Below are 115,343 nucleotides of genomic sequence, written 5' to 3' on the forward strand. Positions count from 1 at the left end.
GTGAAGAGGCGATAAAGCTCGCCGAGACTAGGCTACCTAACTTAATTCTTCTTGACGTGATGATGCCAGGGTTAACGGGTTTTGAAGTATGCCGTCATCTAAAGCGGCAAAGCAATACTAAGCATATTCCTATTATTTTTGTTACTGCATTAAATGATGAGCATGATGAAGCTGAGGGATTTGATGCCGGTGCAGTAGACTACATAACTAAGCCAATATCCCCAGCTATTGTAAGAGTTAGGGTGAAAACTCACCTTAGCCTTGTACAGGCAGACGAGTTGCTTAACAGCCGACTTCAGGTTGTGCAACGATTGGGTAAAGCGGCGGAGTATAAAGACAACGAGACCGGTATGCACGTCATGCGCATGAGTCATTTTGCTAAAGAATTGGCACTCGCTTACGGGTTGACAGCAAAGCAGGCAGAAATATTACTACATGCTGCACCAATGCATGATATAGGAAAAATAGGTATTGCTGACAGTATAATGCTAAAGCCTGGAAAGCTGACTGATGAAGAGTTTTCGACTATGAAAAAGCATCCAGAGATTGGTGCGGAAATCATTGGTGATTGCGGCGATTCTCTGTTGTTGCAGGTGGCGAAATCAGTGTCACTGACACACCATGAGAAGTGGGATGGAACAGGCTATCCTAGAGGGCTAGCTGGTGAGGATATTCCTATTGAGGGGCGTATTTGTGCCATCGCTGATGTATTTGACGCGCTGACCAGTAAACGTCCATACAAAGAAGCGTGGACCATTGATGAAACCGTTGATTTTCTAAAAAGTCAAAAAGGTAAGCATTTTGAACCTAGGTTAGTTGATTTAATGATAGAGATACTGCCCAGAGTCTTGGAAATAAGAGCAGCCTTCAAAGACGAAGAGTAGGTATTGGCTGTTGCTTAATGTGTCACCTATACGTATAATGCATACATCGAGTGATGAGAGCGGGCTCCCTCAAGTTAGGAAAGTAACGCACTTATCCATAGCAAGCTATCACCTAACGGTGGTTTTACCCATAGGTTTGCAACTGCCCTTGCTGGCAGGTATGGGTTCAGAATTTTAATAAAAGCCCCGCTAGTCCGGGGCTTTTTGTTGTATTAAAACCTGGAGTCAGCCTGGCTGAGCCGGGTGATGACAGGTGGGCTTTAGGCCCTTTTTTCGTTTTTGGAGGTTTGCATTGGCAAAACTTGAAGAGAAACTAACCGAAATGTTAGAGCCAGGTGTGGAAGCACTGGGTTTCGAGCTGGTTGGTATCGAGTTTGTACGAGCGGGGAAACATTCGATTCTTCGTGTTTTTATTGATCATGAAAACGGTATTACCGTAGATGATTGTGCAGATGTAAGTCATCAGGTTAGCGCAATTTTGGACGTAGAAGATCCAATTAGTACTGAATACAACTTGGAAGTGTCATCACCAGGTATGGACAGACCGCTTTTCAAAGAAAAGCACTACATTGAGTCTGTGGGTGAAGTAGTTCAAGTTCGTTTGTCTATGCCGATGGGCGACAGACGTAATTTTAAAGGCAAAGTACTTGCTTGCGAAGACGGCATGGTAAGTATTGAAGTGGACGGCCAGCAGTTCCAGTTAGCTGTGGCGAATATCGAAAAAGGTAACGTTGTTCCCACGTTCGATTAACGGAACAGCTCTGCTTTCATCGACGAAAGCGAAAGTGAGGCGAAAATGAATAAAGAAATTTTGTTAGTGGCGGAAGCCGTTTCAAATGAAAAACAAGTGCCTAGAGAGAAAATTTTTGAAGCGCTAGAGTTTGCAATTGCTAGCGCAACAAAAAAGAAAAACGAAGGCGAAATTGAAGTTCGTGTAAGCATCGACAGGTCGTCAGGTGACTTTGATACATTCCGTCGCTGGTTGGTAATTCCTGATGATCAAGAACAGGAAAACCCATTTGCCGAAATTACGATTTCTGCAGCGCAAATTGACGAACCTGAAATACAACTTGGCGATTATGTTGAAGAACAGATTGAATCTATTAAATTCGACCGCATAACTACGCAAACCGCTAAGCAAGTTATCGTGCAAAAAGTGCGCGAAGCTGAGCGTCAGCAGATGATTGCTGAGTACGAAGACAAAGTAGGTGAGCTGGTAACAGGTACGGTTAAGAAAGTTAACCGCGATAACATCATTATCGACCTAGGCAACAATGCTGAAGGTGTTATCTACCGCGACGATATGCTTCCTCGTGAAACCTTCCGTCCGGGCGACCGTGTACGCGGTCTTCTATACGTTATCCGCCCAGAAGCGCGTGGTGCTCAGCTGTTTATCAGTCGTACGCATCCAGACATGCTAGTTGAACTATTCCGTTTAGAAGTGCCAGAAATAGCGGAAGAAACACTAGAGATTAAATCTGCAGCACGGGACCCAGGTTCACGTGCAAAGATTGCTGTTAAAACTAACGACAAACGTTTGGACCCAGTTGGTGCGTGTGTGGGTATGCGTGGATCACGTGTACAAGCTGTGTCGGGTGAACTTGGCGGCGAACGTGTTGATATCGTGCTTTGGGATGAAAATCCAGCGCAATTCGTTATCAATGCAATGGCACCAGCTGAGGTAGCGTCTATTGTTGTCGACGAAGACAGCAACACTATGGACGTAGCCGTTGAAGCTGACAACTTAGCGCAAGCAATTGGCCGTAGTGGTCAAAACGTACGCCTAGCTAGCCAACTGACTGGCTGGGAACTTAACGTGATGACGGTTGACGATCTCAACAAGAAACACGAAGAAGAAAACGCGAAGGTACTTAATCTATTTACTGCTGGTTTGGACATCGATGAAGATTTCGCGTCAGTCCTAGTAGATGAAGGCTTTACAACACTAGAAGAAGTGGCATACGTGCCGGCAAGTGAACTTCTAGCGGTTGAAGGGTTAGATGAAGAAATGGTTGAAGAGCTGCGCAATAGAGCGCGTGCTTTCTTAACCACGCGTGCACTTGCGAACGAAGAATCGCTTGAAGGTGCAGAACCTACCGAAGCCTTATTAAATCTTGAAGGTATGAGTAAACACGTGGCTTATGTGTTGGCCAGCCGCGGTGTTACCGACCTAGAAGAATTAGCAGAACAAGGTACCGATGATATCAGTGATATCGATGAACTAGACGAAGAGAAAGCCGGTGCATTAATCATGGCGGCTCGTAATATCGTATGGTTCAGTGAAGAAGAGTAAGGTCAACAGGGGGAAAATTACGTAATGGCAGATGTATCTATTGAAAAGCTCGCCAGCGACATTGGTACGACCGTTGACCGATTGGTTGGCCAGTTTAAAGACGCGGGTATCTCTAAGAGTGCCGGCGATCAGGTAAACGAAGACGAGAAACAAAAACTATTGGATCATTTAAGTAAGCAACACGGCAGCGCAGCTGAACCAACGCGCATGACACTTAAGCGTAAGACAACGAGCACACTAAGTGTTGGTAAGTCTAAAGAAGTGAAAGTAGAAGTACGCAAAAAGCGCACATACGTTAAACGTAGCGACATTGAAGAACAGCAGCGCCAAGCGGAAGAAGAGGCGAAGCGTCTTGAAGAAGAAGCACGTTTGAAGCGCGAAGCGGAAGAGAAAGCTGCGGCGGAAGCGAAAAAAGCTGCAGAAGAAAAAGCACGTAAAGCGCAAGAAGCGAAAAAAGCCGCTGATGAAGAGCGCGCTCGTCGTGCTGAGCAAGCGAAAAAAGAAGCAGAGGCACGTAAGAAAGACGAGCCTGAATTAAGCGAGGCTGAGAAAGCAGAAGCGGAAGCGGCTCGCCAAGAAGAAGAACGTTTACGCAAAGCGCAAGAAGAAGAAGCGCAGAAGAAACTTGAAGAAGACGCTAAGAAAGCGGCGGAAGAAGCGCGTAAATTAGCTGAAGAAAACGAGCGTCGCTGGAAAGAAGAAGAAGAGCGTCGTAAGAAAGCGGAAGCAGAAGAAGTTCACTTGCACTCTAACCGTTATGCGCAAGAAGCAGAAGACGAAGAAGATATGCAGGTTGAGCGTTCATCTCGTCGTCGTCGCAAGTCGAAGAAAAACGCTGGTGAACATCTAAAGCAAGGCTTTAATAAGCCAGCTGCGCCTGTAGAGCGCGTAGTTAAGCTTGGCGCAACCATCACTGTAGGCGAATTGGCAAGTAAACTTGCTATTAAGTCTAACGAAGTTATCAAAACGATGATGAAGATGGGCGAAATGGCAACCATTAACCAAGTACTAGACCAAGATACTGCGGTACTCGTTATTGAAGAAATGGGCCATAAATACGAGCTTGTTAACGACAACGCGCTAGAAGACGAGTTGTTAGCAGAGGGTATGGATGGCATCAAAACCAGCCGTGCACCTGTTGTAACTATCATGGGTCACGTTGACCACGGTAAAACATCATTACTTGACTACATCCGCCGCGCGAAAGTAGCAGATGGTGAAGCTGGTGGTATTACTCAGCACATCGGTGCTTACAAAGTAGAAACGGACAACGGTGAAATCACTTTCCTAGATACACCTGGACACGCTGCATTTACAGCGATGCGTGCCCGTGGTGCTACGGCAACAGATATCGTCATCTTGGTTGTTGCTGCTGATGACGGTGTAATGCCGCAAACGAAAGAAGCAGTACAGCACGCTCGCGCTGCTGGCGTACCTCTTATCGTTGCAGTTAACAAAATGGATAAAGAAACAGCCGATCCAGACCGCGTTAAAACTGAGCTTTCTCAACTAGAAGTTATCTCAGAAGAGTGGGGCGGTGAGCACCAGTTCTGTAACGTATCGGCTAAAACCGGTATGGGCGTTGATGAGCTTCTTGAAGCTATCGTTCTTCAAGCAGAGCTTCTCGACCTACAAGCTGTGGCTGAAGGCCCTGGCCGAGGTATTGTTATTGAGTCTCGCCTTGATAAAGGTCGTGGTCCGGTAGCATCTGTATTAGTACAGGAAGGGCAGTTACGCCCTGGTGACATTTTACTTTGTGGTGAAGAGTACGGACGTGTTCGTGCTATGCGCGATGAAAACGGTCAGGACATGAAAGTTGCAGGCCCTTCTACACCAGTAGAAGTACTTGGCTTGTCAGGTGTTCCTGTTGCAGGTGAGGACGCTGCTGTTGTTAAAGACGAGCGTAAAGCTCGTGAAGTTGCCGCCAAGCGCCATCAGAAGAAGCGTGAACTTAAACTGGCTCGTCAGCAAAAAGCGAAGCTTGAGAACATGTTTGCAAACATGGAATCAGGTGATGTTAGTGAACTTAACATCGTGCTTAAAGCCGACGTACAGGGTTCTGTTGAAGCGATCTCTGAATCACTTGTTAAGCTTTCTACTGCTGAAGTTAAAGTGAATATTGTAGGTAGCGGAGTAGGTGGTATCACTGAAACGGACGCAACGCTTGCAGCTGCATCAGGTGCTATCGTACTTGGCTTTAACGTTCGTGCTGATGCAACAGCGCGTCGCGTATTAGAAGCGGAAGAAATCGATTTACGTTACTACAGCGTTATCTATAACCTAATTGATGAAGTGAAAGCGGCCATGAGCGGTATGCTTGCACCAGAATTCAAGCAGGAAATCATTGGTCTTGCAGAAGTACGTGATGTATTTAAGTCACCTAAACTAGGTGCAATCGCGGGCTGTATGGTTACTGAGGGTAACGTTAAGCGTAGCAATCCAATCCGTGTACTTCGTGACAACGTAGTAATTTACGAAGGTGAGCTTGAATCACTACGTCGCTTTAAAGACGATGTTCAAGACGTTCGTAGCGGTATGGAATGTGGTATTGGCGTTAAGAACTACAACGACGTGAAAGTAGGTGACCAAATTGAGGTCTTCGAAATCGTTGAGGTTAAACGCGAAATTTAATTGCCTTAGTTAATTCGGCATGTGAAAAACGGGGGCCGAGTGCTCCCGTTTTTGTCTGTATTTAAAAAAGCAGGCGCAATTCATGTTTGAAAGTAAATAAGGAAAGGAGAGTACAAATGGCCCGTGAATTTTCACGTACCGACAGAGTCGCTCAGCAAGTTCATAAAGAAGTGGCGAGCATTCTGCAAAATGAATATAAGCATCGTGTTGGGGACATGCCATTAATAACTGTCTCTGATGTTGACGTGTCGCGCGACTTAGCGCACGCAAAAATCTTTGTGACTATTTACAATAGCACTGAAGAAGAAGGCAAAGTGCAAATCAAGCAACTTGCTGAATACAAGAAGTTTATTCGCAGTATCCTAGCAAAACGTCTTCGCATGCGTTCAGTACCTGATCTTCATTTCTTTGAAGACAAGTCGATTATAGAAGGTATGAGAATATCTAATCTTGTGTCGCAGACCATCGCAAAAGATGAGTCAAAGCGTGATAAAGACGATCCACAAGAGCAGGAGTAAATGGCAAGACGTCGTAAAGGCCGTGAGATTAACGGCATAGTATTGCTTGATAAACCGCTTGGTGGGTCATCTAATCAACTGCTTCAAAAAGTGCGCTGGCTGTACAAAGCGGCAAAAGCCGGGCATACAGGCGCACTCGATCCACTTGCCAGTGGCATGTTGCCGTTGTGCTTAGGTGAGGCCACTAAGTTTTCCCAGTTTCTTCTGGATGCTGAGAAAACCTACGAAGTAACGGCTCAACTGGGCGTGCGCACAACTACATCTGATGCAGACGGTGAAGTGGTTGAAGAAAAGCCTGTTGATGTGAGCGAAGAGCAAGTGCGCGATGCGTGCTTGGCATTTCTTGGTAAGAGCAAACAAATCCCGTCCATGTTTTCAGCGCTTAAACATCAAGGTAAGCCGCTCTATCACTATGCCCGTCAAGGTATAGAAATCGAGCGTGAACCCCGGGATATTGAAGTGTACGAATTAGATGTACTGCGCATTGAACTGCCGTTTGTAGAAATGCGCATTAAGTGCAGCAAAGGCACTTATATTCGCTCCATCGTAGATGATTTAGGTCAGAACCTTGGCTGTGGTGCTTACGTGACTCGTTTACACCGCACTGAAGTAGCAGACTATCCTACGGATAATATGGTATCGCTTGATAAGTTGATTGAAATTCAGGAATCACTGGAAGAAGGTGACTTTAAAGCGCTTGATGACCTATTGATTCCCATGGATACCGCTGTAAGTCGTTTGCCATTTGTGACGATTAACGACGCTGAAAGAAACCGTTTTGATAACGGCCAATCTGTAAAAGGCGAGTGCAGCGAAGCACTTTGTGAAGGCACAGCTTATCGTGTTTACTATGGCGACGATACCAGTGGTATTTTCTTAGGCGTAGGAGAAGGAGTTCTTGACCCTAAAGACCAAGGTATCCCTAAACAAGAAGTGTTTGTTAACCCAAAACGTCGAGTTGTTTATTCATAAAAAGCCAATAAAATAAAGACGTTTATGGCTTGCTAACTGAGCAAACGTCATTATAATACAGCGCTCATTCCGCTTTGCTGAATTAGTGATCGGCGAAGCATTAATATTAGGAGAATGATATGTCACTAACTAAAGAAGAAACCGCAAAAATTATTGCTGAGTACGGCGTTAAAGAAGGCGACACTGGTTCACCAGAAGTTCAAGTTGCTTTGCTAACTCACAACATCAACAAGCTTCAAGGTCACTTTGCTGATCACAAGAAAGATCACCACTCTCGTCGTGGTCTTCTACGTATGGTTAGCCAACGTCGTAAGCTTCTAGACTACCTTAAAGGCAAGAACGCTGAGCGTTACCTTGACCTTATCAAGCGTCTAGGTCTACGTCGATAAGACTAGGTTTCAAAGAAAAGCGCCCAATGGGCGCTTTTTTTGTGACTGAAAACTGGTTCGTATCTACTCTGGTAGCTCTTTCGCTACTTTCGAAGAGTCCTTTACCGCATTGTTAAGCGTTTTAAGTTCTCTTTCCGTCAAATTGCGCCATTGACCTGGTCTAAGTGTGCCAAGTTCAAGATGCATGATGCGGGTACGCTTTAGTTTGGTCACTTCATAACCGAGAAATTCACACATCCTGCGTATCTGTCGGTTAAGGCCCTGGGTAAGAATAATCGTAAATTTAGCCTTGCCAGTAGGTTTTACGATACAAGGTTTTGTTACTGTTCCCAGTATAGGCACGCCACGAGACATACGCTTCACAAATCGTTCGCTTATTGGTTGATTAACCGTAACTTCATATTCTTTGTCGTGAGCGTTTTCGGCACGTAAAATCTTATTAACAATATCGCCATCGCTTGTTAGAATTATTAAACCTTCCGATGGCTTATCAAGTCTTCCCACAGGGAATATCCGGTCCTTATGGCTAATAGCGTCAATGATATTTCCTTTAACATGACGTTCGGTTGTACAGGTGATACCAATTGGTTTGTTGTAGACGATGTAAACGCGATCAGATTTGTCTTTTGCAACTTTACCAACCACTTTGCCATCAACTTTCACAATGTCATTGGGGCCTATTTTTGTACCTAGCTCTGGGGGGCGATTGTTTACAATAACGCGGTTTTGCTCAATGAGTTTGTCGGCTTCACGGCGTGAACAAAGGCCCGTGTCGCTGATATATTTATTTAAACGTTTTAGCGCTTGGTCACTCATTGCGCAGTGTTTCCTGTAGATTCTTGAAAGAGGTCGATATTACCACGCCTCAGTCTAATTTTTAAAAAACGAAAGGGGCTAATAGCCCCTTTCATATTCAAATTTACTTTGACTTCGGTTTCATTAACCACAAAGACGTTAAAAGCAGTCGCTCCTGTCGCGGTAGGTACAAAACAAAGTTAGTTGTTTGGTTCTGTTGATGGCGCAGCGCCACCTCCACTTGATGCACCGCTACTAGACACCACCTTTGTTGCGATTTCTCGAATTTCATTTTCAAGGCTAGTGATCCTGCCTGAAAGGGTGGTGTTGCGTTGCTCTAGTACAGAAAGCTTATCACTGAGGTTTCGTACGCTTTGCTGAGCACTTTGCTTATCGCTCGCTGCTTGCTCTAACTGAACATTTACAGACAATAGTTCATCGGCTAGAGAAGCTAATTGGTTTTTAACAGAGTTAATGGCTGCCGACTGAGATTTAACATCGTCAGACACAGCGCTAATGTTTTTATTGACGGCAGTTTGCACGTCACCAACACGGTCGCCTAAATCTGCAATTTCTTTTTGATTACGACGCCATGCTGACGCCCAAAGCTTATCCATTTGCTCCCACAACTCGTTGGTTTTGTTACTGAGTTCAGTTACTTTGACTTGTAGCGCAACGGTAGATTCACCAATTTCCTCACCTGTCGCAGAGAGTTTGTTTTCAAGCTGCATAATGCGCTTTTCAGCTTGGTCAGCGACAGTTTTTTGCTGTTCCAGTAGCGTATAAAGATAATAGCATCCACCACACGCAACTAGCGCAATAACAGCAACCAAAGTGACCCAGATACCATTTCCGCCACCATTATTGGAGGGTGGTTGAGAAGGTGGCGTAGAACGAGGAGTAGACGGTGACGTTGTTGGAATCGCCTGCCTTTTAGTCTGGTAATCTCGACGGTCTTCCTCATCAAGCCTAATGGTAGGAAAATCGTCGTTTTTTGAATTGTTTGCCATAGTCAGTTATTTATCTCTTTATGAAGCACTTTCGAATTAAGTTATGGGAGCTACGTCACTCAACCGGAAAGCCCTTATTGTATTTGCGCACGATTCTATGTTATCGCTAAATCGAAGGAAATTCCACGGCTTATGGGGCGCTTAATTTCCACATAAGCCATGGTGACATACATTATCTTTTGTATGATTAGTGTTGTAGCGTCTATCTTGCTTTCTTAGCTTTTGTCGCCTATCCACTCGACGCGATATAAATCACGTCTTCTATCCAAATAGTTTCGGACAGAACCTTCATTTTGAAGTTTGGTAAGCTTGTCTAAATCTAAGTCAACAATAAGCGTCATTTCTGTATTTGGTGTCGTTTCCGACACAATCGCATCATGAGGGAAAGCGAAATCACTCGGTGAAAATACAGCCGTTTGTCCATATTGAATATCGACGTTATCAACCTTAGGCAGGTTGCCTACGCTGCCCGCAATGGCCACATAACACTCATTTTCAATCGCTCTGGCTTGCGCACAACGACGTACCCGCAAATATCCGTTCTTGGTGTCTGTCCAAAATGGCACGAACAGAATCTGCATTTCCTGCTCTGATAAAATACGCGCAAGCTCTGGAAACTCTACGTCATAACAGATTAACACCCCAATTTTGCCAAAATCCGTGTCAAACGTTTTAAGGCTGTTTCCACCTTTCATAATCCAATCTTTTTTCTCATGAGGCGTGGGGTGCAGCTTGTACTGGCTTTCAATCGTACCATCACGCTTACAGATGTAGCTCACATTAAAGAGCTCTTCATCTTCAACCACGGGCATTGAGCCTGCGATAATTGTGATGTTGTAAGACACGGCTAAATGAGAAACGGCAGTTAAAATTTCGTTCGTGTAAGTAGCTAAGTGCCATATTGCGTCTATCGACGATTCCGACGGGCTAAGGCCCATCAGTGGGGCATTAAAAAACTCTGGGAACAGAGCAACATCGCATGAATAATCCGATAGTGCATCAACAAAATATTCTACTTGCTGCAACAGCTCTTCAACGTTGTTGAAATATCGCATTTGCCACTGAATACAGCCTATACGTGCGTTGGATTTTCTACTTGCAATAAGTGAGGGTGTGCCCGGCTCATAGTAAATATTGTGCCATTGAAGTAACGTTGCGTATCCTTTAGATGCTTCATCTTCAGGTAGGTAAGCCGACATCACTTGCTTTACTTCAAACCCATTCGAAAGCTGGAAGGTGAGTATAGGGTCGTAAATATCTTTGAGTTTAACTTGCTCGATGTACTCATAAGGCGACAGTTCATGTGCGTGATTTTTGTAATTTGGAATACGACCGCCTGCCATTATTGACTTTAAATTCAAGTTTCGACAAAGCTCTTTACGTGCTTCATAAAGGCGTCTACCCAGTCTTAATCCACGGTATTCTGGACAAACAATAACCTCAACACCATAGAGAACGTCGCCGTTAGGATCGTGAGTGGTCAAGTAAGCATCGCCAGTTATTTCATCGTAGCTGTGTTTATCGCCAAACTGGTCGTAGTCCACAATTACTGAAATCGCGAACGCTACCACTTTGCCCTTGTCTTCAATACAAATTTGACCGTCAGGAAAAGTGGTTACTTGGGCTTTATAGTTAGAATAAGGCCATGCGCCTCCAACATTGGCGTACACTTTATCCATCAATGCTTTTACATCGTCGTAATCATCTAGCCTTAAATGTCTTAAATCTAGATGGTGTTCAGTTTCTTCTATTTGTGTTTGGTCTTGACTCATGGGTTACTCATTTTGCTGAAAATTTCTTACGAAACTAAGAGTGTCTACATCACCATGTGATAGTACGCTTAGAAACGCCACTGTTCATCTTAATTTTTCTCATTTAAGTGAACGTGAAATATAGATAACTCAAGTACGGTTAGCGAAGTTAAGCAAGAAGTGTGCGACCTTGAAGTGCAATGTCTTACGATTAATATTTTTTCTATTCTCGATTAAAAAATTGCCGCATTTCAGCGTGATTGATCGTTGCTATATGATGAACCTCAGCGTATAACTTCGCCTCTCTCGTGGCCCTTTGCTACCGCTGCCAAATAAAGTAACCGGGAAGATTATTTAGGTAATGACAATTTGATGAACAGAGAACAACTCGCTTCGCACCAACCCCTTCGCATTTTTGATGAATTAATTTTTGAAAATATCGTTGATGACCTTGTATCAAAAGGTTTTTCTATCCAAGAAAACGGTTTACCTGAGTTTATAACTGATGCGCTCTTAACTCGTCAGCGTTGGATTGCTGATGAGGAATATAAAAAAGCGGGTATAGGTCGTTCGTTTAACTATCAAAAAGCGGAAGAGATAAGGGGCGATGAAATCTGTTGGATAACTGGTTCTACTCCAGAGGGCGCGCTTTGGCTCGATTGGTGCGCAGCAATGCAGAATTATATTAATCGCTCCTTGTTCATGGGCCTGTTTTCCTTTGAAAGTCACTTTGCTTGCTACGAACCCGGTAAATTTTACAAACGTCATGTAGATGCTTTCAAAGGTCAAGGTAATCGCGTTTTATCGCTGGTTGCGTATTTAAATGACGATTGGAAAAGAGAGGATGGGGGAGAGCTGGTGTTGTATGCTGACAGTGAAGACCTTATTGGCACACGCGTGTTACCCAAAATTGGGACGTTTGTTGTTTTTCTAAGCGAAGACTTCCCCCATGAAGTATTACCAGCAGCGCGAACACGTCACTCTGTTGCTGGCTGGTTTAGAGTAAATGGCAGTGTAAATGACAATTTAGATCCACCTCGCTAAAGACTGGTCGACGCCTGTTAAGCGAGCTTAGTATCAAAAGTCATAGACTTATGTATAATAGCTTTTCGCTGTATTACTTAGAAAAAAGCGCATACTACTTATAAAGGCTAATATGGTATAAATCCTATATCTGCATGCTCCATTTCAAGTAAGTGCTACAATAATGAGTTAGAAGATTTAGAACATCTTTTAAGAGTAATATAGTGCAGTTCGCAATAGATCTTCCCAATAATCTATTGTGTCGCTTAGGGAAAAGACGTTAGAAGTGATCGCTTAATGCTGGAAAAAATACCTGCCCCCACGCCACGAGAAGATTTGCATGTACTGGTTATTGATAACCAGGGGCTTGTCCACGATGTTATTGCATCCGCACTGCATGAAATTGGAATTAAAAATGTAAGTAGTGCATTCAACGCGTTTCATGCAAAGCGACTGTGTGAATCACGACAGTATGATTTTGTTTTACTCGCATTTAATGTTAGCCACGATAAAGATGGCTTTCATCTTTTTGAAGAACTCAAGCATTTAAACCATATCAATGACACAACAACGGTGGTGTTCCTCAGTGCCGAAACGTCTCCAGAACTTGTTAATTGCATTGTTGAGCTTCAACCAGATGACTTTTGGGTTAAACCTTTACAGCGAAATAAGATTGAAACACGCTTAGAGTATTTGATTCAGGTTCGTCTCAAACTGCATAAAATGTTGCACTGCATGCAAATGGGCGACTACTCGACAGCCATGTATTACGCTGAGCGACAGTTGAAAGACCCATCGCTTTCAGAATATCACACCCGAATAAAACGCTTAATTGGCGACTGCCTTTTGCAGCTTCGCGATTATGGGACCGCTGAAGACTATTTTAGAGGTTTGTTGCAAAGCATGGATCATGCGTGGGTCCATATAGGTTTGACTCGATCTCTTTTGCGACAAGATGAACTAGAAGAAGCGCAGCTTCTTGTTGATGACTTGCTTTTGCGCCCGGATACGCGATTTTTAACCTTTGATTTGCTAGCGCAGTATTTTATAGAAAAAGAGCAGTTTGACATTGCTTATGAGCAAATGAAGGAAGCGAGTAAGCTTGCCCCTAGGAATATTGAACGCAACAAGCGACTTTGGGACTTAGCTCGACTCAATCACGATAAGGCAGGGCAATTATCGGCCGTACAGAACATGGCTAAATTCGCCAAAAATTCAATCCATGACTCTCCACAACTTACACTAAACGTAATTCGTTCCACTATAGATCTCGCTACCAGCCTTGGAAATATCGAGACGGAAAAGTATCTTCAAAAAGCGGAAGCAGAGCTTGAAGAACTTAAAAATCAAAAAGGTATGCAGAATCAACTAGGTGAGCAAATTGACGTGGTTAAGGCGCGGGTTCTCTGCCTAAGAGATGATAAAAGAAGTGCCGAGAAGATAATGAAAGATCGCTCTGCTTCTACGGAAGGTCTGTCGATGGAAGACAGTCTTGATAAAATGAAAGCGTTTCATGAACTCGGTATGCGTGAACAGTGCGTCAGTATCTTAGACAAGCTTAGAAAGCAGATTGAAGGTGATACTTTTACGTCGCAGGTGGTGAATGAATACTTGAATCAAGAGTCGATTGAAAGAACTGAAATTCAGTTTACGACGAAAGAACTCAAGCAGATGGCAACGGTAAACTATAAAGAAAACCGATTAATACCTGCCTATAACAATTTGCGACAAGCGTTAACGCTATCGCCTAAAGACAAGCAAATCGCGTTAAGCTTGCTTAAAGTGATAGCGCAGATTCATTTAGATGACACCTTAACCGATGAACAAATGAAAACCGCCCAGCGAGCAGCCAAACTATTGCAAGCTAATGGACTATCTGCCACACAAACAGAAAAGCGCGATCAGTATGTCAAGTTGATTGGCATTGAGGTGGATGATACTAAAGCATCCGATTTAGTTGGCATGGTCGTGTCTAAAGCGTAAAACGTCATTCCCTATCTCAAATTCGAAAATCACACGCTATTAAAAAAGCTGCCAATTAAGGCAGCTTTTTAGCAGCATATTCCGCCAAAAATGACTAATAGCGGTGATAGTTAGCGATTATAGCTTCTGCGCTTTAAGGCTACTCTGACGACGGCGAAAGCCTATCATTGCGGCTAGCAATGCAAGGATTCCTCCCATAGCGCCGCCTGAGCTATCATCATTGTCCACTTCTTCCTCAACAACGTCTGCCTGAAGGTCAAAGGTAGCTATAAAAGGGTCGTGATCTGAGCTTCTGAATGGACCTACATCAGTGAACGCGTAACCGTCTTCATCCGCATAATAACGAAGCGCTTGGTCGTACTGTAGTTGATATGCTTCAACAGAGTTGATGTTCCAGTGTGTACCGTCAATTGCATCTGCAAGCATAGCGTCACTTGCTAGTACGTGGTCCAAACTACCTACTTGTTCAGTACCGTAGAACCAATATGAGAAGCCGTCTGCATCAAATTCTTCAGCTAAGTTGTGATAGCCGAAGCCAGACTCAACTTCTACTGATGCGCCTTCATCCATACCTGTATTAACCGCGGTGGTAATGGTATATCCACGAGACTCAGGTGTGTAATCGGTTAGCACTGCAACAGGGTCTTCAGCGCTATACGCGTTTAAGTCACCTAAGATAACCTTGCGCTCTGGCAGGCTCTCATCACTTAATACGTTGCCTAGTGTGATAGCTGCCGATACGCGAAGTGCGTTACAGCTGCCTTGGATCGTAGTTATTTCAGACGGTGCATCTACTGCGTCTTCAGCGCATTGACCACCTTTTGACTTGAAGTGATTAACAGCAACAAGGAATGATTTGCCGCTTTCTGCATGAGTAAAAGATTGAAGAAGGCTTGGGCGCATACGTGCCAGGCTATCTTCATCAACCTGCTGCTCTGGCATAGCTACAACCATCGCGTCACCTTCTGGCGTTACGACAGCAGCTTTGTACAACAAGCCAACGGTTATCGCATCCGTACCAATTTCACTGCCATCACTAGTAGCGATGAATGAGTATTGTTCGGTTTCACCAAGTTCAGCGTTGATGGCATCAACAAGAGATTGAATGGCGCTATCTTCACCGAAGCCATCGTTTTCGATTTCCATTAAGCCGACAACGTCTGCGTTTAGATTTACGATAGCTTCAACAATACGACCTTGCTGCAATGCAAACGCAACTGCATCACTAGCACCACGATTTTGGTCATAATCAAACGTTACATCGCCGTTTTCGTCTACTTCGCCATTAAAGTAGTTAAGTACGTTAAAGGTTGCAATGGAGAGATTACCTTCTGTAACAACAGGGTTAGCTTCACGGGTCGAGGTTACCTCAATAATGTCGCTAGGATTAATTCTGTAAGTGCCAAAGCTATAGTTTAGTGGACCCGCTGCAGAAACCGAATCACCAATACGAATGGCGTTAGCGTAGCTGAACGTAGGGAAGTAATTCAGTGCATCCGGGTACTGCGAGCTACTGTTATCTTCGATGGTAAGAAGACTGGTCTCGCCAGCTTCTTCTACCGCTGTATAAGCGTCTGACAGGGGGGCCGCCACGTCGCTCGGTTGACGTTTAATTGCGTCGCTAACAACAATTTCACCGAAGCGCCAAAGGTTGTTTGTGCTTGTTACTGTTGCATCCGTCACACTAACAACCATACCTTCAACAGTTTCAAGGTCAATCTCGTACGGCATTGAAAGTTCTACCGCCGCGACAGCATCTACTGCGCCACAATCAAGTGCGGCTACATCGCTGTCCATAACAAGTGTTGTCATGCCGTAGTTTTCTTCTACCTCACCGTAAAGGCGAACTAGATTACCGGTTTCAACATCAACCGAACCTTCAATAAATAGGCCTTCAGACGTTGCGTCGTCAGCATCGTAATCTGATGCTTCCTCTTGTACGAAGAAACCGCCAGCGCGCGTGCCTGTGACTATAGCTTCTATAATAACGCTATTGCCAACTTCAGCAGAGCTGCTTTCACTGCCTTGAATACCACTGATAAGTGTAGCGTCTGCACCACAAATACCAAGCTCAATAGCTGGCTCTTCTGGTACTACAACGACGTCACCACCACCTTCAGTGGTAAATGTGCCCGCTGGGAACGGGGTTGCAGCGTCCGTGTTAGTGGTCGAGCCGTCTAGGGCGTCAACACCACTGTAAGTCCAGTTAGCTGCTTCGAAGCTGCCGCCATTTGCGGTTTGACCTGATGTACGATAAGCCCAGCCATCTAGGTATTCCCACGCAGTGCCACTGCCGTCGGTGTTGATATCACCAAACGTGTCAATAACGCTGCCATCTTTGAATAGCTCTACAGCATCATCACCATTTATGGCCATTGATGAGCTGTCATAATCGGGTGCAGAGCCGAAAAAAGCAGTGAATCCCTCTACCTCTGAAGCGATATAGATGTAGCTTCCAGCACTTGCAGATGCGCCGGCTGGAAAAGTGAATTCTTCTCCATCAGTGCCATCACCATTATTGGCTGAGCCGATACCATAAACAGATAGATCGGCGATATCGTTTACAACAAAAAGTTCAACGGCTTTTGGAACGCCGCCACTGAGCGGTCCATCGATAACGCCACTGATAACTAAATCGCTAGCGTTAACCGAGGTGGTAGAAAGTGCAGATAAGATCCCTGCAGATAATAAAGTTAATGATGCTCTCACGGCATTTTCCCTTTGTAGTTTTCGTTATTCTTAAATCGCTTAGCGTTGCTCGTACCGCTTTTGAAGAAGACAAGCGAAACGATTTGCGATGTGCAATTTTATATTGCGGTACTACATTACGGGCATTCCTAATGGGTAGGAATGACTTAACCTTATTCAAGCTGTTTTTAAAAATATCATTATTAATCAGGTGTTTAATGGTTATGGGTAAGTTTACTTGTGGTTATATTTCTTATCAATTTACGACCATAAGCGATAAATAAGCCTACATTTATTTTTAAAAGTGAAAAGCGCCTCAAAAAAGGCGCTAGTTGTTTTTCAACATACTTTCAAATAGCGCATGGTCTTCAACTACCTGTTCTGCATAAAGATTAGCTATTTTTATGAGTAAATCGTTAATCTGTCCAAAGGTATTCGCTGCGTGTGATGCAAAGCGCGTGCTTCGCCTATCGCCACGGCAGTGTGCTAACGCAAGTGTATAGCCGCAAAGGTGGGCAAAATAGGTGAAGCCACCCTCTACCGCTTTCGTTCCCATGACAATATCATGTGGATCTACACCTACTTTGGCGTGATGCCTTGAGCGCGTTAAGTAATGCGCGTCGTTAAACATGACTTCATCTAGTACCAAGTCAGGTTTTCTCTGCATTCTTCTTTGGCAGCGAGCAGTTAGGTGAGCCGCATTGAGACGATTAACAGGGTTTATCGAAGGAAAGTAATGCAAGGGAGCAGCCTCGCGTTGCTGCTTGACTTCTACGATATGGCAATGTGAAAAACTTGTGGGGCTGTGAGGTTTTGAAGGCCCGACTAAAAAGTAATAGCGGCTCATGTTTACAGACCCTGTTCCTGCATTATGTCGTTTCACAATATCGACTACAGCATCATCCATGTAGGGGGCGAAGACGTTAAGAAGTGTTGAATATGTGTGCTCGTTCAACGAAGAAAATTTTTCTTCATCTGTTCTGAATGCCAGACCATCATCGACTAAATGTACGGCTTTGGCTAGCGCACTTTTTGTGAGGAAATCCTCGCCTCCTGCGCTTCGCGCCTTTGCTTTTTTATAAAGTTTCGTCAGTTTACTTGGTACTGCATTAGGGCAATAGTCTACCGCTTCATTCAATACCGCTGCGTTATCAACAACGCGCTTACATGTTTCAACGTAACTGGCGATAAATGCCTGTTGCGCATCACTGACTTGTTTAAAACTAACAACAGGCTTAGTTGGGTTAATATCGTCACTCGAATACCTGCCGTCAACAACACCGTCGCAGTGCACTTTAACAAGGTGCAACGAAGTAAGGAAGCGAAGTACATCCCACTCTGCACGACCCACGCACGCATCATCAAAATCATTGGGTGAGAAAATCACCGTATCACCGTGTGAACCTTCTTCGGTTAAGAATCCAAAATTCGAAGTATGACAATCTCCCATAACACTGGTGAGCGGCACTGCTTCACATTCTTTTGGAATACTGATTATTCCGCCGTTTATATCGGCGTAAAAAAGTTGCGCACTTCCTCGATAAAAAACAAAAGGACTTGTCGCCATTTTTTGATGTTTTGAAAGGCGAGGCGACGGTTTTTGCCCGTCAACCCGCGTAATGGTGTTAATTAAGTGTTGAAGTCTATGGTCAGACATTTATTCCTCGATATATTTTGAACGAGTCTTTAAATTCAGTATTACGCCCATACCTACTGTTGTTAGTGTAATTTGTCAATTTTGAATACGCGGTGAACTTTCGATTCAATAATCTGATTAAGCGATTCATTTTTACCAATTAGTTTTTTTTGACAGAGCGCGCTATTCTTATCACCAGTTTCGAAGGGCGAGATTTTAAGCTTCAGTGATGACTTTCACAAAAGCATAAAACTTTGTTCTTACAATAAACGTAAAATTGTAATCGCATGCACTATGCTTGCGACTAATTTAAACCAAATGGAGAATTAAACATGGCATTGATCAATACTGCTATCAAACCTTTCAAAGCAACTGCATTTAAAGACGGCGAGTTCGTAGACGTAAGCAGTGAAGACATCAAAGGTAAATGGGCAGTTTTCGTATTTTATCCAGCTGACTTCACGTTCGTATGCCCAACAGAGCTAGGTGATATCGCTGACAAGTACGAAGAGCTTCAGTCTCGTGGCGTTGAAGTATTCTCAGTATCAACTGACACTCACTTCACTCACAAAGCGTGGCACGATTCTTCAGACACAATCAACAAGATCAAGTTTGCAATGATTGGCGACCCAACAGGCGAAATCACTCGTAACTTTGATTGTATGCGTGAAACCATGGGTCTTGCTGACCGTGCAACGTTCGTTGTTGACCCAGAAGGTATCATTCAAGCGATGGAAATCACGTCTGAAGGTATCGGTCGTGACGCAGATGACCTAGTGCGTAAAGTTAAAGCGGCACAATATGTAGCAAATAATCCAGGCGAAGTGTGCCCAGCAAAATGGAAAGAAGGTGAAGCAACGCTTGCTCCTTCACTAGACCTAGTAGGCAAAATCTAAGCAACATGCTTAAAGCCTAGTATGTCGGCGCTGTCTGACTATTAAATTGCTAGGCTATCCGTTAGTAGGGAGTGGGCCTCCACTCCCTGATATTAATTTCCAATTTCCGCTTATAAGTTAACCTTCTTAAAGGTTGGCGGGGATCGGCGTGTCGAAAATAAGGCAGATTAACCGTGTTAACTAAAGAAATTTTACAAGCATTGAAATCGTATGCGGAATCAATGCAGAAAAACGTAACCTTTGTCGTGCAGACCGGTGAACATAGCAAGCGTGAAGAACTTGTTAAGTTTCTGTCCGACATTGCTTCTGTAAGCGAGAAACTAAACGTTGAAGAGCGTGACACCAGTGGTGAATTACGCAGTGCTATCAGCTTTCTACTTGAAGCCGATGGTGAAGATACAGGGATACGCTTCTCGGGGATCCCTGGAGGTCATGAGTTTAACTCTCTAGTTCTTGCCATGCTTCATGCAGCAGGGACTGAACTGAAATTAGACGACAGTGTGAAATCAATGGTCAAGGCGGTTAATGAACCTTTGAACTTTGAAGTTTTCATCAGCTTAAGTTGTCACAACTGTCCTGAGGTAGTACAGGCGCTCAACCAATTTGCGTTAGTAAATCCAAATATCAAAACTGAAATGATTGATGGCGGCCTGTACCAAAACGTAATCCAAGAGCGTGATATTCAAGGTGTGCCTAGCGTATATCTTAATGGCGAATTGTTTGCCAACGGCAAGGTAGATGCATCGGTACTTATCAACAAACTGATTGAGCGCGACCCTAGTCTTAAAGAGGCGAACAAGGGTGAAGCATTGCCACTGCAAGACGTGACGGTAATCGGTGGTGGTCCTGCTGGCGTAGCGTCTGCCATATATAGTGCGCGTAAAGGCTTAAAAGTAGCTGTAGTTGCAGAGACATTTGGCGGTCAGGTAAAAGATACTATGGGCATCGAAAACTTAATTTCAGTGCCTAAAACCACAGGCCCAGAGCTTGTTGGTAATTTGATGGAACACGTTCGCGACTATGAAATTACGCTTAAAGAGCACGTACGTGTAGACAACATTGAGCAGGGTAATATTAAGACTATTACACTATCATCTGGAGAGCAGATCCGTACGCGTAGCATTATTGTGGCGACGGGGGCTCGCTGGAGAGAGCTGGGGGTACCTGGCGAAAAAGAGAATATCGGTAATGGTGTAGCTTATTGTCCGCACTGTGATGGTCCGTTCTTCAAAGGTAAGGATGTTGCTGTGATTGGTGGCGGTAACTCGGGTATTGAAGCTGCACTAGATTTAGCGGGTATTGTTAAATCGGTGACGGTGTTTGAATTTATGCCAGAACTTAAAGCTGACCAAGTGCTTATTGACCAAGCTGAAAAACGAGATAATATTACCATTATCAAGAATGCGGCAACGCGACAGATTACTGCCGAAAATGGCAAAGTGAATGCCATTGAGTACCAAGACCGTTCAACCAATGAAGTGCATACACGTGAGCTTTCTGGTGTGTTTGTTCAAATTGGTTTGGTGCCAAACAGTCAGTTTATGAAAGGCACGGTGGATATGACGCAGTATGGCGAAATTATTGTCGATGCTAAGTGCCATACGTCTGAACCCGGCATATTCGCGGCCGGTGACGTTACAACTGTGCCTTATAAGCAAATTGTTATTTCAATGGGTGAGGGTGCTAAAGCTTCGCTTGCAGCCTTTGAGTACCTGTTGAGCCATGAAGTGGTTGAAACCGAAAGTGAAAGTGCTGCAGCATAATGTAAAGCAGTAGCTCATTGCACAAGAACAAGCCGAACTTAATTAGTAAGTTCGGCTTTTTTATTATCTAAATATAAGCAATCAAATATGCAATCAAAAATGTAAATGATATCTGTTCTCATTCGTGTGAAAATTTGTTAACGTAGACGAAAGTATTAAGCACTTGGTTTTAAGAATATTAAAAACAGTGCTCTCTCGCCAAAACTAAAAGACAGAATACGCGCATGAACAAAACATTTTTACTTTTGCCTTTATCTACGCTCTTAATTTCCCCGCTTTTTGCAAAAGAACTTAGCGTTAATAATGATGATCTCGAAGACGACACCACTATCGAAAAAGTTGAAGTTGTCGGCAAGCGAAGCCCGTTTGGCGCAACAAAAACAAACACACCTATCGTTGAACTTGCACGAACAATTTCCATTGAAACCGCGTCAGACTTAAAGCAAAAGGGAGTGTTAAATCTCTCTCAATCAGCGACCTATATGGCAGGGGGAAGTGCTTCCTTTGTTTTAAATAAAGTAAACGCGTCGCTCACCTATTCGTTTTAAGGAATACTCATGCTTTCAATTACAGCAGGTGGCTTATCACTTGTGGCCTTGGTGGCCGTATATAGAAGTTGGCGGGCTCAAGTATCACGTTACCTCTATTTGGGCATAGTTTTCTGGTTGGTTTCCACAGTGTGCTGGTCTTATGCACAAGGGTGGGAGTTTGGTTTGTTGTACGCACTGTGTATTCCAGCGTTGCTAGTGTGGCCATTCATTGCGTTTAACCAAGTGCAACTTCCTCAACCTAAAAACGTACCTCAGCCCAGACGTTTCGATTTTTCCCGTGGTGCGGTTATAGCAAATGTTACCAATTACCTTGTTGTAATGGTTATTTTGCTGGTAATTAGCGTGCTAATTACCCTTGGAGTTTGTGCGTTACTTCCATTTACTATTGCTGGAAAGTTGGCAACTGCAACCATTCTTTTACCTGTCTTGTGGGGGCTTATTGTTTATCACTACCTCGCTTCTAGTCACAAATTCAAAGTAATTGGTACATACGCCGTTTTAGCTGCGCTTTGTCTACCAATACTTGCTTTCTTGCCTATGTAGGTGAATATAGATGAATAAAGTTACAAAACAAAATGCATTAAACGCACACACTTGGGCTGGTGTTTTTTTAAGTGTACTCCTTTTTTTAGTATGTCTTTCAGGCACCATTGCGGTTTTTCACTTAGAGTTCGAGCGTTGGGAGCAACCTCATATTGAAGAGATGGAAAATGTCTCACCAGAGGCGGTTGAAAAAGCTATGGATAGCTTTTTAGCAAAACACACAGAAGAATCTCATCATCTCTTTGTTGTGTTTCCTACATCCGATATACCCCGGTTGGTCGTTGAAAATGATCACGTAGCGTATTTCGCTGATGGCGAAGGTAATTTGCTAGAAGAAGAGAGCGTGTCCTTTACTCAGATGCTGGTTGATCTTCATTTATATCTGAACCTGCCGCATAGCTGGGGAATGATTTTAGTCAGCGCCTTAGGTGCCATAATCTGTACTCTGGTGATCACAGGCATTATTGCACATAAACGAATTGCAAAAGATGCATTCAAATTGCGAAGAGGTGGCAACGGACAGCAGGCGCAAATCGATTTACACAATCGTTTTGGTTTATGGGCCGCGCCGTTTCATTTGATCATCGGCATTAGCGGTACTTACTTTGGTTTGGCCGGTATCATTTTAATGTTAGTTGCTGCGGTAAATTACGGTGGCGACAGAGATGCTGTCGTCGATCAAATTTTTACACCGGATCCGGTGCTTGCGCCCCAAAGCGGTAAGCCAGCTATAGGCAAAGCGTTCGACCAAATGAAAACGTTGGCACCAGAAAAGTCGCCCATTTTTCTAACCGTCCACGAAGTTGGTGAGCCAGAGCAATTTATTGAAATTTACGCGAAAGCGCCGAACAGAATGATTTACGCTGAAGGCTATCGCTTTGACACTGCAGGAAACTTTATCGGTGTAGCAGGGTACGAACACGGGGAATGGGGTAAGCAGTTATTATGGTCAATGTATCGACTCCACTTTGGCGACTTTGCTGGCATGCTTAGTAAGTGGCTTTACTTCATTTTAGGCGTAATGCTGACTGTGCTTTGTGTCTCGGGCATGGAAATTTGGTTATCGAAAAAAGCCCATCCGCCATTAGCGAGTCGTCTGTGGTATAGCATTGTATGGGGGAGCGTTAGCGCGTTGGCGGTAACGGCGGTGGCAGATATGTTATTTGCTGGCTCATTGATTGCCGTATTTTGGGGGGTAATGTTATTGAATATCGTACTCACCGTTGGCATCAAATCACTCACAAAGCCGGTATGGCTATTTGTATCAGGTTTAAGTGTTTTGGCGCTGCTTGTTGTCTACACAGCGGTTCATGGGAACGCAACATTCACGGTTTCTTCGCTGCAGTTAAATCTCCCAATGACAATTTATGTACTGTGGAGTATGTGGCGTGGCCTGACTTTGCTAAAACGAGAGAAAATGAATCATGCAGAAAACAAAAGTGAGGTGAAACCTAACCTTTACGATGCGAGTCACGGCGAAAGCGTAAACCTGTGACAAGGGCTTAAATTGCTAGATCACCACGTGGTGGTTTCAAATGGAAATCTAAAAAGCGTAACTATGATGCAATACGGTCTCTGCGCCTAGTTACGCTTTTTTCGTTTCCATGTCCCACCATAGATATAGCCTGTCAGCATTTTTGCTTTTTCTTGGCATGCTTTACACACTATTTGCCAGCTCTCGCTTTTATTGCTGTTAATTCTGTATTGTACATCAGCCTCAGCCCCGCAGTTGTCGCAGGGTTTCAAAGGCCTTAACCTTTCCTTTTTGCCCAAATGATTTAACCCTGAAACTCAACTTTCGAAAATAGTTCTTAGCCCTTATCACTTCACCCGATCCTAAATCAGTTTTGCCATCGCAACGGCAAGTGATGAGCCTGAACCTACCAACTTCCCCCATAGTGTCATAAGCAACGTGGGCTGTTCAGTCATAAGTGACAGTGCCTCATCTCTGTGATGTCGCTCGTCAATTTGACATTCCTTAAAGCGATTTATAACGTTAGAAGGAGGCTCTGATAACATTATCATACTGCTACATTGTTTCTCATAGTGTTTGTCTACGAATTGCTCCACACAGTAAATAGTGTAAAAAAACCAATTGTGACCCAATAATCGCGGCAATAAACCGGTAACAAACCCAGCGGCTATCCATGCTGGTAACAGAAAGCTACCTCTGAAGAGCGGCATCTCATGCTCGAAAATAGCGAGGTGACTTTTCTCTGTCCTAAGATGCTCATGAATAAACGGCTTTGTTTTGCTCGGTCTATTTCCAATAATAAAAAGACTTAATAAAAACTCCGCGCAGAGTGCGCCGCGATATATCCATACTGCGCCGGTCTCTCCTGCATGGCTTGCACGCAACTCTTTGTCTACGTGCTTTGCGCAGGAGGTTTCCAATACTTTTGAGTAAAATGGCATGGTGTACCTTAACAACGTTTTATTTTAAAACGCACAAAAGCCATTTAAAGATGCCACTTTACGAAATTGTAATGCACAGTTAGGTCATTGCGCTAAACACGAAATTGAACACGTTGATTAATAGTTCACTATTAAAAAACGAAAGCAGTAAGTTGAATGATTGCTTGTTACCTTGGCGCTCATACAGCCTAAACATTCATGAGGTAAAGCAAATGAAAGCAGTGTGGTGTGTCTTTTTACTATGTACTGTTTACCTACTGTTATGGCCTGTGTCCATAGAGCCCGTAGCATGGCAAGCACCAGTCAATAAGGGCTTTGAGGGTAAGTTCGCGCAAAACACACGACTATCTGAGTTAACGCTCGTTGACATGGGAACCGACTATGGACCTGAAGATTTTGCGTTGAATCAGAATGGCACGTTAGCAACATCCAGTCATTCCGGCGCTATTCTTTTGAAGAAGAAAGGCGAGGGCACTTTTTCCCCTTGGGTAAACACGGGCGGTCGTCCCTTAGGCATCGAATACGACAATAAAGGCAATCTTGTTGTCGCTGACGCTCATCTTGGGCTACTCAAGATAAATACGTCGGGTGAAGTCTCTGTGCTGGTTGATGAGGTAAAAAAAACTCCTGTCGTGTATGCAGACGATGTAGATATTGCTCAGAACGGCAATATCTATTTTACCGACGCGACCACTAAATTTCCGGCTATGGATTACGGCGGTACCCTTAGTGCCAGCTTGCTTGAGATATTCGAACATAAAGGTAATGGTAGGTTAATTGAGTACAACCCTGATACCGGCAATAGTGCAATACTCATGGATAAGTTGGTGTTCGCGAACGGTGTGGCAGTCAGTCACGACGAGCAATCGATACTGGTTAACGAAACCGGAAAATATAGGGTGCTGCGTTATTGGCTGGTGGGGCCGAATAAAGGGCAAGTTGACGTACTTATCGATAACTTGCCTGGCTTTCCAGATAATATCAGCCGTGCGGAAAATGGCAGCTACTACATTGGCCTTGCGTCGCCGCGCTCAGCCCCTGTCGATATGCTGTCTGATAAACCATTTATTCGAAAAATAGTACAGCGCCTTCCTAGCTTTATGCGTCCTCAAGGTCAGCCTTATGGTCATCTCGTTAAAATAAGCGAAATCGGTGAGATAGAACAAAGTTGGCAAGACCCGACCGGCACTTTCCCCTTCGTAACAGGTGCGATTAAAACAAAAGAGGGGCTCTATGTTAGCAGTCTTACTGCACAAAAAGTTGGGCTTTTGCGGTAACAACGGCACCGATAATAACCGTATCACGGCAAGTCTAATTTGAAGCTATTTAAAAGGAGCGTTAGTGAAAGCTTGATAAATTGTTATATAGAAAGGTGACTTAGCCAGTGGACCGAAGACCTTGGAAATATTTTTTGCTAACGCTCGTATATTTTACAATTAGAAACATTTTAAACTTTTGTTATGTAGTGAGGTTTATAAGGATATGTCATTATCGGCTGTGCTATTGTTTAAGTATTGAGCGGTAGGCCGTAGTTAGCCATTTACAGTAAGGACATGTTAGAACTATGAAAGCGTGTGTGTATTCTTCAGTTGCATTAGCGGTAACAATTTCTCTATTGGCAGGATGCGGAGGAGGTGGCTCGTCTAACACGCCACCTGTCGTTACTACACCTACTACACCCGTAAAGCCTGACCCAGAATGGGAAAGAGGTGTTTACGAGCCGCAATCACAGTTCATTGCGAAATGCGAAACTCCACGAAGCGGCATCGATCCTTTCACAGGAAGTGCTTACCCAGATACGCAAGGCACCGCCATGGATGAGAAGCTTTGGTTGCGCTCTTGGACTAACGATACCTACCTCTGGTATGACGAAGTAGACGATAACGACCCGGAAAATTTTTCAGTATTGGCGTATTTCGACCAATTAAAAACGAATGAACTGACACCAAGCGGCACGCCAAAAGATAATTTCCATTTTTCACAGGACACCGCAGAATATAATGAGTTATCTCAATCTGGCATATCATCAGGTTTTGGGTTTAGCTGGGAATTCGGTTCTACCACAGTGCCAAGAGAACTAACTGTGCGGTTTACTGAGCCCGGCTCACCTGCGGCATCAGCAAACGTACCTAGAGGCGCCAAGGTTGTAAGTATAAACGGCGTTGATTTTGTTAATGACAACACGCAACAAGGTGTTGACACCATCAACGACGGATTATTCCCTGATGATGCTGGAACAACCACAAGCTTTGAGTTTGAACTGGTTGACGGCACCACGCTAACCGCTGACATTACGTCTGATGATATCAGTGTAACCCCAGTGCAAAACGTTAAAGTGCTAAATACCGATAACGGTAAGGTAGGCTATTTTCAGTTCAATAGCTTTATTGTTACAGCGCAAGAAGGGCTGATTGATGCGTTCGATACCTTTGTAGAGGAGAACGTGACGGAGTTGGTCATGGACTTACGTTATAACGGAGGTGGCCGCTTGGCGTTAGCTTCACAGCTTTCATATATGGTAGCGGGCCCAAATCAAACGAACAATGCTACGTTTGAAACTTTGAGATTTAACGATAAGAATCCAACGACCAACCCAGTAACAGGGCAGTCTATTAGTCCAACGCCGTTCTACAGCACCGTTATCGATTATAACGAAGGTTTACTTACTAATACGCTACTTCCAAGCCTATCACTGACGCGAGTTTACGTTATTTCAACAGACGCCACTTGCTCAGCGAGCGAAGCAGTAATGAATGCCCTTCGCGGTATAGACGTAGAGGTAGTTCAAATTGGTTCTACAACCTGTGGTAAGCCATACGGCTTTTACCCTACAGACAACTGCGGTGAGACCTATTTTACTATTCAGTTCCAAGGGGTAAATAACAAAGGCTTTGGCGACTATGCAGATGGCTTTATGCCAACCGCCACGCCTAATTTTGACTTTGAACTGCCGGGTTGTGAAGTTGAAGATGACTTTACCACAAGCTTAGGTGAGCCAGAGGAAGGTATGTTAGCTGCAACGCTCGAATATGCTGCTACTGGCTCGTGCCCTGTAGTGGTGACCGGTAACGGTATCGCTGATGTAAAAACGCTGCGTAGTGATCAAAGTGCGTTAGTAGGTGAAACACTTATTCCTATCGACACTCCGAATACGCGCAGGGATAACTTCGTTCTACAAAACAAGATCAATCAGCCAATTATTCAGGAACGAAAATAATGGGTTTGAACAGTAAAAGTGCAGGGCAGCCAAATTCGTTTGTTGCTCTGGTTCTGCTATCAGCGTCTGTTTTATCGGTAGCGAGTTGTGCTTCTACCAAGGACATTGCGTTGCAAAAGGCACTTGCTAAATCTATTAGCGATAGCGAAAAGCAAACCATAGAAGATACGATCAGCAATTGGTTTGGCGGTACGCGAATTACTATTGCATCAAATGCATTTAGTGAAACTTCTAGCGTTACGATTGAAAGAAAAGCAAAACTAGATAGCAGGGGGCTACCCATTGAAGGAAGGCACGATAACCCTTTGTATAGCTTTACATTGCTTAGCGATGGAAAGCAGTGTCTGCTGCGAAATGATCAAACTGAAGCGTTAGCGGAGCTTGCAAACGTGAGGTGTCACGTTAATGAAAAGGTGTAGTGCTAAACTTATTGTGTGCACTAACCCGAAGATTTTGAACAACGTTAAGTGCTAAGAAGCCGCTGATAGACTGAAAGAAAAACGCCCGATGTTTAAAAATATCGGGCGTTTTTTAGTTTAACGTTTATGCATGCTCGGCTGCTTTTGGGAGCGGTTGCGGTTGTTACCACTACCGTTATTCGCTTTAGACGTATTGGCCCCGTTTCTATTGCCGGTCTTGCCTCCGCTTTTATTGACGGAATTGCCGTTGGATTGTTCTTGTGGGTTGCCTTGGTACTGCTTATTTGCATCTGAATTGCGGCGACCCTTGTTCGCAGTGTTGCCATCTCGGCCTTTACCTTTACTGTTCTTTCCCTGAAAAGTAGGAGGAAGCCCAGTATGTTTGGTAAGCGCGCGCTCACCACGGCGGCCTTTTTGCGCTTTTTGGCGCTTTTCATCTGCTGTTTCAGGTGGAACAAGGTGTTGAGGACCGCGGCCAATTAAATCTTCGCGCCCCATACGCTTGAGCGCTTCGCGAATTTGCGCAAAGTTCTTCGGGTCATGGTATCGCAACATCGCCTTGTGCAATCGACGGTGAATCTCACCTTTTGCAGAAGGCACCTCTTCACTTTCTTTAGTCACTTTACGAAGTGAATTCACTTCTGTGTGGTACATGGTGGTGGCCGTTGCCATTGGCGACGGATAGAAGTTCTGTACCTGATCGAGCTTAAATTTGTTTTCTTTAAGCCAAATCGCAAGGCTTAGCATATCTTCGTCTGTTGTACCCGGATGCGATGCAATAAAGTAAGGGATGAGATACTGCTTTTTGCCCGCTTCTTGCGAGTATTTATCAAACAATTCTTTAAAGCGGTAGTAGCTGCCCATTCCCGGCTTCATCATCTTTGAAAGCGGGCCGTCTTCAGTGTGCTCTGGTGCTATTTTCAAATAGCCACCTACATGGTGGAGCGCTAATTCTTTCACATACTCTGGGTCTTCTACCGCTAGGTCGTATCGCACGCCAGAGGCAATCAAAATCTTTTTAATTCCAGGTAATTCGCGAGCACGACGGTATAAGTCGATCGTTGGCTTATGATCGGTATCCATATGCGCACAAATACTGGGGTACACGCATGAAGGGCGGCGGCATGTGGCCTCGGCTTTCGGACTCTTACAACGCAGGCGATACATATTTGCGGTTGGTCCGCCCAAGTCTGAAATCACGCCGGTAAAGCCAGGTACGGTGTCGCGAATTTGCTCAATTTCACGAATTATAGAGTCTTCAGAGCGGCTTTGAATAATACGGCCTTCGTGTTCGGTAATTGAGCAGAATGTGCAGCCGCCATAGCACCCGCGCATAATGTTGATACTGAAACGAATCATATCGTATGCAGGGATTTTGGCATCGCCATACACAGGGTGGGGCACGCGCTGATAGGGTAAATCAAACACCGCGTCCATCTCTTCAGTTTCGAGCGGCATGGCAGGTGGATTAATCCAAATGTGTCGGTCACCATGGCGCTGCATGAGCGCGCGAGCACAACCCGGGTTAGTTTCCTGATGCAAAATACGCGACGTATGGGCGTACAACACTTTGTTGTCTTTCACCGTTTCATACGCAGGCAATTTAACGTACACGTTCTCCCAAGGCTTGCGCTTTTCTTTTTCTTTCTGCGCAGGCTGAATCACAATAGGCGCTGCTTCTGGCGCTTCGCTACTTTTGGTGTCTTTCTCTTGCGAGTCGCATTCAGGCTCCATTTGATAGGGGCTTGAAATCGGGTCTATTTTGCCAGGTCTATCAAGCGATGTAGAGTCAACGCCTTGCCACTCAGGTAAGGCCTCTTTCACGATAATCGCAGTTCCGCGAATGTCGCGCAAATCCGCAATATCTTCACCTGCCGCTAAGCGATGGGTGACTTCAACAAGAGGTCGTTCGGCGTTACCAAAAAAGAGCATATCCGCTTTCGAATCGAATAACACAGAGCGGCGTACTTTTTCGCTCCAATAGTCATAGTGCGCAATACGTCGCAAGCTAGCTTCAATACCGCCAACAATAACAGGTACACCTTTAAACGCTTCACGGCAGCGCTGTGAATACACAGTAACCGCGCGGTCAGGACGCTTACCACCCACATTGCCTGGCGTGTAGGCATCGTCGTGGCGAAGTTTTTTGTCTGACGTGTAGCGGTTAATCATGGAATCCATATTTCCGGCTGTTACCCCGAAATATAGGTTAGGCTTGCCCAGCTTCATAAAGTCATCTTTGCTGGTCCAGTCTGGCTGAGAAATAATGCCAACACGAAAACCATGAGCTTCCAGTACACGACCGATAACCGCCATACCGAAACTTGGGTGATCTACATATGCATCGCCCGTTACCAAAATAACGTCACAACTGTCCCAGCCAAGGGCATCCATCTCTTCCTTTGACATCGGGAGAAAAGGTGCAGTACCCAAACAATGTGGCCAATATTTTGGGTAGGAAAACAGACCGCGATCGGCCTTAATGGTGGCTTGCATAGTAATCACATCTAGATAAATCAGGAAGTTGCTGAGCTAAAGGTAGGCAGAAGCTCAGAATTAGTACGCAATTATAGCAGTCTTGGCCGCGCTAAGGTATAGCGCTGTCATTAAATAAAATAGCTTTGTATACTCACTTAAATAAAAAAGCCAAAAGACTATGTGTGAGCACACGTTTTTGCGAGTGTTCCGTAAGAAAAAGCAACCTGAGTGAAGGCTCATCGATAACCGGAGTGCATTCAATAATAGGTGCTTGTATGGCTTGTGTATTTACAACGAAGAGAAATAACAACAACTATGGCGTATTGGCTATTTAAAACAGAACCCGATGCATTTTCTATCGACGACTTAGCAAGTCGACCTGATCAGACGGAACCGTGGGATGGGGTAAGAAATTACCAAGCCCGTAACTTTCTAAGAGACGGTGTAAAACGGGGTGATAAAGTATTCATCTATCATTCCAGTTGTAAAGAGGTAGGTATTGCAGGGGTTGCCGAGGTGGTAAAAGACGGCTATCCAGACACCACACAGTTCAACCCTGAATCAAAATATCACGACCCTAAATCGAGTCAGGAAAACCCTCGTTGGTATCGCGTCGATGTGAAATTTGCAGAGAAGTTTTCCAGCGTACTTCCACTTTCTGTGATCAAAAGTATGGAAGGTATTACAGAGCTACCTTTAGTTAAAAAAGGCGGAAGACTGTCGATCATGCCTGTAGAAGAGGCAGAGTGGCAGCAACTTTATGCTGCCGCCAAAGACTAGATCAATGACAAAATAGCGTGGGCGGCCGTCTTTCTATTAAAAAGCGCCGACATTGAGATCATATCAATAAGTTGAGCTCGCTTGTAAACACCGCGCGGCTCGCCTCGCAAAAAAATTATTATTTGCCAAAAGCAAATTTTGTATCTGCATCGCGCAATAGGAAAAGGGCAAAGCACGCGCCCCACATGGGCCAGGCTGCAAAAAATAGCAAGTGATTAAAGGCGTCTAGATACTGGGGGAATGAAGAAAGGGTTGATCCACCGTGCAGAATAAAAATGAAGGCGTAGGTGTATTTTTTCGCAAGGCCCGCTAGAAAGGACAAAACCAATGCTAGCTGTAAAGCGCCCATGATATAAACAGCGACTTCAGGTACGCCGCCGATACCATAGAATTTTTCGAAAATGGCCATGCCGTGTGCAGGATTAACAAATTTATCAAGGGTCCAAACGAACATAACAATAAAAATAGTTACGCGAAGAGAAAGTAACGACCACTGCAGTCGTTTTTGAATATCGGTGTTGTTTTGCATACATGCTCCAAAAATATAATAGTGCAAGCATACTAGAACGACCGTTCAAAATAAAAATTTCAATTAATTTTCTGTTTTTAAATATTTTTTGAAAATTAATTGTTCTGAAATTTTTTGATACGCGTATCGGTCTTGTCGAATAAGAATTAAAAATACGGAATTGTTAATGAAAAAAGTAATCGGCCTTGCGCTTAGCACACTCGCACTTGCCATCAGTCAATCGCTCTATGCTCAAGGCGTATCAGATATTGAAGTTGTTGAAGTCACCGGCAACCAGCAAAATGTAAACACGCTCAACCCCGGCGACAACACACTGAAAGGCATTTTTGGTAGCGGTTTAAGTGCAGCAGAGACCCCGCGTGCGGTAACTTCACTCTCGGCAGAGGCCATCGAAGCACTCAACATTAATGATTTACACGACATAGTAAAAGCAGCGCCCAACGCGTACGCCTCAAGCGGGTTCGGTACACCAAGCTTACCGAGTATACGGGGCCAACTCGGCGAGCTTTTCCAAGATGGCGTGCGACGTCAAGCTGGCAATAATGGCTTTGGCCTGCCGTTGTCGTTTAATAGCGTTGAGCAAATTGATGTAGTGAAAGGGCCATCGCCAGTGTTATTTGGCAGTACGCAACGAAACGGGGGCTTTGTAAACCTTCAAACTAAGGTTGCGCCTACCACAGAAAGCAATGGTAAAGTTACCCTTCGCGCGGGTCGCTGGGATCAGTATTCAGCGCAAGTCGATTACGGTACGGCAATAGAAGAAGGTAAAAGTGGTGTTCGCTTTAGTGCAGAGTACTTAGATCACGGCAGTTTTTATGACTTTGCCAAGCGGGAAAGCACGAATTTGTTTGTGGCCTATCGCTATACGCCGAGCAATGCACTAACGTGGGATATCAGCGCTGAATATTACGACACAGATTATCCAGATAACGCAGGTATAAACCGCCCAACACAAGACCTTATCGATAACGGCGTTTATATTACCGGTCAAGGCACTCAGCCAAATGGTAGTTCCGTACCTGGTGCTGGTGCTATTATTTCTCCTACCGGTGAAGTGGTTATTCCTCGTAACCGTGTATTTACCAATCCTGATGACATCAACGGTGCTGAAACCACCGTTATTCGAAGTAATGTGGAATACAAAGTCGCCGATAATATCGCGCTTCGCAACATTACCTATTATCAATATCTTGAGCGTGAAGAAATTGCGCAAAACAGTTTCGTAGAAATCATTGATGGCGCTGACACGTTTGAAAACCGTACTGAGCTTGATTATACGTGGAGCGATAGTCAAACCACGACGGTAGGGCTTGCGCTTCGTTACAATGACGTATTGGGCTACAGCCAATTTACAACAGAGGCTGACAATCCAATTGATTTGACCGGACCTATCTCTAATCGCGTTATTCCGCTTACAGACAATCAAAAAGCCCGCTTAGTTGAGCTGCGTCCTGGCGTGTATGTTTCACCGGGTGCGCAATACGATCTAGATGGTGATGGAAGCGGCGACTTTAACTTGTCAGACACCACCGACTCCACCTCATGGCAAACAGGCTTAGCGTTTCAGCAGCGTTCTGCGTGGACTGATAAATTTTCTACCATTGCTGGCGTGCGTGTCGATTACTACGACGTTGACGCTCGTGACCCATTAGCGCCTGTTGGTGTTGAAGCGGCTTCAGATTCGTACAGTGATACATTAACCAGCTATCAGTTAAGTGCAGTCTATAAGCTGACAGGAGATGTGAATATATACGCCGCGTTTTCAGAAAACGACGCGACATCTAACAGTATGGCGGGGGGCACCGTGTTAGGCGGTAACAACGAGATTAACCCGCTTAACTTTGCCACTGAAAATACGTTATACGAAGTGGGCGTAAAATATGCGCCAAACAGCAGCTGGTACGCAGAGGCCGCTGTGTTTGACCAGACCCGAAGCTTACGCAACCGCGATGGCAGTAACAGCGGTGTGAAAACACAAGGTTTCGAACTACAAATGTTCTATCAAGCTGATAACGTTTGGGTAAATGCGGCTTATAGTTATTTAGACGCGCGTTTTGATGATTCAGCTGCGTTCCAAGGTACAGCGCAGGTTATCGATGCCTTCGACAACAGTCGCCCAGACATTATTGAAGGTACGGGAGTAGGGTCGCCATCGTTTGCTGCCTTCCCTGCATCTGACAGTCGTGTTCAGGGAATTCCGCCACAAATCGCTTCAATTAACGCTGGCTGGCAAATTACTGACGACTTCCAAGTTGGCGCAAGCGCGCTTTACACAAAGTCATTCCCGTTGGACTTCTTACAAACGGTGCATATTCGCGACCAATACACGGTTGATGTTAATGCAGACTATCAAGTAACGGATAACCTTCGCCTGCGTTTAGATGTCATCAATGTCACCGATGAAGAAAATTGGCAACCGCTGTTTGAGGGTGGATATTTCGGCGCAACACTGGTGATGCCAAACGTACCTCGTCACGCCCAAGTTACCATGCAGTATGCGTTTTAAGCGCTAAGGATTTTTATGTTTAAAAAAATAGCGCTTTTAGGGGTAATTGTTGCCGCCATATTCAGCTTTTTTTACTTTGATTTAAATAGCTATTTAACCCTTCAAGGCATGAAGGACTCTCTGGATACGTTCCAAACGCAAATAGCACAAAACCCAGTGTTGAGCATTGGTGTGTTCTTTGCCATTTATGTTGCAGTAACCGCACTGTCATTGCCGGGGGCGGCTATTTTAACCTTGGCAGCAGGGGCCTTGTTTGGCCTGGTACAGGGCTTAGTGATTGTATCGTTTGCTTCGAGCATAGGCGCAACGCTGGCGTTTTTAGTATCGCGTTTTATTTTGCGCGACACCGTACGCAACAAGTTTAAAGAAAAGCTTAGAAAGATTGATGAGGGCGTAGAGAAACAAGGTGCGTTTTATTTGTTTACATTGCGCCTAGTGCCAGTATTCCCGTTTTTCCTGATTAACCTGTTAATGGGGCTAACGTCACTTAAAACATGGACATTCTATTGGGTGAGCCAAGTAGGCATGCTCGCCGGTACTGCTGTGTATGTAAACGCAGGTACCCAGCTTGCACAAATAGACAGTTTGTCTGGCATTGTCTCACCAGGGCTTATCTTTTCATTTGTCCTTTTAGGCATATTCCCTTGGATTGCTAAAGCTATCGTGGCGGTAGTTAATCGTCGTCGCGTTTACAAAGGCTACAATAAACCGAAGAAGTTTGATCGCAACCTAGTGGTGATTGGTGCGGGTGCGGGTGGTTTGGTTACCAGCTACATTGCTGCGGCGGTGAAAGCAAAAGTCACGCTGATAGAAGCTGGGGAAATGGGAGGCGACTGCCTCAACTATGGCTGCGTACCCAGTAAAGCCATAATAAAAACGGCTAAAGTGGCCAACCAAATGCGCCATGCTGATAGTTACGGTTTAGAGCCAGTAGCCCCTGCCATGTCGTTTAAAAAAGTGATGGCACGTGTACACGACGTGATCGCGGCAATTGCGCCTAACGACAGCGTGGAGCGCTACACTAACTTGGGTGTAGATGTCGTAAAAGGCTATGCGAAGATCATCGACCCATGGACAGTAGAAATCAAAAAGAACGATGGCGGCACGCAAACGCTAACCACAAAGAATATTGTTGTGGCTACAGGCGCAGCGCCCTTTGTTCCTGACTTACCGGGTATTAAGGAAAGCGGCTATGTCACTTCTGATACCTTATGGACCAATTTTGCTGAGCTTGAAGACGCGCCAAGACGCTTAGTTGTACTAGGCGGAGGGCCTATTGGTTGTGAACTAGCCCAGGCCTTTTCACGCCTTGGCAGCGAAGTGATACAAGTTGAACGGGCTCCGCGCTTAATGGGTCGCGAAGATGCAGACGTGGCGGAATACGCAGAATCTGTACTGCGTGAGAACGGCGTCAACGTATTAACCTCACATGATGCTCTTCGCTTTGAGCAACAAAATGGCGAAAAAGTGCTAGTGGTTGCAAAAGAAGGTGTTGAATCTACCATTGCCTACGACGAAGTCATTGTGGCTGTGGGTCGAAAAGCACGCCTTAATGGGTTTGGTCTTGAAGACCTGGGAATTCAGTTCGATAGAACCATAGAGACCGATGAATACTTGCAAACCCTTATGCCAAATATTTTTGCCGCTGGTGATGTCGTAGGGCCTTATCAATTTACCCACGTTGCCGCACATCAAGCCTGGTATGCGGCGGTTAATGCGCTTTTTGGCACGTTTAAGAAGTTTAAAGTGGATTATCGCGTTATTCCTTGGACGACGTTTATCGACCCGGAAGTGGCGAGAGTAGGCTTAAGTGAGCGAGATGCTGCTGAACAAGAGATTGATGTAGAAGTCACTCGTTACGAATTTGCTGAACTTGACCGCGCGGTTGCTGAAAGTGCACGTAAGGGGTTCATTAAGGTGCTTACGCCGCCAGGTAAAGACAAAATACTGGGCGTGACTGTGGTCTCTGAACATGCAGGTGATTTGATTGCCGAATTTGTTATCGCCATGAAGCATGATCTAGGGCTTAACAAAATTCTTGGCACTATTCACGCCTACCCAACTTGGGCTGAAGGCGCAAAATATGCAGCAGGCAATTGGAAGCGCGCCAATGCGCCTGAAAAACTACTTAGCTATGTAGAGAAATTCCACACGTGGCGAAGAGGGTAGTAGAGGTGACTAAAAGACTAGCGATGACAAACGCACTTGCGGTTTCACAACTAGGGGCTATTAAAAAATTAGGCCGATTAGCCGCAAGCAGCGTTATGCTGCTTGCTGCAAGCGCGAGCTTTTCGGTTACGTCAGGTGAAGCTGTACTTGAAGAAAATAACACTCTACACGAACCGTTTAGTGCGTTATTAAGCGAGCATGTGAAAACCATAGACAGTGGCGCCAGCACACAAGTGGATTACAAGGGGTTTAAACAAAATAGCAACCGTTTAACCGAGTATTTAAATGCCTTGGCTAAGGTAGAAAAAAGTACCTTTGAACGCTGGGACAGGGCCGACCAACTGGCGTTTCTCATTAATGCATACAACGCTTACACCATTGATCTTATTCTCACCGAATACCCAGAGATAGACTCTATTCGCGATTTAGGCGGTTTTTTCTCATCGCCTTGGAAAAAGGAAATTGCGCCGCTATTGGGTAAAACCCTTACGTTAGACGAAATCGAGCACGAACTTATCCGCGGTCAACGTAAAAACACGAAAGGATACAACGAGCCACGCATTCATTTTGCCGTTAACTGCGCCAGCATTGGTTGCCCCGCGCTGCGTGAAGAAGCTTATGTTGGCGAAAAGCTGGACAGTCAACTTGATGCACAAACCAAACGCTTCTTAGCCGATACATCTCGCAACAGAATGGACGGCAATACCTTGAAGCTGTCTAAAATATTCGATTGGTACGGCGAAGATTTTGAAAATAATGCAGGGCGTGAAAGCGAAAGTTGGCAAGGTGCTAATAACGTAAACACAGAAACTTTGAGCCAATTTCTGTTGTTATATAAAGATGCACTTAATCTATCGGAGCCTCAGGTCTCAACCCTTGAGCAGGAAAACGCAGAAATTGAATTCTTAGATTACGACTGGGCGCTCAATGGCACCCAATAGCGCTTTGGTCAACATTAAACGTTTCGGTGAAAAGGGCTTTAGCCTGTATCCATCCCTTTATATTGGGCTGCACTATTCAAGAGAATTAGCGCAACACGGTAAGTTTAGGTTGTATCGGTTTTTCCAGAAGGTTTTTTGTCACTGCGGTCTTAACGCGCTTCCTCACTTTCAAATGCTGCTAAAGGTGTTGTTAATTACCACCATGTCGTTTAGCGCGTTTTCTATTGCTAAGAGCGATGTTGACTATGAATCACCTCAACGTATTGCGGATCAAAACATTGAATTAAATTCATCCTCTAACAAGCCTCAAGTGCGTTTTCATGCATGGGGTGGAAGTGCTCAAGTAAATGGTTATTTGCAGTGGGTTGCCGGGCAAGTTAATCAGCGTTTTAATATTGAAATGCAGCACGTAAAGTTAGCTGATACCAGCGACGCTGTGTCCCGTGTGTTGGCAGAAAAAGCGGCTGGTAATCACGATAACGGCAGTGTGGATTTGATATGGATAAATGGCGAAAACTTTGCCGCAATGAAAAAACACGGCTTGCTTGCCCGAAGTTGGGTGGAAGAATTGGATAATTTTGCGCTAACCACCCCTGAAAAGAACCCCGCTATGGTAACCGATTTTGGTGAAGCCACCCTTGGCATGGAAGCGCCTTGGGGTAAAGCGTCAATGGTGTTTTACTATCGCAGTGCGCACATGAAGGCGTTAAACGTAACGCCTCCGCAAACCATTGGCGAATTACTCCGGTTTGCACAAAAGGCGCCAGGGCGATTCACTTACCCTGTGCCAAACGATTATTTAGGCATTAGCTTTATAAAATATGCAGCCATTGCACTTAACGGCGACAAGCAGTCTCTGTTCTATCAGCCCGTTACTGAACAATCACTGCAGGCTGTATTACCTGCGCTTTGGACTTATTTAGACGAACTACATCCAAGTATGTGGCAACAAGGGGAGTATATGCTTCGTCAAGCCTCGCAGCTGCAGCGTTTGATTGGCACTGGAGAGCTTACCCTAGCGTTTTCATTTACTGCCGCTGAAATTCCATCGGCCGTTAACCGTTTTGATTTGCCTGACGATGTACGCACTTACGCCATGCAAGATGGCAGCCTTGCCAACGTACATTTTGTGGGGTTGACCTATAACTCGAACAACAAATCAGCGGCAAAAACGGTGGTGAATTTTTTGCTTTCGCCAGAGGCACAAGCCGAAAAACAAAAGTTGGCGGTGTGGGGCGACGATACGGTGCTGGATATGACAGCCCTTTCAAAAGCACAAACTATGCTTTTTAAAAGTGATACCGTGCACGCATCTGCCCTCGATAAATCACAGTCAGCGGTGCTGCTAGCAGAACCCCACGCTAGCTGGACCGACGCGCTACGTGAAGCCTGGTTTCAACGCTATGGGGCACGCTACTAATGTTTGCTAACGTTACACTTGTTTCGCGCTGGTGTTTACTGTTAGTACTTTGCGTGCCTGTATTGGCAGGGCTGGTAGGGGTGTTATTTCCTGCGTTGGGTTATTTTCCGGCTATCGGCGCTAATGCTTTCTCCGCCGACGTATTTGCTACGTTATTCGCACTCCCTGATGTTTGGCAAATGATGGCGTTATCGCTTTTTACAGGCTTAGGCTCAACACTCTTAGCCGTGCTAGCCGCGTTCTGCATTCTAGCTGCGTTTTATCAATCTTCTCTGCTTGGAAAAATTCAAGGTGTGCTAAGCCCGTTTCTCGTATTTCCCCATGCAGCCGCCGCCATTGCTTTACTATTTGTTCTCAGTCCATCTGGTATATTTGCGGCACTCGGTACGCGCTTGAGTGGGTATTTAAGCTATGTCTTCACTAGTCTTTTTGTCAACGAGACACCGCTGATTAATGAAACAGCACTGCCTGCGTCTACTGGAGGAGCGTTACTCTATGACGATATTGGGCTCGGTGTGCTTCTCGCACTAAGCTTGAAAGAGCTGCCGTTTATCATGTTGATGACGCTGAGCGTTATGTCGCAGCCGCTTGTGAAAAAGAAACTGACAGGCTATGTAAACGTGGGCACGGCGTTGGGTTACTCGCCTATAGCGAGCTTTTTCAAATTGGTGCTGCCAACGATTTTTTCTCAAATTAAATTGCCTATATTGGCGGTATTAGTCTTCGCTACCTCTAATGTTGAAATTCCGCTCATTTTTGGGCCGAACAGCCCAAGCACCTTGGCTGTTGCTATTATGCATTGGTTCAATCATATTGATTTGTCTATGCGACTGCTGGCAAGTAGTGCTGCGGTAGTGCAAGTGGCGGTATCAGCGGTGGCGGTGCTGTTATTTTTGGGCATTGAGCGCATGGTTAATTACATGGGTAAGCGCAGCCTTTCAAAAGGTAATCGCTATTTTGCCGATAAAGCCTTCCGACCATGTGGCGTTGCCGTCATAGCGCTTTACATTATCTTAATCTGCGCGGTGATTTATACGGTTGTTGCGTACTCCGTGGCAAAGCAGTGGAACTTTCCTTTATTAGTGCCGGGGGGCGCGACATTACTGCATTGGAATACTGCAACAAGCGCACTGGCAACACCGCTTATTAACACCTTGCTTCTTGGTCTGCTGGTTAGCACAACCGCGTTGGTGCTGGTGATATTTACCCTTGAAAGCGAGCAGTTAAAGCCAGCGCATGCTTATGCTTCGAATATATTTTCTCTATCTCTTTTCTTACCCTTATTAGTCCCCGGCGTTGCGTTTTTATATGGCTTGGTGTGGCTCCAGCAGCTTGTTTTTCAAAATGCCGTATGGTTTCACACCTTTATAGCGCACATGGTTTATGTGGTGCCTTACGTGTTTTTATCGATGGCAGTGGCGTATAGGAAGTTCGACAATCGATACGCCATGGTGGCGCAGAGCTTGGGCAAAACGCCGTGGCAGGTTTTTTACCATGTTAAGCTGCCATCACTATTTAACGCTATTTTAGTGGCGTGGGCATTAGGTTTAGCGATTAGTTTTAGCCAGTACTTACCTACTTTACTGGCGTCAGGCGGTACGCTCCCTACCATCACTACAGAAGCGGTGGCCTCGGTAGCGGGTAGCAGCACGCGCCTCACAGCGGTATATGTGATCATTCAAGCAATATTGCCGCTTATTGGCTTTATCATTGCCTGGTACATACCTGTATTTACTATGAGAAAGCGAGGCAGACAATTTCCCATGACAGATAAGCTAACTAGCGTTTCAGCAGATGCATTGCAGAAAAAGCCCAAGGCTAATATAAAGACGAGAACAAAAAGGGTTTAATTTACAGTGCTTAGTTTAGAAAATATTGTTATTTATCGCGATAAAAAGCCGCTGCTTCAGTTAAGCGCTGAAGTCGCAAAAGGCGAGGTGTTAACCGTTATGGGGCCAAGTGGGGCGGGTAAGTCTACCTTACTTCAAGCCATCGCTGGTCAGCTTCAGGCGCCTTTTAGCATTGCGGGACAAATTAAAATAAATGGTGTGGTGATTAATGATATGGATGCGCACCTTCGCAAAGTAGGCATTATGTTTCAAGATGCGCTGCTATTTGAACACATGACGGTGGGCGAAAACATTGCGTTTGCCATGCCTGCTGATAGGCAAAAGAACAAACAAATGAAACGTGACGCAATAAATGAATTGTTAGCGGCGGTCGACCTTGATGGCATAGCTGACCGAGCGGTAAACACGCTCTCTGGCGGGCAACAGGCAAGAGTAAGCTTGATCAGAACACTGGCATCTCAGCCAGAAGTGGTGTTGCTTGATGAGCCTTTTAGTAAATTAGATGTAGCGCTTCGTGGTCAAATTCGCAGCTGGACGTTTTCTCAGTTAAAAGCACGAAAAATTCCAGCTGTATTGGTCACTCACGATAAAGATGATGCGCTAGCCGCAGGCGGCGACATCATAGAACTCCTGTAGCGGTAATATAGAAGAGAGCGAAGCGATATATTATGTTAGATGCCAAAGTTACCCCACTTATAAAGCCTCTTTTAACGCCGTTAATAAAAGCGCTAGACAGTAAAAGCGTTACACCAAATCAGGTTACGCTCGTTGGGTTCGTCGTCGGTATTCTCGCGTTTCCCTTTATTATTCTTAACTGGTGGAATATGGCGCTAGGCTGCATCATATTAAATCGCGTACTCGACGGCATCGACGGGGAGTTGGCGCGGTATCAGCGTAGTAGTAGCAGTGCAGGCGGTTTTTTGGATATTTGCTTAGACTTTTTGTTCTACGCGTCTATTCCGTTAGCCTTTGGAATTGCTGACCCAGCGGAGTGGGGCATACCGGCCATGGTGTTACTAGCTACCTTTATTGGCACTGGCAGTAGTTTCTTGGCATTTGCTATAGCAGCAGAGAAATTTCAAATAGACAGGCCTCAGTTTGCTAATAAAAGCTTCTACTATATGCAGGGATTAACTGAGGGTACGGAGACCATTTTAGTGTTTTTGGCCTTTTGCATTTGGCCGCAGTATTTTGCAACGCTTGCTTATCTGTTCGCTGCTGCCTGTGCCGTGACCGTGGTTACTCGCATAGCGGGGGGCTTTTCTACTCTTGATAAGGTCGAGCGCTTTGATAATAAGGCGCACCGCACAGCGTCTTCCACAGAAAATGAATTGTGATGAAAGCTCGCTTCGCATTTAACTTAATCATTACTTTGAAAATGATAAATGTGACAAAGGTTTGATACGTGATAAAGAGAATTTGCATTGGATAATACCTCGCTCATACGATTAAGCGTGTTTCTCGGCATTTTTGTGTTTATGGCAGTGCTTGAAGCATTTTTGCCAGCGCGTAAAGCCGTGCTTGATAGAAAAACTCGCTGGGTAGGAAACTTGTCTATGGTGGTGATGGGAGCGTTGGTATCGCGAATTTTACTTCCCGCTACTCTTGTTGGCGTGTCTGTTTGGGCAAAGCAGGAAGGCATAGGCGTGTTCAACGTTTTGCTGGATGCCACGCAGACTGATGCTGCAAGCTTCGATCAAAGGCTTAACGGCGAAGCCCTACAGAACGACTCGTTAACCGATAATTGCTCGCAACCTCTAGCGTTTATTTGCGTAGTAGCGTTAAGCGTTTTACTTCTTGATATGCTTGTCTATTGGCAGCATCGACTATTTCATACCGTGCCTATGTTGTGGCGCTTTCACAAAATGCATCATGCCGACAGTCACGTCGACACCACCACTGGCCTTCGTTTTCATCCAGTGGAAATTGGCATAAGCTTGGGTGTCAAAGCCGCCGCGGTAGTGATATTGGGCGTGCCAGCAATTGCCATTGTTATTTTTGAAGTAGCGCTAAATGGCTTTGCCCTTTTCAATCACGCTAATATTAGGCTGCCACAAAAGTGGGACGATAGAGTAGGGCTGGTGTTAATTACCCAACGCTTGCATCGTATTCATCATAGCCAAGCTAAAAGTGAGTCAAATTCTAATTACGGGTTTAGCGTATCGTGGTGGGACAGGTTATTTAATAGTTTCACGCCTAGAGCAGCGTTTAGCGATGAAACTTTACCAATAGGACAAAAAGACGTGCCGGCTGTAAAAGAAAATGCGTCTATAAAAGCGCTGTTGTTACAACCGTTTAAATCTAAATAGTACCGTTTAAATATAAATAGTGATTGGCCACCATTTTCTTAAGGATTTTTGAGTCAATACAGCTTCGTGATGTTTCTTAGGTATCCCACAAGGCCTTACTTTATAGATTTTTCATATTAATATTCGCGTCAATGGCATAGTTTAATTGGCAGCGTCTAGCTACAGCCTAGCTTAAACGCCAAGTTACCTAAGGTGCTTTCAACAAAAGCTTCAGTATCTTCCGGAAGTATCGGCATGATATCTAATCCGGTTCTTGCCTCAACTTCATCAATAGTGACTTGAGTAGTGCAATAGTCATCTTTTCGACTTGCGTTTTGCTGCATAATAAACGCGGATGCTTCAACCAAACCGTTTATTTCTGTAACGATAACTTTGAAATAGCCGCTAGGGATGTTATGAACTTCGTCGGCATCGGGAAGTGCAGCGAAAAACCATTCATACAAAGGACCTGATACCACATAGACATCTTGACCTGTTCTAACGAGACTGCGAACCGCGTTTTCCAGCTTCACCCATGGACCTTGGTTTAAATCAGAGTCTTGAGGCGTAATGTTTGAGAGGTAATTAAGCTCTCGCCAATCTGGTGAGTTACTGAAAGAAGCAAGAGGAACTTGATGCCCTCTATCGGTGCCTATGCCCCGCCACGCGCCCTTATAGTCATTAGGCTCTAGCGTGCTGTCATCATCCAATTCAGGGTCAGCTTTCCAGTTGCGGCTTCTAGTTGGGCCGTCGATAGTCTCTGGGGTGACGTGATACGCCACCCAGTTTGCGAACTTTGTTTGAGGGTTATTATGCAGCGTGTATATAGAGCGGGTAATGGTTTGCCCGTTTAAACCAATGGGGCAGCTGAAAACACAGTTTTCAGCAAAAGTATCAAATGCAGTGAAAACAAAGGATATAGCAAGAGATACAACAACACTTCTCTTCATTTTTTGACTCTGTTCTAGTGGTAGCAATTTCTCGCACGTGAGGCTGTTCACATTTTGAGATGACTAAAATCAACTGGCCCGAAGTACAGTTTTCTAATTCCACGAATAGTACGTAAGACGTATCAAAAAACAAGAGATTGTTTGCTAAGTAGGAATGTACTTTCGCTTGCTTTTGCAGTTTTACATCATAGTCATCGCTTTAAAAACTAAGTAACCAGTACCTAGCTGAAGCGTCATGCCTATCGCAAGAAACACGCCATCTCGATTAGTCATACCTAGGGCTGTTATACAAAGCGCAAAGGCAGGTAGGGCGACGGCGAAGGGAAGCGCTTCTAGCGGGATCATGCAAAGTGCAGCAATGGCGCAATACGCGGCAACAACATTTTTAGCAGGAGTGTCAGATAAAAAAGTTAGGCGAGGTTTAAGTAACTTTTCAGTTTTTCTTACATAGGGTTTAGCTTTATCTATTGCGCTTTCTAACTTATCGGAATCAACTTCTTTTTCCTTTAGAGTGCGAGGGAGCCATGGGCTTTTCTGCCCAATTGCCACTTGTATGCAAATAAAAAACAACGTTATTCCGCATATTGTTGGTACACCAGGGATAGCGCCGGTAGGAAGTAATGCGACTAATGCTGGAACCAGCAGTAATGGGCCAAACCCTCTGTCTTCAAAGCGCTCTATAACTTTTCCTAGAGACGTCTTGTCAGAATTTTCATCATACATCTCATCTAACAATTCAGCGATGGAGTTACTCATAATATGCAGTCAAATCCTTTTTTAAACGGCCACGTCTGTAATGAATACGCCAATTTCTTAAATAAGTTTAATAAAACGCGAGGTGTACTTTTTACTATTGGTCGTGCTTTGCTACAGTTAAAGAATGTTCATGTTTGGGGATGCGCTTGAGTAGTGAAGATATTGTTGCCGTTTTAAAGCAAATGCCATCAAGTATTTTGTTTAAACGTATTAATAGGGAGGAAGTTTATTGCAGCACGGGGTTTGAAAAAACGTTTGGGATTACAAAATTGAACGGTCTCGACGAGAGTTCAATAATGTTTTTTGACAGCCAGTCTAAACAAAAAACTGCCGCAAATACGCTTCCTTTCTATATCGCTGCTACTGAGGGGGCCGTATCCCAACAGTACAGGGTGCAAACTCAATGTCGAGCCATGAATTGCCACGTAGAAGGTGGAGTTATCACTACGTCAGAAGAAAATTGGCTGGTACTTTATGTTAGACCTGACGGAAGTGATTTGGTTGCCAACAATCAACAAGGGTCTGCAGCGGGTAAGCATATTGTTTTTAATCAATTACTCTCAGACTTTTCCTCAAAGCTTATTAATGCAAGTGTTGACGAGTTAGACAATATTATTGACCAGGCTCTTGCTGGATTTGGAGAGTTTAGCAATGTAGATAGGTGCTACCTATTTGAATTCAACGAAGACATGGCGCTTATGTCGAACACCCATGAATGGGTTGCAGCGGGGGTTACACCTTTTATTGATGAGCTGCAAAATATGCCAACTAGCTCGCTCCCCTTTTTCATGAGTCATATTGCAAACGGTTTATTTAAAGTAGACGACGTATCGTCGCTTCCCGAGAGTGCTGCGGCGGAAAAAGCGGTTTTTGAAGAGGAGCGCATCTTTTCTATTTTGTGTGTTCGTATTATGGTGAACGATACCCCATACGGTTTCATTGGCTGTGACATCATAGGTAGTCCTTATTCATGGAATACATTTGATATTCAATATCTGCGGCGAATAGGGGAGATGCTAGGTAACACGTTACAAAGTCTACACAATCGCAAAATTTTACAAAAAATGCAGCTCGAACTTCTTGAGGCTAATAAGCAGCTTGAACAGCTAGCAAACATAGATGGCCTTACCGGTATTGCAAATAGGCGTCTATTCGACACTACATTAAAACGTGATATTCAAAGATGCCAAGAGCAGGGGCTTGCGCTTAGCCTACTTCTTATCGATGTGGATTTCTTTAAGCAGTATAACGATGACTACGGGCACGTTGCCGGCGATAAGGTTCTGATAAAAATTGCAGAGACTTTATCTAACAGTTGTTTAGGCAGTGATGATTTAGTTGCCCGATATGGTGGTGAAGAGTTTGCGATTATTTTACCCGGAACAGACAACATTGCCGCTAAAGCAATTGCTTCTCGCATATTACGCAATGTCACGCTTTTGAATATACCGCACGAGGCTTCCGCGTATGACAAAAAACTTACGGTAAGTGTTGGTTTGATAAGTCAAAGTAATGATGCTCTACGAAGTGTGTATCAGCGGCAAGGAGAGCAGAGCGCCATGTGGCTTTTAAACCATGCCGATGAAGCGCTTTATCGAGCTAAAAACGATGGAAGGAACTGTAGTAGAAGTTAAGAGTTGCTTGTTCTTGCTTCAACCACCTCTCATATCACTCCTTATTCATCGCCCCATCAACATTGATCTATTACTCATTTCAATCACAAAATAGAATGTGATTAAAAATAATCACATTCTATTTTGTGATTGTTTTTTGTTGTGTTGAGTGTAAGGTGTATACTTGCTAGGTCAAAGGCGTCATATCGAAAATGTGATGTAAAGGAAGCGGCGATGTCAAACTCAAAAAAAGCAAGTACTACGCAATCCAATAATGCGGACGGTCTATCCCAAGCGCCTTATAAATATAATATGCTAGGTGTGTTGACTGGCGACATCTCGAATTCTCAAACGTTTTCCAATGACGAACTTAATCACATACTCGATGCGTTAAAAATACAACTTTCAAAATACGCTTCACAATATGGCGGCAACTTCGATATCTATCGAGGCGATGCGTTTCAGCTTGCTGTGACCCAGCCTCAGCACTGCATGCAAATTGCAATTGGTATACGGTTGGCTTTGAAGGCTCTCCCTTTGAGTGCAGATGTGAGGGTAAGCGCTGCAATAGGAGAAGCTCAATTTCGACAGCAAGAGGTAAAAATTGGTACAGGCGAAGCCTTTGTTCTGTCGGGGCGGGGCCTTGATACAATAAAACCCCAATATATTGCGTTTTCTTGTCAGAATGAGCAACTAGAGAATAAAACGAAATTACTCACACGATTTGCCGATGCGCACATATCCGGTCTTACGCAAATACAATCGCAAACTGTGCTTGCTTACTTAGAGGCATCAGATAAAAGTCATGAGAACATTGCGACCATACTTAATAAAAACAGAAGCAATGTGAGTCGTATTCTAAACGCCAGTAATTATAAGTTGGTTGCTGAATATCTCAGCTACATGGAAGAAGAAATTGCATCTTGGCAGCAAAGTAGCGACGCGGAAAAATGACAATAGCGATATTACGCAAGAGAGCGACGCAGGTTGAGAAAATCATTCTCAATTTAACATCAAAAATTCACGTTTATAAAGGGAAGTAACATGTTGGCTCAAAACGTAACTATTACGGCTGACTTATCATTGGAACAACCTGAAGTTTTAGTCGGGTTATTGCTGGCGCATATACTTGCAGATTTTTATTTTCAGCCTTATGCATGGCTACAAGAGAGAAATGAACGGCATGCGTTGGCACTACCTCTTTATTTACATACGCTTTTACATGGGATACTAGCAGCAGGGGCAATGCTGTTGCTTACGCAAAACGTAAACGGTTGGACTCTAGGTGTTAGCGCTATAGTTATAGCGGTTTCCCATTTTAAAATTGATGTAATTAAGTCGTATTGTGCACAAAGCACTAAGGCGTTTATTGCTGATCAATTTGCGCACATTCTGATTCTTGTTGCCGTGTTCCTGTATGCAACGAATCAATGGGAAGTTGCCATTCATCTTTTCAAGAAGCTCAGCGTAGAGCACTTAGCAGTCATACTTGCTTATTTAGCAGTGCTAAAACCTAGCTCTATTATTATCAAACAGTTGTTATCGCCTTGGAGCAGCGAAGTACTGGCAACTCGCCCTTCACCTAAACATCCTAACGACCCGCCCACAATCAGTACCGAAGCACAACAAACCTTATCACTGGCGGGGCAGCGTATTGGCTACCTAGAGCGTACACTCATGTTGACTTTCGTGCTGTTAAACCAATTTTCTGCTATTGGTTTTCTTATTGCGGCGAAGTCGATTTTTCGTTTTGGAGATCTAACTAAACATCAAGACAGAAAGCTTACCGAGTATGTGCTTTTGGGAACGTTTACCAGTGTTGCACTTACCATGGCAGTCGGATTGGCATGTGGGGCCGTGTTGGGAAGCATACCTGTAAAATAGATCGGCACGTGTTACTAGAGAAGCCCGCAAAACCCTCGCCTTTAAACAAAGGATTGGGCAGAGCAGCAATTGCCACTCTGCCAATTAATTAAGAAATGAAACTAACCTATGCGTTATTCATTCACATCATAGGGCGAAGAAGCACGAATATAAACAATCGCATCATCATTCGTATCATTTTCAATCACCAATCGAGACTTACCTGGTGAAGTAATGAAGCTGCCAGGTTTCAACGTTGTTGTTTCGTTGTACTCAAGGCTGCCGCTAATAACAACCGCTTTGAATTCATTGGCGTCTGAATCGATTGAACCTTTAAAGCCCTTGGGTATTTTGACCAGAGAGCCGTATACTGCGTTAGTGTCACCCCATAAATAAGTGGCAGATACTCCCGCTGCGTTGATTGTCGCAAGATCTGTTTTATGCAGCCACACCATGTTGTCGGCGTGGATATTAATAGGCCGTTCACCGTTATCGAAATGCTGTTTAGAAGGTTGTACTAAGTATGGACCTTCGTCTATTTCTAGATAAATAAGATTAGTTTTATCATTCGCAGCAGTGGTGTGCTCTTCACCCGCAGGCTGTGTCCAGAACGAACCTGTTGGCATCCACATTTTCGCCGCGTTCGGGTCATCGTTATGCATTTCACCTTCAATCACAATACCGCGATAGGTAATATTGTGGATGTGTGGTGGAGATTCAAAGCCCTTGTTAAAGCGCACAAGCATACCCGACGCTGTATCAATAGTTCTATCACCCCAAAGGTCTGCAGCGCCAGGGCTCTTATCGCCTCTTGCTGGGTTCAAGTAACCCCATTTCACCTCATCAGCAGTGGTGACCTGTGTTTCAGCCAACGCTTGCTGGGCGCTAACACCAGATGTAGTGGCAATAATGAAGACCATTGCCGCTTTTTTTAGTGAAGACTTAAGATGCATATCTAGCTCCTTTGGTTGAGAGAGATTAGACCAATTTGCGAAAATTGTGGTTGGCAAATGAAAGACGTTATGCGCAACTGTTCAATGCCGTGTAGTCTATTCTTTCGATAATGTTGAATAAACGGTCAGAACGCTAAAAGACTTTCCCGAAAATGTGGATAATAGAAGTAATCCTTTTCTTTTCTTCAATTACGGTGGCGATGTGAAAACAGAAGATTTAGACGTATTTATTAAAGTGGCTGAAGTCAGCTCTATCACCGGCGCAGCTAAAAAACTTGATATCAGCTCATCTGCTGCAAGTATGGCGATTAAACGAATTGAAGAGCAGCTCGGGGTGGCTCTGTTTGTACGCAGCACGCGCAAGATACGACTTACCGTTGAAGGTGAGCGCTATTTACCCATGGCAAAACAAGCGTTATCAGCATTACAGCAAGGGCTGTCGCTGGTTACGGAAGAAGCGCAGTGTATAAATGGCGAACTTCGCATGGCAATGTCGTCTGAAATGGGCCGAAACCTGATGCGTGAGCTGCTCAATAATGTAATAAAAGCACATCCCAGTTTATCTGTTCGGCTGCACGTTAGTGATAGTCGCGTAGATTTTTATCGCGACGGTGTTGATGTGGCACTTCGTGCTATGACCAAAGACGCCGTTAAAGAGTCTCAGATGTATGGCTTTAAAGTATGCAACATTCCCCACTTTGTGGTTGCATCTCCAAAATATCTTGAGGAAAAAGGCGAACCCAAAGTATTGAATGAGTTAACTGAGCACAATGCTCTACTGTACAAACTGTACGATCAAACCCACAACACGTGGGAACTGATTAAAGATACTGAAAAACAAAAAGTGAAAGTACACAGCGATAGGGCAGTAAACGACGGTGATATTGTGCGGCGTTGGTGCGTCGATGGGGTAGGCATTGCTAAAAAGTCAGTAATTGATGTGGCAGATGATTTATTAACTAAAAAACTGCAGCGAATTTTGACCGACTACCGTATACCGTTAACAGAAATGTGGCTGATGCTTCCCAGTCGTCATCTTATTACGCCTGCAGTAAGATTAATTAGAGATGAATTGAAATTAGTCATTGAGAATAAGCGTGAGCGTCTGATTGAAGCAAGTATTATAACAGAGCAAGAATGGCCTGCTTCTGACGAGGTTTGAATGTTATTTATAAAACAGAATACATGATTTTATAAACATAAACGGGTTCGGCATGATAAAAAAGGAAGCTTAATAAAACTAAGCTTCCTTTTATCTTCTTTAGTGAATGTAAGATATGCCTTTCATATTAAGGCGCTGAGGTTTCAAAATTCACTCATCTAATTTTTTCTTTGATTTCCTATAACGCATCCACGCTTGGTGTAAATTGTGGCAATGCCTCAAAGCTCTCCTGAGAAAATTCAGGATCTTTAAAAAGATGGAAATAATAGAATTCTCGCAGCGCCTTATGAAAAGCGCGTACGTCATTTTCATAGCCCACCATAGCGCTTACGTCAGTTCCTGCAGCGCTTGATAATAAACGCTGAGTGAGCAAAGACGGGGAGAGCAACGCAACATAGCTTGCAATGGTGTCTTTTTTGAGCGTGGCAGCTTGGTAGCCTTTCGATAATTCGCTAGCTGTTTGGTCGCCTACTTGCTGAAATGCGTAATACCACTTCCAATTAAATGAAGTATCTCTTTTAGGGTCAAACGTTGTGTAGTCTGCCCATTGTGGGTGAGTAGCAATAAATGCTTTCCACGTGTCCTCAACTGGCTTATCCCACGCGCTATTTACCGCTTCACGTTGGGTTAGCACAATGTCGCCGCCTTCGGGAGTTTCTACTACAGCGTTAATCACCGTATGAGCGGTCACGGGCACAATAACAGTGGTAACAAGCCAAACGCCTAGCATAATAGAGGCAAGATGCGTTGCACTGAAACTTGCGAAACGTCTTGCTGCGCCAATCGCAAGCACAATGGCACTCCAAATTGCAATGTTACCTATTACTATTGCGCAAACGGTCAATATTGATGAAATAGAAGCGCCGTTAAATAACCCGAAAACCACAAAGGGAACAAGCGTAACAAGAGCCAAAGGAACCAAGGTAACTATCACTCGCGCTGTCCATATAGCGTGGGCATTGCGCGCTGTTACATTGAGTAAATCAAAACGGCGAGCTTCGCGTTCCTTCGCTTTTAAATCGTAGAGCAGCAGTATGATAAATAACGGCAGCAACACACTGGTTACAAAGGCAAAATCAAAACGTCCTAGAAACGCCAGCTCGGGGTTATCTGTATCGCTTTCGTAAATTTGGCCTTCTAGCGCAAGCATACGTATACGATGCTTCCAAGGGAATACATCGCGTTCACCTACGGCTGCAAAAGCCAGCGGGGAGGGAGGTGCATAAGTAAGATGAAACGTATAATACGCCACCATGCCATAGCTAGACTGGTGCGTGATAACGGCTTCACGCTCTACTTGGTCTTTTTCTAATAAGCGTTCAATCGTGGCTTGTTGTTCTTGCATTTCTGCATATCCTGCCCACAACGACACCACACTTAAAAGAAACACGACTAATAACGTTAGTTTTATTTGGCGATGACCAAATACAAAACCCGCCTCACGTTTAATATCAGTAAAACGCATCATGGGTTTAACCTCCTAACAGCCGCTTTTAAAAGCAAGGCGGTAAAGCAGACCCAAACAAAGAGTTGTAGAAAATAAACAAGCGCATTCGAAATGCGTGTATTTGCTGGTTCGGGCTTGAAATCAAATTCTGATAGCAACGCCCAGTTGTCTGCGCCGACAACAGCTTTATCAGCCGCTTCTTCGCTTGCGTTACGATTCATATCAAGCTGGTAGTCCAGCTTTTCGACATGCACTTTATTCAGCCCTTGAACAAAGTCTAAGCGTAGGGCTTCTGCTTCTCTGAGAAAACGATGGTGGGTTTCGAGGCTGGTGCCAGCTAGTATGGTTGAAATAGAACGAACGGCAACGGTCGGGGATATCCAGCCAAACTGACGAGCAATTTGAGCTTGTTGTAACTCTTCACCCATTCTGTTTTCAGCAAATTCATTGAGCACTTTCGCCTGTCTGCCTTCTGAATACTGAGCCACAACACCTCGGAAGTTAACAGGAAGGTCGTCTACGGAATCGACATTGTATTTCGCTAATAAATCTTCTTTTAACTTTTTAAACGCGGGGTCGTTAACGTCGTGACCATCGCCTAAACTTCGAAGTTTTTCTTCTACTTTGAAGTCTGCCTCGAGCTTGCCCATAGAAGGGGCAGCATTAGTGGCAATACTACTTCCAAGGCGAGGAAGTAACACACATGCGGCCATCCAAATAACAATAAGCATGGTGAAGCTAACACTGCTTTTTTCAAACAGCGCTGAACACGCGGTTACAACGGTAGCCCATAGCATGAAGTAAATGGCGTAACTTAAACAAAATAGCAATACCACAAGCGGACTTTCGCTTGAAAAGGCGACATAAAGACAAGCTAAAAGTAAGGGTAATAAGAAGAGGCTGCTGGCTGTTACTAGCGCTAACAGTTTTCCAAAAATGAGTTGCCAGCGAGTAGTACCTTGCGACAACAACAGCGTGAGCGTTCCCGCTTCGCGCTCTCGCGATACGCTGCCGTAGCCAATCAGAATAATAAACAATGGTGCGAGTACTAACGCAAGAAAGCTCGGAGTTAAGCTGCTAAAACGCGTAAGCCCCGCTGATTGTCGCTGCTGCGCGAACATAGCGCTATTTTGTCGGTGACCCTCTAAGAAAATAGCGTTGCCTGTGTAGGTGTCTACACCAGGCTCAATAACACTTAGCGGAGTAGGGGCACGAAATACGTAGTGTCCATAGTGTACCATTCGATGTGGATGCTTATCAGGCTGTGCTTTAAAGCGCGCTTCCGCTTCCGTTTGAAGGTGCTCTCTGGCGTGCGCGGCCTCTTCAATGTGAAATGCATTTACGACAAGAGCAGCAAGGGTAAGTATTGCCCCTAGTAAAAGTACCGTTGCGGCAACTTTCGTGCGCAGCCAATATCGCCACTGATCTGCACAAATAGTTTTTGCTACCTTTAATATCATACTTTGCGACCTGCAAATGCGGCGTGTACCGCTTCTGTATCAATAGGTGTATCGCCGACACGTTCGAACGAACCAGTTAATTTACCGTTACTCAAAAGCACAATTCTATGTGCCACTTGGCAAGCACCGTAAACGTCATGAGTAACCATAAAAATGGTAGCGCCGTTGGCCGCAAGCTCAGAAAGCAACGCATTAAATTCATCAATGGCAGCTGGGTCTAGCCCCGATGTAGGCTCATCTAAAAACAGCACCGGGGCATTGCGCAACAAAGCAAGCGCAATTGCGGTTTTCTGGCGCATACCTTTCGAATAATTTGATAACGCCTTATTCCATGCATCTTCTTGAAGGGCTACTTTTTGAAGTGCCGCGAATACGTCATTGTCTGACTTATCGACCCCAGCTACTGACAGGAAGTATCGTATATTTTCCAAGCCAGAAAGATGACCATAAAGAGTGACCGATTCTGGCAAGTAAGCGACAGACTTTTGAACATCGTTAGGATGGGTAGTGGCATTATGTCCTAAAACGGTAGCGCTACCGCTGGTTGCTTTCATTAAACCTAAAAAAGTTTTAAGCGTAGTGGATTTACCGGCACCGTTTCCACCCAAAAGCGCAAAAACTTCACCCTTGCCGACTTTAAAATTGAGATTATCTAAAAGTGTGCGATCGTCCACGCGCACAGATAGCGCATCCGCGCATATTACTGAATTTGTTTGCATTGTTTGGAAAAGCTATACTTTGAAGTTGTGGGGTGATGTTATAGTATAACTATTACGGTGGGAATACGTTTTACTCCTATAGTTGAAAAAAAGGCATCAAATTCATTTTTTAAAAGTTTGTTTGCTACAAAGATACATAATTATTTACACTTTTTTCATTATTTACTATATGAAATATGGCTTTAAGTTATTGTTTCATAGCTGTAAAAATGAATAATGTCTCCACCAAAGAAAGGAATCGCCCCTTACCCATGGACTGAGTAAATATGACCAGCGTTGGTAATCCGACAGTTTTACATTTTCACTGGAACGAAAGCGCAGTACTAAGAAAAAAGTGGCGTCGCTTTTCTTTAGGCATCAAAATTTAAATTGCATCAACAAGGACAAAAAATGTTTAAAAAAGCAATATTATCAGCGGCGCTATTATCCGTTTCTCTTTCAGCATCAGCCAACTGGGTATTGGGTGTTGGTTATGGAAATATCTCAGACAGTGACGGTGATATTGATATTAGTCTTGGAGGCGTTATCGCTTCGGCGGGCTATCAATACCAAGTAAATAGTAATTTTAATCTTGTTCCTGAGGTACGTTTAGGGACTGGGATCAGTGACGACGACGTTATGGGAGTTAACGTAGAACTTGACTCGTTTTACGCCATGTCAATTCGCGGCGAATATACGGTAGCAGAAGGAATGTACATATACGTCGTGCCTTCTTATGGCAAACTAGAAGTTACTGCAAGCGCGGGAGGCTTTTCGGAGTCGGCAGAGAGTGATTGGGAGTTTGGACTAGGTGGTGGCGTGGGTTACAAATTCACACAGACAAGTGCAGTTGAACTCTCGTTCGAAACATTTGATGACGTTGACGTGCTAAGCATTGGTGCAAAGTTCGCTTTCTAAAATATACTTAGAATTGAAGGGGATCTTCCCCCTCATTAAATCATTTATCTGTCTAACTTGCCGTGCCTTGAACAGTTCATAAAAAGTCCATCAAAAGTAACAGTACAGTGGGCGTACTATCATTAAGTAAGCCTTAACCGCCCCATAACTCTGTTTCTTTAACTTTCAGATAGCTTATTTTGATAATACGGAAAGTACTCTGGAGGACAGGTACATAGTTTTAGCGTTGAATTTATCGAGTTGGATGTTTCATGCTTTAGGTATAAAAAAAGACGCCATAGGACGTCTTAATTATTTGAATTGGTGGAGCTGGCGGGAAGTGCCACCTAGTTCAGAGGTTAATAATTAACCTAGAACTTACAGTTACTTATAGTTAAGTGCAAATCTTTTTCGATGGGTATCGTGACACTTAATCGTGATACCAGCTTCGGTTCAATCAAAGAGCGAATTGGCAAGTTATGCTTACTTAAATGTATGCTTCCATTGACATAAAGTCTTTTAATAACAACGATTTGAAATATTTCTGGTAAGTGTTAGAGTTTCTCTTTTGAATACAAGAGAGCCTCAATGAATAGCTGCGTGTATTTCCTAATCTTTCAAGATGTGGGGCTTATCAAGGTTGGGTATTCTTCAAGTGTAGTTAGACGATACAGAACATTGATGAGCGCTTACGGTAAAGCTTCTGAACACTCACTCATACTTCGGTGTGAAGAGGAGCTTGCTAAGAAGATTGAGCGAAGTGTTCTCGAGCAATTCGAGTCTGAAAGGGTTTCACCAAGCCGAGTAGAAAAAATGGTTAAGGGTAGCCTTGTAAACAAGGGGGCAACTGAATGCTTCGACTTGAAATTAAGGCGGCAGCTAGAAGATTACGTTTTGCGAGAGCGATTGAGCAACCCGCACAGCGAAATCTCAAACCTTGGAGCTTTATTCGTTGAGGAGGGAAGTGTTGATATTGACACAGTCTTTGAACTCAAAGACTCGATTAAAAATGCACTAAAGCATATTTCAAAGTATCGGAAAGTGTCGACGCACACTAAGCCATACTGGTAACTCACCAGCCGCACTCTAGAACGAAACATTGTGTATTCAGAAGTCGTAGATTAGAGGTCTTCGAATTCAACTTGTAAGTTTTTGATTCCCTCAGATGGGCCGATGAGCGCGATATCTTCGAGTGAGCCAATCGAAAACTTAAGAGGTCCCTCTGGCCTCCCTTTTCCCATAAGAACAATTCTGAATTCATTCTGATGAGCAAAGCTCTGGTCTTTAATGAAAGGCCCCATTTTACCGCTGTAATCTTTGAGATCTATATAGTTGACTTTTCTTGAAAGAAGCTCAAAACCTAGCTCCTCTACAGCTGCTTTCACTTTCTCCATAAAAGTATATGCATCAAGAATTACAACGCTGTAATCTCCAAAACCGCTTACAATACCATCTTCGATTCTTTCCCCTAGCTGCATCCCTTCATGTTCTTCAAATGTAAGGCAGTAAACGCAGTAAATATGTAACCCTGATACTTCGCTATGTCTCTCTATTACTTTGCTATCAGTCTTGTCTAATTTGAAGGTTTCCCCTGTCTCCTTGTTTACGAGAGTGATTTTCCCATTTTTATCGGAGCGCATGCTTACCGAACCTTCGTATTTATCCCCCCTCTCTTTATGTTCGAGACTCCTAAACGTCTCCAAGGTTTGCAGATATAGTTCACCGTCAAAAAATAGAGCCTCCATGTCTGTTTTCCGACCAAATTTACAAAATATGATGTTTGGCATTGCTAACGCTCCTTCGTTTTACTTCTTAAAGAGTGCGAACTGTGGCAATAGTTCTGTGAATAGACCGCCACACTGAAGTTGCAATAGTAGCAGTGTAATTTCCTAAGTTAACAATAAAAGAAGAAAGAAATGCAAAATGTAAATTGTGTCTGTAATGCGGTCCGTAGGTTTATGTCTCATGGAAAGCTAGTTAAAAACTGAGTACATACATAGATGCTTTAGCCTCATTTCTCGCTGGATTAACATTTTTACCTTAATGCCCCTTCACATTCATAAAAGTGAGCGCAGCGATAATAGTCTTTAAGTCGTGAAGAGGTGTTACTATAAAGCACCGAAAATATGCTCGCAGGCTAAAAGTATGAGTAAGGACAACAGTTTGACATCGCACACTCTTCTAGATGGGGCTAGAATGTATGCTGCGTCAGCTGACGCAATAAATGAAAAACTACCAAACTCTTTACATGTAATAAGTCAATGTCTAGGTACAAGTATTGAGTTAGCACTTAAAGCTTTTCTAAGATCGCATGGTTATAGCGAAAAGCAGCTAAGAAAGCTCGGACATGATTTACCCGCGTTGTTAGAACAAGCTTGCGAGCAAGGCTTGTTATATACTGGCAGTAGAAAGTTCGTGCTTACAGTAACGGGGCATAATTACAAGGATAGGCTGTTCTCTTACCCTGAAAACGCAATGATGAATATCATTGAGCCACTTCGATTACGACAACTTGCCGATGAGTTAATCAGAGAAGTCTATGTATATATGTATGGTATCAAAAAATTTGAGCAATCGAAGCAGGAACAAGGTTTGTACATATCGTCTGAATACGTTGAAGAAGCTTGCGCGATTAGCTGGAAATACACTAATAAGTAATGCGGGCAGAAGCATGAACGTGCAACCGGTACAAAGAGCACACTTAAGCCATACGAATTATGAGGGCTCTGTGCCTATTTGATTTATTCTTTTTATCGCGTTGCTAACCGTTTGTGCCGAAAAGCTTTTCCCTTGAGGGGTATACAGGCCATTACTATTTAATCTCTCGGCTATCGAACGGAGGCTCATTCCTGACTCTTTCATTGGCAATATTAATGAGCTTATTCTCATTGCGTTTTCGTTAGCAATTCTTTGTTTTTCCCTATTTCGTCGATTTGTCTTGTCACGCAAGCCGCCAAGAGTAGCTCCCGAAGCTCTTTTCTCAGCCAAAGCTGCTTTGGTTCTCATACTAATAAAGTCTCGCTCTTGCTCTGCCAGTGCGGCATAGATGTGTAGCTGGAATTTATCTGCGTTTGGCATTGAGGCGACCTTAAGCTTTAGAGTTTTGTCTTCCATTAAGGTTGCTACAAATGACACTTTTCTGCTTAATCTATCAAGCTTCGAAACAATCAATGTCGCGTTAAGTTGTTTAGCCCTTGTTATGGCCTCTGTAAGCGCCTGTCGCGATGAATTGCTGCCGCTGACTATATCTGTGTAAGTTTCTAACAAGTCGTCCTCTGAGGCGTAGTTAGAAATGAAAAGGTTGATATCTCTTTTTTGTGCTTCTAAACCTAAACCTGAGCGACCTTGCTCCTTCGTACTTACTCTTAGGTAGGCGATGTATTTTTCGTTCAACTTAGCTCTCCTTTAATGCTGTAAAAAACAACAACGGTGGTTGTGTGTTTTACAGTGTAAGCAAAATCGCTTTAAAAGGCGGGCATTTTGTTTGGTTTTGTTACTTCATTGAATTTTGCCTTTGTGGTAGGTTTCGCTCCGGTAAAAGAAGAGTGAAAGATGAAAAGTATACCGTTTAATAAGTTGGTGGCTCCTGAGCGTGACTACATTGCTTATGAGCTTTCACATTTCAGTTCAAGACTGATAGGCATATATCAGCCGCTCAAGAAGAATTATCGAATTGAGCTGCAATACATGGAAGCATGGGAGAGTAGACAGGGGATATCAGACGAACGAGAATTGATGTCATACCTTGAAGTTCTCAATTCAAAAATAGATGTCGAAGCACTTCAACAGAAGACCGGCGTACTTGATTATGTCGACTCATCGAATAGCAAAAAATGTTCGCTCACCCAAAACGATTTCTTACCTTTAAGTTCCAGCCTCGTAGAAAAAATTGTAGAGGGTAAAGCTAAAGGTTGTCCTGAATGTCTCGAAATTCTACTTGGGTCTAGCCAAGGGGTTAATGTCTTTTTATGTACACATTACGCTTTAGAGCTGAATATAAATGACTTATACGTTTCTCGCGCAGAATATGACGCTGCTTTTGCGTTGCTCGTTAAGCGATACAAGGAATGCGTGAAACCGATATCAAATTCTTACGTTAGATTAAAAAATCGGAAAAAACACAGTTTAGACTTATCGCCTGTGCTGTCTGCTGCTCTCACTTTCACTCTGCGGCATGGTCGTCTGCCAAGAAGAATAAACCGTAACTTAACTGACGAACCGATTTTATGGTCTCTAATGGTCGATGAATTCGGAGCTTTTAAGAAGGGTAACGAAGAGGTGATTGACTTTGATGGGGCTCGCATTCGTTATGATGATGTATGGAGAGTCTATAGACAAACAGAGAGTAAGTATTTAGTGCAAGAGATTTGCAACTATATGAGTTAATTGATTTTGTGGGTTTTGAGATGTTCTGAATAAACTCTACCTTGGTGCCGATGCCTGTTTTAGCCTTTTGTTTCAAAATGATTCATAGAGGAATGAAATGGCTAACAACAATCTTCAACTTCCCCTGTTTCTTACACGAAAACAGGTAATTGCTTTAACGAGCTTAAGTCGGTCGACCTTATACCGTCTGGAAAGAGACTCCTTATTTCCTAAGTCATTTAAGATGAGTAAACGCCGCGTTGGATATATGCGCGACGAAGTGCTGATTTGGCTTACAGAAAGAAGAGGGTAATATGAGATATTTCCCCGATTTTCCCCTGTTTCCCCCCTCAATAGAGCCACTTCCCAACTCTTACGCTTGTGTATTATCAACTATAAGAAGGGGGCGCGTTTAAATGCAAAAAATGTTGTCTTTAAATGTCGAAGAGAATCTCTACAGACTAGAACAGGCTTACGATTCAGTATTGTCTTTGATCAACGGCGCACACCTTACTCGATTATATGGTACTTATTACCACAGTGAGAAACATATTGTGTATTCCAAAGTGGGCTTTGCAGAGTTTAGAGAGTTTGCCTTAAACAGAGCTTTGTTCATAAAAAAGATGAGAGGTGAACCATCGAATCCTAAACGTGGAAACCTGAGTACGTTAAGAACGATTTCATGCGCCAGCTTCAGAGCGACTGAGGTTTTTTATTACAAGCATGACGAAGAATTAACACTTACGTTTGAGGAAATGCATGAATCGGTTGAAGCAGGAAACTCGGCTTTAGTCCACATCGTGATTAACTTTGATGACAAAACCAGCCTGAAAGCTCAACAGAGTGTTAAAAGTTTCAAACAGTTTAAGAGCCAAGTTTCACGATATGCAAGAAACGCTCTGGGTGATCTCACAAGAGGTTTTTTTGTAATAGAAAGGTCAAAGCGGGAAATCGAAAATAAGGGCGTTAAAAAGCCGTACAGAGCGCTTCACGCGCACCTACTGCTCGAATGTAGCTCTATATTAACGAAAAAAGTGATAAAAGACCTCATAAAGGCTCAATTTCGTAGTTCTATACGAGAAATAGACACCGCTGTTAGCGTCTTCTTTGAATATAAAGCAAATAGTGTGAAGGCTACTGGCAAATTCAGTGAGTATAGAAAGATTGACCTAGGGCTCGTTGATTATTTGGCAAAAGGGCTTAACTCACCCATCATGAAAGGATGCGAAAACAAATCAAAGATTGGTCCGAAACTGCTGCATTATAGGGTTAGGCGAGAGTGGAGATATAGGCAGTATAAGGTATTGGAAGCTGAGTTTAAGAAATTAAGCTTTCACATTGTTGACGTTCCGGTTGGGTTCGATTTTGAAGCTCACCTGATTGAGACAATCAATGCGGTAAAGCGCCCCCCAGAGTTAATAAAGCCATCTAGGGAACATCAAGCCAAATTGACCTAAAGGTGCATTCATACTAACTTGGAACATATCCCATATTACGAAAGGACTCTAAATATGTACACGGAAGTCAGATTCTATCTCGCTAACGGCCTTACTCCGGACGTTGTGACAAATGCTAAATATGTCGTCTACGGCCATGAATGTGCAGCAGGGTTATACGTTGGTTATACCGCTGACCCTGCTAGACGGTGGTAGGGGCATGTTAGGAGCGCCTAAAAGAAGATCGATAGGGACTATAACAACAGCTTTAAAAGTGCGATAAGAGGCTTTCCTGAGGGCTTCAAGCATTTCATTCTAGTGGTTGCATCGACTGAAAAAGCAGCTCAGTCCAAAGAAACCGCGTTCATTCAATTCTATAAGCCAAAGCTAAACACCAGAGAACCAAGTGCCTCTAGGGAGTATAGCTACCCGTTCAGTGCATTGAGCAGCTCCATAGTGTCCTCCTGTGTAATGAAACCAAAAACCAAGAAGACAGAGCTAAATGTGAAAAGTGACTCGGATAGGGTGACAGTGGAAGCAATAGTCTTTACAGAAGGTGATAAGAAACGTCTTTAAACATTAAAAGCAGAGCCTTTCGAAAGAGTCATGAACATATCTTGTCACAAAGCGTCTCTTGATGAGTTTCCCAACGGTACGGTTGTTAAGTTGAAAGTTGCCCTTGCCGGTGGGCCAAAACGAGGAGAATATTAAAAAGCTGCTCGCACTGCGTTAATTACTCGGGTAAGGTAAACGAAGTCCTAGGTATAAGCCTGCTCGTTGGTAGCTATGCTTTCATAAAAAAAGCTGCCTTCATAAACAACCCTTATACTTAGGCTTTTGAACATAGGGATAGACAGGTCTCGTATCGAGTTGGATTGTTAAAGCATGGTTTAAGCCGCCACAGACTCTCTGGTCGTGCGTAACAGGGTTAGTTCCGGTTTTGGCTTGTGAAGTTGCAAAAACAGTTTTGGGCGGCTTAAGAACGTCGATTTAGAGTATAGAACTCTCTTTGTGTATCATCTTAATCTAAGATTATTCGTATAGGTCTTTACTCATTCACATTAGGCGGTCTCACCAATGCTAAATGTTATGTTGGAAACTTCACTCGAAATTCAATAATCCTTCGGTAAAACAACGGAATGTAATGTCATATGGCGGTTACTGATACTGAAATAGAGTGGACTGAAGACAATGTAAAAGAACGTCTTGAGGCCTTATATAAAAAAGACACCATATGGCCTGCAGTTTTAGCCGCCCGAGCAGCTTTGCGCGTTTTTCCTTTGGTTGGCGTAGGAAAGCAATTTGCCTTTTGGGTTAAAAATGAACACGTCACAGTTAAACCTCCATTAAAAGGGCTGAAATATGACCCACAACAAAGTGACAGTTCATCGGTAGTATTGGATAACCGCGCATATTATTTAATGGCGAGCTTTTACGCCAGTCGCCTTGTACTCCAACAGGCAAGTATACCGTATGAGCAGCGAGAGCGGTTAAAACTCTCGTCTGCAACCGCTGCAGTCGCTTCTGCTTTTAGCAGTGCATCTGAAGCTGCCTATGCCGCTTCAGGCACTACTCAAAAAGAATACGATGTCGCTGCAGACGTCGTCGATGCTATCACCCAGGCTGCAGCCGCCGCCAGATCAACCGTAACCATACCCTCTAAGTTCGCTGCCAACGACTCTAGCGAGTCCGCCAGAGAGGCTGCCGAACAAATAGCAACCAAAGCCATGTTTGCTGTTCGCTGCGTTAAGGATGTTGTGGTCAATGTTCATGCGCTCTCTGAAAGCGACTTCATATTTTCACATAATCCTAAAAGTGCTGAAAGTGCAGCTTCCGAAGTCACTCTCGCTTTTTTACATGATCTCAAAGTTGCTGAAAGTGCTGGCTCTACTCTTATTGTAATTAATAGTCCCTTGTGGTCAGACACTTGCCCTAGAGAAATAGAGGAAATCAAAACTAAAAGATTTCAGCCCGCCGTTGAAGCCGTTATTAACGAAATTTCAAGTACTAGCCCAGATAGTGTAAAAGCGTTAACACAGATTTTAGACCGCTACGATAGGTATTTGAGTGGCAATACAACCGATGATGAAAACGGAGAATCGAACGAGACCTTGTACGAGGCATTGAGCAAAGTAAGCTCCGAAGACGTTAATGCTGACAGAGATACCTTGAACCGCGGTGCATTGGTCAACGGACTGGCAAGTATTCTGTGTGATGAAGAGCACACACACCCGCTTACTATCGGATTGATGGGGAACTGGGGAAGCGGTAAATCTCAAGTATTGGCATTATTAAAGAAAGAACTTAAGGACCGTGGCTGTACACAGCCATTTCTGTTCGGTGAATTTAATGCTTGGGCCTATGAGCACGCTAAAAGTAGTCAAGCGGCGATGGCTCACGAAGTGATTTCAGCGTTAACCAGCCATGACAAGTTTCAGACTGTTGACATGAAATGCGATCTTGGCACACGCCTTAAACAGTCAGCGTCGAACCTTTTTCGACAGTTCGGTTGGATAGTGAGTGGCCGGTTTCGTATTATTTATGGTTTTGCCGTAACAAAGCACTTAAATAAAGTTTTACTGTCTATTGGTTGGTTATCACTTTTTGCTATAGCCTCGGCATGGTTAGCGAGGCAGGGCCTTAGCCAAAATCATTTACCCGATTTTTCTAAGCCATTAACCAGCGGTGCGTTAATAGCAATAATAGCTAGCTTGTGGCAGCTTCCTAAACAACTGCGGTATATTATCTCTCAGCCGATGACTAAGGAACTCCTGACCTACATTAAGTTACCGAACTATGCTTCACACATTGGTGAAATCGCCGAAATGCAAAAAGATATACGTCTAATTGCAAAAATCCGCTTGGGGTTTGAGGACGAAGCATGTCACGACTATTTAGGCAAATTTTATAAACCTCGTCGTTTACTCTTTGTAGTCGACGACCTAGACCGCTGTAGTCCTCAGGGAATTGTAAAAACCTTCGAAGCAATTCGACTGGTTCTGCATATACCGCATGTGACCGTAGTGGTGGCAGTTGATCAACGTATTGCGTTGGCAGCGTTAGCACTGCATTACAAGGGAATTGAACCATACCATACTCTGCAGGATGCTCGCGCAATCGCCCGCGACTATCTGGCAAAAGTTATTCAATTGCCTATTGTGGTTAGCGACGGCGACAACGAATCACTAACCGAATTTTTAAGTGATATATGGCTAGAAGAAGACGATAGCAAACGGAATTGGTTAGCACATTTGGTTGAAAACGATGAACATCAAACCCAAGCAGGGCACCAGGAGATAAAGGCTCCTTCTTCGAAACCAGATAGACAAGATGTAGATTCTGATACAGAAGACGAAGGGTTGAGCGAATACGAACTTGCTAAATTGATATTAGAGGCTGAGCCAAAATCAGAGCCTCCAGAACCAGAAGTCCTTAAGGGCTTGAGTGACCACCAAAAAGCAGCACTTTATTACTGGGCAACCCATTTTGGTTTGACTAATGCCAGACAACTGAAACGCTTGGACAATAGCTATAATTTGATTCGGCTAGTGACGCAAGAAGAAGATAAGCTCGCATTAACGCAAAAGGTTGACAGTGTTGACGAGCTACATCTGAAATTCAGCTATGGCTATTTGGTCACACTGATGACACTGGAATTTATAAATGGCATTGAAGTAACCGCATTGCGTGAAAATGCTTCGCGGTTTCTTCGTAAAGGCACTGTTTGTCGATTGAATGGCATGGCCAGTCAGCAACACAAAGCAACGCTTATTGCAGCACGTATTATAATTGAACGCGCAGCCAAACAACTCTACCCACAGACGGAAGCCGAGTTTCGCTTTGAAAAATTGTTGCGCTATGTCGAAAACTTCGCGCTTCCAGCCATTGATGGTTTTGATATTGACACTGAAACCGAAACTGTTTCAAGCCTTCAACCTAAACACGATGGGTTAGCTCAATGAGTTTTAAATCGCTAACTCCCAAAGAGTAGCGTGCTGATAACATTCCGTTTTTGTTACTTGTTACGCTTCTTTGAGGAAAGGCTGCGAGTTGTATTTTTGAAATCTTCTAAGTATATCTGCTTATTTAACGGGTATTTGTATGCTTTGCTTTCGTTCAGTTTCTTATTCGGGAACTGAACCGGTGTCCTGGTGACAGGCTTCAAGAGCTTTCATAATATGCGAGAGTTCGCCTTCTGGGATGTCACACTCAAGAACTTGTCCAATGAACTCTATCGCGTCGAAGACTAAACTGCAGACTGAATGTATGAACATATCAAGATCTTCTAGATGAGGTTCATTTTTAAATGCGCTTACGGTTCCGTCTTCGTTCAGCTCGAAGTGTCCATCCTCAAGAGACTTCGAGTCTGAATGAACCGCAGTGCTACCCATTCGATATTGTAAATCATACATATCGAGTCGATTTGCTTTTCTAGCGTATTGCTCGGTTGTTACTGAGAACTTTTTAAGAGCTTCGTTTTCGCGTCTTCCTTCAAATAGTTCCGGGCGGTGCGTCTTTAATCGTTCAATGAGGTTATATTCCTTTGCTTTACAAGACGCTTCGACTCGTTTAATGAGAACCTTATCTTTAGGACTGTTTCGTCTTAAATAAGATACAAAAGCTCGCCCTTGTCTGATATGGTCTTTTTGTTCGGCTAGGTCGTAGTCGACTATAAATTGAGGGTCGTTCTTTAATGCTCCGAGTTTAAAGAAAGTTTCGAGAGCACACCGATGTTGAGTGTCTGCTTGAACTCTCATTCCTTTCGTAGAGAGTATGACGGCGGCCTGAACAAAGTTAAGTGTACGAGCATACAGAATTGCGCACCATGCGCGCCTTATATCGACGGTTGGCTTTGGAACAGTCATTTCGTATTGGAAAGACCAAGCAATCTTATTCAATCGATAAAAGACGTTGAGGAATTCACCATAATTATTGTTTACGTGAGTAAAAACGCCGAGGGAAGAAACCTCGAAGAATCCTTCTCGCTCAAAATCAGTTAAGTCATCCATGCTTTATTCTCTTTTCGAAACACTATTTGGAAGTGTGATCTTTGCTTATTAATTCAACTGGTCTCCGATTGCGCAATCAGGTATCTTGACACTCGGTGTTTATCTAAACAAGGAAATTATATGCCATCAGTTCACGAATCAGCTTTATATAACGTTATAGTTGCCGCTCAGTCGCTAGGATATGACCTCGACCAACTAATGGAAAAGACTAACGTCGGCATAATCGGAAACGAACCGAACTTTGTCGCTGATACAGCAGATAAACGCAAAGTCATCGAAGCAGTGAATACGGCGATAATCGAAGTTAAAAGTAGCTATTAGAACATACATAGGAGGTCTCTCGACAGACCTCCTTCTTTGGCCTGCCATAGCCTAATTTTCTCAGTTGTGGTTCTTCGTCATTTAACGTTAGCTTCCTTCCAGTTCAAGAATTTATCAAAGGACACGTGTACCCATTCAATCCCGAAGTCGATAGCATCAATATAAGCTTTTATAAACGAGCCGCTGTAACTGCCGTGGTTGTACGTTTGGGTCCTCACGCTGTCATCTCTATGGCCTGTAACATAAAAGGCTTCATTTCGTCTTAGAGGCTGTTCCTTGATAGTTGTTTTATCAAGAAACGAAGTGAACGTATGCCTAAATGAGTGAAATGCAAGTTGATGGGGTAAAACGCCCATCAGTCCTAATAAGCGGTTAAAAGGAAGAGCGGCGTTTACGAACAGATGCGACAGGGAAGTCCTTTAACCATATCCTACCTTTTTACACCGACTGTAGAGGCGCTCAGCGCTTTTATCCGGTTAGTTGAGCGATAAAAGGTATATAGCAGTACAACAAGGAAAAAGCCTATCAGAGAGGGCTCTCGGACCTCGACAGGAGCGTCGAAACTATGCTCCGAAATGAGATAAGCATCTCCACTTCCGCTCAAGCTTGCTAGGCTCCTCCCGTCGACACTCATGTTTGCATCAAAATATACAATTTGGTGGTTATCGAAATAACGAGTCTCAGACACGTATGACATGCCGAACGAGAACTGTAGAGGTGTTTGTCTAAAATACTCTAAGAATGAAGCAGGCGAAGCCGTAGACGGCATTTGAGCGTCTATTTGGTGAACGGTTTGACTAGACCTAACTCCTACCCACGAGCTTAATATGAAGCGTGTCTCTGAATAATTCCCGCTTTCGACGCTTCCTTTATACTGAATATCTTGAATAGAGTTATAACTGCGCTGAACGCTCATTAGACTATCGATCATATCAAGACCTCCGGGCGCAACTGTATCAAAAAAGCTTTCCGTTATTGATGCAATTTCTTGGATTTCATCGGCTTCACTTTGAATGCTTAGTATGGAGTCAAGCAATGTACTCTCTGAATTCAAAGATATTTGATTCGAGCCAACGTTCGTTGTTGTGGAGCGATATCTTGAGTTGCTATCCCAATAATCCACTTGAGTTGAAGAGTCTGTATAACGAGCTGTTAGGTCTGTCGTTAGACTAAATAAAAGGTTAAGCGTTGTGTTAGCTTGAATGACATCATCGAAGTAATCACCTTGCTTAGTTATGTTAAGGTCTTGAACAGAGAAATGTTGGGTAATAAAGCTTGCTGACACATTGTTAGTGACAAGCAAAAGAGTAAGAAGTAAGTATACTCGCACGGTGAATTCCTTTTCGTATTGTAAAGCTCTTAACATCCTCGAACTGCGCCTCAATATCATACGATAAATTTTTTTCAATTGAAAAACAAAGATTTTGCACCCTTTGAGCGACCGTAGAGTAGAGAGCTTGAAGCCCCTGTAGAAAGCATGACACACACTAACTCGTTAACTTGCAACGTATTTGCAAACAAGCTCTGTGTAGAGAGGTAATTGTAAAGCCCTAGGCATAAGGTGGGACGCTGGTGGGTATGCTTTCTTAAAGAAAGCGTTCCATGCGTTCAACCCTTATAGTTAGAAGTTAAAGCTTTCACATTCTACCTTTAATCTTTCCAACTCTCGCCTCACTGAAAACCGTAGATAGATTGGGTGGGCCTTCATAAAGAAATAAATCCTTATTCTTTGCTAAGCTATTGTTTTTTATAGGGGTTGATTTTAATTCTTGCCAAAGAAGCCTGCCTTAGTTGTTTGTAGTTAAGGTAGCTCCACTGTTTGACAAAATTTTCTGCGAAATTAGGCTGTTCTCAAAGTTGGTTTGTTTCATGATGATTTTACTCTGTAACAGAGCGAGTCCGTCTATTACTGATTGAACGTTGTTATTTGAAACAACTGCGCCCTCTAGATAGCTTTTGAGAAGGCAGGTTAGTAATTCCATCTCATCCAGCTTTTGAATGAGCTCTAAATCTTCCATATTTATTTCTCCTTGTTTTCTTCATTACGCTATCAGACTTAGAGCTTTTGAATCACTGTCCTTAGGCACTGATTACTAACGTTCGACTTTTCTAGTCTGAAATTTTTCGTAACTCAGTTGGGAAAACTCAAAACCGAAATCAATCGCGTCTATGTAACTTTTGATTAGAGAAGGGCTGTAACTACCGTGGTTGTATGTTTGCGTTCTAACGCTGTCATCTCTATGCCCTGTAACATAAAAGCTCTCATTTCGCCGTAGAGGCTGCCCTTCAAGAGTTGTTTTATCAAGAAGCGAAGTGAACGTGTGCCTGAATGAATGAAATGCAAGCGGGGTGTTTTTATCGTTTCGCTTCGGGATGCCGGCATACTTAACAAAGGCTTCGTTGTACCATTTAGATATTGTGTTACCCAAACCCTTAGTATCGCTCAAATTTAGGTCGTCGAAGAGTAAGCCCGACTTTCTTTTTCCTATAAACTCAAGCAAGCCAGCATTTAATAAGGCATCCGCAACAGGTATGTTACGCAAAGAGTCCTTAGTCTTTTTTGACTTCGAAAATTGGCTTTTTTTCAGTTCATCTGATTTCCATTCATCGTTAACAGAGAACACCAATACACCATCTTCATAACAAACATCTTGAACTTCTAAAGAAGCAATCTCTGAAATTCTCATGCCTGTGTGAAGCGCAATCAATGGTGCCCAGAAATGATATGATTTAGGGGCTTCTCTATTTCTTAACGTGTTCCCGTATATATAGCTAGAAAAGATCTTGGATATATGCGCCGTATCATACATTGCTCTTTTCTCTACAAACTTAGCGCCTTTCGGTTTAGCTATTTCAAGGTGCTTCGAGAAATCGAGAGAGACATAGTGCCGTTCGTGTAACCATTTGATAAACATTCGAATGTCGGAGAAGTGCTTCTCTAGGCCACCCGCTCCTAAAACAGTTTCACTGTGGCTTACAGATAAATCTAACCACCACTTTGTGACCAATTCTGAATTGGTTGTCGTGACCTCTTTCCTTCGTTTACCAGCATTTTTGGGGAGCTTAGTCATGACATTTACATAATGCTGTATCAATTTGCCGTCGATTTGAGCTGAAGGGTATTCAAAATTAATAATCTCGGCAAACCGAACAAGATTAGACAAAGCTTGCGTGGCTGTCCTAGTGCCCCAACTTTTTCGTTTAAAATTAAAGTAATCGTCTACAAGCTCACCAATAGGATGGCTCTCTATGCTTGCAGGTGAGGTTGTCGTTGAGTGACTCGTCAGTGAGGTAACTAATGCTCTTTCTCTTGACTCTGAAATGCTTAGCTTTCGTTTTAACGCCATAAGCTGCGATTCAGTTAAGTCCAGAGATTCAAATGTTGCGTCTAGATAATTATCCAGTTTACGATAACGAACCTGTGACATTAATTTTGAGATAGAAGGGTCTTTTTCTGTCTCTACGATTCGGGCTACTAACTCTCTAATCGTTCGTTTCACTTCAAAAACGTTAGGTGCTTCAGACACGTTCAACCTTAGACTGTCGCTGTAACTACAAAGAACTCTATAAACTTCGGGCATGACCGTGCTGTAATGCTGAAGTGCAATACGTGGTTCTTTGGTTCGCAATGATATCAAAAGTTGGCGATACGTGTTTTTAGGCTTAGATTGAAGTTCAAAGCGTAAACAGTAAACGCCATGCTTGTTTCTATAGAGGTAGCGGGTTTTCATTTCGTGACACCTTATCGTGACACTACGCTAACTCTACACATATAAAAAAGGTGCAAGTTACTGTTTTATAATAACTTGCACCTCTAAATTGGTGGAGCTGGCGGGATTTGAACCCGCGTCCAGAAAATGTCTACCTTTGGTACTACATGCTTAGTTTGTCATTTATTTAACTGCTTGGAACTCCGACAAACAGGATTTCCTTGCAGCTGGCCTGATACTACTTCGCGGTTCACCCTCAGACAAGGTTCCCTCGCTATCCTACTTGGATGACCTTCCGAATCCCCGCTAGCAGGAAAAGACTAGGGTGGAAGGGCCTATGCCGGTTATTAAGCGGCTAGTGCGTATGTTTCGTCGTTTGCGACTATTTAAATGCGGCTTTTTAAGAGGCAAACCGCTCCTCTGCATGCACCTCCGGCTTCCTAGATCCTGTCGAATCCTAATCAGCCCCGAGTGTGATTGTCAATAATAGCACATTTGCTGAGTGGTTAAATACATTCTTTTGAAAAATTGCTATAAATTTTAAGGGTTTGGCCATAAAACAACCAAAAATAACATTTATCTTTTCAAAAGGTTACGCGGCTTTGTTAAAACGAAGACGCTTCACATCAACGCAGTCTATTACTGAACTTTAGAAGAGATGTGGTCTTTTAGTCATTTTTCAAGTGCTGGTAACGAAAACAAGTGGCAAGAGACGTAATAAGACAGTCATTTTGATTCTTATAGGTCTGATTACTTTAGTTTATTTTTAAGGTAAAAATAGACAAGTAAGGATGCAATTAGCATCAAGAACAATTAAAGTACCACAGCATAATGAAAAGGCTTGTAGTGTAAATGTCTTCAGATTCTATATTGTATTCTCCGTATACTTTGCCCTGTGGCGTAACGGTAAGAAACCGACTTGTAAAAGCTGCCATGGAAGAAAACATGTCGAGCAAGGGAAATATTCCCGGCGAGTCAATTTATTCTCTCTATCGTTACTGGGCTCATGGCCACTTAGGCATGGTGATCACTGGAAATGTCATGGTGGATAAAAGTGCGATGACAGGGCCAGGTGGCGTCGCATTAGAAAAAGACACTGAGCTTACTCCGTTTAAAAAGTGGGCAAAAATTATTAAGTCGAACGGGGCACTGGCAGTGATGCAAATTAACCACCCCGGAAGACAAGTCTTCAAGGCTATGCGCGGAAAAGCCATTGCCCCTTCTGCCGTCCCCCTCGATATGGGTAAGCATTCGAAATTGTTTGCCCAGCCTCGTGAGATGACATGCCAAGATATTCACGATGTCTGCAAACGTTTTGTACAAACGGCGAAGCAAGCCGAGAAAGCAGGATTTGATGGTGTAGAGATACACGCCGCTCACGGTTACTTGCTAACGCAATTTTTGTCGCCGCTTACCAATCAGCGTCAGGACGAGTGGGGCGGGTCTATTATCAATCGCGCACGCTTACTGATAAATATAGTGAGTCAGGTGAGAGCGGTGTGCGCGAAAGACTTCATTGTTATGGTAAAGCTTAACTCCGCTGATTTTCAGAAGAACGGATTCTCATTCGATGATGCCTGTGAAGTAGTAAACAGGTTGGAAGCACTGGGCGTGGATGTGGTTGAGCTATCTGGCGGTAGTTATGAAGCACCGGCTATGCAGGGGCAAACTCGCGACGATACTACGCTTGCGAGAGAAGCATATTTTCTAGAATTTGCTAACGCCTTAGAAAGCAAAACTGATATTCCCCTAATGACAACTGGCGGTATAAAACGGGCGGAAGTCGCAGAGAGGGTTGTGCAACAAGGTTGCGCGTTAGTGGGTTTAGCCAGTGCGCTAGCGGTAACGCCAGACCTTTCGAAAAAATGGCAGCAAGAATGGAGCTATTCGGGCATTATTCCGCATTGTACGTGGAAAGATAAATCCCTCGCCAGCCTGGCCAATATGGCGATGGTACGCCGGCAGTTAAGGCGATTAGGAAATAACCTTACTACCCTTAGAAACCCATCACCGCTGTGGAGTCTAATTCTCGACATGCTTCATCGCAAGAAAATGACTAAACGGGACGTGGGATAAGTGTCACTGAGTACAATTTAGTAAATTGTTTATCGTAGATATTCGGTTTAACACTTAGTCACTGGAAAAATAATGAAAATTTTCTAGCGGCAAAATGAAAAACACAGCGCTAAACGCTGTGTTTCATCATTCTTTCTTTTTGGCGCTGCCAATCTTTGTCTTTAATTGTGTCACGTTTATCGTGAGCATGCTTACCTTTTGCCAAGTGAATTTCTAGCTTCACCCAACACTTTTTCCAATACATAGACGTAGCAACGATTGAATAACCTTGGCGGTCTCGTGCACCCATCAAACGGTCTATTTCACGTTTGTTTAGCAGCAACTTACGTGCCCGCTCTGGCGCTGCGATAACGTGTGTAGATGCTTGATTAAGCGGGCTAATTCGGCAACCTACCAAATACGCTTCGGCATTTTGGATAATAATGTACGCATCGGTAATGTTTACTTTACCGGCACGAATACTTTTAATTTCCCACCCTTGAAGCTCAAGTCCTGCTTCGAACTTGTCCTCTAGGAAATAATCGTGACGCGCTTTTTTGTTCTGCGCGATATTTCCTGTGGTATTTTTGTTGGCTTTATTCTTTTTCATGCTGGCTATTATACTGATTGTTCAAAGGAATGTCTTTAGTTGTCATTGTTATCTTATATTGGGGCGTTTGGTTCAAAACCGAATACAAGCGATGCAATTTTTCTGTGATACAATGCCGATAAGAGTTTTAATAATAGTGGAATCAATGCCAAGTATTCATAGAAGCGCGCTAGTAGCACACAGCGCAGAAGCCATGTTTAACTTAGTCAACGATGTAGCTTCCTATCCCGAGTTTTTGCCAGGTTGCGCAGACAGTAAAGTTCTCGACACATCTGCCAAAAATATGAATGCGTCTTTGTTAGTCGCGAAAGCGGGGATTAAGCAGTGGTTTACAACCCATAACGTGTTAGAGCCTGGTAAGAGTATTCAAATGCAGTTGGTCGATGGACCATTCCGCTCACTTACGGGAGGGTGGACTTTCTCTGCGCTCTCAGAAGAAGCCTGTAAAATTGAACTTAACTTAGAATTTGAATTCAGTAATAAACTAGCGGAAATGGCGTTTGGCAAGGTGTTCAATAGCTTAGCAAGTAGTATGGTGACAGCGTTTACCGAGCGGGCTAGGAGTGTTTACGCATGAGTAATAAACTCATCAACATTGAAGTAGCATACGCGTTACCAACGAAGCAAACGATAGTTGATGTTGCAATTCACGAAAATGCAACCGTTGAAGAAGCAATTAATGCGTCGAATATTACTGAGCAGTTTCCAGAGATTGATTTAAAAGCAACCAAAGTGGGTATTTGGAGCAGAGTTGTTAAACTGCGAGATACGCTGATAGATGGCGACAGGATTGAAATTTATCGCCCACTCATTGCGGATCCAAAAGAAATCCGAAAACGTCGAGCTGAAAAAGCAAAAGAAGAAGGGCGCGCAGATAAAATTACGGGTGGAAAGGTGAACCCGCTTAAAGCCAAGTCGTGAATCTATTTACGTAATAGCGATCACTTAATCATAAAAATGGCCTACAAAAAGAAGGCCATTTTTAAATAAGAAGCATGCTAGTTTTTTTCCGAGATACTTCCCAACTCCAAGAACGGAGATGCATCGATGTCTTCTGCGTCCATCATACTTGCTATTCGTTGGACGGTCGCCACCATCTGGCTTTGTTCCCACTCTTTTAGCTGCGAGAAACGCTCAACAAAGTGCTCTTGTAGAGGACGAGGGGCGTCAACAACAGCTACTTTACCCCTCTCTGTAAGATAAACGCCAACTTTACGTTTATCTTGTGTACTTCTGATGCGCGTGGCTAAATCTCGTGATTCCAATCTATCTAAGATATTAGTGATGGTTGCGGGGCTTAAATTAATATTTTCCGCTATTTCACGAACCATGATACCAGGACGCTCTTCAATATTTTGCATGACTAGAAGCTGTGGGCCGGTAAGACCCACATGTTTGCTTAGCTGCTTGCTGCGTAGATCTACAGCGCGAATAACGCGCCGTAGTGCTACTAATAGTTCTTCTTCTTTTCGCATTATACTTCCAACGATCAAGCAACCTTATGGTTACTTAAGCAAGTGAATAAAATGTTGGTGCTTGTGATAGTGATCGATCACGTCATTGATGACCGAAATCTTAGACCAGCCCATAATATCATAGTTTTGGCCACCCTCAGACAAATGCACCTCGGCGCGATAGTACGTCGCCTTTTTATTTTCGTCTAGTTCAGATGTTTCACTTGGGCCAAATTCAGGCTGTTCTGTTGGCATCAGATAAACAGCATAAACAAACTCAGGATCGTTCCCCATATCAACCGTTAATATGAGCGCCTCTTCGTTGTCTTCTATGTTTATTTCGAACTGCTGCGTTTTAAACTCGTCGCCTACCTCGGTGAGTGCTGGCTTAACTACTTTATTAACATAACGACGCACCGCACTTTCGTCAGGAAAAGACACTATGTTTTCTAACCTATCTTTCCAGTTTTTATCTGAATCGTTGTGCTGAGGCGTACCTGCCATTACTTGTAAGCTCTCCCGTTTATACGCTTCAATTCTCAAGGCTTTAAGCAAGCCAAATATCGAAATAAGCAAAACAATCGCAAAAGGTAAGGCAGCGGCTATCGTCATTGTTTGCAATGCACCCAGCCCACCGGCGTAAAGCAGCACTGAACTCACTACACCTACTCCTACGGCCCAATAAACTCGCTGCCATAGCGGCGTATTATTCTCACCATGAGAGCAGAGCATATCTACAACCATTGCACCTGAGTCACAAGATGTAACAAAGAATACGATTACCATAAGAACTGCGATAAAGCTAAGCAACGATGAAAACGGGAACTGTTCTAAAAAGACAAAAAGCGCTACAGATGTATCTTCGTTAACCATTTGGGCTAGAACGTCTTTACCCTGAACTAGTACTTGATCGATTGCGGCATTACCGAAAACCGTCATCCAAAAGAGCGTGAATGCCGAGGGTATTAGAAGTACACCCAACACAAACTCTCGAATAGTTCGACCGTAAGAGATTCGCGCGATAAATAGCCCTACAAATGGTGCCCAGGCTAACCACCATCCCCAATAGAATATGGTCCAACCGCCAATCCAATCTGTTTTTTCGTACGCAAACAAATTGAAGGTATTACGAACTATATCAGATAGGTAAGCACCAGTGTTTTGCATAAAGGCTTGAAGTAAAAATACCGTGGGGCCCAATACCAAAACAATCAGGAGCAATATTATCGCCAGTATCATATTGGTTTCTGATAGGCGGCGAATGCCTTTCTCTAAGCCCGTAGTAACTGAAATCACGGCAAGACCAACCACGCCAGCCATGATAGCTATTTGAACGCCAGTGTTCGACGGCAATCCAAATAAATAGTTAAAGCCAGCGTTTACCTGAGATGCACCAAAGCCCAATGAGGTAGATACACCAAATACCGTTGATGTTACCGCAAAGATATCAACAACGTGACCAGGCCAGCCGTAAATCCGGTCGCCAATTAGAGGATAAAGCGCAGATCGCAGAGTTAGTGGTAAGTTTTGGCGATAAGCGAAGTAACCCAAGATTAATGCTACTACGGCATATATTGCCCATGCGTGAACACCCCAGTGGAAAAAGGTCGTTTTCATCGCCTCACGCACCGCGTCAATACTTTCAGCTTGCGCAGTAGGAGGTGCTAAAAAGTGCATTAAGGGTTCTGCGACACCGAAAAACATCAAGCCAATACCCATGCCAGCAGCAAACAGCATGCTAAGCCATGTACCGAAACCGAACTCTGGTGTGGCATGGTCTGGGCCTAACTTAATTTCTCCATAGCGAGACATGCCCAAAAAGACTACGAAAACCACGATGACTGCAACAGTAAACACGTAAAACCAACTCCCGTTGGTCACAATCACACTTTGCAAGTTTTGAAAGAGAGCATCCGCTGTTTCCGGAGTGCCTGCAGCAAAAATAAGTAAACAGAGGATCAATGCTGATGATGATAAAAACACCGGTTTGTTAAGAGGGGATTTCTTTTCGTTTTCGCTCACGCAGTAATTTCCTTTCACCTTTAATATTAATTATCAGTAATACGGTGAAATATACCGCATGGAGCATTTTTTATAAATATCAAATGAAATAATTAGCTTTGTATGTATTTATTTTGAAGAGAGTGTTTACTTCATCCTTGTCGGCCATTAAAAGCTCATAAAAATAAACTTAACGCTAGCCTTTAAAGACTTTGGATTAAAGTCTAACCGTTAGACTAGTAATTATATTTCTATTTTGCATTTTTATATATGTTCGTTTTAATAAGTGTTTTAACTAAACGCTTGCAAAAAATAAAAACTAATGGAGGAAATACACATAGATACGAAGAACTCAGCTTAACTTTGCAATTGTCGCTGCACTGGATACCACTCCTCTGGCCACGCGAGAATCAAAAGCGCGCGCTAACTACTACAAAAAGGGTTTTTAACATATACTTCATACAAAATAAAAGCAGTGCCCTAGTAATGATAAAAACCCCATCACTCAGCATTTTATTATTCTTTACGTTTTTTCTATTTCATATAAACGCCGCATCACAAGATATCCAGCCACTTTGTGAAGAAAGTGCTGACGAGTGTTTAGCGAAGATAAGCGCACAGCAAAGCTATTTAGATGAGAACACACCTCCATGGTGGGCGCTTCAAGTGAGAAGGCTTGATATCTTATTTAACGTTCAACGTTTCGATGAGCTTTATGGTCTTCTAAGGCCTTGGCTTGAAAATACTAACTCTAAAGTGTTACCAGAGTACAAGCCCGTAGTGTCTTTATTTTTTGGTAAGTGGTTAAGAGCCAACGGACGAGAAAACGAGGCAATTGTAGCACTCACTGAGGCTTTAACGGGGCTAAAAGCGCAGTATGAAAAAATGCCGTCTCCTGAAGTGGGTACACGAGTTTTAAATCTTCTTGGTGTGCTTGGTAAAACAAAAGAAGCGCAGGATTTTGCCGTCCGACTTGAAGGTGAAGACTATGATGCGCCCATTTTCTACAAAGAAATTTTTGCTGAACTAGGGCATTTAGCATTAAGAGAAGGCGACAATGCGAAGCATATTGAGTATCGCATTAAATCGTTACATTGGGCTTTGAAGCTACCCAATCTACAGCAGCAAGCTGTCGCCTACAGCAATTACGCTGTGGCGCTTCGCAATAACGAAAATTACGAAGAGGCCGAGAAAGCTTTTCTAAAAGGTTTAGCCTGTGCCAAGCAAGCGAAGGATGTTGCCCAAGTTAACAGTATTAAGTTACGTATAGCGGAAAACGCAACGCTTGATAATGATGCTGAAAAAGCAAGACATTGGCTTAAGCGGGTATCTGTAGAAGGGCTTCCACCCTTACAGCTTGCACGCTACAGAAAGTTGGTCAGAGAAAACGCTCCGAATTAATTTTTGAGTCTTATTCAGTTAAATGCAGGCAATAGAAATATAGTGCAACGCTTTTGTTATTACCTGCATCTAGCTTGCTAATACTTTCTACGCTTAAGACCCGTTTCAGCCAATATCTTTGCCGAAATTTCTTCAATCGAATACTTAGTGCTGTTTAAAAACGGAATTTTTTCCTTTCTGTATAAGTTTTCAACCTCTCGAAGCTCCATTCTACATTGTGGTAACGACGCATATTTACTGTTTGCACGACGCTCTGAACGTATTTGATGAAGTCTATCGGCCGCAATGGTCAATCCAAAAAGTTTATGCTTAAACCGGCGTAACGCAGGGGGAAGTTTCAGCATGTCGCCCATATCTTCTTCGGTAAACGGATAGTTTGCTGCTTTTATTCCGTATTGAAGGGCCAGATAAAGGCTCGTTGGGGTTTTTCCAGAGCGAGAAACGCCAGTAAGTATGATGTCGGCTTCATCGTAATCCTTGAGGTTAGAGCCATCATCATTGGCCAGCGCATAGTTTACCGCCTCTATTCTGATGTCGTAGGTGGTTTCATGAATACTGTGTGTGCGATGCTTTTCAGGTTTAGAAGGTACACCCAACACTTTTTCGAGGGGAGCCACAAATTGGTCTAGGAAATTGTAGTTAATACCCACAGACTTAGAGATAATCTTGCGTACATCTACATTCACAATTGTATAAAAAACGAGCGGCCTCTCTCCGGTGTCTTGAAAACTTTCAGAAATTTGCTGCAAAACTTTATGAGCTTGTTCTTCAGTTTCAACGAAAGGGATGGTGTTGTGATTAAAAGAAACAGGGAAGAGTGAAAGCAGGGCGTGGCCGAAGACCTCTGCTGTAATGGCGGTACCATCTGATATATAAAAAGCTGTGCGCACAACAATTCCTTAACATTGGTGTAATTTAATTACAAAATTAATAAAGGGTTTACATTCCGAATTCCCCCATTCTAAGATGATTTCGTCGAAAAGCTACACGGTTCTTGTGAATGGCGACAAATTACAATCTATTTGCCGTCAAACTGAATGAACATGGGTAACGGTGGGATTCACCACTAATCGACGAGAATTTGATGTGTTTCAGGTAATAAAAAGCACAAACCTGAAACTTACCTCATACCCTACACATAAAAAAGCTGGAGGCTTGGGCTGTGCAAGAATACGTACTTTGGTATCAAGAACTGGGCATGCATGATGTGGGTCGCGTAGGCGGCAAAAATGCATCATTAGGCGAGATGATTTCAAACCTGGCTAACGCCGGAGTGCAGGTGCCGGGTGGCTTTGCAACTACCGCTGAAGCATTCAATGAGTTTCTAGAGCAAAGTGGTCTAGAAGCAAGGATCCATGAAGTACTAGACTCGCTTGATGTCGACGATGTGAACGCACTGTCTGAAGCGGGCAAGAACATTCGTCAATGGATCATCGACACGCCTTTTCAAGGAAAGCTAGAAGAAGAAATCAAAACTGCGTTTGTGACGCTTCAGGGCGATGCGGGCGAAGAAGCGTCATTTGCTGTACGTTCTTCTGCGACTGCTGAAGATATGCCGGATGCGTCGTTCGCTGGTCAACAAGAAACTTTCCTTAACGTTAAAGGTTATGAAGCTGTGCTTGTGGCGATAAAGCACGTGTTCGCATCACTTTTCAATGACCGCGCCATTTCTTACCGCGTACACCAAGGTTACGACCACAAAGGCGTAGCGCTATCTGCAGGTATTCAGCGTATGGTGCGCAGTGATATCGCGTCGTCAGGTGTTATGTTTACTATTGATACAGAGTCTGGTTTTGAAGACGTTGTATTCATTACCAGCTCATTTGGTTTAGGCGAAATGGTAGTGCAGGGTGCGGTTAATCCTGACGAATTTTACGTACACAAGCCAACCTTAGATAAAGGGTTACCGGCAATTGTTCGTCGTAACCTGGGTAGCAAGCTTACCAAAATGGTGTATTCAGACGATGAAGCACACGGTAAGCAAGTGTCTATCGTTGATATTGATGTTGCTGATAGCAAAACGTTCTCATTGACTGACGATGAAGTAATGGAGCTAGCGAAGCAGGCACAAATTATTGAAAACCACTACAAGCGTCCGATGGACATTGAGTGGGCTAAAGATGGCGCAGACGGCAAACTTTACATCGTTCAGGCGCGTCCAGAGACGGTACGCAGCCGTGAAGACTCGCAAAGCATAGAGCGTTTCCAGCTTAAAGGTCAAAGCAACATCGTGTGTGAAGGCCGTGCAATTGGTCACAAGATTGGCGCAGGCGTAGCCAAAGTACTCGATTCAATTGAAGAGATGGACAAAATCCAGGCAGGTGATGTACTGGTAACTGACATGACAGACCCTGATTGGGAACCTATCATGAAAAAAGCGTCTGCCATTGTTACCAACCGAGGTGGCCGTACTTGTCACGCGGCAATCATCGCTCGTGAACTTGGCATACCAGCGGTTGTTGGTTGCGGTAACGCGACTGATAGCATTCAAAACGGCGACAAGATAACTGTGTCTTGTGCTGAAGGTGATACCGGCTTTATCTATGGTGATGAGCTTGAGTTCGATGTTGTGACATCACGCATTGATGCGATGCCAGACCTACCGCTTAAAGTAATGATGAACGTGGGTAACCCAGATCGCGCGTTTGATTTCGCTCGCTTACCCAATGCTGGTGTTGGTCTTGCTCGCCTTGAATTTATTATCAACCGAATGATTGGTGTGCACCCTAAAGCGCTACTTAATTTCGACAGTCAGCCGGAAGAGTTGAAAGAAGAAATTAACGACATGATAGCGGGCTACGAATCGCCTACAGAATACTATATTGAGAAATTGGTAGAAGGTATTTCAACTATTGGTGCGGCATTCTCGCCAGAGAAAGTCATTGTTCGTATGTCAGATTTCAAATCGAACGAATATTTCAACTTGGTTGGTGGTTACCAGTACGAACCCGATGAAGAAAATCCAATGCTGGGCTTTCGTGGTGCAAGCCGTTATATCTCCGAAGACTTCCGCGATTGTTTTGCACTAGAGTGTGAGGCTATCAAGCGCGTTCGTAATAAAATGGGTTTAACTAACGTTGAGATCATGATCCCGTTTGTTCGCACTTTAGAGGAAGGCCGTAAGGTTATCGAGCTACTAGAAGAGCAGGGGCTTAAGAAAGGTGAAGATGGTCTTCGCGTTATTATGATGTGTGAACTACCATCGAACGCGCTACTTGCCGACCAGTTCCTAGACATCTTTGATGGCTTCTCAATTGGCTCTAACGACTTAACACAGCTAACGCTAGGGTTAGACCGAGACAGTGGCTTAATTGCTCACTTGTTTGATGAACGTGATGAGGCAGTAAAAGCATTACTTTCAATGGCAATTCAAGCAGCGAAGAAACGTGGCAAGTACGTAGGTATTTGTGGTCAAGGACCGTCTGATCACGAAGATTTCGCAGCGTGGTTGGTAGATGAAGGTATCGACTCGGTATCACTCAACCCAGACACGGTTGTAGAGACATGGCTATATCTTGCTGAAAAGCACGGTTAATAGCGTAACGTTATGGCTCTTAGCTTAATAAGTGTTTAGTTAGCGATTTTTCTAACATCAGAGCCAGCTATAACGTTTTTTAAAAGAGACCTTTGGGTCTCTTTTTTATTGGTTATTACTGAATATATTGCCGATATAGTATGGTTATATGCCAGTGGTACATTCCTTAAAAAAACAGTGGTTATTTCGCAAAAGTATGTGTTTTTGCCCATTGATTACATGACTTTATGTAATAAAAAATGTAATATTACATAGTGACTTTCACATTGAATCTTAGATTAATAATTAACTTGGTTGAACTCTTATGGCACATAATGACAGCACAGTTTCAGTAAACACCTCTGAAGAGAATGTTATGCAATCACGCTCTGCAGTAGAGCAGCTGGCGGAAGCGCAAAAAGAAATTAACGAACTAAAAATGCAGTTGATGTGGATGGAACGCAACTACGAATAAATACTGAGTTGATGTGCTCGGGCTCAATGAGTCCGAGTTTTATTGTTTATTAGAAACTATAACATGAAAGTTTTCATGTTTACTTTCATATTCTGAAGCTTATCTACAAAGCATTGTGTTTCTTTCGCATTGCCTTTAATGTGCTAATGTAATTACGTAACGTTAGCAGTATTTTAGGCGCAGGAGAGGAAACAAAATGGCTTATCGATTCAAGTTTTTTGCTCAGCCTGTAATCAGTAATGTAAGGACCCTTTGTGAAGCAGCGCTAGTAGAATTCACAATCGGCCTAATATGCGCAGTTTTTGCTTACGCAAGTTATGGTATTTTTATTCATCTTTTCGTTGCGTGCGTCATCATATCCGCCGCATGTTTCTGCCTGAGCATCTACAACCTTTGTTGCCTTTTCTCTCATCCTTAAAAGCCTTCAATTAACCACTGAATCGTTTGATTAAAATTGGGGTTTACTATTACGGTTAAAACAAGGGAATTAACTCAGGCCAAAGTTACACTTGAAGCTGAGGATGTCACATAAGTACATTCATAAAAAAGGGTAAACACATGTTGTGTTTACCCTTTTTTGATGCATTACACGCACCGCTTTGCAGTTAATTTTCAGTGCTGGTAATGACTCGTTTTTTTAGGCCATTAGTACTTTTATCATTAGGCTTTTAGTTGGTTTCCGATAGGTAACTGACGAATACGCTTACCACATGCTGCAAATATAGCGTTACAAAGTGCTGGCGCGTATACCGGTGTTGCCGGTTCGCCTACACCAGCAGGCGGTGCATCGCTTTCAACTATTTCTACTTCAACGTCTAACGGTGAGTCACTCATGCGCGGTACACGATAGTTGTGGAAGTTACTTTGCTGTACGCGGCCTTTATCGAAGGTAATACCGTCACTGATAGCAGTAGTGATACCGTACACCGAACCACCTTGGGTTTGATTTTTGACGGTATCAGTGTTCACCACTGTACCAGCATCGATGGCAACCCAAGACTTAATAACGTTAAGATCGCCAGCCTCAGACACTTCTACTTCGACCACAGTGGCTACATAGGTCAAGAAACTGCGGTGTGCGGCAATACCTAAGCCGCGCCCTTTAGGCATCTCTCGACCCCAGCCAGCCATGTCAGACACTTTTTCGATAACGTTACGCAGGCGGCCTGTGTCTAGTGGATAGACCGACTTATCGCCCCAATAGTTGTTGTACTCGGCTTTTTGTTCAGTAACATCCAAAATTCTGTCAGGGCCGATGACTTCTAACAAGTAGTCTTTCGAATCTTTGCCTGCTTTGTGCGCCGCTTCATTAATAAACGACTGAACCGCAAAGGCATGGAAGATGTTTGATACGGAACGCATCCATCCTATACGCGCTTTAGCGGGGGCTTCACCGCGTTCTAGCTTCATGTTTGGCGTAAGAATAGGGTTGTCTGTAAAGCCCAAATCTAGTTCAAAGCTAAACGGCGCGTTAGCACCCTCTTGAAAGGTAGAGGCAATCGGTGAAAACGCCGTTCTGTGAAGATAAGCGTCAATTTTGCCGTTTTCATCGAGGGCTGCTTCAACATGCTGAGCAGAGACTGCATGATAGAAACCGTGCTGAATATCATCTTCACGGGTCCATTGAACGCGAATTGGTTTACCTGTTTTCATTGAAAGGTATGCTGCTTCAGCAGAGAAATCAGGTTTAGACTTACGCCCGAATGCACCGCCTAACATGGTAACGTGGACGTTGATTTTCTCTTTGTCCATGCCAACCATGGCGCCTACTGTTTCCATGTCAGCCTGTGGGTTTTGCGTTGCGGCCCACACGTCTACGCGGTCTTTGTGGTACATTGCTGTAGCGCACGGTGGCTCCATCGGCGCTTGAGCAAGATGCGGCACATAGTAGTCAGCAACAAGCTTGTCGCTGGCTTTTTCTAAAACACTTAGCGCATCACCTTTTTCTCTTACAAGGGCCTGGGGGGCATTTACCGTGTTAAGCAGCTGCTCTTTAAAGCTTTCTGAATTATAGTCGCCGTTTGCTCCGTCATCCCAGGTTACTTCTAGCGCTTTGCGGCCCTGCCACGCAGCCCATGTATTGTTAGCAATGACGGCTATGCCACCTTTCGGTTGGAACTGAGGCGCACCTTTAGGCGCAGGCATTTCAATAACGTCAACGACACCTTTTACTGCTTTTGCTTTTTCTGCGTTAAAGCTTTTTACCTTACCGCCTACTACAGGTGGGCGCTCAATGATTGCAACAAGCGCTTTAGGTTCACGAACATCAGCTGCAAACGTGGCTTTGCCGGTAACAATATCTTGAAGGTCGATATGCGCCATACCTGTGTTGATATAACGCCACTCTTTTCTGTCTTTAAGCTTCAGCTTATCTGCTTCTGGCGGCGTAATGGTAAGCGCATCGTCGATTAAGTCTTTATAGGCCAGGGTTTTACCTGATGTGTGTGTGACAACATGCTGCGCGGCAACACAGGTATTTGGCTCAACACCCCAGCGTTTTGCTGCAGCGTGTTGCATCATATAGCGTACGCTTGCGCCCATTTCACGTAAACGCTGCATATTAAAGCGAATACTGCGCGAGCCATCCGTGTTTTGGTCACCGTATTTAGGGTCGCCTTTACCTTGTATAATAATTACTTTTTCCCAGGACGCTTCCATTTCGTCTGCGACAATTTGTGCTATTGCTGTGCGGATCTGCTGGCCCATCTCACTGCGGTGACAGGTCACTTCAACCATACCGTCAGGGCGAAGTGCAATAAATAAGTTTGCACGTTTTGCATTTTCAGCTGGTTTCGCTAAAACGCCAGCCATCGCACGTGGCGCGCTGCCTACGAAATAAGTGCCAAGAACCAAAGCGCCTGCCGCTGCTGTGGATTTCAAAAAGCTACGGCGATTCATATCAAAATAAGTATTCTCGCTCATGCTTCTTCTCCCGCTTGGCTTGGGTCAAAGTAGCCTACGCCTGCACTGCCGGTCATTGATTTCGATGCTGATTTGATAGCTTTGTGAATGCGGGGGTAGGTACCGCAACGGCAGATGTTGCCAGACATATTCTGGACAATTTCCTCATCGCTAGGCGTTGGATTGGTAGATAATAGGCTGGCTGCCTGCATAATTTGGCCGCATTGGCAGAATCCACACTGGGGTACTTTATGTTCTACCCATGCCTTTTGAACCGGATGGTCGCCGTTTTCACTGAGCCCTTCGATAGTCGTAATCTCTTTGCCTTGAACTGTAGATACTGGCATTACGCAAGAGCGCTGCGCTACGCCATCGATGTGTACAGTACAAGCCCCGCACTGTGCCATACCACAGCCAAACTTAGGTCCTGTAAGATTTAATTCGTCACGAAGGTACCACAACACTGGTGTTGATGGGTCACCAGAAAATTCGTGTTTGTTACCATTAACGGTAAACGTGATCATGATCTTGTCTCCATAGGTAAGCGAAAGATATGACCTGACCAGATTAACTAAATATGGTCTACCCAAACAGTGCAGCGTCGCTATGCGCTTTACACAGTGTCATATCTATACGGTTACATTGCCTGATGATACGAGCTATCTAAGATGCAGAGCATGCTGAGATATATGCCACTACTATTATTGTTAAAGGCTTCGTAATTAATACTTTAGTTTACGTTAACACGCATTGTATTTTTACGCATTTACATAAGTTTAGTTGCCAACGTGGTGCGACAAAATAGAAAAAAATCTGGGTGATTTTAAACCTTTAGCTTACCCCAGAACGTGATAAGCATGGCGATGAATGGAAAAGCGTGCACGCATTGACAGACGCAAATGTTATCGAAGCTTCCTCATAAGAAGAAAGCGATCTATTTTGCGAGCACTCAATGTCATGGTGCGCTGGCTATACTTAAGCCAACCGCGCGCTCTAGGCCAGTCATAGCTCAATAGAACAAGTCCGGCAATAACGAAGAGAATTGAGCCAGGAAGCAATGTTAAAACAATTCCGCCAGCAAATAGTATTGCGCCAAGAGTAAGTCTTAGTATACGCATGTGTCTAAACTCGTCTTATAAGGCTGATTATTAATGTAGTGTCGCTTAACCTACTTTGTTTTCCAATAATAAAAATGTAAATGTTTGTACTGGATTTGTTTAGAGATAAAAGCACCTCACAGTATGCATAATATTGTCGAATAAATATTATGAGTTCACTAATGAGTTGAGGTCAGAGCCAACATGGAAAGATTGGTAAAACTTTAATAAAAAGCCCGACGAGAGGTTTAGCGAGTCTAAACGAGTATCTAATGTAACTGCGTAACGTCCGGCAGAGGAAAACGCTCAGCTGGACATTTAAGCCTTTGCCGCGGTACTCCTGCGTCCATAAACACTTGCCCGTCGGGAATAAAACCAATAGAACGGTGGTATGAAACGCTTTCTAAGTTGCACACCACTTTAATAATTGGGCAGTTATTCTTTCGAGCCATGTTAATTAACGCTTCAAAAAGTAAGCGGTATATCATAAGTGTTCGATGGCTACGCTTGACGGCTATTCGGCCAAGTTCACCTTTTTTGGTCAGGCGCCCCGTGGCTATGGGAACGTTTTTATCGTCTACTATAAGCACATGGCAAGCAGAGCTGTCGTGCTCGTCAAACTCGCTTGCCTCGGGTACCCGCCACTCTAAAACGAATACATGTTCCCTCAATGCTTTTAGTCGATTTTTATCCTTTTCCCAATCGACGTTTTGAATAGTAAACGCCATACGTAGCTGTTATCCCTCGTACCATTCCCAGTAACCGTTATTGACAAGTGTAGTCAAGGTTTCTAAAAATGTAAAAGAGGGAGCATCTTGACAGCACGTTTCATTTAAAACGCTACCTGATGCCAACACTTCAAACCACTCTTGGTCACTTTTCGCGAACTCGAATTGACTCCCGTTAACGTAGAGTGCTCGGGGAAGTCCGCGTTTGCCGTCACAAATTAGCGCGCGTACGCCTGGTGCGGGCGCAAAGCTAATACCTGAAGCAAATTCATTTGCAACTTGCTCTAGCGATACCTCGTTTTCTAGCGGATATTCGGGTATACCTTGTTCGCTCATAGCTTCTAAAAGCGCCAACGTGAAATCTTCGCCGTTGATTGCTTCTATGAGTTGCTGTTTTAGCGTAGCAACATCTCCTGGATTTACCGTTGCTCGACTTCCTTGAAGTGTGCGTCCCGCATCAGTAAAACGATAATTGTGGGCACCTTTATCTAGCATCATGGCTAGGCTTTCAGCTAACTGTAGATTGTCAGGTGCGCGATAGCCAACTGAGTAAGTTAAGCTATCTTCCACAGTTTCACCTTCGTGAGGCCAGCCCGGTGGGACATAAACCACATCGCCGGGCTCAACCATGACATCAATCACAGGGGCAAACCCTTCGATTTGCCTCAACTTTGGATGGGGAAACACTTCTTTATATTCTGCTGGTTTACCCACACGCCAGCGTCTACTCCCTTTCCCTTGAACGAGAAAGACATCGTACTGGTCAATATGAGCACCGACGCCAGCGCCTTTTGTGGCGAAGCTCACCATCAAATCGTCTAATCGCCAATTGGGAATAAAAGCGAAGGGATCTAATATTGGTGTAACGTCGGGTACATACTTGTCTACTCCCTGAACGAGCAGTGTCCATTTACCCTGACATGCGTTATCAAAATCATTAATGGGGCCTTGCTCAACGTGCCAATTACCTTGCACGTTGCTAATGATACGGGCATCAACTTCAGATTCTTGCGCTAAACCTGCTAAATCGTTTTCATCAATAGGGTCAACGAAGTCTGGGAAAAAATGCTTTATCACTACCGGCTTTTGTTGCCAATAGTCCTTCAAGAAAGTTTCTGCATCAAAGCCTTTACCGGTTTGTGCATCGATAAAGTAGGTGTTGTCGTTAGTACGCATAGCATCTCTTTGTTGTAAGGCCATGTAATGGTATTGACCTGCTGTTTTGGGTTTACGTATGGCATCATAGATATGCATAAAAACGTAAGTATGAAGGTAGTAGGTCGCTAAATTTCAAGTGCTGCATTATCGATGATTGAAAACGCGATTGCTACCTTATCCCAGTCAAATCCCAGTCATTTCGCGTGGGAAGTCAAAAATAAACGTGTACATCCAGGGCATGCGTTAGTGAGGAATACCTATTGGCGTGTGATATTTCGTCCGCCGCTTTTTCTAGATCATTAGCAAATAAACGCAATTGAGAGCGCTGACTTGGTTTGAAGCTGAGTTTTATAAAACATGATATGTTGCCGGTCTTTACTTTGAACGCTCATATACCTTGCCGGTAATTCCTCGTCGCTATTCCCATTGAGATGACTTTGCAACGTTTCGTTAGCGCTATCATCGATTTTCGTAGCTCCTGAATACAAAGCTCGCCTAGCAAATATATTGTAGGTTTTTTTGCATACTGCAATTGTGCTTGGCGCGGTGAACTGCTCGAGCATTGCCGCTTTGTTTACCGTATTACCCCAAATATCGAAGCCCGCGAACGAGCGAGCAGAATCTCTTGCAACCACATCGCCCGTTGCAATACCTACCCGAAGGTGGCAGGACGACGAAACCAGCACTGGGTTGCTATTAACGAGGTTGCGCGCTTTTAACGCAAACTCAATGGTATTGCTTACGCAACGGGAGAGTGAAGTTGTAGAACTGGTATTATCGGCACAAAAGCTCACAGCGATGTATTGGTCGCCATTGGTTTTTAAAGGAGTGAGTTGTAAAGAGGTGGCAATATCGTCAAATTGGCTGAACAAACTCTCCACGATACTAGAACAAGTGATGTCACCATATTGCACTGTGAGTTGTTGAAACTTAGAAAGATCGCAAAAGATAACTACGGCGTTTCTTACAGTGAGCTTGATGCTTACACCTTTGTCCTGCTTTACCAGTGATTTTGTTGGAATTTGTGAGTATGGAGCTGGATTAGGGCGGCGATGCGCATCAATGGCAAGACTATATGATCCCATTGTTTTGTGTAAATCCATTTACATGCTCCAGAACAGTATTAAAAAATTGGCTTATTTAGACGACAATAAAAAAACGCGGTCGTAATGACCGCGTTTTTAATGTAGTACAAAGCAATGAAGCTTATAACTGATCTACCAGCCTGATTGCATCACCGATATACGTTGCCGGCGACAATGCTTTAAGCTCAGCTTTTGCAGCATCAGGCATATCTAAGTTGTCGATAAACTCGGCAATAACCTCTGCGTTTACTTTTTTACCTCGGGTTAGCTCTTTAAGCTTCTCGTATGGCTTTTCAATACCGTAGCGACGCATAACGGTTTGAATTGGCTCTGCAAGCAGTTCCCAATTGTTGTCTAGCTCGTTAAGCAGGCTTTTTTCGTTTACTTCTAATTTGCTAATGCCTTTCAATGTTGCTTGATAAGCAATCACCGCGTAGCCCACGCCTACACCTAGGTTTCGAAGTACCGTAGAGTCAGTGAGATCGCGCTGCCAACGAGAAATAGGAAGTTTTGCAGCCAAATGATCGAAAATAGCGTTAGCCAGACCCAAGTTGCCTTCCGAGTTTTCGAAGTCGATTGGGTTTACTTTATGCGGCATAGTAGATGAACCAATCTCGCCAGCCACTGTTTTTTGCTTAAAGTGACCTAGCGCAATATAACCCCATACATCACGGTCGAAATCGATGAGAATGGTGTTGAAACGCGCAATGGCGTCAAACATTTCAGCAATGTAGTCGTGAGGCTCAATTTGCGTTGTGAACGGATTCCAAGTTAAGCCGAGTGAGGTAACAAACTGTTCTGAAACCTTGTGCCAATCCACGTCTTTGTAGGCAGATAGATGCGCATTGTAGTTACCCACAGCACCGTTTATTTTACCAAGCAGTTCAACGCCGGCAATTTGGCTACGCTGACGCTTTAAGCGTACAGCCACGTTAGCCATTTCTTTACCCATGGTGGTGGGTGATGCAGGCTGACCATGTGTTCTTGCCATCATAGGCACGTTTTGATAACGCTTAGCGAGCTCTATTAGCGCTTCGATTAACTTGTCACAGTAAGGTAGGATAACCGTCTCACGAGCTTCGCGAAGCATTAAGCCATGTGAAAGGTTGTTGATGTCTTCAGACGTACATGCGAAGTGAATGAACTCATTTACAGCTGATAGTTCACTGTTGTCAGATACTTTCTCTTTCAAGAAATATTCAACGGCTTTTACATCGTGGTTAGTCGTGCGCTCAATCTCTTTAATGCGCATAGCGTCTTCAACACTAAACTCTGCTACTATTTTATCAAGCAGTGCATTTGACTTGTCTGTGAAAGCAGGAACTTCTTCAATTTGTGGGTTGGCAGAAAGCATTTGTAACCAACGTACTTCTACTTCTACACGATATTTTAACAAGCCGAACTCACTGAAAATACTGCGTAATTCTACGCTTTTGCCAGCATATCGACCGTCGACAGGGGAAATTGCAGTTAACTGACTCAGTTCCACCTTAAGCTCCTCACTAGTTTATTAATCGTAGTGCCTTCACAGCACTGTTAAGAATATGTTTGCGTTTCAATAATATATTTCTGCGTTTGCCACCCATTTGACGCCACATTACCGCAGCCCTCACGCCCGCGAGTAAAAGGGCACGAACTTTGTGTTGAGTTGCTGGTTGGCTTAAATAATCGGGGTTGCCTGCAACCTGAATACGAGGAGCGAGAGGGCTGATGATATCGCTATATATACTCGCCAATGAGGCTACAATTTGCGGATTTTGAAAATCGACGTGAGCCAGCTGGCGCTGAACATGGGAAATGCGTTCCCCCAATTCTTGCATGGCTTTCGGTTTTTTTGCGAGCTTTCTCTCTAGGCCAAGGATGCTAGCAATGTAACGTGTAAGCTCTGTATCTTTCGTTGCTTGCTTATCTGATAGCTGCGCCGCGAGCGTGGTGTAACCTACCTTTAGGTTGTTCAGTTGCCCAAATACTTGCTGTGGTGTCTCTGGATCGGTAACCAGTATGCTCGATAAGCTGGATTCTATGGCCTCATTGTCTGCCGAGCCCCGTCGAGCAAGCTGCTGAACGAGCGCCGCAGCTTGGCATACCCCTGCAAGGGCGAGATTATTTTCTATGTCGGTATCTAACATTATCGAATATAACTCTCAATAATACCGCCGCCTAGGCATACTTCATCACTGTAAAACACCGCCGATTGTCCTGGTGTTACCGCTTTTTGCGGTTCATCGAATAACACTTCTATAGTGTCATTATCCGTTGGCGTAATGGTACAAGGTATATCAGCCTGACGGTAACGGGTTTTAACTACAGCGCGCACTGGCTCAGTAATTGTTTTTCTATCTACCCAGTGTAGTTGCTTAGCTACCAGGCCTTTTGAGTAAAGGCGAGGGTGATCGGCACCTTGACCCACAATTAACACGTTGCGAGCAACGTCTTTATCTACTACATACCACGGGTCGTCACCGTATTTGGCCAATCCGCCAATATGTAAGCCTTTACGCTGACCTAACGTGTGATACATCAAACCTTCGTGCTGGCCGATTTCTTCGCCCTCTGCAGTTTCTATAACGCCTGGTTGAGCTGGAAGATAACGGGCTAGGAAGTCTTTAAATTTGCGCTCGCCTATAAAACAGATCCCCGTAGAATCTTTTTTATCATGTGTAATTAGACCTTGCTCTTCAGCAATTTTGCGAACCAATGGCTTTTCAATGTCGCCCACAGGAAAGAGCGTTTTGGCAACGTGCTCTTCACCTAGTGTATAAAGGAAGTAGCTTTGGTCTTTATTGTTGTCCAGACCTCGAAGCATCTGCCATTTACCATCCTCTTCACGTCGGCGCACATAGTGCCCGGTAGCGATATAGTCTGCGCCAAGGTCTTCTGCTGCGAACTCGAGAAATGCTTTAAACTTAATTTCTTTGTTGCACATGATATCTGGGTTAGGTGTACGGCCTGCTTTGTATTCCTCTAAGAAATACTCAAACACGTTATCCCAGTATTCAGCAGCAAAGTTGATAGTGTGCAATTCGATGCCAAGTTTGTCAGCAACCGCTTGCGCATCTTTTAAATCTTCTGCTGCGGCACAGTATTCATCATTATCATCTTCTTCCCAGTTTTTCATGAAAAGACCTTCAACCTGATAACCTTGCTGTTGAAGTAGGTAGGCTGAAACAGACGAATCGACACCGCCGGACATACCGACGATTACTTTTTTGCTGGCGTTAGATTCAATATCACTCACTGCAGTTTGCACACTCATTTATTTAATAAAAAAGAAGCCGGTATAGTTGGAAATCCTTTTGGTGTATTGGCATAAATGATACTCACTCATATGGACACATAGCGTGTACCAGATTGAGTAAGTACCTAAGACCAATCACACATGGATTTCGATTTAAGACATTACTTGGTCGGCCCGATTTCGAGGACGCGGATTTTATCAGATTACGATAGCTAATTCACATTTAATCCTTATCTGAATAAGTAATTAAATATGTATAGGTAGATTCCCGTCCTACAGTAGAATTGAAAGTAAGGCTTTGAAAAGGAAATTCAAGTAAGAACCACCGTATTGCGATACCGTTATGCGCAATTTTGTTACCGCTAGGGGCGCTAGTTCTACGCTCCCCTTAGCGTTTTATGGCACTGATTATTGGCTTTATCGTTAAAAGCTTACGTACTTACCATTCTCAATACCATCAATAGTCCAGCTGCCTACGCGGTATCTTATAAGGCGAAGGGTAGGGTAGCCAACGTGCGCCGTCATACGACGTACCTGTCGATTTCTTCCTTCGGTTATGGTTATAGAAACCCAACTCGTAGGGATAGACTGCCTGAAACGTACGGGGGGATTTCGTTCCCAAACATCGGGTTCGTCCATGGGCTTAACTTTGGCTGGTAACGTCATTCCATCTTTCAATTCGACGCCATCGCGCAGCGATTGCATGGCCTTTTCGTCCATAACCCCTTCAACTTGTACCCAGTAGGTTTTGCTTGTTTTAGCTTCAGGATTGGCAAGTTTGTGCTGCAGCTTACCATCGTTGGTTAATACAAGTAGGCCTTCAGAATCTCTGTCTAATCGTCCAGCAGCGTAAACATTGGGAATATCGATATAGTCTTTAAGGGTTTCTCTTCCATCTGCGTCGGTAAACTGTGAAAGTACTTGGAAAGGCTTATTGAAAAGCACGACTGTAGAGTTTGATGACATGAAAAGTCCGCTTGAATGGTTTATAAAATTTTCAGTGTAAGTCTACGATAAACGAAGCGCTTACGCTTAAGAAAATAGTGTTCATTTTGCTATATAGGCCGCCAACTTTGTCGATAAATTCATTGATCTTATGTGCTAAGACAATGGTATGACTTGTAAGTCTAACTTTCGACCCTATACTAATGGTCGCTCCCATTTTTATAAGAGAGCGCATCTGCATAATTATTAGACAGTTTTAGCAGTGATAAGCGGGCTTGCTTATACATTGGACCTCGCCGTAGTGCGCGACTAATCAGTCAAGTTCAGGGCGTTGAGTTCCTTATTGCTAACATAGGGAATTGAATAATATGTGGGGAAGAAAACAGCAAGTGGCCTAGTGCTCTTGAAGAGTATAAGGCGGAAAACATCAAATACGTTTCGCAATGACTGTGGGCGCGACAATTTAATTTGTTGCGGGTCGTTGCGATCTAATGGACTAAAACGGCAGTACCCTGTCGAAAAAATTGAGGTATATAATGACCAAGTCTAAGATCATTTACACGAAGACTGATGAAGCGCCAATGCTGGCGACCTATTCATTGCTTCCAATCATCCAGAAGTTTGCTGCAGCGGCTGATATCGACGTAGAGTTAAGCGATATTTCACTTGCTGCACGTGTTTTGGCAAATTTCCCAGAGTATCTTTCTGAAGAACAAAGAGTGCCAGATGCGCTAGCTGAACTGGGTGAGATGACTCAAGACCCGAACGCTAACATCATTAAGCTTCCAAATATCAGTGCCTCAATTCCACAGCTTCGTGCAACGATCAAAGAATTAAATGCGAAAGGCTTTAACGTTCCAGCGTTCCCTGATTCACCTAAAACAGCTGAAGACGAAGAAATTCGCGAGCGTTACGGAAAAGTTTTAGGTAGTGCAGTAAACCCTGTACTTCGTGAAGGTAACTCAGACCGCCGTGCGCCAACTGCAGTTAAAAATTACGCACGCAAACACCCGCATTCAATGGGTGAGTGGTCTCAAGCATCACGTTCACACGTAGCGCATATGCGCGGCGGCGATTTCTACTCAGGTGAAAAGTCAGTAACGGTAGAAAAAGACGGTTACGTTAGCATTGAATTTACAGGCAAAGATGGCAGCAAGAAAACCCTTAAGCCGCGTGTAGATCTACTTGCTGGCGAAGTTATCGACGGCATGTTCATGAGCAAAAAAGCGCTTTGCGAGTTTTTTGAAGAGCAAATTGAAGATGCGAAAAACACCGGTATTCTTTTCTCACTACACGTAAAAGCGACCATGATGAAGGTGTCTCACCCAATCGTATTCGGTCACTGTGTTAAAGTTTTCTACAAGGACCTATTCAACAAATGGGGCGACCTTTTTGAAGAGCTGGGTGTAAATCCAAACAATGGTCTTGGTAGCGTTTACGACAAAATCGCAAGCCTACCTGAAAGCCAGCGTTCTGAAATTCAAAAAGACATCAACGCATGTTATGCCGACCGTCCGCCAATTGCGATGGTTAACTCTGATAAAGGCATCTCTAACCTTCACGTACCAAGTGACGTAATTGTTGATGCCTCAATGCCTGCAATGATCCGTAATTCTGGTCAAATGTGGGGGCCAGATGGAAAGGCACACGATACTAAAGCGGTTATTCCTGAAAGTACTTACGCCACCATTTACCAAGAAGTTATTAACTTCTGTAAAACGCATGGTGCATTCGATCCAACAACTATGGGTACGGTTCCTAATGTTGGTCTAATGGCGCAAAAAGCAGAAGAGTACGGTTCACACGATAAAACGTTTGAGCTAGAAGCAGACGGCACGGTATCAATTGTTGACCAAGACGGTAACGTTCTTATTTCTCACGATGTTGAAGAGGGCGATATCTGGCGCATGTGTCAGGTGAAAGATGCACCTATTCAAGATTGGGTTAAGCTTGCGGTAACGCGTTCACGTCAATCTGGTATGCCTGCGGTATTTTGGCTGGATGACGAACGTGCTCATGATGCGCAACTTATTAAAAAAGTTGAAAAATATCTGCAAGATCACGACACAAATGGTTTAGATATTCAAATCATGTCTCCTGTACGCGCTATCCGTTATAGCATGGAACGTGCAATTCGCGGTCTTGATACTATTTCAGTAACCGGTAACGTTCTTCGTGACTATCTAACTGATTTGTTCCCAATCCTAGAACTTGGTACAAGTGCTAAGATGCTATCAATCGTTCCATTGATGGCTGGCGGCGGTCTTTATGAGACGGGTGCTGGTGGTAGTGCACCTAAACACGTTCAACAGTTTGTTGAAGAAGGTCACTTGCGTTGGGACTCTCTAGGTGAGTTCCTTGCTCTAGCGGTATCGCTAGAAGATGTTGCTATCAAACATAGCAATACCAAGGCAAAAGTCATAGCTACAGCGCTTGATAAGGCAACGGAAAAACTGCTTAACAACGGCAAGTCTCCGCTTCGTAAAGCAGGTCAGCTAGACAACCGTGGTAGCCATGTTTATCTAGGTCTTTATTGGGCTGAAGAAGTAGCAAACCAAACTGAAGATGCAGACCTAGCGGCGCAGTTTAAGCCAGTGTATGAAGAGTTATCTGCGAAAATTGATGACATTCTTGCTGAAATTGATGCAACACAAGGCAGTGCGCAAGACATCGGTGGTTACTACTATCCAGATGAAGACAAGATGTTTGCAACAATGTCTCCAAGTAAGACACTTAAGGCAATTCTAGACGCGTAGTCTTATGAAAAAATGCATTAGTGCCGCGCAACTAATGCGATGCGATGCCATTGGATAATGGGTCGCCAATATTGAAGAGCCCGCTCACCAGTTGAGCGGGCTTTTTTGTAGTTGTTTACCAGTTAGGCCTATTATGTATTTCAAACTTAGGAAAATACTAGGAAGACTTAAACGCTCAGTAATCTTCAACCTGAAAACAACGTGTTTCAATTTTTATTGGAAAGCAAATGAAAGAAGTGAGTTAATGAGCATCAATGCAAGTGCTTCAAACCCAATGGCTTAGAAGTGTTTAAACATAAACTGCTATTAATACGGAATACTGAATTGCTCAGAGGAAAGGGGACGGCTCGAGTCGTTACGAAGATTGTAATACCAAACCTCAAGAATTAGATAAGCGTTCACACTACACATCCGTTTAAATCTTTTTTGCTTAAGAATATTTAAGCAAACGTTTAGTGCTAGCAGAATTTAAGACGCCAAATTCCACACGCAACAGCGTGCTTTTAAAAAGTAAGAATTAATAAAAAGAAAAAGCCTGACGTTTTAAGTCAGGCTCAATGAATTCTTTTATTAACGCTCTGGTTCTTCTTTGAAGCCTATATTTTCAGCGTGAAGCCCTTTGGGGCCTTGCTGTACCTCATAGGTAACTTCCTGACCTGCTTTGAGTGAACGATAGCCTTCCATTTGAATTGTGGAGTAGTGCGCAAAAATATCTTCGCCGCCATCCTCAGGCACAATAAATCCAAAACCCTTTGCGTTGTTAAACCATTTAACTTTGCCAACCGCCATACTTCGACTTCCTCTTAATCCTTGAACTCACGAGTATATGCCCCCATTATAGATCCGGAGACACAGTGAATTAAGTATTGAATACAGTAGTACTGTTCAGTACTTAAATTCACTTTACAAAATGTAGATTTTTTAACCATATTATGTCAAGGGCTAATGTGAATAAATTTATCCAAAAGTTTGTACACACATATGCCAGATAACCACTATTATTAAGTTATGAGTAAAGACAACGCTATTAGTATCGAAAAGGAAAAACAAAAAGACGCGCAGCGACAGAAGCCGCAGCCGCCTCCCATGTATAAAGTGTTGTTGAACAATGACGACTATACACCCATGGATTTTGTCATTGAGGTACTCATGCAGTTTTTCAATATGGACGCTGAGAAAGCCAACCAACTTATGCTGACCGTTCATTATCAGGGAAAAGCCGTGTGTGGCATTTTTACTGCTGAAATAGCAGAGACAAAAGTGATGCAGGTTAATCAGTACGCACGCAAACATCAGCACCCGTTGATGTGCACGATGGAGCAGGCATAAGGTTTTTTTAGAGGGCGAGCAATATGTTAAATAAAGAATTAGAACAAACGTTAAATGACGCGTTTGTATTTGCCAGAGAGCACCGCCATGAATTTATGACGGTAGAGCACTTGCTGTTGGCATTGCTTGATAACTCAGCTGCTCGCGACGCGCTCAAGGCATGTGGTGCCGATATAGAGGCGATTAAGAGCGAATTGCTTTCGTTTGTAAAAGATACCACGCCTCTCATTCTTGACGACCAACTAAACGAACGTGAGACACAGCCTACATTGGGTTTCCAACGTGTGCTGCAGCGAGCGGTTTTCCACGTTCAGTCATCAGGTAAAGATGAGGTGACAGGTGCAAACGTCCTTGTCGCTATCTTCAGTGAACAAGAATCACAGGCAGTGTATATCCTTAAAAAGTCTGATGTAACACGATTAGACGTTGTTAATTTCATCAGCCATGGCGTGAGCAAAGCCGAGGATGACGCTTCTGTTAATCCTGAAGCTTCAGAAGAAGGAGAAGTTGGCGAGGAGAGTGGCTCAGCGTTAAGCAAATACGCCACTGACCTTAATCGCCATGCTAAAGACGGTAAAATTGACCCCCTTATTGGTCGAGACGCTGAAGTTGAGCGCACGATCCAGATTTTGTGCCGTCGTCGCAAGAACAACCCATTACTGGTCGGTGAGGCCGGTGTGGGTAAAACTGCCATCGCCGAAGGCTTAGCGTATCGCATTGTGAATAACGACGTACCTGAAGTTATTGCTGAAAGCACGGTGTATTCTCTGGATTTGGGCGGCCTCTTGGCAGGTACTAAATATCGCGGCGATTTTGAAAAGCGTTTGAAGGCAATACTCAAAGAGCTAGGTAAAGACGAGCACGCGATTTTGTTTATCGATGAGATTCACACCATTATCGGTGCCGGTGCGGCGTCGGGTGGAGTAATGGATGCATCAAACCTTCTCAAGCCTAAGCTATCTAGCGGTGAACTTCGCTGTATTGGCTCTACAACGTACCAGGAATATCAGGGAATATTCGAGAAAGACCGCGCTTTAGCTCGTCGTTTCCAAAAGGTCGACGTCACTGAGCCAAGTGTCAGCGATACAACGAAAATTCTGCTGGGGCTTAAAAGCCGTTACGAAGAGCACCACAACGTGCGCTTTACACAAAAAGCGATTCAAGCAGCCGCAGAGCTATCGGCGAAATATATTAATGAGCGTCACTTGCCTGATAAGGCTATTGACGTGATGGATGAGGCAGGTGCAAGTCAGCGTTTGCTAGCACCTTCGAAACGTAAGAAAACGATTGGCGTGGGTGACATTGAGCAAATCATTGCGAAAATGGCGCGTATCCCAGAGAAGTCTGTATCGGCCTCTGACAAAGAAGTTCTTAAGAACCTTGGGCGAAACCTTAAGATGGTTGTTTTTGGTCAAGATAAGGCCATAGAGACGCTAAACGATGCAATTTTGCTGTCGCGCTCGGGGCTTGGTGCAGAAACTAAGCCAATAGGTAGTTTTTTGTTTGCAGGCCCAACAGGTGTAGGTAAAACCGAAGTTACACAGCAGCTTGCAAAAATAATGGGTGTGGAACTGGTGCGATTCGATATGTCTGAGTACATGGAACGTCATGCCGTAAGCCGACTCATTGGGGCGCCCCCTGGTTACGTTGGCTTTGACCAAGGTGGATTATTAACTGATGCAGTGATTAAAAATCCTTATTCGGTAGTGCTGTTAGATGAAATTGAGAAAGCGCATAGCGATATCTACAATATTCTCCTACAGGTTATGGATCATGGCACCTTGACGGATAACAATGGCAGAAAAGTCGACTTCAGAAATGTTGTGTTGGTGATGACAACAAATGCCGGCGTTCAGGAAACGGTGCGTAAGTCTATCGGCTTTAAGCAACAAGACCATAGTCATGATGCGATGTCTGAGATAAACAAGGTCTTTACACCTGAATTCAGAAACCGGTTAGACGGCATTATTTGGTTCAACCACCTTGACCCAGAAATTATTCTGCAAGTGGTCGACAAATTTATTATTGAGCTGCAGGCTCAGCTAGATGTCAAAGGTGTTTCGCTTGAGGTTACCAGCGACGCGCGCGCTTATATGGCTGAGAAAGGGTACGACAAGGCAATGGGTGCAAGACCAATGTCACGTCTGATCAAAGATGAGCTTAAGAAAGAGTTGGCTAACGAGTTGTTGTTTGGCGAGTTATCTAAAGGCGGAAACGTTAAGGTTGACTGTGTAGATGATAAACTGACTTTCCAATACACAGGGGTTGATGCCACGTCAGCGGAGGCTGAGCCTAGCTAACAGAACTGACACGGTTGCGCCTGAGACAGTAAATTAGTTACTTTGTTAAAGGCGCTTCATTCGCTTTGCTTAGTCAAGGTTATTAAGGCTGCTGCTATTTATGATAGAGACTAAGTCAGCACCTACGGATAAAAACGAAAAAGCCCGATTTTAATCGGGCTTTTTAATGCGTTACCGCTTAGATGGCTCATTATCTTGCGCGATAAATGATACGACCTTTAGTCAAATCATATGGAGTCATCTCAACGGTGACCTTATCGCCAGTAAGAATACGGATATAGTTCTTACGCATTTTACCAGAGATGTGCGCAGTCACTACGTGACCGTTTTCCAGTTCAACGCGGAACATAGTGTTAGGTAGTGTGTCTAACACAGTACCTTCCATTTCAATACAATCTTCTTTTGCCATGTAAAGCAGTTACCTCAGTAATTCAAAATTTTTGCCGCGCAGACCTTACCCAATCTTGGGTTCGCTGTAAAGCAATTAAGTGGGTATTTTACTATTTTTACTAAATATATGCCATTGGTTGTCACTAAATTGCTCGAATGGCAAAAACTTGTGTTTGTACGACATCTTATTACAGCCCTCCACGTAATAGCCTAAGTAGAGGTAACGATAGTCTAACTGCTTCGCCTGCATGATTTGCATTAAGATCATCCAGGTGCCTAATGATGCTGAAGCATAGTCTGGGTCGAAGAACGTATAAAGAGCAGATAGGGAACTCATTGGAACGTTTGCATCTACTATATCAGTCACAGCCACAGCAATTAGCTTATCGCCATCATACGCCTCAAGGTAATGCGTCTTCATCCAGTCAGATTGTACAAAATTGTCGAACTGTGTCCGAGAGGGAGGATACATGCTGCCGTCAGAGTGACGTTCATTAATGTAGCGCTCGTAGAGTGGAAAATAGGTTTCCTTGATGCTATCTGAAAACTGAACCTTGAAACCTTCGTTTGCCTTTAGTATCCGTTTTTGACTCCTAGATGCAATGAACTTGTCTACGGGAATTCGGATAGACTTACACGCATTACAAGCCGGGCAATGCGGACGATAGATTTGTTCGCCGCTACGCCGAAAGCCTGCCTGAATAAGTTGTGAGTAGCGCAGGGTGTGCAATTCACTATCCTCCGCGTAAACAAGAAGTTGTTCTTGTTCGTCGGGTAAATAGCTGCAAGAAAAAGACTGGGTTATACCAAACTTCACGGTGTAATCACTCTTGGTTTCCATCGAACTAGATAGTCTTCTAGAAGACGCCCTTCGTCCGTTAAAGTTTGGTTGTTATTTTCTAATTTTTCAATAAATTCTGGCCTTGAAACAACTTTTGCACCCAGTGAAGCTAAGTGATCAGTAGGTAGCTGGCAATCAATGAATGCCATGTTCTGAGACTTCATGTGTTCAACTAACGCATACATCGCAAGCTTAGACGTATTGCTTTCTAGATGAAACATAGATTCGCCGCAGTATACGTTGCCAATACCGACACCATAAAGCCCACCGACTAATTCATCTTCGTTCCACACTTCTACAGAATGCGCCAACCCGATACCGTTTAACTGTCGATAAGCGGCTATCATGTCGTCAGTTATCCACGTATCGATGGAAACATTGCCTGAAGTTGGATTTTTCCGGGGCGTGCTTGAACATGCCTTTATCACTCGGTCAAACGCATAGTTGAGGGTGACTTTATACTTTTGTTTACGAGCGAGCTTTTTGAGGCTCTTTGAAGCAACAAAATCGTCGAGCTCTATTATTGCTCTTGGATCAGGTGACCACCACAATAGTGGCTCTTCATCGCTAAACCAAGGAAATATGCCCTGAGAGTAGGCAGAATATAAGCGCGCCGGACTGAGGTCACCACCAAAAGCTAGCAGACCATTTGGATCCTCTAGTGCAGTATCTACAGCAGGGAAGGGGGCGCCTTCTTCGATATAATGTAACGCGATCATAAATAAAAAGCCCTACCGAAAAGTAGGGCTGACAGGTCTGTTATCAACCTTGTTCAGGCATAGTACCATCTAGGTACTTTTCAGCGTCTAGGGCCGCCATACAGCCTGTCCCTGCAGAAGTGATTGCCTGACGATAGATGTGATCACTCACATCGCCAGCAGCAAATACGCCTTCAACACTTGTCTGCGTGGCATTGCCGTTCGTGCCGCTATTTACAACGATATATCCATCTTTCATCTCAAGCTGACCGTCGAATATATCCGTATTCGGTTTGTGACCAATGGCGACGAATAGGCCCATTACATCAAGCTCTTCTGTTGCTTCGCTGTTAGTATCCTTGATGCGAATTTTAGTCACACCCATTTCGTCACCAAGCACTTCGTCTAACGTGCGATTAAGGTGTAATACAACGTTACCGTTTTCCGCTTTATCACGAAGGCGCTGCTCAAGGATTTTTTCACTTCTGAAACTGTCTCTTCTGTGAACAACATGCACTTCTGACGCAATATTTGAAAGGTAAAGCGCTTCTTCAACTGCGGTATTACCACCACCGATAACCGCTACTTTCTGGTTGCGATAGAAGAAACCATCACAGGTTGCGCAGGCAGAAACACCTTTGCCCATGAATGCTTGCTCAGATTCAAGGCCCAGATACTTGGCAGATGCACCCGTTGCGATAATCAACGCGTCACACGTGTATGTACCGCTGTCGCCATACAGAGTGAATGGGCGCTTGGTAAGGTCTGTTTTATTGATGTGGTCGAAAATGATTTCAGTATCAAATTTTTCTGCATGCTTTTGCATACGAACCATTAAATCAGGACCAGTGAGGCCTTCAGGATCACCTGGCCAGTTTTCTACTTCTGTTGTGGTAGTAAGCTGTCCGCCTTGTTGAATACCAGTCAGTAATACAGGTTCGAGATTCGCACGTGCAGCATAAACTGCCGCTGAATATCCTGCAGGTCCAGAACCTAAAATAAGTAGACGGACGTGTCTGCTTTCTGCCATTTTCCTCTCCAAATAGTTCACCCGTTTGGGTTACTTATATAATTTCTCTTAGAAGGCTAGGTAGGGGCAAAAATATTTAAATCAAGCACAACACCTAGTTACTTTTATAATGATTATATGCCAGCGACATAGAAATGGTGTCTTCGCCCTAAATCGTTCCTGTAAAACGATGGGCTATCTGGTTCGATATCACTCAGGCTTTAGGCGTATATGATGCCTCCAAGCGAAGAAAATGTCACTTAAAGATGACCATAGCTTACATCATTTACTTCTATGCTTTACCCGCCGATGTATATGTAAACCCTAGCTCTAATCGGATTGAAATAGAAATGCCACGTTAGTTAAATCTATTTTAATTAAGCGGGTAAACCAATTGAACTAGCCCAAACAGTGAAAAGTGGCTTTTGTACAGTGAGTTTGTTAGGTCTGAAAATCTTAAAGTGCATTGAAAGCATAAACACCATGCTACAGTTATTTTTTAGCATTAAACGATTTCAGCTTGTTTTAGTCGAAATGATTATTACAATTTAACTACACGTGACTCATAATATTTGCGTACACTGTGAAAAAAGAGTGAGCGCTGTTGAACGGGCACTCAGCTACACACGTACTAAAAAATATGAGCTGTGCTCCTAAATTTTAAAAGTGAACGGGTTGAAGAGAGGTGGACCATGTCTCAATCAGTAATGACAATGTTGAAAAACGGTCAGCAGTACATGAAGACATGGCCTGTCAGGAAAGAACTCTATGCATTTTTCCCTGAATGCCGCGTTGTTGCCGCCACCAAGTTTGCAATAAAAACTATGCCTCCAGTGGCAATGGTATCTTGCGCACTATTGTTTCAAAATCTAGGTTCAGATTATTTGCCACAAACCATTGCGATAGGTGCATTTTTTCTTAGTTTGCCGATGCAAGGTTTACTGTGGTTGGGGCATCGCTCAGATCAATATCTTCCGCCGCAGCTTAAAAGTTGGTATCAAGAAATTCACACCAAAATGCGCTCACAGGGCGTGAACATTGCGAATGCTAAATCAAAACCCAAATACAAAGAACTAGCACAGCTTCTCAAAACGGCATTTAACGATCTCGATAACGTATTTACTAAGCATTGGTTTAATTAACGACGTTTATTGTTGTTAAATACCTTGAGCTTATGATTTTAGTTTGTAAGTCTTGGTTGTCAGGCCATTTGTAAAAGGGCACTACACTTCTTACACCTGTATTGCGCACCTCTTAAGATGTTATTGTGCCGGCGGATACTTAGTGCATAGGTGTCGCAGTTACAGTGGTATTCAAAGGTGCGGGTAACGCCTTTTATATCAAACTGGTGTGTCGCGTCAGGTTTGCGGCCAAAAACATCAATCATCATAGACTGCCACTCTTTTCCATGGGGCTGCACTCTGCCAAAAAGTGTCCAAACCAAAAGATGGCTAACTTCATGTGGCACCACATCATCTAAAAAGGCGCTTGTATTTTCTCTGTATAAAATAGGATGAAAGTTAAGGCGGTTTTGCTGCAAGAAGGCCGTTCCTGCATTTCTTCCCGAGCGTCGAAACGTAACGGTAGGGTAGGAAAAGGTACGCGAGAAGTAATCTTCTGCTTGCTTAAAGCAATAAAAAACAGCGTCGGTAATGACACGACGCTGTTCTTGGGTTAAATCATGTGCTGCGATGTTACTATCTCTTAGCGTTTATCTAAATCTTTCAATCTGCTATTTAATATCGCAGGGCAAACACAGCACATAGGTGCCCTTGGGGTCATTAAGCTTACTCACTACGCTTATTTCTCTAAGCACACGCTTAAACTCATTAACAAGTGCAGAATCTGCATGAGCGAACTGCCACTTACCAACGACGGTCATTGCTTGGCCAAAAAATTCTTTCCAGAAAATTTCTTGAGCAGTTAACGTGCGTTTGACATAGAAAGTATCGTATTTTTCAAGCTCAGCCATCTCAGCGGCTGCGACAACAGCATCATCAACGGTACCAAGCTGGTCAACCAAACCCAATTCGATAGCATCAGCACCAATCCACACGCGACCCTGTGCAACGCTGTCTACTTCCTCTACCGTCATGCCTCTTGCTTGTGAAACAAGCGACAAGAAGTTGCCGTACGTATTTTCTACGTTGTGCTGAAGAATTTGACCGAACTCGGGGGCTAACGGACGAACTGCAGAAAATCCGGCAAGTTCGGTTGAACCAACGCCATCACTGTGAATGCCCAAATAATCCAGTGAGTTCTCGTAGGTCATAAACATACCGAACACACCAATAGAGCCGGTGATAGTACTTGGGCTTGCAATAATCTTATCCGTACTTGCCGCTATCCAGTAACCGCCTGAAGCTGCATAAGTGCTCATCGATGCGATAACAGGCTTACCTGCTTGCTGAAGCTGCAATACTTCCTGACGGATTACCTCAGACGCAAAAGCACTACCTCCTGGTGAATCTATCTGTAGCACTACGGCTTTCACTTTGTCGTCTAAACGCGCTTTTCTCAAAAGTCGAGCCGTACTGTCACCACCAATGGTTCCCGCTTTTTGATTGCCGTCTAGGATAGTGCCTTTTGCCACGACAATAGCTACTTTATCCATATCAGATTCAATCACAGGCATAGGCGGGTTGATGACCTTCAGGTAGCTGTTAAATGACGTTAAATTAACGCCAAGCTCGTTGTCATCTTCACCCACCAGTTCAACAAGTTCAAGGCGCACTTCTTCACGTGTTTTTAGCGCGTCTACCCAGTTATTCTGAAGGGCATACTGAGCGAAATCACCACCTGCGGCTTCAAACTTAGACAATAAACCTTCTAGTGTTTCATCGAAGTTAGTTTCGTCGATGCCGCGAGCTGCCGCTACATCGGATTTGTACTGTGACCAGTAGCCATCAAGCCATTGCTTCTCGGCTACTTTAGCTTCATCCGACATGTCATTGCGCATTACAGGTTCAACGGCAGACTTGTAGGTTCCTACGCGGAAGATGTGCGTGGTTACTTTTAGCTTCTCGAGCATGTCTTTAAAGTACATGCCATAGCGGCCATAACCTTCAAACATTAAACCGCCCATTGGGTTTAGGTAGATGTTATCGGCGTGAGCAGCTAAATAGTATTGGTCTTGTGAAAAGTAATCACCAATGGCGTATACAGGCTTTTCAGATTCTTTGAATGCATCGATAGCATTAGCCACTGTGCGAAGTTTATCTAAACCTCCACCGGTTAAGCCTTGAAGGTCAAGCACTAACGCCTTTATACGACGGTCTTTCTGGGCATTTTCCAGTACCTTTACCACATCGCGAACGAGCACTTCAGGATTTTCCGGCTCACTGCCCAACGATTCCTGTAAAAACTGCTCAAAGGGGTCGATACTTTCTTTCTCGATAACCAGTTTACCGTTCAGCGTCAGAAATAATGCACTGTCTTTGTTAACGGTGAGCTTTTCGTCGTCTTGCCCGGATATTGCGATAATCAATCCGACAAAAATAACGATGAAAATCAAATTAAAGAAAAGTTTGCGGGTAAAGTTAAGCACCGTCCACAAGCCAATAAACAAGGATTTGGTCCAATTTCCTTTGGCTGCCATGTTGTCACTACCTTTTTTGATTAACTAACTAGAGCAAGACAATTTAGGCTTAGCTTACTCAATGTACTGCGTTCTATTATGTTACCTAAAACGAATAAGATCGCTAACTTAATTGTAATTTTTTGTGAGCGAGACATTAATTTGAATAGACAAATAGCATTTGCCACCCTTTTACAACCTATGAACTCAACTGGGCTCACTATGCGGAGTGGTATTAAACGCTGTTTTCGAGCCATTTAGCAATGAGTTTGGCGATTCGTTTATGGTCATTTTCACTCATACACATTAGCAATGCGCCGTTTCGGTCCTTGTAGCCAGTCTTTTGATGTCCTTTTCTCATAATCCTAGAAAATGGAGACGAGCTACTTCTGTGCGATGAAATTTTTTTCATGAATTCTCGTTCTCTTATAACAATCACGATAACCAGAGAATACCATGTTTCAACTTTATCATCAGAGTGTGGCGCGGCTGTATTTAGTCGACGGTTTACCCTTACTTCTATTACGCTTATATTTAGCACCAGTCATGATTCAAGCCGGATGGAACAAGGCATCGAGTTTTGAAAATATTGTCGATTGGTTTGGCAATGAAGATTATGGTCTGGGTTTACCCGCACCTTTAGTGTTGGCATTTTTAGCCACTGCTGCCGAATTGGTAGGGGGAATATTTCTTCTGTTTGGTGCTCTTACTCGCCTTGTGAGTATACCCTTGCTAATAACCATGATCGTAGCCATGTTTAGTGTGCATGCAAAAAACGGTTGGCTAGCCATTGCTGATGCGTCATCTTGGCTAGCTGATGGCACAATTTTCTATAACCAAAGCGTTATGGAAGCTCCACAAAAGCTAAACGCAGCAAAATCGCTTCTACAAGAGTATGGTCACTACGACTGGCTGACTTCAAGTGGAAACCTTGTCATTTTAAACAATGGAGTGGAGTTTGCCGCGACCTATTTTGTCATGCTGTTGGTATTATTGGTATACGGGGGAGGACGCTTTGTCAGTGTGGACTACCTTATAAGCAAATGGCGCTCTTCTCAAAAGTCGTAGAAATAAGCACATTATTTTTTATGAAAGCATAGCTAAAAGACCGGAAAATTCTGGTCTTTTTTGTTTGCGGACCGTAGGATCTTCAAATTACTCTAAGCAAGTTATTAACGTTAATAATGGGTAGCGGCTACATGATTATTATGTGACGACCGTATTATTCATAAAAGAAGGGACGTAAATGGACGCATTAACACTATTACTGAATCGAAGCTCTCAGCCACGCTTAGAATCTCCGGCGCCAAGCGGTGATGCGCTAGAAAATATTATGCAGGCAGCTTTGCGTGCGCCTGATCATGCGTGTTTAACGCCTTGGCGATTTATTGTTTGTACGGGAAAGGGGCTTGATAAGCTTGGTGCTTTGTACGAGCAATCTGCCATAGAAAACGATAAAACGCAGAAAGAGATTGAAAGGGCTGTTCAGCTTCCTCATCGTGCTCCTATGGTTATCGTTGCCATCGCTAAACATATTGAACATGAAAAGGTTCCGAGGGTTGAACAGATAGCGTCAGCAAGCTGTGGCGTTATGGCAATGCAAATGGCAGCCGTTGCACAAGGGTTTAACGGTATGTGGCGCACGGGCAGTTACGCACAATGCGAAACAGTAAGAAATGGGCTTGGCTTAAGTGAAGAAGACGAATTAGTTGGCTTCTTGTACCTCGGTACGCCTACATTTGAACCTGCTCCGAAGCCGCAGAGAAACTCAAGCGACTACTTCGAGTTTTGGCAGTAACATAAATCATCATAGTACCACCGTCTTGCTGCATGGCCTGCTACTAGATAAAAAGTAGCAGGCCATAAGATATAAGCATTTTAAAATGCTAGCTGAACGTTGTACCCGGCAAATTTTCGAATATTAATAACGCGGTCTTCATCTAACATCCAATATTGCCCTTTCACGCCTTGTAAAACGCCTGAAAACGCAGGTGTCTTATCCAAATTTAGCGATTTAATTTTGACTGGGTAGTCTTCAACAGGGTAGTGAATATCGTGAATAGTGCTGTTCACTTCTGATACCGCTTGAAGCCCTTTTTCCTGTTTCAATGCGTCTAAATCGTTTTCGATTTTTTCCATTAGTTCAGTTTTTACCTTATCTAAGTCAACCTCATCAGGTTTGCCCTTAAGCATGGTACGCCAATTCGTTTTATCAGCGATATGGTCTTTACATAAGGTTTCAACCAATCCACTGGTAAGCCTATCAGGCACACGTAGCATAACAGTGGCTTGGGTTGCGCCTTGATCCATCCAGCGCGTTGAAACACCATCACTAATCTGACGGGTGATGCCCACCTTTACTGTGCCAGTGTTTGCTAAGTAAACGAAGTGCTCACTAAAACAATGTGCTTCTCCCCACTCAGGCTCTCTGCACGTGCCTTCGTGATAATGGCATTTTTCAGGTTTAATAATGCAACTGTCGCATTGGGCAAGTGAAATCAAGCAAGGATAGCAATAACCCTGGTTGAAGCTCTTCTTGGTTTTTCTGTTACAGTGCACACAATTTATGTCGCCGGAATAGGTCACGGTTATCTCTTTGCCGATAAGCGCGTTTATATCTATCAACTCATCGCCAATTGGCAGTGTGTAATGTACGGTATTATTTTCATCGGCAGAGGTGCGCATCTTTTTTAGCGCACCTGAGTATATAGTTGTCACGGTTATAACCTTTTCTCAAATTAACGTTATCAAAATCAAAACGTTGAAGACTTAATTGCGTATTGTGAATAATCGAATGATTAGTCGCTTAATTCACCGCGCAAGTTCTGAGTAAGTAATCGACACACCTCGTCAAAAGCCAGGTCTTTGCTTAGTAAATAATGAAGTTTTGCAAGCGCAGCCTCTGGCGTCATATCACTTCCAGAGAGTACTCCAACTTCTTGGAGGCCATGCCCTGTTGCATAACCACCCATGTTGACCCGACCACGCATACACTGCGTGCAGTTCAATACGGGAATTTCCCTTGATTTAGCATATTTAAGCTGGGCAATAAGTTCAGGGTTTTGTGGTGCGTTACCCACACCGTAACTTAAAAGTATAAGGGCGTTGACCGGTTGTTGAAGCGTATTCTTTATTACCTCAGGCGCTATGCCCGGATAAAGGTTTACCATACCAATGGGCTGGGCTTTAACGTTTGAAACCGTTAGGCCGTTATCTGGTGCGCGTGCCATCGTACCCGCTTTAAGGCGAATGTTAATTCCCGCTTCTAAGAGAGGAGGGAAGTTTGGTGAATCGAAGGCGCTAAACCCGTCAGCGTCGACCTTTCGACTGCGGTTTCCGCGCAGTAGCCTGTTGTTAAAGAAAAGCCCCACTTCAGCAATGGGAAAGTTCGCGGCAACATACAACGAATTAAGTAGATTGACTTGTCCATCAGAACGAAGTTCAGCCAAAGGAATTTGAGACCCTGTCACAATGACTGGCTTTGACAAATCTTCTAGCATAAAACTTAGCGCTGAGGCGGTGTACGCCATGGTATCAGTACCATGTAAAATGATGAAGCCATCATACTTATCGTAGTTGGCGGAGATATCATCTGCAATGCGTTGCCAATCAGAGGGGTCCATATCTGATGAGTCGATAAGGTTATCGTACTCGTGCAATGTGAAAAGAGGCATCTCAGTTCGATGAAACTCCGGCATCTTTTTCAATGTATCTGACAAGAAGCCGGCAGCAGGCACATAGCCTTGTTTAGAAGGCTTCATACCAATTGTTCCACCGGTATAGGCAATATAGATATGTTTGCGCATTACGTGACCTTTAACATCTGTTTGAAAAAACTTTCAAAGGGAGATAGCGAATTTGACGGGCATTCTATCAATACCCACGGCGTTGTCACCCCGTAATAACAGTCCGCATAGATAATTACCCACTTATCTATGCGGATTGGTATAATACTTACTTAAAGCTCATCAAGTAAGTGGAGATATGGTCCACTAACGAGTGATGAGAGCTAGTATTTCGCGCTATCTGAGATGAGCTAGGTACAAAAAAAGCGGTGATGAACACCGCTTTTGAGAGTATCGACAGTCTTTAACGGCCGTGATTTTCATAGATTTTCATAACTATGCGAGTGGCCTAAATACACGCTGTCGTTATTTGACTTCTTTGCCTGCTGCTTGCTGATCGGCATGGTAGCTTGAACGAACCATAGGACCGCATGCTGCATGCTTGAAACCGATTTCTTTTGCATAGTCACCTAGGGCATCAAACTCCTTAGGGTGCACATAGCGTTTTACCGGATAGTGGTGGCGACTAGGTTGCAAATATTGTCCTAGCGTAAGCATATCAACATCGTGAGCGCGAAGATCATCAAGTACACCTTGGATCTCTTCGTTTTCTTCACCCATGCCCATCATAAGACCAGATTTGGTCATTACGTTAGGATGTTGCGCCTTGAACTTTTTAAGTAAGTCTAGTGACCACTGGTAGTTAGCACCCGGACGACATTCACGGTACAAGCGAGGAATGGTTTCCAAGTTGTGGTTAAATACGTCTGGGACTCCATTTTTGAAAATTTCTAACGCTCGGTCCATACGCCCACGGAAGTCAGGAACTAATACTTCGATAGTTGTGGTTGGGCTGTGCTCACGTATTGCATTGATACAGTCTACAAAATGCTGCGCACCACCATCGCGTAAGTCATCACGGTCAACAGACGTGATAACAACATAACGAAGTTTCATTTCAGCAATGGTTTTCGCTAGCTTTTCTGGCTCCTCTGCACTTGGGGGCAGGGGCTTACCGTGCGCTACGTCACAGAACGGACAACGACGAGTACAGATATCACCTAAAATCATAAAGGTGGCAGTACCGTGGTTAAAACACTCAGCAAGATTAGGGCAGCTTGCTTCTTCGCATACCGAGTGAAGGTTATTTTTGCGAAGCGTTTGCTTTATGTGATCAATTTTCTCGGTAGTACGAGGAAGTTTGATTTTTATCCACTCTGGCTTACGCAGCATCTCTTCTTTTTCAGAAGGAATAATAGTGACTGGAATGTGTTTTACTTTTTCGTCATCACGGAGTTTTACCCCCGCTTGAGGTCGTGCGTTACTCATCAAAACCTTCTTTGTATGTTGGTTCCGCAATAGAAAGTGCTTCTAGTAATAAATGCGTTAATTCATTACCCGCGGTTTCAAGCGTAGTTGGACCATTGAGTCGAGCGGTATCTATCATTTCCATACCGGCATAACCACAGGGATTAATACGCTGAAACGGTGATAGGTCCATATTAACATTTAATGCCAAGCCGTGAAACGAGCAGCCATTACGTATTCTTAAACCTAGCGAACAAACTTTTCTTTCGTCAACATAAACACCCGGCGCATCGGGCTTCGGGTATGCCTTTACACCATACTTTTCAAGTAGTCCGACCACAGCTTCCTCCATGGCGGTTACTAAGTGACGCACACCTAGCTTTCTACGTTTTATATTGAGTAAAAGATAGATAACTTGCTGACCTGGCCCGTGGTAGGTAACTTGACCGCCACGGTCGACCTGTACTACCGGGATGTCACCAGGCATGAGTATATGCTCAGCTTTTCCTGCCTGTCCTTGGGTGAAAACGGCGTCGTGTTCTACTAGCCAAATCTCATCTAGCGTGGTCTCTCCACGTTCATCTGTAAAGCGTTTCATTGCCTCAAAGATGGGCTCATACGGCTGACGTCCTAGCTGACGAATAATAACGCCATCGGTGTCAGCTAACGTCGACTGCTCATTCACTTAAAGTACAACCCTAACAAGCTCTAATTTAGCCAGTTCAGTGTAGATGGTTTCCATATGCTCTTTGCTCGTCACTCGCACACTAACTGAAACCGAGTGATAGGTACCTTTACTACTTGGTTTTACATTAGGTGAATAGTCGCCAGGAGCATGTTCCTGAAGACAGCTTACCACCTGTTCAGGTAGTTTCTCATGGGCAACGCCCATCACTTTAAACGTCTGGTGAGTTGGAAAATCTAGTAATTCGTCGAAACGGGTATCCATGCGATATCCTTGGTACTTAAAATATCATATAAAAAAACGGCCAGATTGTAACAAATCTGGCCGCTTCACAACTAGCTTTTTAACGTTTTCAGTACGTGAACTTACTCGTCGTCAAATCCTAGCTGAAGCATAATGTAGTCTTTAGCGCGATTAAAGAAGCTCCCTTCTTTAACTTCTTGAAGGGTTACCAGTGGGTAACTAGCTACATCTTCACCGTCTAGCTGCAGGTAGAGTTTTCCAACAACCTGACCTTTTGCCAGAGGTGCTTCAAGCTTGTTGTCCAGCTCAAAGTTAGCTTCTAAATTAGCCGCTTGTCCACGGGGAATAGTAATGGGGGTAGATTGATTAATTCCAAGGTCTACCGTTTCTCTATCACCCATATAGATACGATGCGCTACAAAGCTATGGCCAGCTTGATAGGGAGTAAGCGTTTCATAAAAACGGAAACCGTATTTAAGCAGCTTTTTGTTTTCCACTTTTCGGGCACGTTCGCTGTCAGTGCCCATTACTACAGAAATAAGACGCATACCGCCTTGCTCTGCTGAGGTGATTAAGCTGTAACCTGCATCTGAAGTATGGCCTGTCTTTATACCGTCTACGTTAAGGCTTTTATCCCACAACAGGCTGTTGCGGTTATACTGCTTGATACCGTTGTACGTAAATTCTTTTTCGCTGTAAATTTTGTACATCTCTGGCGTTTCTGCAATAAGTGCGCGAGACAAAATGGCCATATCACGAGGAGTAGTGTAGTGATCTGGGTCGTGTAACCCGTGTGCATTGACCCAATGTGAACCCGTCATACCAAGAGACGCAGTATGTGCATTCATCATGCTAGCGAAGGCAGACTCTGACCCTGCAACGTGCTCTGCCATGGCTACGCATGCGTCATTGCCTGATTGAACAACGATACCTCGTAATAAATCTCTTACTGAAACTTGTGTACCCACTTCGATAAACATTTTTGAAGAGTCAGGGAATTTTTTCGCCCATGCATTTTCAGAAATGGTAACTTCGTCATCTAAGCTGATATTGCCTGCTTGAAGTTCTTTACCGATAACGTAGATAGTCATAATTTTGGTTAAACTTGCGGGCGCAAGCTGCATGTCCGCATTTTTCGATGCGATGACATTGCCTGTTTCATAGTCGGTAAGTAAAAAACCTTCAGCAGCAACTGTTGGTGCAGGCGGTGTTACTACAGCAGCGTTTGCTGTAATTAGTAAAGAGCCCATTACCAAAAAGGCAAATGAAAGTAATGACGGTTTAGCGCGTTGAATTATTCTGAGCATGGTTCTAATTTCTTTGACCGTTTTATCCGTGTGAGTTAAAGCTTACCCTATTGTTGCGGAGACCGCGAAGCGAATACCGCAAAACATGGCTACCCAAATTTAGCTTTTGTCCAGTTCGTAACCGAATCATTAATGCCAACCCTGATTTATCAAAGGGCTAAGCTAGATCCTAACGAAAGGATGCCTATAAGACTAGGTTGTATCAAAAAAGTTTACGTCTTAGTAGGTGTTAGACGAAGAAACCGTGATATTGCCTGCTGAATGACACAAAGATGCCACAATATAGATGATTTAGTAATCAACCTGCAGTGTCATGGAAAAGGAGAGGTAAAATGGATTACAAGGCGTGGGTTTTTCGTGCTCACGTTTTAATAAAGAGCCTTCATTTTGCTTACAGCATTTGAGTTATAGCGTAGGCGTTCGGGTAGCCATTTTGCTTGAGTTGCTGCAGCACTTCTGCAACGACAGCCTCGTCGTGGATAGGGCCCAGTTGAAGTTTATAAATGTTATCGGCAACAGGGAGGTGGGCCGGAATTTGATATAGCGCCGATAAAACATTAGAAATAGATTTCGCTTTTTCAGCGTTAGATAGTGCTGCGACCTGTATGTAGATACCGTTACCGACTTCACTACTGCTTTTTGTCGCCGTTTCAGGGGAATTTGTATTCACTGCAACTTCAGGTGACGGCACTACATCAATACCAAGATATTCGTCATAAGAGACCGTGGGACCATTACCTACGGTAACATTGTTGTGTTCGTCAAAATGGATAACTTCTAATTTGACCTTGGCCGTGCCTTTGCTGTGATAGCCTAATTTGACTGCTGCTGCATAAGACAGGTCAATAATTCTATTGTCGTGAAACGGGCCGCGGTCGTTAACGCGCACAATTGCCTGCTTGTTATTCTCTAAGTTGGTCACGCGAACATAAGAGGGAAGAGGTAGAGTTTTGTGAGCGGCGCTCATGGCGAACATATTGTAAGTTTCGCCATTTGAGGTTAAATGGCCATGAAATTTTTGACCGTACCAACTCGCGTAGCCTACTTCTTCATAACCTTTACCACTGTTCATTGGCGTATAGTGTTTACCAAGCACTTTGTATGGCCTGCTGTTAAACATGCGATACGCCTCATACTTAGGCACGGCATCCAATGTTTCTGGTGTCTTGGCTACGTGCTTTGGTGCAGAGTCTTTGTGCTGTGTATAGCGACTATTTTGTGTTGGCGTGCTCTGGCACCCGCTTAGCAGTAATCCTACTAGAAGGGCTGCACCATATTTATAGTACTTCCGGTTTGCCAGTTTTTCGATAAGCATTACACGTACTGAAATCAGATGATGCAACATAGGGTTTATCTAGACATTAATCGTTTTTGTGTGGCTATTGCCATTAGAATGCCAAATCCGGCCATCAAAGTCACCATAGATGTACCACCAAAACTCACCAAAGGTAGGGGAACACCTACAACAGGTAGTAACCCCGATACCATGCCCATATTCACAAACACGTATACAAAGAAAGTCAGCGTTATACTGCCACCTAGTAATTTTGCATAGGCGTCTTGTGCTCTGCTTGAAATAATTAGACCGCGCAAAATTATGAAAAGATAAATAGCCATTAAACACATTACGCCTGTCAGGCCGAATTCTTCACTAAATACAGAAAATATAAAGTCGGTGTGTCGCTCGGGCAAAAACTCTAATTGAGATTGAGTGCCCTGTAGCCAACCTTTACCATCAACGCCACCCGAGCCGATGGCAATCTTCGATTGAATAATGTGATAACCAGAACCCAGCGGATCGCTCTCTGGATTTAAAAACGTTAATACGCGCTGTTTTTGATAATCCTTCATTAAAAAGAACCACATGACCGGCGCAAACGCGCCAATAAGGGCACCGACTACAGAAATAAGCCTCCAGCTCATGCCTGCAAGAAAGATAGCGAATACCCCCGAACTTGCTATAAGCAGTGATGTACCTAAGTCTGGTTGTTTAGCAATAAGGATTGTGGGTACGACAACAAGGGCAAACCCCAAAATAATATGGGCGCTGCGAGGCGGTAGGGTAAACTTACTGATATACCACGCTACCATCATGGGAACAGCTAACTTCATTAATTCTGAAGGCTGAAAGCGTATAAAGCCTAAATCTAACCATCGCTGCGCACCTTTACCCATATCGCCAAATAGCAAAACGGCGATAAGCATGAGTAGGCCACCGACATAGGCATAGGTGGAGAAAAAGCGATATACGCCGAGGGGGAATTGAGCTAACACAAACATAACAACAAAGCTAAAGCCAAGGCGAATGAACTGTCGTTCCATTTGCTCCATGTCTTGGCCAGATGCTGAATACAGCGTAAATAGACCCACACCACTTAAAACAAGTAAGCCAACCAGCAGCCATCCATCGATATGAATCCGCTGTAGTAAATTAATTTTGTTGGGGTTTATAGTCGTTCTTTTCACTGCGATGCC

General features: G+C 43.8%; 100 protein-coding genes and 1 other RNA gene (2 of these 101 only partly in view). 50 read left to right on the top strand and 51 right to left on the bottom strand.

What is annotated here, in order from left to right:
* The 7 genes from C6Y39_RS09810 to rpsO form a co-directional block, all read left to right on the top strand.
* On the top strand, positions 1–884 hold the 3' portion of the coding sequence (locus tag C6Y39_RS09810) for a response regulator (RefSeq protein ID WP_105931077.1). Its footprint begins 118 nt before the window's first position; 884 of the gene's 1,002 nt are visible here — the last part of the coding sequence; its start codon lies off the left edge, out of view; it ends in the stop codon at positions 882–884.
* A gap of 292 nt (positions 885–1,176) precedes the next feature.
* On the top strand, positions 1,177–1,635 hold the full coding sequence (gene rimP / locus C6Y39_RS09815) for a ribosome maturation factor RimP (protein WP_105931078.1): 459 nt from the start codon (positions 1,177–1,179) through the stop codon (positions 1,633–1,635).
* A 45-nt stretch (positions 1,636–1,680) separates the two neighbouring features.
* Positions 1,681–3,177: a transcription termination factor NusA gene (nusA, locus tag C6Y39_RS09820; RefSeq protein ID WP_105931079.1), complete on the top strand. Its 1,497-nt coding sequence runs from the start codon at positions 1,681–1,683 to the stop codon at positions 3,175–3,177.
* Positions 3,178–3,201: 24 nt separating this feature from the next.
* The gene (infB, locus tag C6Y39_RS09825) at positions 3,202–5,808 is read left to right on the top strand and encodes a translation initiation factor IF-2 (RefSeq protein WP_105931080.1); all 2,607 of its coding nucleotides are present in this window, start codon (positions 3,202–3,204) and stop codon (positions 5,806–5,808) included.
* Positions 5,809–5,924: 116 nt separating this feature from the next.
* Positions 5,925–6,326, top strand: coding sequence for a 30S ribosome-binding factor RbfA (rbfA, locus tag C6Y39_RS09830; protein WP_105931081.1), 402 nt, complete (start codon positions 5,925–5,927; stop codon positions 6,324–6,326).
* Positions 6,327–7,298 (top strand): tRNA pseudouridine(55) synthase TruB, encoded by a 972-nt coding sequence (truB, locus tag C6Y39_RS09835; protein WP_105931082.1) that lies wholly within the window; start codon positions 6,327–6,329, stop codon positions 7,296–7,298. It abuts the gene before it with no gap.
* 119 nt (positions 7,299–7,417) lie between these two features.
* Positions 7,418–7,687 (top strand): 30S ribosomal protein S15, encoded by a 270-nt coding sequence (gene rpsO, locus C6Y39_RS09840; protein ID WP_025255019.1) that lies wholly within the window; start codon positions 7,418–7,420, stop codon positions 7,685–7,687.
* Positions 7,688–7,750: 63 nt separating this feature from the next.
* Here the strand turns inward: rpsO and rluF are convergent, their stop codons facing one another.
* From rluF to C6Y39_RS09855, 3 genes are all read right to left on the bottom strand, one after another.
* Positions 7,751–8,503 carry a 23S rRNA pseudouridine(2604) synthase RluF gene (rluF, locus tag C6Y39_RS09845; RefSeq protein WP_105931083.1) on the bottom strand — a complete coding sequence of 251 codons (753 nt, stop codon included), beginning with the start codon at positions 8,501–8,503 and terminating at the stop codon, positions 7,751–7,753.
* 179 nt (positions 8,504–8,682) lie between these two features.
* Positions 8,683–9,492, bottom strand: coding sequence for a hypothetical protein (locus C6Y39_RS09850; RefSeq protein ID WP_105931084.1), 810 nt, complete (start codon positions 9,490–9,492; stop codon positions 8,683–8,685).
* 215 nt (positions 9,493–9,707) lie between these two features.
* Entirely contained in the window at positions 9,708–11,264 is a 1,557-nt protein-coding gene (locus C6Y39_RS09855) for a bifunctional GNAT family N-acetyltransferase/carbon-nitrogen hydrolase family protein (protein WP_105931085.1), read from the bottom strand.
* 351 nt (positions 11,265–11,615) lie between these two features.
* Between C6Y39_RS09855 and C6Y39_RS09860 the strand changes: the two genes are divergently transcribed.
* Positions 11,616–12,287: a 2OG-Fe(II) oxygenase gene (locus C6Y39_RS09860; protein ID WP_105931086.1), complete on the top strand. Its 672-nt coding sequence runs from the start codon at positions 11,616–11,618 to the stop codon at positions 12,285–12,287.
* A gap of 276 nt (positions 12,288–12,563) precedes the next feature.
* On the top strand, positions 12,564–14,249 hold the full coding sequence (locus C6Y39_RS09865) for a response regulator (protein ID WP_105931087.1): 1,686 nt from the start codon (positions 12,564–12,566) through the stop codon (positions 14,247–14,249).
* A gap of 117 nt (positions 14,250–14,366) precedes the next feature.
* Here the strand turns inward: C6Y39_RS09865 and C6Y39_RS09870 are convergent, their stop codons facing one another.
* Entirely contained in the window at positions 14,367–16,958 is a 2,592-nt protein-coding gene (locus C6Y39_RS09870) for an ExeM/NucH family extracellular endonuclease (RefSeq protein WP_105931088.1), read from the bottom strand.
* A 307-nt stretch (positions 16,959–17,265) separates the two neighbouring features.
* Complete coding sequence (locus tag C6Y39_RS09875; protein ID WP_105931089.1) at positions 17,266–18,594, bottom strand: DUF2252 family protein; 1,329 nt, start codon at positions 18,592–18,594, stop codon at positions 17,266–17,268.
* A gap of 317 nt (positions 18,595–18,911) precedes the next feature.
* Between C6Y39_RS09875 and ahpC the strand changes: the two genes are divergently transcribed.
* The 5 genes from ahpC (at position 18,912) to C6Y39_RS09900 (ending at position 23,821) form a co-directional block, all read left to right on the top strand.
* Positions 18,912–19,469, top strand: a complete 558-nt coding sequence (ahpC, locus tag C6Y39_RS09880) for an alkyl hydroperoxide reductase subunit C (protein WP_425291745.1) — start codon at positions 18,912–18,914, stop codon at positions 19,467–19,469.
* Positions 19,470–19,642: 173 nt separating this feature from the next.
* Positions 19,643–21,232, top strand: coding sequence for an alkyl hydroperoxide reductase subunit F (gene ahpF, locus C6Y39_RS09885; protein WP_105931090.1), 1,590 nt, complete (start codon positions 19,643–19,645; stop codon positions 21,230–21,232).
* 224 nt (positions 21,233–21,456) lie between these two features.
* The gene (locus C6Y39_RS09890; RefSeq protein ID WP_105931091.1) at positions 21,457–21,780 is read left to right on the top strand and encodes a hypothetical protein; all 324 of its coding nucleotides are present in this window, start codon (positions 21,457–21,459) and stop codon (positions 21,778–21,780) included.
* Between the two features lie 9 nt (positions 21,781–21,789).
* The gene (locus C6Y39_RS09895) at positions 21,790–22,326 is read left to right on the top strand and encodes a hypothetical protein (RefSeq protein WP_105931092.1); all 537 of its coding nucleotides are present in this window, start codon (positions 21,790–21,792) and stop codon (positions 22,324–22,326) included.
* A 10-nt stretch (positions 22,327–22,336) separates the two neighbouring features.
* The gene (locus C6Y39_RS09900) at positions 22,337–23,821 is read left to right on the top strand and encodes a PepSY-associated TM helix domain-containing protein (protein WP_105931093.1); all 1,485 of its coding nucleotides are present in this window, start codon (positions 22,337–22,339) and stop codon (positions 23,819–23,821) included.
* Positions 23,822–24,162: 341 nt separating this feature from the next.
* Here C6Y39_RS09900 and C6Y39_RS09910 read toward each other — a convergent pair whose 3' ends face one another.
* Positions 24,163–24,741, bottom strand: a complete 579-nt coding sequence (locus C6Y39_RS09910; protein WP_105931095.1) for a demethoxyubiquinone hydroxylase family protein — start codon at positions 24,739–24,741, stop codon at positions 24,163–24,165.
* Positions 24,742–24,953: 212 nt separating this feature from the next.
* Here C6Y39_RS09910 and C6Y39_RS09915 point away from each other — a divergent pair, with 212 nt between their 5' ends.
* From C6Y39_RS09915 to C6Y39_RS09925, 3 genes are all read left to right on the top strand, one after another.
* The gene (locus C6Y39_RS09915) at positions 24,954–26,018 is read left to right on the top strand and encodes an SMP-30/gluconolactonase/LRE family protein (RefSeq protein WP_105931459.1); all 1,065 of its coding nucleotides are present in this window, start codon (positions 24,954–24,956) and stop codon (positions 26,016–26,018) included.
* 287 nt (positions 26,019–26,305) lie between these two features.
* A complete protein-coding gene (locus C6Y39_RS09920; protein ID WP_105931096.1) occupies positions 26,306–27,958 on the top strand; it encodes a S41 family peptidase in 1,653 nt (550 codons plus the stop codon).
* Positions 27,958–28,377 carry a hypothetical protein gene (locus tag C6Y39_RS09925; protein ID WP_105931097.1) on the top strand — a complete coding sequence of 140 codons (420 nt, stop codon included), beginning with the start codon at positions 27,958–27,960 and terminating at the stop codon, positions 28,375–28,377. The genes C6Y39_RS09920 and C6Y39_RS09925 overlap by 1 nt, the downstream gene beginning before the upstream one ends.
* 117 nt (positions 28,378–28,494) lie before the next feature.
* Here the strand turns inward: C6Y39_RS09925 and C6Y39_RS09930 are convergent, their stop codons facing one another.
* Positions 28,495–30,873, bottom strand: coding sequence for a YgiQ family radical SAM protein (locus tag C6Y39_RS09930; RefSeq protein WP_105931098.1), 2,379 nt, complete (start codon positions 30,871–30,873; stop codon positions 28,495–28,497).
* Positions 30,874–31,170: 297 nt separating this feature from the next.
* On the opposite strand from C6Y39_RS09930, the gene C6Y39_RS09935 reads away from it, so the two are divergent.
* On the top strand, positions 31,171–31,635 hold the full coding sequence (locus C6Y39_RS09935) for an EVE domain-containing protein (RefSeq protein ID WP_105931099.1): 465 nt from the start codon (positions 31,171–31,173) through the stop codon (positions 31,633–31,635).
* A 118-nt stretch (positions 31,636–31,753) separates the two neighbouring features.
* Here the strand turns inward: C6Y39_RS09935 and C6Y39_RS09940 are convergent, their stop codons facing one another.
* A complete protein-coding gene (locus C6Y39_RS09940; protein WP_105931100.1) occupies positions 31,754–32,164 on the bottom strand; it encodes a hypothetical protein in 411 nt (136 codons plus the stop codon).
* A 166-nt stretch (positions 32,165–32,330) separates the two neighbouring features.
* On the opposite strand from C6Y39_RS09940, the gene C6Y39_RS09945 reads away from it, so the two are divergent.
* The 8 genes from C6Y39_RS09945 to C6Y39_RS09980 all read left to right on the top strand — a co-directional run bounded on the left by C6Y39_RS09945 (position 32,331) and on the right by C6Y39_RS09980 (position 43,359).
* Complete coding sequence (locus C6Y39_RS09945; RefSeq protein ID WP_105931101.1) at positions 32,331–34,670, top strand: TonB-dependent receptor; 2,340 nt, start codon at positions 32,331–32,333, stop codon at positions 34,668–34,670.
* Between the two features lie 15 nt (positions 34,671–34,685).
* Positions 34,686–36,839 (top strand): FAD-dependent oxidoreductase, encoded by a 2,154-nt coding sequence (locus C6Y39_RS09950; RefSeq protein ID WP_105931102.1) that lies wholly within the window; start codon positions 34,686–34,688, stop codon positions 36,837–36,839.
* Between the two features lie 23 nt (positions 36,840–36,862).
* Positions 36,863–37,780 (top strand): DUF547 domain-containing protein, encoded by a 918-nt coding sequence (locus C6Y39_RS09955; protein ID WP_105931103.1) that lies wholly within the window; start codon positions 36,863–36,865, stop codon positions 37,778–37,780.
* Positions 37,767–39,200, top strand: coding sequence for an ABC transporter substrate-binding protein (locus C6Y39_RS09960; RefSeq protein WP_240618859.1), 1,434 nt, complete (start codon positions 37,767–37,769; stop codon positions 39,198–39,200). Before C6Y39_RS09955 ends, C6Y39_RS09960 begins: the two co-directional genes overlap by 14 nt.
* Complete coding sequence (locus tag C6Y39_RS09965; RefSeq protein WP_105931104.1) at positions 39,200–41,050, top strand: ABC transporter permease; 1,851 nt, start codon at positions 39,200–39,202, stop codon at positions 41,048–41,050. Before C6Y39_RS09960 ends, C6Y39_RS09965 begins: the two co-directional genes overlap by 1 nt.
* A gap of 6 nt (positions 41,051–41,056) precedes the next feature.
* A complete protein-coding gene (locus C6Y39_RS09970) occupies positions 41,057–41,686 on the top strand; it encodes an ATP-binding cassette domain-containing protein (protein WP_105931105.1) in 630 nt (209 codons plus the stop codon).
* 32 nt (positions 41,687–41,718) lie between these two features.
* Positions 41,719–42,387 (top strand): CDP-alcohol phosphatidyltransferase family protein, encoded by a 669-nt coding sequence (locus C6Y39_RS09975; RefSeq protein WP_105931106.1) that lies wholly within the window; start codon positions 41,719–41,721, stop codon positions 42,385–42,387.
* An 87-nt stretch (positions 42,388–42,474) separates the two neighbouring features.
* Positions 42,475–43,359 (top strand): sterol desaturase family protein, encoded by an 885-nt coding sequence (locus tag C6Y39_RS09980; protein ID WP_105931107.1) that lies wholly within the window; start codon positions 42,475–42,477, stop codon positions 43,357–43,359.
* A 155-nt stretch (positions 43,360–43,514) separates the two neighbouring features.
* Here the strand turns inward: C6Y39_RS09980 and C6Y39_RS09985 are convergent, their stop codons facing one another.
* A complete protein-coding gene (locus tag C6Y39_RS09985; RefSeq protein WP_105931108.1) occupies positions 43,515–44,288 on the bottom strand; it encodes a DNA/RNA non-specific endonuclease in 774 nt (257 codons plus the stop codon).
* Positions 44,289–44,468: 180 nt separating this feature from the next.
* Complete coding sequence (locus C6Y39_RS09990) at positions 44,469–45,044, bottom strand: exopolysaccharide biosynthesis protein (protein ID WP_105931109.1); 576 nt, start codon at positions 45,042–45,044, stop codon at positions 44,469–44,471.
* Between the two features lie 296 nt (positions 45,045–45,340).
* Here C6Y39_RS09990 and C6Y39_RS09995 point away from each other — a divergent pair, with 296 nt between their 5' ends.
* From C6Y39_RS09995 to C6Y39_RS10005, 3 genes are all read left to right on the top strand, one after another.
* Positions 45,341–46,678, top strand: coding sequence for a diguanylate cyclase domain-containing protein (locus tag C6Y39_RS09995; protein WP_167390642.1), 1,338 nt, complete (start codon positions 45,341–45,343; stop codon positions 46,676–46,678).
* Between the two features lie 213 nt (positions 46,679–46,891).
* The gene (locus tag C6Y39_RS10000) at positions 46,892–47,611 is read left to right on the top strand and encodes a nucleotidyl cyclase domain-containing protein (RefSeq protein WP_240618860.1); all 720 of its coding nucleotides are present in this window, start codon (positions 46,892–46,894) and stop codon (positions 47,609–47,611) included.
* Positions 47,612–47,701: 90 nt separating this feature from the next.
* Entirely contained in the window at positions 47,702–48,541 is an 840-nt protein-coding gene (locus C6Y39_RS10005; protein WP_105931111.1) for a DUF3307 domain-containing protein, read from the top strand.
* 113 nt (positions 48,542–48,654) lie between these two features.
* Here the strand turns inward: C6Y39_RS10005 and C6Y39_RS10010 are convergent, their stop codons facing one another.
* Entirely contained in the window at positions 48,655–49,473 is an 819-nt protein-coding gene (locus tag C6Y39_RS10010) for a DUF4437 domain-containing protein (RefSeq protein ID WP_167390643.1), read from the bottom strand.
* A gap of 202 nt (positions 49,474–49,675) precedes the next feature.
* Here C6Y39_RS10010 and C6Y39_RS10015 point away from each other — a divergent pair, with 202 nt between their 5' ends.
* The gene (locus tag C6Y39_RS10015; protein WP_105931463.1) at positions 49,676–50,635 is read left to right on the top strand and encodes a LysR family transcriptional regulator; all 960 of its coding nucleotides are present in this window, start codon (positions 49,676–49,678) and stop codon (positions 50,633–50,635) included.
* Positions 50,636–50,813: 178 nt separating this feature from the next.
* On the opposite strand, the gene C6Y39_RS10020 is transcribed toward C6Y39_RS10015, so the two are convergent.
* The 3 genes from C6Y39_RS10020 to C6Y39_RS10030 are packed head-to-tail and all read right to left on the bottom strand — an operon-like array spanning position 50,814 to position 54,261.
* Entirely contained in the window at positions 50,814–52,103 is a 1,290-nt protein-coding gene (locus C6Y39_RS10020; protein WP_105931112.1) for a DUF3526 domain-containing protein, read from the bottom strand.
* Positions 52,100–53,542 carry an ABC transporter permease gene (locus C6Y39_RS10025; RefSeq protein ID WP_105931113.1) on the bottom strand — a complete coding sequence of 481 codons (1,443 nt, stop codon included), beginning with the start codon at positions 53,540–53,542 and terminating at the stop codon, positions 52,100–52,102. Before C6Y39_RS10025 ends, C6Y39_RS10020 begins: the two co-directional genes overlap by 4 nt.
* Complete coding sequence (locus C6Y39_RS10030) at positions 53,539–54,261, bottom strand: ABC transporter ATP-binding protein (RefSeq protein ID WP_105931114.1); 723 nt, start codon at positions 54,259–54,261, stop codon at positions 53,539–53,541. Before C6Y39_RS10030 ends, C6Y39_RS10025 begins: the two co-directional genes overlap by 4 nt.
* 390 nt (positions 54,262–54,651) lie before the next feature.
* On the opposite strand from C6Y39_RS10030, the gene C6Y39_RS10035 reads away from it, so the two are divergent.
* Together C6Y39_RS10035 and C6Y39_RS10040 are read left to right on the top strand one after the other, a co-directional pair.
* Positions 54,652–55,158, top strand: coding sequence for an outer membrane beta-barrel protein (locus C6Y39_RS10035; protein ID WP_105931115.1), 507 nt, complete (start codon positions 54,652–54,654; stop codon positions 55,156–55,158).
* A gap of 567 nt (positions 55,159–55,725) precedes the next feature.
* Positions 55,726–56,208, top strand: a complete 483-nt coding sequence (locus tag C6Y39_RS10040; RefSeq protein ID WP_105931116.1) for a GIY-YIG nuclease family protein — start codon at positions 55,726–55,728, stop codon at positions 56,206–56,208.
* A 50-nt stretch (positions 56,209–56,258) separates the two neighbouring features.
* On the opposite strand, the gene C6Y39_RS10045 is transcribed toward C6Y39_RS10040, so the two are convergent.
* Positions 56,259–56,924 (bottom strand): hypothetical protein, encoded by a 666-nt coding sequence (locus C6Y39_RS10045; RefSeq protein WP_105931117.1) that lies wholly within the window; start codon positions 56,922–56,924, stop codon positions 56,259–56,261.
* Between the two features lie 376 nt (positions 56,925–57,300).
* Here C6Y39_RS10045 and C6Y39_RS10050 point away from each other — a divergent pair, with 376 nt between their 5' ends.
* The gene (locus C6Y39_RS10050) at positions 57,301–57,795 is read left to right on the top strand and encodes a hypothetical protein (RefSeq protein ID WP_146128600.1); all 495 of its coding nucleotides are present in this window, start codon (positions 57,301–57,303) and stop codon (positions 57,793–57,795) included.
* A 57-nt stretch (positions 57,796–57,852) separates the two neighbouring features.
* Here the strand turns inward: C6Y39_RS10050 and C6Y39_RS10055 are convergent, their stop codons facing one another.
* Entirely contained in the window at positions 57,853–58,530 is a 678-nt protein-coding gene (locus tag C6Y39_RS10055; protein ID WP_105931119.1) for a recombinase family protein, read from the bottom strand.
* 159 nt (positions 58,531–58,689) lie between these two features.
* Between C6Y39_RS10055 and C6Y39_RS10060 the strand changes: the two genes are divergently transcribed.
* The 5 genes from C6Y39_RS10060 (at position 58,690) to C6Y39_RS10080 (ending at position 64,900) form a co-directional block, all read left to right on the top strand.
* Positions 58,690–59,523 (top strand): hypothetical protein, encoded by an 834-nt coding sequence (locus C6Y39_RS10060; protein ID WP_105931120.1) that lies wholly within the window; start codon positions 58,690–58,692, stop codon positions 59,521–59,523.
* A 97-nt stretch (positions 59,524–59,620) separates the two neighbouring features.
* On the top strand, positions 59,621–59,815 hold the full coding sequence (locus C6Y39_RS19055; RefSeq protein ID WP_071951423.1) for a helix-turn-helix transcriptional regulator: 195 nt from the start codon (positions 59,621–59,623) through the stop codon (positions 59,813–59,815).
* A 103-nt stretch (positions 59,816–59,918) separates the two neighbouring features.
* Entirely contained in the window at positions 59,919–60,959 is a 1,041-nt protein-coding gene (locus C6Y39_RS10070; RefSeq protein ID WP_105931121.1) for a hypothetical protein, read from the top strand.
* A 54-nt stretch (positions 60,960–61,013) separates the two neighbouring features.
* The gene (locus C6Y39_RS18750) at positions 61,014–61,154 is read left to right on the top strand and encodes a hypothetical protein (RefSeq protein ID WP_167390644.1); all 141 of its coding nucleotides are present in this window, start codon (positions 61,014–61,016) and stop codon (positions 61,152–61,154) included.
* 935 nt (positions 61,155–62,089) lie between these two features.
* Entirely contained in the window at positions 62,090–64,900 is a 2,811-nt protein-coding gene (locus C6Y39_RS10080) for a KAP family P-loop NTPase fold protein (protein WP_105931123.1), read from the top strand.
* A gap of 162 nt (positions 64,901–65,062) precedes the next feature.
* Here C6Y39_RS10080 and C6Y39_RS10085 read toward each other — a convergent pair whose 3' ends face one another.
* Positions 65,063–65,947, bottom strand: a complete 885-nt coding sequence (locus C6Y39_RS10085) for a DUF5677 domain-containing protein (protein WP_105931124.1) — start codon at positions 65,945–65,947, stop codon at positions 65,063–65,065.
* A 120-nt stretch (positions 65,948–66,067) separates the two neighbouring features.
* On the opposite strand from C6Y39_RS10085, the gene C6Y39_RS10090 reads away from it, so the two are divergent.
* Positions 66,068–66,268, top strand: coding sequence for a hypothetical protein (locus C6Y39_RS10090; RefSeq protein WP_105931125.1), 201 nt, complete (start codon positions 66,068–66,070; stop codon positions 66,266–66,268).
* 430 nt (positions 66,269–66,698) lie between these two features.
* Here the strand turns inward: C6Y39_RS10090 and C6Y39_RS10100 are convergent, their stop codons facing one another.
* The 4 genes from C6Y39_RS10100 to ssrA all read right to left on the bottom strand — a co-directional run bounded on the left by C6Y39_RS10100 (position 66,699) and on the right by ssrA (position 70,447).
* Positions 66,699–67,598 carry a hypothetical protein gene (locus tag C6Y39_RS10100; RefSeq protein ID WP_146128601.1) on the bottom strand — a complete coding sequence of 300 codons (900 nt, stop codon included), beginning with the start codon at positions 67,596–67,598 and terminating at the stop codon, positions 66,699–66,701.
* A gap of 457 nt (positions 67,599–68,055) precedes the next feature.
* The gene (locus tag C6Y39_RS10105) at positions 68,056–68,286 is read right to left on the bottom strand and encodes a hypothetical protein (RefSeq protein WP_105931128.1); all 231 of its coding nucleotides are present in this window, start codon (positions 68,284–68,286) and stop codon (positions 68,056–68,058) included.
* A gap of 75 nt (positions 68,287–68,361) precedes the next feature.
* Positions 68,362–69,999, bottom strand: coding sequence for a tyrosine-type recombinase/integrase (locus C6Y39_RS10110; protein ID WP_105931129.1), 1,638 nt, complete (start codon positions 69,997–69,999; stop codon positions 68,362–68,364).
* Between the two features lie 89 nt (positions 70,000–70,088).
* Positions 70,089–70,447, bottom strand: a transfer-messenger RNA (tmRNA) gene (gene ssrA / locus C6Y39_RS10115).
* Between the two features lie 383 nt (positions 70,448–70,830).
* Here ssrA and C6Y39_RS10120 point away from each other — a divergent pair.
* The gene (locus C6Y39_RS10120) at positions 70,831–72,054 is read left to right on the top strand and encodes an NADH:flavin oxidoreductase/NADH oxidase family protein (RefSeq protein ID WP_105931130.1); all 1,224 of its coding nucleotides are present in this window, start codon (positions 70,831–70,833) and stop codon (positions 72,052–72,054) included.
* A 109-nt stretch (positions 72,055–72,163) separates the two neighbouring features.
* On the opposite strand, the gene smpB is transcribed toward C6Y39_RS10120, so the two are convergent.
* The gene (gene smpB, locus C6Y39_RS10125) at positions 72,164–72,643 is read right to left on the bottom strand and encodes an SsrA-binding protein SmpB (RefSeq protein ID WP_014949307.1); all 480 of its coding nucleotides are present in this window, start codon (positions 72,641–72,643) and stop codon (positions 72,164–72,166) included.
* A 145-nt stretch (positions 72,644–72,788) separates the two neighbouring features.
* Between smpB and C6Y39_RS10130 the strand changes: the two genes are divergently transcribed.
* Both C6Y39_RS10130 and C6Y39_RS10135 read left to right on the top strand, forming a co-directional pair.
* The gene (locus C6Y39_RS10130; protein ID WP_105931131.1) at positions 72,789–73,220 is read left to right on the top strand and encodes a type II toxin-antitoxin system RatA family toxin; all 432 of its coding nucleotides are present in this window, start codon (positions 72,789–72,791) and stop codon (positions 73,218–73,220) included.
* Positions 73,217–73,564 carry an RnfH family protein gene (locus tag C6Y39_RS10135; RefSeq protein WP_105931132.1) on the top strand — a complete coding sequence of 116 codons (348 nt, stop codon included), beginning with the start codon at positions 73,217–73,219 and terminating at the stop codon, positions 73,562–73,564. The genes C6Y39_RS10130 and C6Y39_RS10135 overlap by 4 nt, the downstream gene beginning before the upstream one ends.
* A 77-nt stretch (positions 73,565–73,641) precedes the next feature.
* Here C6Y39_RS10135 and C6Y39_RS10140 read toward each other — a convergent pair whose 3' ends face one another.
* Positions 73,642–74,118, bottom strand: a complete 477-nt coding sequence (locus C6Y39_RS10140; protein WP_105931133.1) for a MarR family winged helix-turn-helix transcriptional regulator — start codon at positions 74,116–74,118, stop codon at positions 73,642–73,644.
* 30 nt (positions 74,119–74,148) lie between these two features.
* Positions 74,149–76,119, bottom strand: a complete 1,971-nt coding sequence (locus C6Y39_RS10145) for a BCCT family transporter (protein ID WP_105931134.1) — start codon at positions 76,117–76,119, stop codon at positions 74,149–74,151.
* A 465-nt stretch (positions 76,120–76,584) separates the two neighbouring features.
* Here C6Y39_RS10145 and C6Y39_RS10150 point away from each other — a divergent pair, with 465 nt between their 5' ends.
* Positions 76,585–77,499: a hypothetical protein gene (locus tag C6Y39_RS10150; protein WP_240618861.1), complete on the top strand. Its 915-nt coding sequence runs from the start codon at positions 76,585–76,587 to the stop codon at positions 77,497–77,499.
* 77 nt (positions 77,500–77,576) lie between these two features.
* On the opposite strand, the gene ppsR is transcribed toward C6Y39_RS10150, so the two are convergent.
* Complete coding sequence (gene ppsR, locus C6Y39_RS10155; RefSeq protein ID WP_105931135.1) at positions 77,577–78,389, bottom strand: posphoenolpyruvate synthetase regulatory kinase/phosphorylase PpsR; 813 nt, start codon at positions 78,387–78,389, stop codon at positions 77,577–77,579.
* A 272-nt stretch (positions 78,390–78,661) separates the two neighbouring features.
* Here ppsR and ppsA point away from each other — a divergent pair, with 272 nt between their 5' ends.
* Complete coding sequence (gene ppsA, locus C6Y39_RS10160; protein ID WP_105931136.1) at positions 78,662–81,034, top strand: phosphoenolpyruvate synthase; 2,373 nt, start codon at positions 78,662–78,664, stop codon at positions 81,032–81,034.
* Positions 81,035–82,148: 1,114 nt separating this feature from the next.
* On the opposite strand, the gene C6Y39_RS10170 is transcribed toward ppsA, so the two are convergent.
* From C6Y39_RS10170 to C6Y39_RS10215, 10 genes are all read right to left on the bottom strand, one after another.
* Positions 82,149–84,410: a molybdopterin cofactor-binding domain-containing protein gene (locus C6Y39_RS10170; RefSeq protein ID WP_105931138.1), complete on the bottom strand. Its 2,262-nt coding sequence runs from the start codon at positions 84,408–84,410 to the stop codon at positions 82,149–82,151.
* Positions 84,407–84,913 (bottom strand): (2Fe-2S)-binding protein, encoded by a 507-nt coding sequence (locus tag C6Y39_RS10175; RefSeq protein ID WP_105931139.1) that lies wholly within the window; start codon positions 84,911–84,913, stop codon positions 84,407–84,409. The genes C6Y39_RS10170 and C6Y39_RS10175 overlap by 4 nt, the downstream gene beginning before the upstream one ends.
* Before the next feature lie 378 nt (positions 84,914–85,291).
* Positions 85,292–85,507 carry a PGPGW domain-containing protein gene (locus C6Y39_RS10180; RefSeq protein WP_105931140.1) on the bottom strand — a complete coding sequence of 72 codons (216 nt, stop codon included), beginning with the start codon at positions 85,505–85,507 and terminating at the stop codon, positions 85,292–85,294.
* 248 nt (positions 85,508–85,755) lie between these two features.
* Positions 85,756–86,214, bottom strand: coding sequence for a GNAT family N-acetyltransferase (locus C6Y39_RS10185; RefSeq protein ID WP_105931141.1), 459 nt, complete (start codon positions 86,212–86,214; stop codon positions 85,756–85,758).
* A 9-nt stretch (positions 86,215–86,223) separates the two neighbouring features.
* Positions 86,224–87,390, bottom strand: a complete 1,167-nt coding sequence (locus tag C6Y39_RS10190; RefSeq protein ID WP_105931465.1) for a cupin domain-containing protein — start codon at positions 87,388–87,390, stop codon at positions 86,224–86,226.
* A gap of 281 nt (positions 87,391–87,671) precedes the next feature.
* Positions 87,672–88,475 carry an adenylate/guanylate cyclase domain-containing protein gene (locus C6Y39_RS10195; RefSeq protein WP_105931142.1) on the bottom strand — a complete coding sequence of 268 codons (804 nt, stop codon included), beginning with the start codon at positions 88,473–88,475 and terminating at the stop codon, positions 87,672–87,674.
* Between the two features lie 103 nt (positions 88,476–88,578).
* Positions 88,579–89,946, bottom strand: a complete 1,368-nt coding sequence (purB, locus tag C6Y39_RS10200; RefSeq protein WP_105931143.1) for an adenylosuccinate lyase — start codon at positions 89,944–89,946, stop codon at positions 88,579–88,581.
* A 13-nt stretch (positions 89,947–89,959) separates the two neighbouring features.
* Entirely contained in the window at positions 89,960–90,586 is a 627-nt protein-coding gene (hflD, locus tag C6Y39_RS10205; protein WP_105931144.1) for a high frequency lysogenization protein HflD, read from the bottom strand.
* A complete protein-coding gene (gene mnmA / locus C6Y39_RS10210) occupies positions 90,586–91,695 on the bottom strand; it encodes a tRNA 2-thiouridine(34) synthase MnmA (protein WP_276309294.1) in 1,110 nt (369 codons plus the stop codon). The genes hflD and mnmA overlap by 1 nt, the downstream gene beginning before the upstream one ends.
* A gap of 423 nt (positions 91,696–92,118) precedes the next feature.
* A complete protein-coding gene (locus C6Y39_RS10215; protein ID WP_105931146.1) occupies positions 92,119–92,661 on the bottom strand; it encodes an rRNA large subunit pseudouridine synthase E in 543 nt (180 codons plus the stop codon).
* 515 nt (positions 92,662–93,176) lie between these two features.
* On the opposite strand from C6Y39_RS10215, the gene C6Y39_RS10220 reads away from it, so the two are divergent.
* Positions 93,177–95,396: an NADP-dependent isocitrate dehydrogenase gene (locus C6Y39_RS10220; RefSeq protein WP_105931147.1), complete on the top strand. Its 2,220-nt coding sequence runs from the start codon at positions 93,177–93,179 to the stop codon at positions 95,394–95,396.
* Positions 95,397–95,966: 570 nt separating this feature from the next.
* On the opposite strand, the gene cspD is transcribed toward C6Y39_RS10220, so the two are convergent.
* Complete coding sequence (cspD, locus tag C6Y39_RS10225; protein WP_105931148.1) at positions 95,967–96,185, bottom strand: cold shock domain-containing protein CspD; 219 nt, start codon at positions 96,183–96,185, stop codon at positions 95,967–95,969.
* Between the two features lie 219 nt (positions 96,186–96,404).
* Here cspD and clpS point away from each other — a divergent pair, with 219 nt between their 5' ends.
* Together clpS and clpA are read left to right on the top strand one after the other, a co-directional pair.
* Positions 96,405–96,725: an ATP-dependent Clp protease adapter ClpS gene (gene clpS / locus C6Y39_RS10230; protein ID WP_014949331.1), complete on the top strand. Its 321-nt coding sequence runs from the start codon at positions 96,405–96,407 to the stop codon at positions 96,723–96,725.
* A 23-nt stretch (positions 96,726–96,748) separates the two neighbouring features.
* Positions 96,749–99,025: an ATP-dependent Clp protease ATP-binding subunit ClpA gene (gene clpA, locus C6Y39_RS10235; protein WP_105931149.1), complete on the top strand. Its 2,277-nt coding sequence runs from the start codon at positions 96,749–96,751 to the stop codon at positions 99,023–99,025.
* 190 nt (positions 99,026–99,215) lie between these two features.
* Here the strand turns inward: clpA and infA are convergent, their stop codons facing one another.
* From infA to trxB, 4 genes are all read right to left on the bottom strand, one after another.
* Positions 99,216–99,434 carry a translation initiation factor IF-1 gene (gene infA, locus C6Y39_RS10240; protein ID WP_008844395.1) on the bottom strand — a complete coding sequence of 73 codons (219 nt, stop codon included), beginning with the start codon at positions 99,432–99,434 and terminating at the stop codon, positions 99,216–99,218.
* A 75-nt stretch (positions 99,435–99,509) separates the two neighbouring features.
* Positions 99,510–100,232, bottom strand: a complete 723-nt coding sequence (locus C6Y39_RS10245; protein ID WP_240618877.1) for an arginyltransferase — start codon at positions 100,230–100,232, stop codon at positions 99,510–99,512.
* On the bottom strand, positions 100,229–100,975 hold the full coding sequence (gene aat / locus C6Y39_RS10250; protein WP_105931151.1) for a leucyl/phenylalanyl-tRNA--protein transferase: 747 nt from the start codon (positions 100,973–100,975) through the stop codon (positions 100,229–100,231). The genes C6Y39_RS10245 and aat overlap by 4 nt, the downstream gene beginning before the upstream one ends.
* 43 nt (positions 100,976–101,018) lie before the next feature.
* A complete protein-coding gene (gene trxB, locus C6Y39_RS10255) occupies positions 101,019–101,984 on the bottom strand; it encodes a thioredoxin-disulfide reductase (protein WP_105931152.1) in 966 nt (321 codons plus the stop codon).
* Between the two features lie 671 nt (positions 101,985–102,655).
* Here trxB and yfbV point away from each other — a divergent pair.
* Positions 102,656–103,105: a terminus macrodomain insulation protein YfbV gene (gene yfbV / locus C6Y39_RS10260; RefSeq protein ID WP_105931153.1), complete on the top strand. Its 450-nt coding sequence runs from the start codon at positions 102,656–102,658 to the stop codon at positions 103,103–103,105.
* A gap of 59 nt (positions 103,106–103,164) precedes the next feature.
* On the opposite strand, the gene C6Y39_RS10265 is transcribed toward yfbV, so the two are convergent.
* Together C6Y39_RS10265 and sppA are read right to left on the bottom strand one after the other, a co-directional pair.
* Positions 103,165–103,656, bottom strand: coding sequence for a SprT family zinc-dependent metalloprotease (locus C6Y39_RS10265; RefSeq protein ID WP_338065012.1), 492 nt, complete (start codon positions 103,654–103,656; stop codon positions 103,165–103,167).
* Between the two features lie 39 nt (positions 103,657–103,695).
* Positions 103,696–105,561, bottom strand: a complete 1,866-nt coding sequence (sppA, locus tag C6Y39_RS10270) for a signal peptide peptidase SppA (RefSeq protein WP_105931155.1) — start codon at positions 105,559–105,561, stop codon at positions 103,696–103,698.
* A gap of 435 nt (positions 105,562–105,996) precedes the next feature.
* Between sppA and C6Y39_RS10275 the strand changes: the two genes are divergently transcribed.
* Both C6Y39_RS10275 and C6Y39_RS10280 read left to right on the top strand, forming a co-directional pair.
* Complete coding sequence (locus C6Y39_RS10275) at positions 105,997–106,608, top strand: HvfX family Cu-binding RiPP maturation protein (protein WP_105931156.1); 612 nt, start codon at positions 105,997–105,999, stop codon at positions 106,606–106,608.
* Between the two features lie 178 nt (positions 106,609–106,786).
* Positions 106,787–107,338, top strand: a complete 552-nt coding sequence (locus tag C6Y39_RS10280; protein ID WP_105931157.1) for an NAD(P)H nitroreductase — start codon at positions 106,787–106,789, stop codon at positions 107,336–107,338.
* Between the two features lie 80 nt (positions 107,339–107,418).
* Here the strand turns inward: C6Y39_RS10280 and C6Y39_RS10285 are convergent, their stop codons facing one another.
* The 9 genes from C6Y39_RS10285 to mrdA all read right to left on the bottom strand — a co-directional run.
* On the bottom strand, positions 107,419–108,258 hold the full coding sequence (locus C6Y39_RS10285; protein ID WP_105931158.1) for a DUF2797 domain-containing protein: 840 nt from the start codon (positions 108,256–108,258) through the stop codon (positions 107,419–107,421).
* An 80-nt stretch (positions 108,259–108,338) separates the two neighbouring features.
* Positions 108,339–109,346 (bottom strand): asparaginase, encoded by a 1,008-nt coding sequence (gene ansA / locus C6Y39_RS10290; protein ID WP_105931159.1) that lies wholly within the window; start codon positions 109,344–109,346, stop codon positions 108,339–108,341.
* Positions 109,347–109,691: 345 nt separating this feature from the next.
* On the bottom strand, positions 109,692–110,654 hold the full coding sequence (lipA, locus tag C6Y39_RS10295) for a lipoyl synthase (protein WP_105931160.1): 963 nt from the start codon (positions 110,652–110,654) through the stop codon (positions 109,692–109,694).
* Positions 110,647–111,318, bottom strand: a complete 672-nt coding sequence (gene lipB, locus C6Y39_RS10300) for a lipoyl(octanoyl) transferase LipB (RefSeq protein ID WP_105931161.1) — start codon at positions 111,316–111,318, stop codon at positions 110,647–110,649. Before lipB ends, lipA begins: the two co-directional genes overlap by 8 nt.
* Positions 111,319–111,582: a DUF493 family protein YbeD gene (gene ybeD, locus C6Y39_RS10305; protein ID WP_105931162.1), complete on the bottom strand. Its 264-nt coding sequence runs from the start codon at positions 111,580–111,582 to the stop codon at positions 111,319–111,321.
* Positions 111,583–111,683: 101 nt separating this feature from the next.
* The gene (locus C6Y39_RS10310; protein WP_173358630.1) at positions 111,684–112,868 is read right to left on the bottom strand and encodes a D-alanyl-D-alanine carboxypeptidase family protein; all 1,185 of its coding nucleotides are present in this window, start codon (positions 112,866–112,868) and stop codon (positions 111,684–111,686) included.
* Positions 112,869–113,259: 391 nt separating this feature from the next.
* On the bottom strand, positions 113,260–114,213 hold the full coding sequence (locus tag C6Y39_RS10315; protein ID WP_105931163.1) for a septal ring lytic transglycosylase RlpA family protein: 954 nt from the start codon (positions 114,211–114,213) through the stop codon (positions 113,260–113,262).
* Between the two features lie 5 nt (positions 114,214–114,218).
* Positions 114,219–115,334 (bottom strand): rod shape-determining protein RodA, encoded by a 1,116-nt coding sequence (rodA, locus tag C6Y39_RS10320; RefSeq protein ID WP_105931164.1) that lies wholly within the window; start codon positions 115,332–115,334, stop codon positions 114,219–114,221.
* Positions 115,331–115,343, bottom strand: partial view of a penicillin-binding protein 2 gene (mrdA, locus tag C6Y39_RS10325; RefSeq protein WP_105931165.1) — the final stretch only. The gene runs 1,904 nt beyond the window's last position; only the last 13 of its 1,917 coding nucleotides appear in the window; the start codon falls outside the window, past its right edge; the stop codon is at positions 115,331–115,333. The genes rodA and mrdA overlap by 4 nt, the downstream gene beginning before the upstream one ends.

The sequence above is a fragment of the Alteromonas gracilis genome (assembly GCF_002993325.1).
Classification (GTDB): Bacteria; Pseudomonadota; Gammaproteobacteria; order Enterobacterales; family Alteromonadaceae; genus Alteromonas; species Alteromonas gracilis.

Bases quoted from the DNA above. Each gene is read 5' to 3' on its own strand.
- C6Y39_RS09900 (WP_105931093.1), top strand. From the start codon at position 22,337: ATGAATAAAGTTACAAAACAAAATGCATTAAACGCACACACTTGGGCT.
- C6Y39_RS10120 (WP_105931130.1), top strand. From the start codon at position 70,831: ATGTCTTCAGATTCTATATTGTATTCTCCGTATACTTTGCCCTGTGGC.
- lipA (WP_105931160.1), bottom strand. From the start codon at position 110,654: ATGAGTAACGCACGACCTCAAGCGGGGGTAAAACTCCGTGATGACGAA.
- C6Y39_RS10105 (WP_105931128.1), bottom strand. From the start codon at position 68,286: ATGGAAGATTTAGAGCTCATTCAAAAGCTGGATGAGATGGAATTACTA.
- C6Y39_RS09955 (WP_105931103.1), top strand. From the start codon at position 36,863: ATGACAAACGCACTTGCGGTTTCACAACTAGGGGCTATTAAAAAATTA.
- clpS (WP_014949331.1), top strand. From the start codon at position 96,405: ATGAGTAAAGACAACGCTATTAGTATCGAAAAGGAAAAACAAAAAGAC.
- C6Y39_RS09975 (WP_105931106.1), top strand. From the start codon at position 41,719: ATGTTAGATGCCAAAGTTACCCCACTTATAAAGCCTCTTTTAACGCCG.
- C6Y39_RS10035 (WP_105931115.1), top strand. From the start codon at position 54,652: ATGTTTAAAAAAGCAATATTATCAGCGGCGCTATTATCCGTTTCTCTT.
- C6Y39_RS10150 (WP_240618861.1), top strand. From the start codon at position 76,585: ATGATAAAAACCCCATCACTCAGCATTTTATTATTCTTTACGTTTTTT.
- C6Y39_RS09895 (WP_105931092.1), top strand. From the start codon at position 21,790: ATGCTTTCAATTACAGCAGGTGGCTTATCACTTGTGGCCTTGGTGGCC.
- C6Y39_RS09990 (WP_105931109.1), bottom strand. From the start codon at position 45,044: ATGAGTAACTCCATCGCTGAATTGTTAGATGAGATGTATGATGAAAAT.
- truB (WP_105931082.1), top strand. From the start codon at position 6,327: ATGGCAAGACGTCGTAAAGGCCGTGAGATTAACGGCATAGTATTGCTT.
- C6Y39_RS09865 (WP_105931087.1), top strand. From the start codon at position 12,564: ATGCTGGAAAAAATACCTGCCCCCACGCCACGAGAAGATTTGCATGTA.
- infA (WP_008844395.1), bottom strand. From the start codon at position 99,434: ATGGCAAAAGAAGATTGTATTGAAATGGAAGGTACTGTGTTAGACACA.
- C6Y39_RS10000 (WP_240618860.1), top strand. From the start codon at position 46,892: ATGTCAAACTCAAAAAAAGCAAGTACTACGCAATCCAATAATGCGGAC.
- C6Y39_RS09925 (WP_105931097.1), top strand. From the start codon at position 27,958: ATGGGTTTGAACAGTAAAAGTGCAGGGCAGCCAAATTCGTTTGTTGCT.
- C6Y39_RS10005 (WP_105931111.1), top strand. From the start codon at position 47,702: ATGTTGGCTCAAAACGTAACTATTACGGCTGACTTATCATTGGAACAA.
- C6Y39_RS09940 (WP_105931100.1), bottom strand. From the start codon at position 32,164: ATGCAAAACAACACCGATATTCAAAAACGACTGCAGTGGTCGTTACTT.
- C6Y39_RS09960 (WP_240618859.1), top strand. From the start codon at position 37,767: ATGGCACCCAATAGCGCTTTGGTCAACATTAAACGTTTCGGTGAAAAG.
- smpB (WP_014949307.1), bottom strand. From the start codon at position 72,643: ATGAAAAAGAATAAAGCCAACAAAAATACCACAGGAAATATCGCGCAG.
- C6Y39_RS09860 (WP_105931086.1), top strand. From the start codon at position 11,616: ATGAACAGAGAACAACTCGCTTCGCACCAACCCCTTCGCATTTTTGAT.
- hflD (WP_105931144.1), bottom strand. From the start codon at position 90,586: ATGTTAGATACCGACATAGAAAATAATCTCGCCCTTGCAGGGGTATGC.
- C6Y39_RS10130 (WP_105931131.1), top strand. From the start codon at position 72,789: ATGCCAAGTATTCATAGAAGCGCGCTAGTAGCACACAGCGCAGAAGCC.
- C6Y39_RS09935 (WP_105931099.1), top strand. From the start codon at position 31,171: ATGGCGTATTGGCTATTTAAAACAGAACCCGATGCATTTTCTATCGAC.
- C6Y39_RS10020 (WP_105931112.1), bottom strand. From the start codon at position 52,103: ATGATGCGTTTTACTGATATTAAACGTGAGGCGGGTTTTGTATTTGGT.
- C6Y39_RS09850 (WP_105931084.1), bottom strand. From the start codon at position 9,492: ATGGCAAACAATTCAAAAAACGACGATTTTCCTACCATTAGGCTTGAT.
- C6Y39_RS10110 (WP_105931129.1), bottom strand. From the start codon at position 69,999: ATGAAAACCCGCTACCTCTATAGAAACAAGCATGGCGTTTACTGTTTA.
- C6Y39_RS09855 (WP_105931085.1), bottom strand. From the start codon at position 11,264: ATGAGTCAAGACCAAACACAAATAGAAGAAACTGAACACCATCTAGAT.
- C6Y39_RS10140 (WP_105931133.1), bottom strand. From the start codon at position 74,118: ATGCGAAAAGAAGAAGAACTATTAGTAGCACTACGGCGCGTTATTCGC.
- clpA (WP_105931149.1), top strand. From the start codon at position 96,749: ATGTTAAATAAAGAATTAGAACAAACGTTAAATGACGCGTTTGTATTT.
- C6Y39_RS09875 (WP_105931089.1), bottom strand. From the start codon at position 18,594: ATGTCTGACCATAGACTTCAACACTTAATTAACACCATTACGCGGGTT.
- C6Y39_RS18750 (WP_167390644.1), top strand. From the start codon at position 61,014: ATGTACACGGAAGTCAGATTCTATCTCGCTAACGGCCTTACTCCGGAC.
- C6Y39_RS10280 (WP_105931157.1), top strand. From the start codon at position 106,787: ATGGACGCATTAACACTATTACTGAATCGAAGCTCTCAGCCACGCTTA.
- C6Y39_RS09890 (WP_105931091.1), top strand. From the start codon at position 21,457: ATGAACAAAACATTTTTACTTTTGCCTTTATCTACGCTCTTAATTTCC.
- C6Y39_RS10220 (WP_105931147.1), top strand. From the start codon at position 93,177: ATGACCAAGTCTAAGATCATTTACACGAAGACTGATGAAGCGCCAATG.
- C6Y39_RS09945 (WP_105931101.1), top strand. From the start codon at position 32,331: ATGAAAAAAGTAATCGGCCTTGCGCTTAGCACACTCGCACTTGCCATC.
- cspD (WP_105931148.1), bottom strand. From the start codon at position 96,185: ATGGCGGTTGGCAAAGTTAAATGGTTTAACAACGCAAAGGGTTTTGGA.
- ansA (WP_105931159.1), bottom strand. From the start codon at position 109,346: ATGCGCAAACATATCTATATTGCCTATACCGGTGGAACAATTGGTATG.
- C6Y39_RS09950 (WP_105931102.1), top strand. From the start codon at position 34,686: ATGTTTAAAAAAATAGCGCTTTTAGGGGTAATTGTTGCCGCCATATTC.
- infB (WP_105931080.1), top strand. From the start codon at position 3,202: ATGGCAGATGTATCTATTGAAAAGCTCGCCAGCGACATTGGTACGACC.
- C6Y39_RS09965 (WP_105931104.1), top strand. From the start codon at position 39,200: ATGTTTGCTAACGTTACACTTGTTTCGCGCTGGTGTTTACTGTTAGTA.
- C6Y39_RS09915 (WP_105931459.1), top strand. From the start codon at position 24,954: ATGAAAGCAGTGTGGTGTGTCTTTTTACTATGTACTGTTTACCTACTG.
- C6Y39_RS10030 (WP_105931114.1), bottom strand. From the start codon at position 54,261: ATGCAAACAAATTCAGTAATATGCGCGGATGCGCTATCTGTGCGCGTG.
- ybeD (WP_105931162.1), bottom strand. From the start codon at position 111,582: ATGGATACCCGTTTCGACGAATTACTAGATTTTCCAACTCACCAGACG.
- C6Y39_RS10215 (WP_105931146.1), bottom strand. From the start codon at position 92,661: ATGTCATCAAACTCTACAGTCGTGCTTTTCAATAAGCCTTTCCAAGTA.
- C6Y39_RS10045 (WP_105931117.1), bottom strand. From the start codon at position 56,924: ATGCCAAACATCATATTTTGTAAATTTGGTCGGAAAACAGACATGGAG.
- C6Y39_RS09995 (WP_167390642.1), top strand. From the start codon at position 45,341: ATGTTTTTTGACAGCCAGTCTAAACAAAAAACTGCCGCAAATACGCTT.
- rpsO (WP_025255019.1), top strand. From the start codon at position 7,418: ATGTCACTAACTAAAGAAGAAACCGCAAAAATTATTGCTGAGTACGGC.
- C6Y39_RS10060 (WP_105931120.1), top strand. From the start codon at position 58,690: ATGAAAAGTATACCGTTTAATAAGTTGGTGGCTCCTGAGCGTGACTAC.
- C6Y39_RS10085 (WP_105931124.1), bottom strand. From the start codon at position 65,947: ATGGATGACTTAACTGATTTTGAGCGAGAAGGATTCTTCGAGGTTTCT.
- C6Y39_RS10315 (WP_105931163.1), bottom strand. From the start codon at position 114,213: ATGTTGCATCATCTGATTTCAGTACGTGTAATGCTTATCGAAAAACTG.
- C6Y39_RS10175 (WP_105931139.1), bottom strand. From the start codon at position 84,913: ATGATCACGTTTACCGTTAATGGTAACAAACACGAATTTTCTGGTGAC.
- C6Y39_RS09910 (WP_105931095.1), bottom strand. From the start codon at position 24,741: ATGCCATTTTACTCAAAAGTATTGGAAACCTCCTGCGCAAAGCACGTA.
- rluF (WP_105931083.1), bottom strand. From the start codon at position 8,503: ATGAGTGACCAAGCGCTAAAACGTTTAAATAAATATATCAGCGACACG.
- C6Y39_RS10185 (WP_105931141.1), bottom strand. From the start codon at position 86,214: ATGGCGTTTACTATTCAAAACGTCGATTGGGAAAAGGATAAAAATCGA.
- C6Y39_RS09920 (WP_105931096.1), top strand. From the start codon at position 26,306: ATGAAAGCGTGTGTGTATTCTTCAGTTGCATTAGCGGTAACAATTTCT.
- C6Y39_RS10070 (WP_105931121.1), top strand. From the start codon at position 59,919: ATGCAAAAAATGTTGTCTTTAAATGTCGAAGAGAATCTCTACAGACTA.
- C6Y39_RS10080 (WP_105931123.1), top strand. From the start codon at position 62,090: ATGGCGGTTACTGATACTGAAATAGAGTGGACTGAAGACAATGTAAAA.
- C6Y39_RS10040 (WP_105931116.1), top strand. From the start codon at position 55,726: ATGAATAGCTGCGTGTATTTCCTAATCTTTCAAGATGTGGGGCTTATC.
- trxB (WP_105931152.1), bottom strand. From the start codon at position 101,984: ATGGCAGAAAGCAGACACGTCCGTCTACTTATTTTAGGTTCTGGACCT.
- C6Y39_RS10180 (WP_105931140.1), bottom strand. From the start codon at position 85,507: ATGCGTATACTAAGACTTACTCTTGGCGCAATACTATTTGCTGGCGGA.
- C6Y39_RS10025 (WP_105931113.1), bottom strand. From the start codon at position 53,542: ATGATATTAAAGGTAGCAAAAACTATTTGTGCAGATCAGTGGCGATAT.
- yfbV (WP_105931153.1), top strand. From the start codon at position 102,656: ATGTCTCAATCAGTAATGACAATGTTGAAAAACGGTCAGCAGTACATG.
- C6Y39_RS10275 (WP_105931156.1), top strand. From the start codon at position 105,997: ATGTTTCAACTTTATCATCAGAGTGTGGCGCGGCTGTATTTAGTCGAC.
- C6Y39_RS10170 (WP_105931138.1), bottom strand. From the start codon at position 84,410: ATGAGCGAGAATACTTATTTTGATATGAATCGCCGTAGCTTTTTGAAA.
- C6Y39_RS09985 (WP_105931108.1), bottom strand. From the start codon at position 44,288: ATGAAGAGAAGTGTTGTTGTATCTCTTGCTATATCCTTTGTTTTCACT.
- C6Y39_RS10090 (WP_105931125.1), top strand. From the start codon at position 66,068: ATGCCATCAGTTCACGAATCAGCTTTATATAACGTTATAGTTGCCGCT.
- sppA (WP_105931155.1), bottom strand. From the start codon at position 105,561: ATGGCAGCCAAAGGAAATTGGACCAAATCCTTGTTTATTGGCTTGTGG.
- rbfA (WP_105931081.1), top strand. From the start codon at position 5,925: ATGGCCCGTGAATTTTCACGTACCGACAGAGTCGCTCAGCAAGTTCAT.
- aat (WP_105931151.1), bottom strand. From the start codon at position 100,975: ATGATCGCGTTACATTATATCGAAGAAGGCGCCCCCTTCCCTGCTGTA.
- C6Y39_RS09930 (WP_105931098.1), bottom strand. From the start codon at position 30,873: ATGCAAGCCACCATTAAGGCCGATCGCGGTCTGTTTTCCTACCCAAAA.
- C6Y39_RS10310 (WP_173358630.1), bottom strand. From the start codon at position 112,868: ATGCTCAGAATAATTCAACGCGCTAAACCGTCATTACTTTCATTTGCC.
- C6Y39_RS10190 (WP_105931465.1), bottom strand. From the start codon at position 87,390: ATGCGTACTAACGACAACACCTACTTTATCGATGCACAAACCGGTAAA.
- nusA (WP_105931079.1), top strand. From the start codon at position 1,681: ATGAATAAAGAAATTTTGTTAGTGGCGGAAGCCGTTTCAAATGAAAAA.
- C6Y39_RS19055 (WP_071951423.1), top strand. From the start codon at position 59,621: ATGGCTAACAACAATCTTCAACTTCCCCTGTTTCTTACACGAAAACAG.
- C6Y39_RS10010 (WP_167390643.1), bottom strand. From the start codon at position 49,473: ATGCATCTTAAGTCTTCACTAAAAAAAGCGGCAATGGTCTTCATTATT.
- C6Y39_RS10195 (WP_105931142.1), bottom strand. From the start codon at position 88,475: ATGGATTTACACAAAACAATGGGATCATATAGTCTTGCCATTGATGCG.
- C6Y39_RS10135 (WP_105931132.1), top strand. From the start codon at position 73,217: ATGAGTAATAAACTCATCAACATTGAAGTAGCATACGCGTTACCAACG.